The sequence below is a fragment of the Geodermatophilus sp. SYSU D00691 genome, assembly GCF_054050275.1.
In genome coordinates this window covers 169,220-282,141 of sequence record NZ_JBJGYZ010000001.1, presented here as the reverse complement: position 1 = coordinate 282,141, position 112,922 = coordinate 169,220, and the positions used below count along the sequence as shown (strand labels likewise).

The 112,922-nt window shown below is 75.3% G+C and carries 101 protein-coding genes, 4 tRNA genes and 1 other RNA gene (2 of these 106 running past the window's edge); 63 read left to right on the top strand and 43 right to left on the bottom strand.

What is annotated here, in order from left to right; genetic code table 11:
• Nucleotides 1–943, bottom strand: partial view of an O-antigen ligase family protein gene (locus ACI797_RS01395; RefSeq protein WP_456856503.1) — the 5' portion only. Its footprint begins 392 nt before the window's first position; the window shows 943 of its 1,335 coding nt (coding positions 1–943); it begins with the start codon at nt 941–943; its stop codon lies beyond the left edge, outside the window.
• A 152-nt stretch (nt 944–1,095) separates the two neighbouring features.
• Here ACI797_RS01395 and ACI797_RS01390 point away from each other — a divergent pair, with 152 nt between their 5' ends.
• Nucleotides 1,096–1,782 (top strand): hypothetical protein, encoded by a 687-nt coding sequence (locus tag ACI797_RS01390; RefSeq protein ID WP_456856498.1) that lies wholly within the window; start codon nt 1,096–1,098, stop codon nt 1,780–1,782.
• Between the two features lie 2 nt (nt 1,783–1,784).
• On the opposite strand, the gene ACI797_RS01385 is transcribed toward ACI797_RS01390, so the two are convergent.
• On the bottom strand, nt 1,785–2,405 hold the full coding sequence (locus tag ACI797_RS01385) for a Wzz/FepE/Etk N-terminal domain-containing protein (protein ID WP_456856496.1): 621 nt from the start codon (nt 2,403–2,405) through the stop codon (nt 1,785–1,787).
• Nucleotides 2,406–2,618: 213 nt separating this feature from the next.
• Between ACI797_RS01385 and ACI797_RS01380 the strand changes: the two genes are divergently transcribed.
• A complete protein-coding gene (locus ACI797_RS01380; RefSeq protein ID WP_456856494.1) occupies nt 2,619–3,779 on the top strand; it encodes a hypothetical protein in 1,161 nt (386 codons plus the stop codon).
• A gap of 173 nt (nt 3,780–3,952) precedes the next feature.
• Complete coding sequence (locus ACI797_RS01375; protein ID WP_456856492.1) at nt 3,953–5,062, top strand: GNAT family N-acetyltransferase; 1,110 nt, start codon at nt 3,953–3,955, stop codon at nt 5,060–5,062.
• Nucleotides 5,063–5,065: 3 nt separating this feature from the next.
• Here ACI797_RS01375 and ACI797_RS01370 read toward each other — a convergent pair whose 3' ends face one another.
• Complete coding sequence (locus ACI797_RS01370) at nt 5,066–5,968, bottom strand: glycosyltransferase family 2 protein (protein WP_456856488.1); 903 nt, start codon at nt 5,966–5,968, stop codon at nt 5,066–5,068.
• Between the two features lie 1,294 nt (nt 5,969–7,262).
• On the opposite strand from ACI797_RS01370, the gene ACI797_RS01365 reads away from it, so the two are divergent.
• The 3 genes from ACI797_RS01365 to ACI797_RS01355 all read left to right on the top strand — a co-directional run bounded on the left by ACI797_RS01365 (nt 7,263) and on the right by ACI797_RS01355 (nt 8,962).
• Nucleotides 7,263–7,415, top strand: a complete 153-nt coding sequence (locus ACI797_RS01365; protein WP_456856484.1) for a hypothetical protein — start codon at nt 7,263–7,265, stop codon at nt 7,413–7,415.
• 285 nt (nt 7,416–7,700) lie between these two features.
• Complete coding sequence (locus ACI797_RS01360) at nt 7,701–7,913, top strand: hypothetical protein (RefSeq protein ID WP_456856479.1); 213 nt, start codon at nt 7,701–7,703, stop codon at nt 7,911–7,913.
• On the top strand, nt 7,910–8,962 hold the full coding sequence (locus ACI797_RS01355; protein WP_456856475.1) for a glycosyl hydrolase family 18 protein: 1,053 nt from the start codon (nt 7,910–7,912) through the stop codon (nt 8,960–8,962). Before ACI797_RS01360 ends, ACI797_RS01355 begins: the two co-directional genes overlap by 4 nt.
• A gap of 116 nt (nt 8,963–9,078) precedes the next feature.
• Here ACI797_RS01355 and ACI797_RS01350 read toward each other — a convergent pair whose 3' ends face one another.
• The 3 genes from ACI797_RS01350 to ACI797_RS01340 all read right to left on the bottom strand — a co-directional run bounded on the left by ACI797_RS01350 (nt 9,079) and on the right by ACI797_RS01340 (nt 11,841).
• A complete protein-coding gene (locus ACI797_RS01350; RefSeq protein ID WP_456856531.1) occupies nt 9,079–10,128 on the bottom strand; it encodes a PHP domain-containing protein in 1,050 nt (349 codons plus the stop codon).
• Complete coding sequence (locus ACI797_RS01345; RefSeq protein WP_456856470.1) at nt 10,125–10,703, bottom strand: DoxX family protein; 579 nt, start codon at nt 10,701–10,703, stop codon at nt 10,125–10,127. The genes ACI797_RS01350 and ACI797_RS01345 overlap by 4 nt, the downstream gene beginning before the upstream one ends.
• 64 nt (nt 10,704–10,767) lie before the next feature.
• Nucleotides 10,768–11,841 (bottom strand): glycosyltransferase, encoded by a 1,074-nt coding sequence (locus tag ACI797_RS01340; RefSeq protein ID WP_456856468.1) that lies wholly within the window; start codon nt 11,839–11,841, stop codon nt 10,768–10,770.
• Nucleotides 11,842–11,902: 61 nt separating this feature from the next.
• Here ACI797_RS01340 and ACI797_RS01335 point away from each other — a divergent pair, with 61 nt between their 5' ends.
• Entirely contained in the window at nt 11,903–12,544 is a 642-nt protein-coding gene (locus ACI797_RS01335) for a hypothetical protein (protein ID WP_456856466.1), read from the top strand.
• Between the two features lie 37 nt (nt 12,545–12,581).
• Here the strand turns inward: ACI797_RS01335 and ACI797_RS01330 are convergent, their stop codons facing one another.
• Together ACI797_RS01330 and ACI797_RS01325 are read right to left on the bottom strand one after the other, a co-directional pair.
• Nucleotides 12,582–13,082 carry a GAF domain-containing protein gene (locus tag ACI797_RS01330; RefSeq protein ID WP_456856464.1) on the bottom strand — a complete coding sequence of 167 codons (501 nt, stop codon included), beginning with the start codon at nt 13,080–13,082 and terminating at the stop codon, nt 12,582–12,584.
• A 119-nt stretch (nt 13,083–13,201) separates the two neighbouring features.
• Nucleotides 13,202–14,635, bottom strand: coding sequence for a phosphatase PAP2 family protein (locus ACI797_RS01325; RefSeq protein ID WP_456856462.1), 1,434 nt, complete (start codon nt 14,633–14,635; stop codon nt 13,202–13,204).
• Between the two features lie 55 nt (nt 14,636–14,690).
• On the opposite strand from ACI797_RS01325, the gene ACI797_RS01320 reads away from it, so the two are divergent.
• The 3 genes from ACI797_RS01320 to ACI797_RS01310 are packed head-to-tail and all read left to right on the top strand — an operon-like array spanning nt 14,691 to nt 18,095.
• Nucleotides 14,691–15,431, top strand: coding sequence for an alpha/beta fold hydrolase (locus ACI797_RS01320; RefSeq protein ID WP_456856459.1), 741 nt, complete (start codon nt 14,691–14,693; stop codon nt 15,429–15,431).
• Nucleotides 15,428–16,951 (top strand): Mur ligase family protein, encoded by a 1,524-nt coding sequence (locus ACI797_RS01315; RefSeq protein WP_456856457.1) that lies wholly within the window; start codon nt 15,428–15,430, stop codon nt 16,949–16,951. The genes ACI797_RS01320 and ACI797_RS01315 overlap by 4 nt, the downstream gene beginning before the upstream one ends.
• 31 nt (nt 16,952–16,982) lie before the next feature.
• Complete coding sequence (locus ACI797_RS01310) at nt 16,983–18,095, top strand: hypothetical protein (protein WP_456856453.1); 1,113 nt, start codon at nt 16,983–16,985, stop codon at nt 18,093–18,095.
• Between the two features lie 79 nt (nt 18,096–18,174).
• Here ACI797_RS01310 and ACI797_RS01305 read toward each other — a convergent pair whose 3' ends face one another.
• Together ACI797_RS01305 and ACI797_RS01300 are read right to left on the bottom strand one after the other, a co-directional pair.
• Nucleotides 18,175–19,155, bottom strand: coding sequence for a D-alanine--D-alanine ligase family protein (locus tag ACI797_RS01305; RefSeq protein WP_456856450.1), 981 nt, complete (start codon nt 19,153–19,155; stop codon nt 18,175–18,177).
• 23 nt (nt 19,156–19,178) lie between these two features.
• On the bottom strand, nt 19,179–19,709 hold the full coding sequence (locus tag ACI797_RS01300) for a CGNR zinc finger domain-containing protein (RefSeq protein WP_456856445.1): 531 nt from the start codon (nt 19,707–19,709) through the stop codon (nt 19,179–19,181).
• A 107-nt stretch (nt 19,710–19,816) separates the two neighbouring features.
• Here ACI797_RS01300 and ACI797_RS01295 point away from each other — a divergent pair, with 107 nt between their 5' ends.
• Together ACI797_RS01295 and ACI797_RS01290 are read left to right on the top strand one after the other, a co-directional pair.
• Nucleotides 19,817–21,022 carry an MFS transporter gene (locus ACI797_RS01295; protein ID WP_456856440.1) on the top strand — a complete coding sequence of 402 codons (1,206 nt, stop codon included), beginning with the start codon at nt 19,817–19,819 and terminating at the stop codon, nt 21,020–21,022.
• Between the two features lie 159 nt (nt 21,023–21,181).
• Nucleotides 21,182–21,270 (top strand) — tRNA-Ser (locus ACI797_RS01290).
• 30 nt (nt 21,271–21,300) lie between these two features.
• Here ACI797_RS01290 and ACI797_RS01285 read toward each other — a convergent pair.
• A complete protein-coding gene (locus tag ACI797_RS01285; protein WP_456856436.1) occupies nt 21,301–22,611 on the bottom strand; it encodes a flavin monoamine oxidase family protein in 1,311 nt (436 codons plus the stop codon).
• A gap of 170 nt (nt 22,612–22,781) precedes the next feature.
• On the opposite strand from ACI797_RS01285, the gene ACI797_RS01280 reads away from it, so the two are divergent.
• The 4 genes from ACI797_RS01280 (at nt 22,782) to ACI797_RS01265 (ending at nt 25,627) form a co-directional block, all read left to right on the top strand.
• Nucleotides 22,782–23,687: an ABC transporter ATP-binding protein gene (locus ACI797_RS01280; RefSeq protein WP_456856431.1), complete on the top strand. Its 906-nt coding sequence runs from the start codon at nt 22,782–22,784 to the stop codon at nt 23,685–23,687.
• Entirely contained in the window at nt 23,684–24,502 is an 819-nt protein-coding gene (locus tag ACI797_RS01275; RefSeq protein ID WP_456856428.1) for an ABC transporter permease subunit, read from the top strand. Before ACI797_RS01280 ends, ACI797_RS01275 begins: the two co-directional genes overlap by 4 nt.
• Nucleotides 24,503–24,527: 25 nt before the next feature.
• On the top strand, nt 24,528–25,478 hold the full coding sequence (locus ACI797_RS01270; RefSeq protein WP_456856425.1) for a zinc metalloprotease HtpX: 951 nt from the start codon (nt 24,528–24,530) through the stop codon (nt 25,476–25,478).
• A 76-nt stretch (nt 25,479–25,554) separates the two neighbouring features.
• A tRNA-Arg gene (locus ACI797_RS01265) sits at nt 25,555–25,627 on the top strand.
• A 114-nt stretch (nt 25,628–25,741) separates the two neighbouring features.
• Here the strand turns inward: ACI797_RS01265 and ACI797_RS01260 are convergent.
• On the bottom strand, nt 25,742–26,317 hold the full coding sequence (locus ACI797_RS01260) for a hypothetical protein (RefSeq protein ID WP_456856423.1): 576 nt from the start codon (nt 26,315–26,317) through the stop codon (nt 25,742–25,744).
• A 214-nt stretch (nt 26,318–26,531) separates the two neighbouring features.
• Here ACI797_RS01260 and ACI797_RS01255 point away from each other — a divergent pair, with 214 nt between their 5' ends.
• A complete protein-coding gene (locus ACI797_RS01255; protein WP_456856420.1) occupies nt 26,532–26,708 on the top strand; it encodes a hypothetical protein in 177 nt (58 codons plus the stop codon).
• Here ACI797_RS01255 and ACI797_RS01250 read toward each other — a convergent pair.
• The 4 genes from ACI797_RS01250 to ACI797_RS01235 all read right to left on the bottom strand — a co-directional run bounded on the left by ACI797_RS01250 (nt 26,684) and on the right by ACI797_RS01235 (nt 32,669).
• The gene (locus tag ACI797_RS01250; RefSeq protein WP_456856418.1) at nt 26,684–27,466 is read right to left on the bottom strand and encodes an alpha/beta fold hydrolase; all 783 of its coding nucleotides are present in this window, start codon (nt 27,464–27,466) and stop codon (nt 26,684–26,686) included. The genes ACI797_RS01255 and ACI797_RS01250 overlap by 25 nt on opposite strands.
• A gap of 64 nt (nt 27,467–27,530) precedes the next feature.
• Nucleotides 27,531–28,745: a DegT/DnrJ/EryC1/StrS family aminotransferase gene (locus ACI797_RS01245; protein ID WP_456856415.1), complete on the bottom strand. Its 1,215-nt coding sequence runs from the start codon at nt 28,743–28,745 to the stop codon at nt 27,531–27,533.
• Between the two features lie 161 nt (nt 28,746–28,906).
• Nucleotides 28,907–30,784 carry a hypothetical protein gene (locus tag ACI797_RS01240; protein ID WP_456856413.1) on the bottom strand — a complete coding sequence of 626 codons (1,878 nt, stop codon included), beginning with the start codon at nt 30,782–30,784 and terminating at the stop codon, nt 28,907–28,909.
• Between the two features lie 343 nt (nt 30,785–31,127).
• Nucleotides 31,128–32,669, bottom strand: a complete 1,542-nt coding sequence (locus ACI797_RS01235; protein WP_456856411.1) for an AMP-binding protein — start codon at nt 32,667–32,669, stop codon at nt 31,128–31,130.
• Between the two features lie 64 nt (nt 32,670–32,733).
• On the opposite strand from ACI797_RS01235, the gene ACI797_RS01230 reads away from it, so the two are divergent.
• From ACI797_RS01230 to ACI797_RS01220, 3 genes are all read left to right on the top strand, one after another.
• Nucleotides 32,734–35,532, top strand: a complete 2,799-nt coding sequence (locus ACI797_RS01230; protein WP_456856409.1) for an ATP-binding protein — start codon at nt 32,734–32,736, stop codon at nt 35,530–35,532.
• 78 nt (nt 35,533–35,610) lie between these two features.
• Nucleotides 35,611–36,174 carry a DUF4188 domain-containing protein gene (locus ACI797_RS01225; protein WP_456856408.1) on the top strand — a complete coding sequence of 188 codons (564 nt, stop codon included), beginning with the start codon at nt 35,611–35,613 and terminating at the stop codon, nt 36,172–36,174.
• Between the two features lie 222 nt (nt 36,175–36,396).
• Entirely contained in the window at nt 36,397–38,619 is a 2,223-nt protein-coding gene (locus ACI797_RS01220) for an MMPL family transporter (RefSeq protein ID WP_456856405.1), read from the top strand.
• A 64-nt stretch (nt 38,620–38,683) separates the two neighbouring features.
• Here ACI797_RS01220 and ACI797_RS01215 read toward each other — a convergent pair whose 3' ends face one another.
• The 4 genes from ACI797_RS01215 to ACI797_RS01200 all read right to left on the bottom strand — a co-directional run bounded on the left by ACI797_RS01215 (nt 38,684) and on the right by ACI797_RS01200 (nt 44,600).
• Nucleotides 38,684–40,660: a hypothetical protein gene (locus tag ACI797_RS01215; RefSeq protein ID WP_456856401.1), complete on the bottom strand. Its 1,977-nt coding sequence runs from the start codon at nt 40,658–40,660 to the stop codon at nt 38,684–38,686.
• Nucleotides 40,661–40,867: 207 nt separating this feature from the next.
• The gene (locus tag ACI797_RS01210; RefSeq protein WP_456856397.1) at nt 40,868–41,380 is read right to left on the bottom strand and encodes an Hsp20/alpha crystallin family protein; all 513 of its coding nucleotides are present in this window, start codon (nt 41,378–41,380) and stop codon (nt 40,868–40,870) included.
• Between the two features lie 155 nt (nt 41,381–41,535).
• Complete coding sequence (locus tag ACI797_RS01205) at nt 41,536–43,005, bottom strand: NAD-dependent succinate-semialdehyde dehydrogenase (RefSeq protein ID WP_456856395.1); 1,470 nt, start codon at nt 43,003–43,005, stop codon at nt 41,536–41,538.
• 284 nt (nt 43,006–43,289) lie between these two features.
• Nucleotides 43,290–44,600: an alpha-hydroxy-acid oxidizing protein gene (locus ACI797_RS01200; RefSeq protein WP_456856393.1), complete on the bottom strand. Its 1,311-nt coding sequence runs from the start codon at nt 44,598–44,600 to the stop codon at nt 43,290–43,292.
• A gap of 213 nt (nt 44,601–44,813) precedes the next feature.
• Here ACI797_RS01200 and ACI797_RS01195 point away from each other — a divergent pair, with 213 nt between their 5' ends.
• The 9 genes from ACI797_RS01195 (at nt 44,814) to ACI797_RS01155 (ending at nt 53,916) form a co-directional block, all read left to right on the top strand.
• The gene (locus ACI797_RS01195) at nt 44,814–45,626 is read left to right on the top strand and encodes a hypothetical protein (RefSeq protein WP_456856390.1); all 813 of its coding nucleotides are present in this window, start codon (nt 44,814–44,816) and stop codon (nt 45,624–45,626) included.
• A gap of 25 nt (nt 45,627–45,651) precedes the next feature.
• Complete coding sequence (locus ACI797_RS01190; protein WP_456856388.1) at nt 45,652–46,152, top strand: MarR family winged helix-turn-helix transcriptional regulator; 501 nt, start codon at nt 45,652–45,654, stop codon at nt 46,150–46,152.
• Between the two features lie 126 nt (nt 46,153–46,278).
• On the top strand, nt 46,279–47,769 hold the full coding sequence (locus tag ACI797_RS01185; protein WP_456856386.1) for an HAD-IIIA family hydrolase: 1,491 nt from the start codon (nt 46,279–46,281) through the stop codon (nt 47,767–47,769).
• Nucleotides 47,770–47,813: 44 nt separating this feature from the next.
• The gene (locus ACI797_RS01180) at nt 47,814–48,770 is read left to right on the top strand and encodes a glycosyltransferase family 9 protein (protein WP_456856384.1); all 957 of its coding nucleotides are present in this window, start codon (nt 47,814–47,816) and stop codon (nt 48,768–48,770) included.
• Nucleotides 48,767–49,732, top strand: a complete 966-nt coding sequence (locus tag ACI797_RS01175; RefSeq protein ID WP_456856382.1) for a glycosyltransferase — start codon at nt 48,767–48,769, stop codon at nt 49,730–49,732. Before ACI797_RS01180 ends, ACI797_RS01175 begins: the two co-directional genes overlap by 4 nt.
• A complete protein-coding gene (locus ACI797_RS01170) occupies nt 49,729–50,931 on the top strand; it encodes a glycosyltransferase (RefSeq protein ID WP_456856379.1) in 1,203 nt (400 codons plus the stop codon). The genes ACI797_RS01175 and ACI797_RS01170 overlap by 4 nt, the downstream gene beginning before the upstream one ends.
• Entirely contained in the window at nt 50,928–51,608 is a 681-nt protein-coding gene (locus ACI797_RS01165; protein WP_456856377.1) for a D-sedoheptulose-7-phosphate isomerase, read from the top strand. The genes ACI797_RS01170 and ACI797_RS01165 overlap by 4 nt, the downstream gene beginning before the upstream one ends.
• The gene (gene rfaE2 / locus ACI797_RS01160) at nt 51,605–52,978 is read left to right on the top strand and encodes a D-glycero-beta-D-manno-heptose 1-phosphate adenylyltransferase (protein ID WP_456856375.1); all 1,374 of its coding nucleotides are present in this window, start codon (nt 51,605–51,607) and stop codon (nt 52,976–52,978) included. The genes ACI797_RS01165 and rfaE2 overlap by 4 nt, the downstream gene beginning before the upstream one ends.
• On the top strand, nt 52,975–53,916 hold the full coding sequence (locus ACI797_RS01155; protein ID WP_456856373.1) for a glycosyltransferase family 9 protein: 942 nt from the start codon (nt 52,975–52,977) through the stop codon (nt 53,914–53,916). Before rfaE2 ends, ACI797_RS01155 begins: the two co-directional genes overlap by 4 nt.
• A 15-nt stretch (nt 53,917–53,931) precedes the next feature.
• On the opposite strand, the gene ACI797_RS01150 is transcribed toward ACI797_RS01155, so the two are convergent.
• The 7 genes from ACI797_RS01150 to ACI797_RS01120 all read right to left on the bottom strand — a co-directional run bounded on the left by ACI797_RS01150 (nt 53,932) and on the right by ACI797_RS01120 (nt 61,864).
• Entirely contained in the window at nt 53,932–55,572 is a 1,641-nt protein-coding gene (locus ACI797_RS01150; protein WP_456856371.1) for a VWA domain-containing protein, read from the bottom strand.
• A gap of 103 nt (nt 55,573–55,675) precedes the next feature.
• Complete coding sequence (locus ACI797_RS01145) at nt 55,676–56,671, bottom strand: UDP-glucuronic acid decarboxylase family protein (RefSeq protein ID WP_456856370.1); 996 nt, start codon at nt 56,669–56,671, stop codon at nt 55,676–55,678.
• Nucleotides 56,672–56,814: 143 nt separating this feature from the next.
• Nucleotides 56,815–58,146: an ABC transporter substrate-binding protein gene (locus tag ACI797_RS01140; RefSeq protein ID WP_456856368.1), complete on the bottom strand. Its 1,332-nt coding sequence runs from the start codon at nt 58,144–58,146 to the stop codon at nt 56,815–56,817.
• Between the two features lie 78 nt (nt 58,147–58,224).
• Nucleotides 58,225–59,400: a branched-chain amino acid ABC transporter permease gene (locus tag ACI797_RS01135; protein ID WP_456856366.1), complete on the bottom strand. Its 1,176-nt coding sequence runs from the start codon at nt 59,398–59,400 to the stop codon at nt 58,225–58,227.
• Between the two features lie 2 nt (nt 59,401–59,402).
• Entirely contained in the window at nt 59,403–60,284 is an 882-nt protein-coding gene (locus ACI797_RS01130) for a branched-chain amino acid ABC transporter permease (RefSeq protein ID WP_456856364.1), read from the bottom strand.
• A 28-nt stretch (nt 60,285–60,312) separates the two neighbouring features.
• On the bottom strand, nt 60,313–61,026 hold the full coding sequence (locus tag ACI797_RS01125) for an ABC transporter ATP-binding protein (protein WP_456856361.1): 714 nt from the start codon (nt 61,024–61,026) through the stop codon (nt 60,313–60,315).
• Nucleotides 61,019–61,864, bottom strand: a complete 846-nt coding sequence (locus ACI797_RS01120) for an ABC transporter ATP-binding protein (protein ID WP_456856357.1) — start codon at nt 61,862–61,864, stop codon at nt 61,019–61,021. Before ACI797_RS01120 ends, ACI797_RS01125 begins: the two co-directional genes overlap by 8 nt.
• A gap of 175 nt (nt 61,865–62,039) precedes the next feature.
• Between ACI797_RS01120 and ACI797_RS01115 the strand changes: the two genes are divergently transcribed.
• Nucleotides 62,040–63,239 carry a PucR family transcriptional regulator gene (locus tag ACI797_RS01115; RefSeq protein ID WP_456856354.1) on the top strand — a complete coding sequence of 400 codons (1,200 nt, stop codon included), beginning with the start codon at nt 62,040–62,042 and terminating at the stop codon, nt 63,237–63,239.
• A gap of 8 nt (nt 63,240–63,247) precedes the next feature.
• Here the strand turns inward: ACI797_RS01115 and ACI797_RS01110 are convergent, their stop codons facing one another.
• From ACI797_RS01110 to ACI797_RS01100, 3 genes are read right to left on the bottom strand one after another with little or no spacing between them, the layout of a single operon-like run.
• Nucleotides 63,248–63,484: a DUF2630 family protein gene (locus tag ACI797_RS01110; RefSeq protein ID WP_456856350.1), complete on the bottom strand. Its 237-nt coding sequence runs from the start codon at nt 63,482–63,484 to the stop codon at nt 63,248–63,250.
• Between the two features lie 36 nt (nt 63,485–63,520).
• Nucleotides 63,521–64,441 (bottom strand): prephenate dehydrogenase, encoded by a 921-nt coding sequence (locus tag ACI797_RS01105; protein WP_456856348.1) that lies wholly within the window; start codon nt 64,439–64,441, stop codon nt 63,521–63,523.
• Nucleotides 64,438–64,854: a PaaI family thioesterase gene (locus ACI797_RS01100; RefSeq protein WP_456856346.1), complete on the bottom strand. Its 417-nt coding sequence runs from the start codon at nt 64,852–64,854 to the stop codon at nt 64,438–64,440. Before ACI797_RS01100 ends, ACI797_RS01105 begins: the two co-directional genes overlap by 4 nt.
• A 43-nt stretch (nt 64,855–64,897) precedes the next feature.
• On the opposite strand from ACI797_RS01100, the gene ACI797_RS01095 reads away from it, so the two are divergent.
• From ACI797_RS01095 to ACI797_RS01075, 5 genes are all read left to right on the top strand, one after another.
• A complete protein-coding gene (locus tag ACI797_RS01095) occupies nt 64,898–65,563 on the top strand; it encodes an O-methyltransferase (protein ID WP_456856343.1) in 666 nt (221 codons plus the stop codon).
• Nucleotides 65,560–66,075: a tRNA adenosine deaminase-associated protein gene (locus tag ACI797_RS01090; protein ID WP_456856341.1), complete on the top strand. Its 516-nt coding sequence runs from the start codon at nt 65,560–65,562 to the stop codon at nt 66,073–66,075. The genes ACI797_RS01095 and ACI797_RS01090 overlap by 4 nt, the downstream gene beginning before the upstream one ends.
• Entirely contained in the window at nt 66,072–66,728 is a 657-nt protein-coding gene (locus ACI797_RS01085) for an HAD family hydrolase (protein WP_456856339.1), read from the top strand. Before ACI797_RS01090 ends, ACI797_RS01085 begins: the two co-directional genes overlap by 4 nt.
• 68 nt (nt 66,729–66,796) lie before the next feature.
• Nucleotides 66,797–67,255, top strand: coding sequence for a nucleoside deaminase (locus ACI797_RS01080; RefSeq protein WP_456856337.1), 459 nt, complete (start codon nt 66,797–66,799; stop codon nt 67,253–67,255).
• A gap of 10 nt (nt 67,256–67,265) precedes the next feature.
• Nucleotides 67,266–67,350 (top strand) — tRNA-Ser (locus ACI797_RS01075).
• Between the two features lie 213 nt (nt 67,351–67,563).
• Here ACI797_RS01075 and ACI797_RS01070 read toward each other — a convergent pair.
• Both ACI797_RS01070 and ACI797_RS01065 read right to left on the bottom strand, forming a co-directional pair.
• Nucleotides 67,564–69,219, bottom strand: a complete 1,656-nt coding sequence (locus tag ACI797_RS01070; protein WP_456856336.1) for a serine/threonine-protein kinase — start codon at nt 69,217–69,219, stop codon at nt 67,564–67,566.
• Nucleotides 69,220–69,231: 12 nt separating this feature from the next.
• Nucleotides 69,232–69,579: a hypothetical protein gene (locus tag ACI797_RS01065; protein ID WP_456856334.1), complete on the bottom strand. Its 348-nt coding sequence runs from the start codon at nt 69,577–69,579 to the stop codon at nt 69,232–69,234.
• A gap of 100 nt (nt 69,580–69,679) precedes the next feature.
• Between ACI797_RS01065 and ACI797_RS01060 the strand changes: the two genes are divergently transcribed.
• From ACI797_RS01060 to ACI797_RS01050, 3 genes are all read left to right on the top strand, one after another.
• Nucleotides 69,680–69,765, top strand: a tRNA-Ser gene (locus tag ACI797_RS01060).
• Nucleotides 69,766–69,871: 106 nt separating this feature from the next.
• Nucleotides 69,872–69,967: signal recognition particle sRNA small type (gene ffs, locus ACI797_RS01055), an RNA gene on the top strand.
• A 78-nt stretch (nt 69,968–70,045) separates the two neighbouring features.
• Nucleotides 70,046–72,199 carry a DNA polymerase III subunit gamma and tau gene (locus tag ACI797_RS01050; RefSeq protein ID WP_456856332.1) on the top strand — a complete coding sequence of 718 codons (2,154 nt, stop codon included), beginning with the start codon at nt 70,046–70,048 and terminating at the stop codon, nt 72,197–72,199.
• 14 nt (nt 72,200–72,213) lie between these two features.
• Here ACI797_RS01050 and ACI797_RS01045 read toward each other — a convergent pair whose 3' ends face one another.
• Nucleotides 72,214–73,011, bottom strand: coding sequence for an N-acetylmuramoyl-L-alanine amidase (locus tag ACI797_RS01045; RefSeq protein WP_456856330.1), 798 nt, complete (start codon nt 73,009–73,011; stop codon nt 72,214–72,216).
• 50 nt (nt 73,012–73,061) lie between these two features.
• On the opposite strand from ACI797_RS01045, the gene ACI797_RS01040 reads away from it, so the two are divergent.
• Both ACI797_RS01040 and recR read left to right on the top strand, forming a co-directional pair.
• On the top strand, nt 73,062–73,397 hold the full coding sequence (locus ACI797_RS01040) for a YbaB/EbfC family nucleoid-associated protein (protein WP_456537833.1): 336 nt from the start codon (nt 73,062–73,064) through the stop codon (nt 73,395–73,397).
• A 25-nt stretch (nt 73,398–73,422) separates the two neighbouring features.
• Complete coding sequence (gene recR / locus ACI797_RS01035; RefSeq protein ID WP_456537834.1) at nt 73,423–74,022, top strand: recombination mediator RecR; 600 nt, start codon at nt 73,423–73,425, stop codon at nt 74,020–74,022.
• A gap of 42 nt (nt 74,023–74,064) precedes the next feature.
• On the opposite strand, the gene ACI797_RS01030 is transcribed toward recR, so the two are convergent.
• Entirely contained in the window at nt 74,065–74,421 is a 357-nt protein-coding gene (locus tag ACI797_RS01030) for a Rieske (2Fe-2S) protein (RefSeq protein ID WP_456856328.1), read from the bottom strand.
• A 110-nt stretch (nt 74,422–74,531) separates the two neighbouring features.
• Between ACI797_RS01030 and ACI797_RS01025 the strand changes: the two genes are divergently transcribed.
• The 3 genes from ACI797_RS01025 to ACI797_RS01015 all read left to right on the top strand — a co-directional run bounded on the left by ACI797_RS01025 (nt 74,532) and on the right by ACI797_RS01015 (nt 79,485).
• The gene (locus tag ACI797_RS01025; protein WP_456856326.1) at nt 74,532–76,481 is read left to right on the top strand and encodes a TPM domain-containing protein; all 1,950 of its coding nucleotides are present in this window, start codon (nt 74,532–74,534) and stop codon (nt 76,479–76,481) included.
• Nucleotides 76,482–76,576: 95 nt separating this feature from the next.
• Nucleotides 76,577–78,658: a TPM domain-containing protein gene (locus tag ACI797_RS01020; RefSeq protein ID WP_456856323.1), complete on the top strand. Its 2,082-nt coding sequence runs from the start codon at nt 76,577–76,579 to the stop codon at nt 78,656–78,658.
• Between the two features lie 53 nt (nt 78,659–78,711).
• Nucleotides 78,712–79,485: a VOC family protein gene (locus ACI797_RS01015; RefSeq protein ID WP_456856321.1), complete on the top strand. Its 774-nt coding sequence runs from the start codon at nt 78,712–78,714 to the stop codon at nt 79,483–79,485.
• Between the two features lie 30 nt (nt 79,486–79,515).
• Here the strand turns inward: ACI797_RS01015 and ACI797_RS01010 are convergent, their stop codons facing one another.
• Nucleotides 79,516–79,953, bottom strand: coding sequence for a PPOX class F420-dependent oxidoreductase (locus ACI797_RS01010; protein WP_456856319.1), 438 nt, complete (start codon nt 79,951–79,953; stop codon nt 79,516–79,518).
• Between the two features lie 219 nt (nt 79,954–80,172).
• Here ACI797_RS01010 and ACI797_RS01005 point away from each other — a divergent pair, with 219 nt between their 5' ends.
• From ACI797_RS01005 to ACI797_RS00990, 4 genes are all read left to right on the top strand, one after another.
• Complete coding sequence (locus ACI797_RS01005; protein WP_456856317.1) at nt 80,173–81,825, top strand: ABC transporter substrate-binding protein; 1,653 nt, start codon at nt 80,173–80,175, stop codon at nt 81,823–81,825.
• A 165-nt stretch (nt 81,826–81,990) separates the two neighbouring features.
• Complete coding sequence (locus ACI797_RS01000) at nt 81,991–83,097, top strand: ABC transporter permease (RefSeq protein ID WP_456856315.1); 1,107 nt, start codon at nt 81,991–81,993, stop codon at nt 83,095–83,097.
• Entirely contained in the window at nt 83,097–84,182 is a 1,086-nt protein-coding gene (locus tag ACI797_RS00995) for an ABC transporter permease (protein WP_456856313.1), read from the top strand. The genes ACI797_RS01000 and ACI797_RS00995 overlap by 1 nt, the downstream gene beginning before the upstream one ends.
• On the top strand, nt 84,179–85,867 hold the full coding sequence (locus tag ACI797_RS00990; protein ID WP_456856311.1) for an ABC transporter ATP-binding protein: 1,689 nt from the start codon (nt 84,179–84,181) through the stop codon (nt 85,865–85,867). The genes ACI797_RS00995 and ACI797_RS00990 overlap by 4 nt, the downstream gene beginning before the upstream one ends.
• 27 nt (nt 85,868–85,894) lie before the next feature.
• Here the strand turns inward: ACI797_RS00990 and ACI797_RS00985 are convergent, their stop codons facing one another.
• A complete protein-coding gene (locus ACI797_RS00985) occupies nt 85,895–86,863 on the bottom strand; it encodes a pirin family protein (protein ID WP_456856308.1) in 969 nt (322 codons plus the stop codon).
• Between the two features lie 10 nt (nt 86,864–86,873).
• The gene (locus ACI797_RS00980; protein WP_456856306.1) at nt 86,874–87,866 is read right to left on the bottom strand and encodes a pirin family protein; all 993 of its coding nucleotides are present in this window, start codon (nt 87,864–87,866) and stop codon (nt 86,874–86,876) included.
• 108 nt (nt 87,867–87,974) lie between these two features.
• Between ACI797_RS00980 and ACI797_RS00975 the strand changes: the two genes are divergently transcribed.
• The 7 genes from ACI797_RS00975 to ACI797_RS00945 all read left to right on the top strand — a co-directional run bounded on the left by ACI797_RS00975 (nt 87,975) and on the right by ACI797_RS00945 (nt 96,142).
• On the top strand, nt 87,975–88,988 hold the full coding sequence (locus ACI797_RS00975) for a methylenetetrahydrofolate reductase C-terminal domain-containing protein (protein ID WP_456856305.1): 1,014 nt from the start codon (nt 87,975–87,977) through the stop codon (nt 88,986–88,988).
• On the top strand, nt 88,985–89,746 hold the full coding sequence (locus tag ACI797_RS00970; protein WP_456856303.1) for a class I SAM-dependent methyltransferase: 762 nt from the start codon (nt 88,985–88,987) through the stop codon (nt 89,744–89,746). Before ACI797_RS00975 ends, ACI797_RS00970 begins: the two co-directional genes overlap by 4 nt.
• 82 nt (nt 89,747–89,828) lie before the next feature.
• Complete coding sequence (locus tag ACI797_RS00965; RefSeq protein WP_456856301.1) at nt 89,829–90,176, top strand: CU044_2847 family protein; 348 nt, start codon at nt 89,829–89,831, stop codon at nt 90,174–90,176.
• A 33-nt stretch (nt 90,177–90,209) separates the two neighbouring features.
• The gene (locus ACI797_RS00960) at nt 90,210–92,591 is read left to right on the top strand and encodes a CHAT domain-containing protein (protein ID WP_456856299.1); all 2,382 of its coding nucleotides are present in this window, start codon (nt 90,210–90,212) and stop codon (nt 92,589–92,591) included.
• A gap of 103 nt (nt 92,592–92,694) precedes the next feature.
• Nucleotides 92,695–94,287 (top strand): circularly permuted type 2 ATP-grasp protein, encoded by a 1,593-nt coding sequence (locus ACI797_RS00955; RefSeq protein ID WP_456856297.1) that lies wholly within the window; start codon nt 92,695–92,697, stop codon nt 94,285–94,287.
• A complete protein-coding gene (locus ACI797_RS00950) occupies nt 94,281–95,243 on the top strand; it encodes an alpha-E domain-containing protein (RefSeq protein ID WP_456856295.1) in 963 nt (320 codons plus the stop codon). Before ACI797_RS00955 ends, ACI797_RS00950 begins: the two co-directional genes overlap by 7 nt.
• Nucleotides 95,240–96,142 carry a transglutaminase family protein gene (locus tag ACI797_RS00945; RefSeq protein WP_456856292.1) on the top strand — a complete coding sequence of 301 codons (903 nt, stop codon included), beginning with the start codon at nt 95,240–95,242 and terminating at the stop codon, nt 96,140–96,142. The genes ACI797_RS00950 and ACI797_RS00945 overlap by 4 nt, the downstream gene beginning before the upstream one ends.
• 20 nt (nt 96,143–96,162) lie before the next feature.
• Here ACI797_RS00945 and ACI797_RS00940 read toward each other — a convergent pair whose 3' ends face one another.
• Nucleotides 96,163–96,801, bottom strand: coding sequence for a hypothetical protein (locus tag ACI797_RS00940; protein WP_456856290.1), 639 nt, complete (start codon nt 96,799–96,801; stop codon nt 96,163–96,165).
• A 258-nt stretch (nt 96,802–97,059) separates the two neighbouring features.
• Between ACI797_RS00940 and ACI797_RS00935 the strand changes: the two genes are divergently transcribed.
• Entirely contained in the window at nt 97,060–98,865 is a 1,806-nt protein-coding gene (locus ACI797_RS00935; RefSeq protein ID WP_456856288.1) for an ABC-F family ATP-binding cassette domain-containing protein, read from the top strand.
• Between the two features lie 41 nt (nt 98,866–98,906).
• On the opposite strand, the gene ACI797_RS00930 is transcribed toward ACI797_RS00935, so the two are convergent.
• Nucleotides 98,907–99,617 (bottom strand): hypothetical protein, encoded by a 711-nt coding sequence (locus ACI797_RS00930; RefSeq protein WP_456856286.1) that lies wholly within the window; start codon nt 99,615–99,617, stop codon nt 98,907–98,909.
• A gap of 146 nt (nt 99,618–99,763) precedes the next feature.
• Between ACI797_RS00930 and ACI797_RS00925 the strand changes: the two genes are divergently transcribed.
• The 8 genes from ACI797_RS00925 to mnhG are packed head-to-tail and all read left to right on the top strand — an operon-like array spanning nt 99,764 to nt 108,046.
• On the top strand, nt 99,764–100,945 hold the full coding sequence (locus ACI797_RS00925) for a histidine kinase (protein WP_456856284.1): 1,182 nt from the start codon (nt 99,764–99,766) through the stop codon (nt 100,943–100,945).
• Nucleotides 100,942–101,601 (top strand): response regulator, encoded by a 660-nt coding sequence (locus tag ACI797_RS00920; RefSeq protein ID WP_456856282.1) that lies wholly within the window; start codon nt 100,942–100,944, stop codon nt 101,599–101,601. Before ACI797_RS00925 ends, ACI797_RS00920 begins: the two co-directional genes overlap by 4 nt.
• Before the next feature lie 36 nt (nt 101,602–101,637).
• Nucleotides 101,638–104,592: a Na+/H+ antiporter subunit A gene (locus ACI797_RS00915; protein WP_456856281.1), complete on the top strand. Its 2,955-nt coding sequence runs from the start codon at nt 101,638–101,640 to the stop codon at nt 104,590–104,592.
• Entirely contained in the window at nt 104,589–105,110 is a 522-nt protein-coding gene (locus tag ACI797_RS00910; protein WP_456537858.1) for a Na(+)/H(+) antiporter subunit C, read from the top strand. Before ACI797_RS00915 ends, ACI797_RS00910 begins: the two co-directional genes overlap by 4 nt.
• Entirely contained in the window at nt 105,107–106,774 is a 1,668-nt protein-coding gene (locus tag ACI797_RS00905) for a Na+/H+ antiporter subunit D (protein ID WP_456856278.1), read from the top strand. Before ACI797_RS00910 ends, ACI797_RS00905 begins: the two co-directional genes overlap by 4 nt.
• Nucleotides 106,771–107,361, top strand: coding sequence for a Na+/H+ antiporter subunit E (locus ACI797_RS00900; RefSeq protein WP_456856277.1), 591 nt, complete (start codon nt 106,771–106,773; stop codon nt 107,359–107,361). The genes ACI797_RS00905 and ACI797_RS00900 overlap by 4 nt, the downstream gene beginning before the upstream one ends.
• A complete protein-coding gene (locus ACI797_RS00895; protein ID WP_456856275.1) occupies nt 107,358–107,654 on the top strand; it encodes a monovalent cation/H+ antiporter complex subunit F in 297 nt (98 codons plus the stop codon). Before ACI797_RS00900 ends, ACI797_RS00895 begins: the two co-directional genes overlap by 4 nt.
• Nucleotides 107,651–108,046, top strand: a complete 396-nt coding sequence (mnhG, locus tag ACI797_RS00890) for a monovalent cation/H(+) antiporter subunit G (RefSeq protein WP_456856273.1) — start codon at nt 107,651–107,653, stop codon at nt 108,044–108,046. Before ACI797_RS00895 ends, mnhG begins: the two co-directional genes overlap by 4 nt.
• Here mnhG and ACI797_RS00885 read toward each other — a convergent pair.
• The 4 genes from ACI797_RS00885 to ACI797_RS00870 form a co-directional block, all read right to left on the bottom strand.
• A complete protein-coding gene (locus ACI797_RS00885) occupies nt 108,043–108,780 on the bottom strand; it encodes a VOC family protein (RefSeq protein WP_456856271.1) in 738 nt (245 codons plus the stop codon). The genes mnhG and ACI797_RS00885 overlap by 4 nt on opposite strands.
• 26 nt (nt 108,781–108,806) lie before the next feature.
• Nucleotides 108,807–110,546: a 2-isopropylmalate synthase gene (gene leuA, locus ACI797_RS00880; RefSeq protein ID WP_456856269.1), complete on the bottom strand. Its 1,740-nt coding sequence runs from the start codon at nt 110,544–110,546 to the stop codon at nt 108,807–108,809.
• A gap of 180 nt (nt 110,547–110,726) precedes the next feature.
• Entirely contained in the window at nt 110,727–111,356 is a 630-nt protein-coding gene (locus ACI797_RS00875; RefSeq protein WP_456856267.1) for a helix-turn-helix domain-containing protein, read from the bottom strand.
• A gap of 163 nt (nt 111,357–111,519) precedes the next feature.
• Nucleotides 111,520–112,922, bottom strand: partial view of a phospholipase D family protein gene (locus ACI797_RS00870; RefSeq protein WP_456856265.1) — the 3' portion only. The gene runs 190 nt beyond the window's last position; 1,403 of the gene's 1,593 nt are visible here — the last part of the coding sequence; its start codon lies beyond the right edge, outside the window; it ends in the stop codon at nt 111,520–111,522.

Sequence of the window (112,922 nt, the reverse complement as noted above, 5' to 3'; positions counted from 1 at the left end):
GGCCGACGCCGGTCACCGGGTTGTCCAGCGCCATCTGGGTGGCCGCCCGCCACAGCGCCTCGCGGTCCATCAGCGACTGGTCGGGCTCGGAGTCCGCCAACAGCAGGCTCTGCACCCGCTCGCCGATCGCCGACCCGCTGCTGATCAGCGGGGGGATCACCAGCGCGGCGGCGAGCCCGGCGGCGGCCAGGGTGGCCAGCAGCCGCGCGGGCCGTCCGCGGCTGAGGACCACGACCGCGCCGACCGCCATGGCCACCCAGGCCCCGCGGCTGAGCGCCGCCACGTTGGCCAGCAGCAGCACCCCGGCCGCGCCGGCGGCCCACCACCGGGTCCGGCCGTGGCGCACCACGGCGACGGCGAGGCAGATGACGAAGCCGATCGCGGTGAGGTTGGCCAGCGCGCCGATGTTGTAGGCCCCGAACGTGCCGACGGCGCGGATGGCCTCCTCGCCGATCCCGGCCCCGGTGCCGGTGGCGAACTGGAACAGGCCCAGCGCGCCCTCGGCCAGCGCGAGGCCGACCAGCGAGCCGAGCACCACCACCGCGTCGGAGCGGGTGCGCAGGGCCACCATGACCGCCAGCGGGGCGAGCAGGAAGAGCTCCACCCAGCGCGCGGCGCCGATGAGGTTGTCGGGGAAGTTCGGCGCCAGCACCGCCGCGACCACGCTCATCACGGCGATGGCGAGGAACCCGGCGGCGGGGATGCTGCGCACGACGGCCAGGCGCTCACCGCGGAGGACCTGCCGGGCGGCGCAGAGGGCGGCTATCACGATCGCCAGGTCGGTGGGGGTGGCCACCGCAGTGGCTGACGGCCCCTCCGCCGGCGTTGCCGCCAGCAGCAGGACCGAGGCGGCGACCCAGGTACCCGGCCGCGCCAGGAAGCCGCGGACCTGCGGCCAGTCCAGTGCCAGGGCGCGCCGGCGGGGAGCCGCCACCGTGGTCATCGCCGCTCCCTCGTCCCGGCCTGTCCGCCGTCCGGCCAGTCTGCCAGCAGGATCCGGGCGGCCGCCCGGACGGCGCCCTCCCGGCGTCCCTTCTCACCTGTTGGTGTGGTCACCGGGGCGCTCCCCGGCGTGCGCTCCCTACGATCGGTCGTGTGGCAGAGGTGAGGACCGAGGAGTCGGCGGGCGTCGCGCAGGCGGACGGCGCGTCCGACGACGGGCCGGGGGAGCCCGTGCCGGCCGGTTCCTCGCCGGTCCCGCCGATCCCGCCGGTCGTGGCCGCACGCCGTCGGGCCCGCGCCTGGCCGTGGCTGGTCGTGCTCCCGCTGCTCGGCGCACTGCTCCTCGGCGGTGGGGCGTTCGCGGCCAACCGCCTCGCGCCCTCCTCGTACACGGCCACCGCGCTCGTCGCGGTCCTGCCGAGCGACCCGGCGGCCGAGGTCTCGATCCCCGTCGCCGGCATCTGGGCCGAGGTCGGCGGTTCCGAGCAGCTCCGGGCCGGGGTCGCCGGCGCCCTCGACGTCAGCCCGGCCGAGCTCGCCTCGAGCGTCTCGGTCACCCAGGCGCCCAACGCACCGATCGTCACGATCGCCGTGACCACCCCTGACGCGGACCGGTCGGCCACCTGGGCGAACGCCTACGCCGACCAGCTGCTCGCGCAGAACACCGCCGCCCCCGTCCCGCAGTACACGCTGCGTCAGGTCGCCGAGGCGGTTGCACCACCCACCGGCGCGGCGCTGGTCAGCCTGCCGCTGATGATCGCCGCTGCCGCCATCGGGCTCCTGCTGGGTCTGGTGCTCGCCCAGCGGATCGTCCGCCGCCGGCGTCGCGCCGCGCGCTGACCTCAGGCGGCCGACGACCGCGTCCGGCGCCCGTCCGCCCGGCCAGGGACCGTCGCGGCCAGGACGACCGCGAGAGCCGCTCCCGCAGCGGCGCCACCCACCGGCACCATCCACGCCGGCGTGGTCGTGGAGGTGGGCAGCGGGGCCTCCGCCGCCACCGTTGCCTGGAAGGGCGGGAGCGGACCGACGCCGGCCACGGTCTCGCTCACCGTGTCGGCGATCTCCCTCGCGTCCTCAGGGTCCTCAGCGGTGCCGGTCACGCGGATGATCGGCGCATCGGGCGCGGCCTGCACCTGCACGAAGTCGCGCGGGGACTCGGCCGCCTCGGCCTGGCCGGCCGCGCGCAGCGGGTCGCCCACCACGCCGGGCTGGGTCGCCGTCCGGGCCAGGGCCTGGGCCGCGCGGGACAGGCTCACGGGGTCGCCCGAGCCGGTCGACTGGACTGTCAGGATCGCCGTCGCCTCGTACACCGGGGGCAGCGCCCGGGCCGCCGCGAACCCGCCGATCAGCCCCACGACCAGCCCCAGCGCCACCCACCAGGACCGCCGCAGGAGCAGCCGCAGGCCGGGCAGGCCGACCGCAGAGGCGTCCTGCGACGAACGCTCGGAGATGGCGGTGGACATCGCTCGCTCCGATCGGAGTTGGTTGAACTTTGATGAACATGGCGTGCTCGCCCGGCCGGAACCCCCGGACCGCGGGGTATCGTCCCGGCCATCATCGCAGGTGGTGCGCCGTCCACGGCGCCGTAGGCAGCACTTCGGGGAGGGTTCGCCCATGCGTGTGACGGAGCAGTCCGGCCGCGCACGGCGTCCCGAGAGCCGTAGCGGTTGATGGGCATGCACGCCGCGCAGCCGGGGCACAGGTCGTCCGGGGGTGGGCGAGGTCGCTGGCCGGTCCTGCTGGTCGCCCTCGTGCTCGCGGTGGCCGGCACCGTCGCGGTGGCCGTCGCGCGCAGCGACGACGACCCACCCCCCACCACGCAGCAGGACGAGACCGTCGCGCCGCCGCCGGAGACCGGCAGGAACGTCGTGGTGCAGTGGGTCAACCCGGTGGGCGGGCAGTTGCCCGGCGGTGGGACGCAGACCGTCGAGAGCGCCCGCGCGGAGGTCGGGGCGGCCGCCGACTACGGGGCGATCGGCGTGCGGGTGACGGCCGACCTGAGCTGGCTGTGCCAGTCGCCGGACCGGCCGTGCCGGACCGAACCGCTCGACCCGCTCGTCGACCGTGCCCGCGAGCTCGGTCTCGAGGTGTACCTGCACGTCAACAGCACGCCGACGTGGATCGACGACCGCGGCACCTGGTACGGCCCCGAGGGCGAGGGCGCCGAGGAGTGGGCGGCCCTGTTCGCGCAGCTCGTGGCGCGGTGGGGCACCCAGGTCGCCGGCTACGAGGTGTGGAACGAGCCGAACATCCGCGAGGCCTGGCGGCAGGGCCCCGACCCCGGCGCCTACGCCGACCTGCTCAAGGCGGTGTGGACCGCCGTCCAGGACGTCGAGCCCGACGCGCAGCTCATCGGCGGCGTGCTGAGCAACAACGACCTGGGCTACATGCACGCCCTCAGCGAGGCGCTGGCCGAGCGCGGTGGCAACGCCGAGAACGGCTTCTACTACGACCAGCTCGGCGTGCACCCCTACGCCGGCGCCGAGGGCGTGGGCTACGACCCCAAGGTCGTCGCCGGGCAGCACGACGTCGAGACCGACTTCGGCGTCAAGGACATGACCTTCCTCGGCGTCGAGCGGCTGCGCGACCAGGTGTACGAGGACGAGGGCATCCGGCGTGACGTCGTCATCGGGGAGTTCGGCTACGACACCACACCGGGCGCCTGGTACCACGTGGCGGAGCCGGAGCGGTCCGAGTACCTGTCCGAGGCGCTGCACATCGCGGCGTCCTGGGACTGGGTCGAGGCATTCACGGTGTACACCGGTGACGGCTTCGCGGTCGAGGGGACGCCGAGCGAGACGGCGCTGCGGCAGACGACGGCCTCGCTGAGCAACTGACCGTCCGGCGCGTCGACTGCCCGATCGGGTGATCCGGGAACGCGCTCGCGTGTGCCTTCGTCCTCAGCGGGAGGGGCTGGGAGATCTCTGCGCCCGCGAGGTGGTGCCGGCGAGGAGCGGGACGAGTGGTCGGGACGGCGTCGTCGGGGCAGCACGGAAGGGGATCGGCGGTGGTGTCCGAGGTCGTCCGAGACCAGGCGGCGTTCGACGCGCTCGCAGGTGAGTGGGCCGCCCTGTACGCCGCGGCGCCGGCGACCACACCGTTCCAGAGCCACGCCTGGCTCGCGGCGTGGTCGCGGGCCTACTGCCCGCCGGGGCGGCTGCGGGTCGTGCTCGTGCGGGAGGGTGCCCGCCTGGTCGCCGCGGCGCCGCTGCACCTGGTCCGTCGGGGGCCGTGGCCGGTGCTGGTACCGCTCGGCGACCCCATCAGCGACTTCACCGACGTCCTCGTCGCCGCCGGTTCGGAGTCCGCCGTGCCCGCGCTCGCGCGGGCGGTCGTGGCCGAGCCGGGGTGGTGGCTGGTCGACCTGCCGCAGGTGCGTCCCACCAGCGCCGCGCAGCACTGGGCCGCGGCCTGGCCCGGCCGCGTCTCCCGGAGCCCTTCGGACACGGTGCTCGAGCTCCCGGCTCTCCCGCTGCCCGAACTGCTCGCCCGGGTGCCGAGCAAGACCGGCAACGTGCTGCGCCGCAAGCTGCGCAAGCTCGAGGCCAGCGGGGTCAAGGCGACCGTCGTGCCTCCGCACGAGGCGCGCGAGGCCATGGAGGTCCTCCTCAGGCTGCATGCCGAGCAGTGGGCGGGGCGCGGCATCAACCCGGAGCACTTGAGCGACCGCTTCGCCGGGCACCTGCTCGAGGCGGTGCCGCGGATGGTCGCAGACGGCTCGGCGGCCGTGGTCGCCTACAGCGTCGGTGGTGAGGTGCTCGGGTGCCAGCTCGACCTGCTCGGGCACGACTTCCTGGGGTACTACCTCGCCGGCATCTCCCCGCGGCTCAAGCAGCTCATCGACGTGGCCTCGATGCAGGTGGGCAACGACGTCGAACTGGCACGGGCCGCCGGCCTGACCCGGTACTCCATGCTGCGGGGCACCGAGGACTACAAGCTGCGCTGGCGACCGGACGTCGTCCCCAACCAGCGGCTGCTGCTCAGCCGGCCGGGAGTCCTCGGGGCGAGGGGGTATCCGCACCTGGTGCGCGGCCGCACCGCCGCCGTCCGGTTCGCCAGGGACCGGGCACCGTGGGCGCGCACCGTGCGGGACCGGCTCGCGGGGTGGCGGGCCGGCTGACGTTCAGGCCCGGACGGGCATCCCCGGCGCGGGCAACCTCGGCTCCCGGCCGGTGGCCACCGCCCGGATCGACCGCCCGATGCCGAGCAGGTGCGGCCCACGGGCGGCAGAGGCGAGGAGCGAGAGCGGGGCACGCACGATCAGCGCAGCGACGCACAACGCCCTCGCCAGGCCGGCCGGCACGCCGAGCAGTTGCAGGTAGACCAGCGCCGACCAGCTGATGACCGGCAGCACGAGGCGGATGTTGGCCCGGGTGGTCGAGGACTCCCGGTGCCGGACGCCGAGGTCGCGCGTGTCCAGTGCCAGCCCGCCCGCCGACGCCCGGGCCCGGCGCACGAACCATGCGTCCTCGAAGCAGAACGGCAGGGCCTCCTCCATGCCGCCGACGTCGTCCCAGAGGTCGGCGGTGATGGCCACGAGGCTGAAGCCGGGGAACGCCGATCCCGACGGCGCGGCGACGGAGGGGCGAGGGATGCCCGCGCCGCGTCGCGTCACCTTCTCCAGCAGCGAGAGGTTCGTGAACACGCCGCCGATCCCGGGCAGTCGCTGCCAGCCCTCGTCGTTGAGCCGCAGCATCCGGTGGCCCGTCGCGGGTTCGGCCCCGAGCACCTCGGCGAGCTGGCGGAAGGTGCCCGCGTCGTAGTCGAGGTCGTCGTTGGCGACCACCAGCCAGCGGAACTCCCCACCTGCTGCCACGCCACGGTTGATGCTCGCGGCGAACCCCGCGTTGTCGCCGGGGATCACGATTTCCGGCCATTCGGTGACCAGTTCCTGCGTCGCCGTGCTGTTGGCCACGAGCACTGCCCGGAGGTCGGCGCCGGAGTCGACCGCGGCCTGCGCCGCGGCGCAGAAGCTCCGGGCGTGCTCCGCGGTGATGCTCGGGCAGACGACCAGGATGTTCGGCACTCGCGGCTCCAGGGGATGGCACCGCCCGGGGGCTTCCGGGCCGAGCGCACGCTACGGATCGTTGCGGACGCAAACAAGTCTGCGAGACGAACAGCGAGCGCGTCCACGTCCAACGCTATCCGCTGGTGGCGACGCTGCGTTGCGGCACATCACGGTCCGTCCCGGCGATCACGCGTGTCGTTCGGTGCAGGACGGATCGTTTGCGGCCTGGCCGGCCGGGTCACAAGGGTGGGCGACGGCAGGGTCCGATGACGTCCCGTCGCGCGAGGGGGACGCGCGGCGACCGGAAGCAGGCATGCGCGACGACCACTCTGCGCGGCGGTCCCGCGGCACCGGGCAGGAGGTGCCGCCGGACGAGGTCGCTGCGTGCGGTCCCGGGACCCGCCTGGTCCTCGCGCTCGCCCTGGTGCTGGGCGCCTGGGTGCTGCTAGCCGTCGCCGGTGGGCCGGCCCGCGCGGAGCAGCCCGGCACCATGCCGGCCCCTGCCTCCCCGGCCGCGCCACCGCAGGATCAGGGGCCACCGCCGGAGCGGGGTCCCGAGGCCTCCGCGCCGGAGCCGGAACCCGCCCCCGTCGCGCGGGAGCCCGCCGTCGAGCCCGGGCCCGCCGCCGCGCCCGAGCCGGCCACCGACCCTGGTCCGCCGCCCGGCACCGGTCCACCTCCGCACGCGGGCCGGCCTCCCCACCCGGCTCCGGCGCCCACCGAGGACGACGCCGGTCAGCCGTCCGCCGAGCCGGCCGGGGACCGGCCCGCACACGCCGGCCCTCCGGCCGAGCCGGGCCCGCCCGAGCAGGCAGGGCGCCCGACCCCCGCCCCGGGCGTCGGGGAGCCGCCCGGGGAACCCGGCCCGCAGCGCCCGCCACACGCAGGGCAGCCCGGGCCCGCCCCGCAGGCCGCGCCTCCGGCGAACGCCCCGCCGACCGGCCGGCCGGGGAACGCGCAGGCCGCCGGACCTCCGCCGCACGCCCAGGCCGCTGCCCCGCCGGGGCGCCCGGCCGACGTGCCCGCGGCGGTGCCGGAGCGGCCCCCCTCGCCCGCGGTGCCCGCTGCCGGTCCCGCGTCCGCCGCGCTGCTGAGCGCCGCTCCTGTCGGCCCGTCCGCGCAGCCGATCGCCGTCCCCGACCGGGACGAGCCGCGGGGCGGGTCCGACTGCCGGTTGCCCGGCACGTCGACGGCTGTCGCGTCCTCGTCCGCAGCCGCGCCCCCGGGGCCGGGCACGGCCGCGCCCGAGTCCCCGGTCCCGAGCCCGCCCGCGCCGGCGCAGCCGGCGCCCGACGGCGCCTGCGGGTCAGGGGTGGTGCCGTCCGCCGGCGGCACCGAGCGAGCGGTGGCCGGCGTCGTGCCGGCCACCGGCACGGAGCCCGTCGCGGACGGTCCGCCGGGTGCGGCGGGCTGCACCGCCGACGTCCTCGTCCCCGCGCACGACCCGGGCTTCTCGCCCGGCTGACCGGCCCCCCGCGACCGACGCGTCGCGGGGCGCCCCGCCCTGCCCGGTCCCCCCACCGCGCCGCGCCTCCGCGCGCCCCGGTGACACCTTCTGCAAGGACCCCTCATGGCCTCGTCCACCCTGCGTGAGAAGCGCGCAGCCGACCGCCCGGTCCTCCTCCCCTCCGGTCGCCGCCGGCGGCGCCTGCGCGCGGACGGGATCACCGCCCCCGTCGCCCCGGCGGCGTCGCCGTTGTTCGCCGTTCTTCACACCGCGCTCGCGGTCGCATGCTCCCGACGCCGGGCCGTGTCCCCGCCCGGCGCCGGGCCACTCGTCACCGTCCTGGTCCTGCCGCTGCCGTGCACCTCGCTCCTGCTCCACGCGTCCCGCTTGACGGTGCTGCGCGGCGCGCGGGTGGGCTGGAACGAGCTCGCCCGCTCCGCCGCCGTCGACCACCGGACCCTCGTCGAGGGCACCGTCGTCGTCGACGACGGCGCGCCGGCGGCGGTGGCGTCGTGAGGCGTTGGATCGTGCTGGTCACCGCCCTCGTGGTGCGGACCGGCGGCGCGGCCGCCGTCCTGCTGCGCCCGTGGTCGCCGGGGGAGCCGTCGCACCGGCTGGTCGCCGCGGCCTGGCTGCCGGTCTGGGACCCCGGCGCCGCCGACTCGGTGTCCGAGGCGGTCGAGGTCGGCGGGGTCCGGGAGGTGAGCCCGACCTGGGCCACCGTCCGTCCCGACGGCACCCTGGCACTGACCCCGCCCTCGATCGACGTGGTCGACCGGGTGCGCGAGGCGGGCGCACGGCTCGTCCCCGTCGTCCAGAACGTCGCCGCGGGCGTCTGGCAGGGCGACCTCGTCGCCCACCTGCTGGGCAACCCGGACTGGGCGGAGGCGCACCGGGAGCTCCTCGTCGAGACCGCCGTCCGGGAGCAGTGGGACGGCGTCGACATCGACTACGAGGCGTTGCCGCCCGACGCGGGGCCGGCGCTGGCCGAGTTCGTCGAGGCGCTCGCCGACGACCTGCACGCTTGCGACCTGCAGCTCACCGTCTCGGTGCCCGCGCGGACCGGGGAGGTGACCCACGCCGCCGCCTACGACTACCGGGTGCTCGGCGCGGCGGCCGACCAGGTGCGCGTCATGGCCTACGACCACGCCGGGAGCGGCAGCCCGCCCGGCCCGGTCGCCCCGCTGGGCTGGGTGCGCGACGTCGTCGCCTACGCGATCGAGCAGGTCCCGGAGGACAAGCTGATGCTCGGGCTGGCCACGTACGGCTACGACTGGGCCGGCGGGCAGGGCGCCGTCGTCACGGCGGCCGAGGCGGCCGCGCTGGCCCGGCGGGTGGGCGCGTCGCCGCGCTGGGACGCCGACGCCGCGGGCGTCACCTTCACCTACGAGGCGGACGGCGTCGCGCACACCGTGTGGTTCGAGGACGCCCGGTCGCTGGCCGCCAAGCAGGAGCTCGCGCGCGATGCCGGGCTGCGCGGTGTCGCGGTCTGGCGGATCGGCGGCGAGGACCCGCAGGCCTGGACGACCCTCGCCGAGGCGACCGGGGGTGCCGAGGAGCCGTGAGGCGCCCCGACGGCTGGCCGGCGCTGCTGCCGGCCCTCGTCGGTCGCGAGTTCGACGTCGTGGAGTCGCCGTACCCCGTCGCCGTGCGAGCCGGCGGTGGACCGCGGGCTGCGCGGTCAGCCCGCGGTCCACTCCAGCAGTTCGTCCGCCGTCCAGGTGTTGACGACGCGGTCGGGGTGGACGCCGCACTCGACCGCCCGCTCGCAGCCGTTGCCCTGCCAGTCCAGCTGGCCGGGCGCGTGCGCGTCGGTGTCGATGGCGAACTCGCAGCCGGTCTCGACCGCCAGCCGCAGCAGCCGCCGCGGCGGGTCCAGCCGCTCGGGGCGGGAGTTGATCTCCACCGCCGTCCCGAACTCGACGCAGGCGGCGAACACCGCCTCGGCGTCGAACTGCGACTCCGGCCGCGGCCGCTGGGTGCCGTTGCGCTGCCGGCGGCCGATGACCAGCCGGCCGGTGCAGTGGCCGAGGACGTCGGTGTGCGGGTTCGCGATCGCGGTGAGCATGCGCCGGGTCATCGTGGCGGCGTCGGACCGCAGCTCGGAGTGCACGCTCGCGACCACGACGTCGAGCCGGCCGAGCAGCTCGTCGGTCTGGTCGAGCGAGCCGTCGACGTTGATGTCGCACTCGATGCCGGTGAGGATCCGGAACGGCGCCAGCTCCTCGTTGAGCGCCGCGACGACGTCGAGCTGCCGCTCCAGCCGCTCGGCGGTGAGGCCGTTGGCGACGGTCAGCCGGGGGGAGTGGTCGGTCAGCGCCAGGTACTCGTGCCCGAGCGCCATCGCCGCCTCGGCCATCTCGCGGATCGAGCTGCCGCCGTCGGACCAGTCCGAGTGGCTGTGCAGGTCGCCGCGCAGCATCGCCCGGAACTCGGCGACGTCGTCGGCCAGGGGGACGAGCTCGGCGAACTGCTCCTCGAGCTTCGCCAGGTACTCCGGCACCTCGCCCTTGGCGGCCTGGACGATCGCGGTCGCCGTCTTCGGGCCGATGCCCTTGAGGTCGGTCAGGGTGCCCGTGCGGATCCGCCGCTCCAGCTCGGCGTCGTCCATCGCGTCGACGACGGCGGCGGCCGAGCGGAACGCCTGCACCCGGTACGACGGCTCGCGGGCGCGCTCCAGGAGGAAGGCGATCCTCCGGAGCGCTCCCGCGGGTGACTGCGGCGAGGTCAGCTGCTGACCTTCTTCGCCTGCTTCTTGGCCTGCTTCCGGGCCGCCTTGGCCTGCTTGGCCGCCTTCCTCTGCACCTTCTCGGCCTTCTTCTGCGCCTTGGCCAGCTGGCGCTCGGTGGCGTCGCCGGCCCGGCGGGCGGCGCGGCGGGCCCGCCAGCCGACCGACGGCTTGCCCTCGGTGTCGACGGCGGCGATCAGCGTGGCGCCGGCCAGGCCGACGTTCTTGAGGAAGTGGATCATCTGCTGCTGGCGCTCGGGCCCCTGCTTCTCCCAGAAGCGGTGCCCGGCGAGCGTGGTGGGCACGATCGAGCCGGTCAGCGCCAGCGCCGACAGCCGGGGGAACCGGCCCAGCGCGAGCAGCCCGCCGGCGCCCACCATGACCCCGGCGTTGATCTTGACCCACTGCTCGGCGTCGCGCGGCACCTGCACCGGCAGCTGCTTGTCCGCCTGCTCGGCGACCTTCTCGACGACCGGCCGCGCCGCGGCGACGCGGGGCGCCGGGTTGCGCAGCGCGTCGACCCCGAGGACGACGAACGGGGCGGCGAGCAGCGGCCGGGCGATCCGGCGGACCAACATGGGAACCTCTTTCCGTCGGTGGATCTCCTGGTGGGGACCGTAGTGCCGTCGGCGCCTGCCCGCCTCAGCGCTGGTAGAGGTCGTCCACCCGGGCGGCCACGGCGGCGATGCCGAGCGGCTGCAGCTCCTCGGGGCGGTCTCGGCGCTCCGGCGGCGCGGCGAGCGCCTTCTCGACCGCGCCGGCCAGCTCCCCGTCGTCGTCGGGCAGCCGGACGGCGGTCGCCGGGACGGCCGCGAGCTCGTCGAGCCCGGGGCAGCGGTGGTAGAGCACGGGCAGGCCGGCGGCGAGCCCCTCGAGCACGGCCAGCCCGAACGTCTCGTACCGCGACGGCGAGACGAGCACGTCCATGGCCGCCAGGTGCGCCGCCACCGGCTGCTCCCCGGCCAGGTGCACCCGGTCGGCGACGCCGAGCTCGGCCGCGAGCGCCTCCAGGGCCGGCCGCTGGGCGCCCTCGCCGACGACGAGCAGGTGCCGTCCCTCGCGCAGCGACCCGGCCAGGCCGCGGAGCAGGACGTCGAACCGCTTGTCCGGGTGCAGCCGGCCGACCGCGCCCACCACCGCGGCGTCCTCGGGGATGCCCCACGCGTGCCGCACCTGCTCGCGGGCCCGCGCGTCGAACGCGAGCGCGCCGAGGTCGAGCCCGTTGGGGACGGTGACCACGCGCCCGGGGGCGACGCCCCAGCGCAGCAGGTTGTCGCGGGTGGCCCCGGAGACGGCGATGGTGAGCCGGCCGAGCCGCTCGGCCGCCCGGTAGAGCAGCCGCAGACGCGGGCCGGCCGGCCGGTGCTCGAGCTGGTCGTCGACGAGGGAGTGCTCGGTCGCCACGACCGCGCGGACGCCGGCGAGCCGCGCGGCGATCCGCCCGTACAGGCACGCCCGGAACAGGTGGGTGTGGACGACGTCGTAGCCGCCCGCGCGGATCAGCCGGGCCAGCCGCAGGACGGCGCCGAGCTCCTTGTTGCTGCGCATGCCCAGGTCGGTGACGGCGACCCCGTCGGCCCGCAGCGCCGCGGCGACCGAGCCGGCGTTGTAGAGCGCCACCACGTCGGCGTCGTGGCGGCTGTGCGCGACCAGCAGCCGCAGCTGCGTCTCCGCGCCGCCGGCGCCCAGGCCGGTGATGACGTGCAGCACCTTCACGCGCGCATTCTCACAGGCAACTCGCACCCCTCTCGGCGCGGAGGCGGGGCAGGATCGGGAGATGACCACGAACGGGGGACAGGCGGCCGCGCTGCGGCCGCGGTGGGTCCCCGCGCTGGCCGGGGTCGCGCTGGTGCTCTACGTGGTCGGGTACGCGGTGCGGCTGCACTGCGGGTGGGGGCGCTGCGGCGGCTCCGCGGTCGCGCGGCTGGTCGACCTCGACGCCCTCGGCGGCCTGCCCCGGCTGTTCACCACCGGGCTGTTCGTGGCCGTCGCCGTCCTGGCCTGGCGGGCCCGGCGGCGGCTGCAGGCGGGGCCGGCGGCGTGGTGGGGGCTGGTCGCCCTGGCCGGGGTGGCCCTGGCGCTGGCCAAGCTGGTCAGCGTCCACGGCTTCGCCAAGACGGGCATGTCGCCGGCGCTCACCCTGGCCGCCGGCCTCGGGCTGACGGTCGCGGGGCTGGTCGTCCTGCGGGTCACCGGCCGCCGGTGGGCCGTGCCGGGCGCGGGCGCGGTCGTGCTGGCGATGGCGGTCTACGCGGCCGCGGCGCTCGGCCTGGACGTCGTCACCGGTGCGGTCGGCGCGATCCGGGGCTCCTGGGGACCGCTCACCGACGCCACGGCCACGTTCGTGGAGGAGCTCGGGGAGGCGCTCGCCGCGCTGTTCCTGCTCGCCGTCGTCCGCCGCCAGTCCTCCCGGGTCTGAGCCGCGCCTCCCGCTTTCGGCGCCGAAAGCGGAGTGGTCAGGCGGGGGTGGCCGCGAGGCGGCGGGTGAAGAGGTCGACGACGGCGGTGGCCAGGGCCGCCAGCCGGTCGCACTGGTCCAGCGTGAGGTTGCGCGGCCGCTCGTCGAAGACGCAGAGCGTGCCGATGGTGGTGCCCTCGACGACCAGCGGGGCGCTGGCGTAGGCGCGCACCCGGGCGAGGCGGCCGTCGACCCACGGGTTGCCGATGAAGCCGGTCTCGGTGGACAGGTCGGCGAAGGCGTAGACGTCGGGCTCCCAGCCGGTGACCTGGGCGCACAGCGAGTCCTCGCGGGGGGTCGCGCTGCCCTCGAAGCCGTAGGTGCCGATCTGGCACTGGGTCGTGCGGTGCAGCAGGTTGATCGTGCCCTTGGCCATGCCGGTGGCCACGGCGGCCTCGTGCACCAGCGCCTGGAGCTGCGGGTCCTCGGCGACGACGGCGTCGAGCAGACCGAGCTGGTCGATCAGGGCGGCCTGGCGGGTGGGGAGGGCGGCGTCCACGGGTTCTCCTGCGATCGGTGGCCGCTGCTCCTCAACGACCTCGCCCTGGAGATCGGCGCGCTCGTGGAGGCACTTGAGAGTTGGAGCCGTTCTCGTCGCGCACGACGCAAGCCGGCAGCTCAGTCGGTGCGGCAGCAATAGACGGTCAGGCTCGCGCCCTTGCGGAAGCGGAACTCGGCGGCCGTCTCGCCGGTCTCGCCGTCGTAGGCCACCTGCTGACCGCCCGACCGGCTGAGGACGTCGAGCGACTCCACCTGCAGCTGCTCGTAGCCGGAGCTGCGCTCGCTGACGCCGAGCAGGCTGCCGGCCACCGCGCGGGTGCGGCTGAACCGGACGTCGGCGCGCAGGAACTGCACGTCGAGCAGCCCGTCCTCCAGCCGCGGCCGCCAGGCCGGCGCCAGCCCGCGCGGGGTGTAGCAGCAGTTGCCCACGAAGAGGATCCACACCCGCACCGGGCGGCCGTTGACCAGCAGCGAGACCGGCTCGTGCGAGCGCAGCACCTGGGCCGAGGCCACGGTCATCGCCGCCCACCTGCCCATGCGCCCGGCCAGCTCGTCGCGCCGGCGGACCATCGCCGGGTAGGCGCCGATGCTGGCCGTGTTGAGGAACGTCGTGCCGTTCACCGTGGCGACGTCGACCTTGACCGCCGAGCCCCGGGTCACCGCGTCGGCGGCGTCCTCGAGCGTGGCCACCCCGACGTCCCGGGCGAAGTGGTTGAGCGTCCCGGCCGGGACGACGGCCAGCGGCAGCCCGTGCTCCACGGCCACCGCGGCGGCCGCGGCCACGCTGCCGTCGCCGCCGGCCACCCCGAGCGCGCGGGCGCCGGACGCGGCCGCCTCCTGCAGGATCTCGGTCACCCCGTCGTCCTCGCCGATCTCCCGCACCCGGGCGCGGGGCAGCCGCTTCGCGATCTCCGCCACCGGGTCGTAGTCGTCGGTGCCCGACCGCGGGTTGACGGCGATCACCATGCCCTCGCCGTCGGGCAGCGCGGGCGCCGAGTGCGCCGGCCGGACCCGCGCCGGGGTGCGCGGGCGCACCTTCCACCAGTGCTCGGTGGCGGCGGCCACCGCGGCGCCCACGACGAACCCGGCGGCGACGTCGCCGGGGTAGTGCACGCCCACGTGCACCCGCGAGTAGCCGACCGCGGCGGCCACCGGCGCCAGCGCCGTCCCGGCGAGGGTGCTCTCCATGGCGACGCCGGTGACGAACGCAGCCGCCGAGGCCGAGTGCCCGCTGGGGAACGACAGGGTGACCGGGTCGCGGCGCAGCTTGCGGTCGGAGCGGAGGTTGGCCATGTCGGGCCGCACCCGGCCGAAGAACCGCTTGAGCAGCAGGTTGACGACGGCGCTGGAGACGGTCATCGAGCCGAGCCCGCGGATCGCCCCGCGGCGCAGCGATCCCTTGCGCAGGCCCAGCAGGGCGGCGAGCACCATCCACAGCCGCCCGTGGTTCGCCGCGTGCGACAGCCGGCGCAGCCAGCGGTCGGCCGGTGAGCTGGGCAGGCGGCCGATGAACGCGTGCAGCCGCGCGTCCCAGGTCCGGGGGTGAGGCACGGGTGGACCGTAGTGCCGAACCAGCCGTCCCGCGCCCGGCCGGTAGCCTGCGGGGGTGCTCGTGAGCCTCCTGGACGACCGTTACGTGGCCGAGCGCTTCGGCCGCGGACCGGACCGGGTGCTCGCGCTGCACGGCTGGGGCCGCACCCGCGCCGACTGGGCGCCGGTGCTCTCCGGCCTCGACGCGCTGGCCGTCGACCTGCGCGGTTTCGGCTCCTCGCCGGCGCCCGGCGGGGGCTGGGGCACCGCGGAGTACGCCGAGGACCTCGTCCCGCTCGTGGAGTCGCTGGACCGGCCGGTGCTGGTCGGGCACTCCTTCGGCGGCCGCGTCGCCGCCCGGCTCACCGCCGCCCACCCCGAGCTGGTCGGCGGGCTGCTGCTCACCGGCGTCCCGCTGATCCGCCGGGACACCGGGAAGGGGAAGGCGCCGCTGGGGTACCAGGCCGCCAAGCTGGCGCGCCGCGTCGGCGTCCTCAGCGAGGAGCGCATGGAGGCGGCCCGGCGCAAGTACGGTTCTGCCGACTACAAGGCAGCGGAGGGGGTCATGCGCGCGGTGCTGGTGCGCACGGTCAACGAGACCTACGACGACGTCCTCACCCGCCTGCGCGGGTACGACGGCCCGATCGAGCTGGTGTGGGGCGAGCACGACACCGCCGCGACGGTGGACACCGCCCGGGAGATCGCCGAGCGGACCGGCGGCACGTTGACCGTCGTCGACGGCTCCGCGCACCTGCTCGACACCCCGCTGGCCAAGACGATCAACGAGCGGCTGCGCGCGATGGTGGACGCCGCGTGAACGGTTGGCTCACGGCCGCGGAGTGGGTCGCCACCGCCGCCGGCTCGGCCGTCGCCGGCCTGACCTGGTGGCGGGTCGCCCAGCGCGAGCACTACGAGCCGGGCCGCTGCACCTCCACGCTGCGGCTGTGGCTGACCAAGAAGCCGTCGTCCGGCGCGCCGTACGCGCTCGGGGCCGCGTTCGCGATCGCGTCGGCCAGGGTGCCCGGCCTGGTCGCGCCCGCGGCGCTGTCGTTCGCCGCGGCCCCGACCGGGCTCGTGGTCCGCAAGCCGTTCCCGCGCCCAGCGTTCACGCCGCGGCTGCGCCGGCTGGCCGGCGGCTGGGTGCTGGTGCACGCCGCCGTCGCCGTCGCGTTCCGCAACCCGACGGTCAACGCCGTCCTCATCCCGTTCGGCGCGCCGATCACCGACGGCGTCCTGGCCGCGCTCAAGCCGCTCGAGAACGCGCTGTCGAAGAAGTTCGTGACCAGCGCGCAGGCCAAGCTGGCCCAGGTGGCGCCGGACGTCGTCGCGATCACCGGCTCCTACGGCAAGACGTCGACCAAGGCCTACACCGAGGCGCTGCTGGCCGGCCAGACGAGCGTCTACGCCAGCCCGGCGAGCTTCAACAACCTGATGGGGCTCTCGCGCAGCGTCAACGACGGCCTCGCGCCGGGCACGAAGGTCTTCGTCGCCGAGATGGGCACCTACGGCCCGGGCGAGATCTCGCGGCTGACCAAGATCTTCCCGCCCAAGGTCGCCGCGATCACCACGATCGGCGAGGCGCACCTCGAGCGCATGGGCAGCCGGGCGACGATCGTCCGCGCCAAGCTGGAGATCGTCGAGCAGGCGGAGATCGTCGTCCTCAACGTCGACGTCCCCGAGCTGGCGGCCGCGGCCGACGAGCTGGCCGCCACCAAGACCGTCGTCCGCGTCTCCGCGCAGCCGGACACCGGGGCCGACGTCGCCGTCGTCGCGCACGGCGGCACCTGGGAGGTGCGCGACGCCACCGAGCAGCGCGCGGTGATCGCCGAGCCGCCGGGCACCGGGCACCCGACCAACCTGGCGGTCGCGATCGGCATCGCCCGCGCCCTCGGCGTCGGGTGGCCCGGCATCGTGGGCACGCTGCGCCGCCGGCTGCCCGGGGTCGCCCACCGCGCCGAGGTGCAGGCCGACTCCAACGGCATCTCGATCATCGACGACACCTACAACGCCAACCCCAACGGCGCGAAGCAGGCGCTCGACCACGCCGCGGAACTGAGCGAGGGCCACCGGCTGTGGGTCGTGACGCCGGGCATGGTGGAGCTCGGCGACCAGCAGGACGCGCGCAACGCCGAGTTCGCCCGCCAGGTGATGGCCGTGCCGCAGGCGACGCTGGTCGTGGTGGGCGAGACCAACCGGCGGCCCCTGGTGGAGGGGTCGACCGAGGACCGGCGCATCCTGGCGCGCAGTCGCAGCGAGGCGATGACCAAGGTGGGGGCGTCGGCCGGACCCGGCGACGTCGTCCTCTTCGAGAACGACCTACCCGACCACTACCCGTGACCGGGGTGGTCGACCGATGGCAGGAGGAACCATGCAGCGGGTAGCTGTCGCGTTCGGCGGCCCCTCGTCGGAGCACGACATCAGCATCCTGACCGGCCTGCAGGCAGCGCGGCTGCTCGAGAAGGCCGGCAAGGAGGTGCTCCCGCTCTACTGGGACCGCTCCGGCGCCTGGCACCTCGTGCCGGTCGAGAGCGAGGCGCGCGACTTCGTCGACGGCGCGCCGAGAGCGGCCACCCGGGTGGAGCCCGTGCTCGGCCCGGACGGCGGGTGGCGGACGACGAAAGGCCTGCGCCCCAAGCACCACCGGCCGGAGGCGGTGCTGAGCTGCTTCCACGGTGGCACGGCGGAGGCCGGCGGCGGGCGGGCGATCTTCGACGCGATGTACGTGCCCTCGACCGGCGGCAGCCTGTACGCGGGCGCGCTGTCGGTGGACAAGCTGTCGTTCGGCTCGACGGTGGCCTCGGCCGGGCTGCCCTCGCTGCCGCGGGTGGCGCTGGGCAAGGGCTTCCGGGAGCCGGAGTTCGACGGGCCCTACATCGTCAAGCCGCGCTTCGGCGGCTCGAGCATCGGCATCGAGATCGTCGAGGACCTCGCGACGGCGACCGGGCTGGTCAAGCAGAGCGTGCACCTGCAGGCGGGCGCCGTCGTCGAGCCGTACCGGCCCGACCTCTTCGACCTCAACATCGCCGTGGTCACGCACCCGCGGTTCCGGACGTCGCTGATCGAGAAGCCGCTGCGCGAGGGCGACGACTCCTTCTACAGCTACCGCGACAAGTACCTGCACGAGTCGGGCATCAACCGGGCCCCGCGCGAGATGCCGGCGCCCATCTCCGAGGAGCTGGCCGACCGCATCCGCACGCTCGCCGAGCAGGTCAGCGACCTGGTGGGGCTGGGCAGCCTGGCGCGGCTGGACTTCCTCAGCAACGGCGAGGACGAGCTCTACGTCAACGAGGTCAACAACATCCCGGGCGCGATGTCGCTGTACCTGTGGCCCGACGACTCGCCGTCCCAGCTGCTGCTCGACACGCTGGACCAGGCGGTGGCCTCGTTCCGCTCGGGCCAGGAGGTCGCGGCGTTTGCCCGCGGTGAGGCGCTGCGCGCCGCCGGCGGGATCGCCGCCAAGCTCGCCGGCCTCGGCCGCTAGGCGGCTGCACTCCCCGACCGAGTGCGCTGAGGGGTGGTTCCGGACGCCGGAACCACCCCTCAGCGCACGTCGTCGCGGGTCAGGCGGGCTTGGTGCGCTCGATCGCGCGGCGGAGCAGGGTGCCGAACACCTTGCCCAGCGGCCAGCCGGCGGCCTCGACGCTGAACGGGAAGAGCGAGGTCTCGGTCATGCCGGGGATCGCCGCGACCTCGAGCAGCACGAAGGTGCCGTCGTCCTTGACCAGGAAGTCGGTGCGCGAGAGGTCGCGCAGGCCGAGCACCCGGTGCGCGGCGACGGCGGCGTCCTGCAGCGCCTTCCTCGTGCGGTCGGCCAGCGGCGCGGGCGCGAGCACCTGGATGCGGGCGGCGTCGTAGCGCGCCTCGAAGTCGAACTGGTCGGTCTTGTCGTACTCGAGCCCGACCGGCTCGGCGGCCTGTGGCTCGCCGTCGAGCTCGACGACGGCGACGCTGACGTCGAGGCCCTCGGTGAAGCTCTCGATGACGGCGGTGTCGCCGTAGGCGAAGGTCTGCATCAGCGCGGCGGGCAGCTCGTCGACCGTGCCCACGCCGCGGACGCCGAGCACGCTGCCGCCCCGGTTGGGCTTGGTGACCAGCGGCCAGGCGAGGTCCTCGACCAGGTGCCGCACGACCTCGTTGCCGCCGAGCTCCTTGAACGACGACGAGGTGAGCGCCGCCCACGGCGGCGCGGGCAGCCCGGCGCGCTCGGTGAGGGTGCGCGCGATCGACTTGTCCCAGGCCAGCCGGCAGGAGTCGCCGATCGAGCCGGTGAACGGCACCTTGGCGAACTGCAGGACGGTCTGCAGCGTGCCGTCCTCGCCGATGTCGCCGTGGATGGTCGGCAGGACGGCGGCGTAGGTGTGGTTGCGCAGCGCCCGCAGGAGCTCGGTGTCGGCGTCGACGACGTGCGCGTCGATGCCCAGGGCGGTCAGCTCCCGCTCGAGCCGCTCGCCGGAGAGCAGCGAGACCGCCCGCTCGTGGGAGAGGCCGCCGGCCACGATGGCCACGGGGCCGAGGTCGGAGAAGCTGTCGTCCAGCGTCATGGCGCAGACGCTACTAGGGCGGCTCAGGCCTTCCGGCGCGCGCGGTAGGCGGCCACCGTCGACCGGCTGGCGCAGGTGTTGGAGCAGTAGCGGCGGCTGGCGTTGCGCGAGGTGTCGACGTAGACGTTGTCGCAGGCCTCGGCCGAGCACACGCCCAGCCGCTGCCAGCCGTGCTGGACGACGACCTGCGACAGCCCCATCGCCACCGTCGTCGTCAGCTGCTCGAGGGCCGGCGCGTCGGGACGGGCGTAGTGCAGGTGCAGCTCGCCGTCGTGGTCGGTGGCGTAGGGGCGGGGGCGGGCCACCGACAGCAGCTCGTTGAGGCGGTCCATCACCTCGGCCTGCGAGCCGGCGACGGCGACGGCCCGGATGAGCTGGGCGGTCTCCCGCGTCCGCGCCGCCTCCCTGGGGCCCAGCGCGAGCGACGTCCCCGGCGAGAACCACTCGTCGTGGGACGTGAGGAACGTCTCCACGCCGTCCTCGGGCTCGAGGTCGGCGTTGGCCAGGTCGATGGCCAGTTCGACCGCGCTCGACCCGTAGGTGTCGTAGTCCATTTGACTCCCTACCCCCGGCTCCCTAGTGTGGGAATCCTGTAGGGGGTCAACGCAGTTTGACCCACTACGTGTTCCTCTTCCCTCGCTAGACCGAAACGAGCTCCACCGTGCGTGCGTACCTGACCGTGTGGCGGCTGCCCTCCGCCCCGGTGCTCCTCATCGCCGGCTTCGCCGGCCGTCTGCCCTCGTCGATGGTGCCGTTGGCGCTGCTGCTCATGGTGCAGCAGCAGACCGGTTCCTATGCGATCGCCGGGCTGGCCTCGGCCACCCACGGCATCGCGATGGCGCTCATGGCGCCGGTCCTCGGCCGGCTGGCCGACCGGCGGGGTCCGCGCCCGGTGCTGCTCGCGCAGTCCGCCGTCTACCCGCTGCTGCTCACCCTGCTGGTGGCGGTGGTGCTCGGCGGTGCGCCGTCCCCGGCGATCGTCGCCGCGTCGTTCGCAGCCGGGACGGCGACGCCCCTGGTGTCCGGCACCGTCCGCGCGCTGTGGTCGCGGGTGGACCCGTCGGTGCGGGGGACGGCGTACGCGCTCGACGCCACCTTCACCGAGCTGGTGTTCGTCATCGGCCCGACGACGGTGGCCGCGCTGACCCTGCTGGCCAGCCCCGCGATCGCGGTCGGCGTCGCCGGCGTGCTCGCGACCTCCGGTGCCGTGGCCATCGCGACGTCGGCGGCGCTGCGCGGCTGGGCGCCCGGCCGCGAGGTGCGGACCAGCCTGTTCTCCACCGTGCTCGCCCCGGGCATGCCGCGGATCCTGCTCAGCGGCTCGGCGCTCATGCTCGGCTTCGGCGCCCTCGAGGTGGCCATCCCCGCGTTCGCCGACCAGGCCGGCTCGCCCGGCATGTCCGGCGTCCTGCTGGCGGTGTGGTCGCTCGGCTCGGTCGCCGGCGGCCTGTGGTTCGGCGCCCGGGTGGTGAGCGTCTCGCTGCCCCGCCAGTACCGCTGGGGCCTGCTGGGCGTGACGATCGGCCTCGCGCCGCTGGCCACGATCTCCAGCCCGCTCGTGCTCGGTGCCCTGCTGTTCCTCGGCGGGACGGCGATCGCGCCGACGCTGACCGTGCAGAGCAACCTGGTCGGCGCCATCGCGCCGGCGCACGCCACCACCGAGGCCTTCACCTGGCTGTCGACGATCGCCTTCGGGGCCTCGGCCATCGGCGCCGCGGTCGGCGGGGCGCTGATCGAGACGTCGCTCGGGGTGTCCGGCTCGCTCGCGCTGGCCGCCGTCGGCGCCGCGCTGGCGGTCGCGGTCACCCTGGTGCCCGGGCGCCGTCCGGCCGTGCCGTCGTCCTCCCGCGAGGCCGTCGCCGCCTGACCGCGGCGCGGCCCGCACCGCCCGCTCTCCTCTCGCCCGACCCGCTCCGCAGCACGGGCGGTGCGGGGGAAGAGCGGGCGGTGTCGTCGGCAGCAGGCGGCTGGGGGAGCCCGGGCGGCCGCTGGTAACCTCGCCGTTGGTGGACCCGCTCGGTCCCCAGGAGGCTTCGCCTAGTCCGGTCTATGGCGCCGCACTGCTAATGCGGTTTGGGTTAACCCCCATCCCGGGTTCAAATCCCGGAGCCTCCGCATCGAGACCCCGCCCCGCGTGGCGGGGTCTCAGCCTCTCCGCCCCCCGAGCATCCCGGCGACGGTGCGCGCGGCCCGCAGCCCGGACTCGACGGCGCCGTCCATCGTGCCGTTCCAGCCGCTCGCGCAGTCCCCGCCGGCCAGGACGACCCGTCCCTCGGGCTCCTGCAGGGCGCGCAGGCCGGACAACTGCCCGGGCCGGAACGTCGACCACGTACCCCGCGAGAAGTCGTCCGACCACCAGTCGTGGGCAGCCACCGCCTCGATCCGGGCGCCGGCCGGCAGCAGGTCGAGGACCGCTGCGGCGACCGCGTCGTCGTCGCCCGGGTCCAACCGCCTGGCATCGGGTCCGAGGCCGAACACCAGCTGGTGGCCGTCGTCGAGCACCTCCCAGCTGGTCAGCGCGGTGATCGGCCGGCTGTCGGGTGCCAGCGCCGCCACGGGTCCACTCACCCCGGCGACCACGCCCCAGACCTTGACGCCCCGGCTGGCCTGGCCTTCCTTGGCCATCATCTGCTTCGTGTCACCGAGGGCTGGGGTGAACGTCATCGCCCCGAGCACGTTCAGCGGCACGGCCACCACGGCGGCGGAGGCGGTGAACTCGTCGCCGGCCCGGGTGACCACGGTGACGGTGGAGTCCCGCTGCTCGACCGCGGTCACCGGCGTCGCCGTCAGCACCGTGGGGTCGCCGTCGGACACCAACGCGGTGACCAGGTCCGCCGTCCGCAGCCCGCACGCACCGTTCGCCTCGAGCCACAGCATGACGTCCCCGCCGGTGAGGGCGACCTCCCTGAGCACGGTGAGGAAACCGGCCTCGGCGCACGGGGCCGACGCCGCCGTGCTGAACATCGCGTTGGCGAGGTCCCTGTCCTCGGCGGACAGCCCGGCGGCGTCGATGCGGTCCTGCAGGGACAGGCCGTCCAGGGCGGAGACGGCTTCCGGGACCGCGAGCGGCTCGTACGGCAGGGGGACGACGTCCCGCGCCTCGGCGAGCAGGCGGCCGGAGAGTTCCTCCAGCCGGAAGGCCAGGTCGGCCATGGCGCCCTCGTGGAGCTGCCCGCCGCTCCACAGCGTCCAGCGCTCGGGTACCGGAAGCGGCCGGTAGGGGATCCCGTACCGCGTCAGCTCGGCGAACACGTGCGGCTGGAACCAGTGCACCTGCGCGCCGCCGAGCTCCACGTCCCGTCCGGCCAGCCGGGAGGTGTAGGCGCGGCCGCCGAGCCGGTCCCGCGCCTCGAGCACCAGCACGCGCCGGCCGGCGTGCCGCAGCTCTCGGGCCGCGGTGAGCCCGGCGAGGCCGCCGCCCACCACGATGACGTCCTGCTCCACCGACGAGGTCATGGCGGCCTCCCGCGCTTCGGGCTGCAGAGGGAGGGACCCTACGGCGGCGCGGGTGGTGGACGGCAGGGCCGTCGGACCCGGCGGACCGGCCGCTTTCCAGGGGCGTCCCCCATGCGGATCAGGGCGTTCCCCGATGGGCGTGGCGGCCGGACGACGACAGGCTCGTCGCCATGATCGTCGCCCAAGGGCTCACCAAGGCATACGGCGAGAAGGTCGCCGTCGACTCCCTCGACGCCACCGTGCGGCCGGGCCGCGTCACCGGCTTCCTCGGCCCCAACGGCGCCGGGAAGTCGACGACGATGCGGATGGTCCTGGGGCTGGACCGGCCCACGGCGGGCAGCGTGACCGTCAACGGCCGCCGCTACCAGGACTACCCGGCGCCGCTGCGCGAGGTCGGCGCGCTGCTGGAGGCGCGGGCGCTGCACCCGGGCCGCTCGGCGCGCGACCACCTGCGCTGGCTGGCCGCGAGCAACGGCATCCCCCGTGCCCGGGTGGACGAGGTGCTCGGCCTGGTCGGCCTCGAGGCGGTCGCCGAGAAGCGGGTCGGCGGCTTCTCGCTCGGCATGGGCCAGCGGCTCGGCATCGCCGTGGCGCTGCTCGGCGACCCGCCGGTCGTCGTCCTCGACGAGCCGGTCAACGGGCTGGACCCGGAGGGCATCCGCTGGGTGCGCACGCTCGCCCGGCGGCTGGCCGGCGAGGGGCGCACCGTGCTCGTCAGCAGCCACCTGATGTCGGAGATGGCGCTGACCGCCGATCACCTGCTGGTGATCGGGCGGGGCCGGATCCTCGCCGACTCCTCGATGGCCGACTTCATCACCGAGCACGCCGCGTCGTTCGTGCGCGTGCGCAGCCCCCAACGCGCCGAGGTCGCCGACCTGCTGCGCCGGTCGGGCGCCGAGGTCACCACGGTGGACGACGAGCTGCGGGTGCAGGGCGTCGACGCGGCGACGATCGGCGAGACCGTCGGCCGGCACGGGCTGTACCTGCACGAGCTGTCGCTGGTGCAGTCCTCGCTCGAGGAGGCGTTCATGGCGCTGACCGCGAGCAGCGTCGAGTACGCGGCGGTGGCCCGGTGACCGCCACCCTCGACGTCGTCCGGCTCGACCCGACGTCCGACACCCGTGCCCCCGGTTTCGGCGCCACCCTCAGGTCGGAGTGGATCAAGTTCTGGTCGGTGCGCTCGACGCCCTGGTCGACGGCGATGCTGTTCGTCGTCGGCGCAGGGCTGACCACGCTGCTCTGCGCGGCGGTGGCCGGTGAGCTGGCCGACGGCAGCGCCGGCGAGTCGGCGGGCTCGTTCGTGACCTGGGGGATGATGATCGCCCAGATCATGGCCGTCGTCCTCGGCGCGATGGTCGTGACCAGCGAGTACGCCACCGGCATGGTCCGGGCGACGCTGACGGCCACGCCCCGGCGCGGCGCCGTCCTGGCCGCCAAGGCGCTGGTGCTCAGCGGCACGCTGTTCGTGGTCGGCACGGTCACCGCCGTCGTCGGCTACCTGGCGGGCAACTGGTTCCTCGACCGGCAGGGCGTCGGGCTCGCGCTCTCGGACGACGGCGTGCTGCGGTCGCTGCTGGGCAGCGGGCTCTACGTGGCCGGGCTCGGCCTGCTCGCCGCCGGCGTCGGGCTGCTCGTGCGGCACACCGCCGCGGCGCTGTCGATCGTGCTCGGCACCGTCTTCGTGCTCGGCAACATGGCGATGCTGCTGCCCGGCGCGTGGGGCGAGTGGGTGACCAAACTGATGCCGGGCAACGCCGGCGGCGTCGTCACCCAGCCGGTGCCGTTCAACCCGAACCTGCTCGACCCGTGGGTGGGTCTGGCGGTGTTCGCGGCCGAGACCGCCGTCGTGCTGGTGATCGGCTACGCCGTCTTCCGGCGCCGGGACGCCTGAGGGTCTCCCGTGGTCGGATGACCGCGTGCTCGATCCCGGCGCGCGGCGACGGCAGAAGGTGCGCAACGCCGTCCAGAGCGTGGTGCTGCTCGGCGGACTGGTGCTGGTCGCCGCCCTGCTGGCGTGGATGCTGTTCGGCCTCTCGGGGCTGGTCGCGATCCTCGTCGCGGGCGGCGTCCTGGCGTTGCTGCGGCCGCGGATGCCCACCCGCGCCGTCCTGGCCATGTACGGCGCGCAGCAGCTGCCGTACGACGCGGCGCCGGGGCTGCACCGCATCGTCGCGGTGCTGGCCCAGCGGGCCGGGCTGCCGGCGGCGCCGACGCTCTACTACGTCGCGAGCTCGGTGCCCAACGCGTTCGCGGTCGGCCGGGGGGACGACGCCTCGCTGGCGGTCACCGACGGGCTGCTGCGGCGGCTGACCAGCCGGGAGGTGGCCGGGGTGCTCGCGCACGAGATCGGCCACGTGCGGGCCGGCGACACCACGGTGATGAGCCTGTCGGACGCCGTCGGCCGGCTGGTGCAGGGGCTGTCGTACCTCGGGCTGTTCTCGGTCCTGGTCACGCTGCCGCTGACGCTCGGCGGGGACCTGCGGCCGCTGGTCGTCTCGGGCGTGCTGATCCTGCTGCCGACGGCGGTGAACCTGGCGCAGCTGGCGCTGTCGCGGTCGCGCGAGTTCGACGCCGACCTGGAGGGCGCCGCGCTGACCGGGGACCCGGAGGGGCTGGCCTCGGCGCTGGAGGAGCTGGAGCGGGCGACCGGCCAGATCTGGGAGCGCACGATGGTGCCCCGCGGGCGGATGCCCGACCCGCTGGTGCTGCGGACCCATCCGGCGACGGGGGAGCGGGCCCGGCGGCTGCGCGAGCTCGTGCCGCGGGACCCGAGCCGGCACCTGGGCGACCACCGGCACGCGCCACCCGCCGGCCGACCGCCGGTCGGCGACGCCCCGCGGCTGCGCGCTCCGGGGATCCGCTGGTGAGCGCGCAGGTCGAGGGCCCCCGGCGGCGAGCCGCCGGCGCCCGGTACACTGGTCCCTGCGCCGCTCGCGCGGTGCTGCGCCCGTAGCTCAACGGATAGAGCATCTGACTACGGATCAGAAGGTTAGGGGTTCGAGTCCCTTCGGGCGCGCGTCTGGTTGAGACAGCGCCGCGGCCCCGGTTCTTCGACGGAAGAACCGGGGCCGCGCCGTCTCCCCGAGGCGGTCAGTTCGCGGGCCGGTCGTGCCGGGTCGCTGATCGGCTGTCAGGCGCCGAAGAAGTAGTCCTCGACGAACGCGCAGAAGTCGAGGAAGAAGCCCTCATGCCGGCCGTGCTCCTCGAGCAACTCGAAGGAGCCTTCGACGAACTCCCAGGACAGCGGGTCGTCGTCACCCAGGCTGTCCACCTGGAACGTCGTCCTCAGGACGCCGCGATCGCGGATCAGCACCGCACCGCTCTCGTCGCGCACGACGAACGGCTGGCCGGATTCCATCGCGGTGACCTGGTAGATGTCCGGCTCCCCCGGAACGGCCGTGACGGACGTGAACTTGAACAGGCCGTTGTGCTCGATGGTCAGCACGCGGTCCGACGTCTCGCCGCCCGGCCCGCTAGCAGTGATCGTCTCCACGCCCGAGTAGTTGTCGAAGATGAGAGCGGGCGCTGTGTCGCCCGGACCGGGCTTGGCCTTGAACAGGCCGGAGAACGTGAACTCGCCGTGCAGGACGAGGTCGGGGGCGCAGCTGTCGTCGGTGAACGAGCCGGTATCCGTGTAGTGCACGATCTCCAGCGGCGGCTTCGCGTTCGCAGGAGCGGCCAGCGCGACGACGGCCAGGAGCGGCACGAGTGGGATCAGGAGTCTTTTCATCGCCGGCCCTTTCTCCGGGTGGCCGCTCGGTCATCGTCCTGGATCTCGTCCTCGGACCCCGGACAGGCTCTCGCCGACCGGCCGGAGGGCACAGAGCCCAAGGGCTCCGCGCGTCCGGCGCGTGGACCGTCTTGTGGTTCCGAGCGCCGCGGGCGACCATCTTGAGGCGGCGCCGTCCTGAGGAGTGCGCATGGAGCCGAACAGCGACCAGACCGTCGGCGACTACGGCTACGACGAGGTGCACGCCGACGTGCGCCGGCCGGCCGCGCCGCAACCTCCGCCGAGCCGTGAGCCGCAGAGGCCGACCCCGCAGCGGACGCCGGAGCTCGACCAGGACTACGGCTACGACGAGGCCCACTCCTTCTGAGCCCGCCGGATCGGCGCCATCGTCGGCACCGGCTCGTTGGTCAGGAAGTCGGTCAGCAGCGCGTTGACCAGGTGCGGCTTCTCGCTGACCAGGAAGTGCGACGTCCCCGGGACGACGGCGAACTCGGCGTTCGGCAGCGCCTCGAACATCTCCACCGCGTGCGACAGCGTCATCAGGTCGTCGTCGGAGAACATCACCAGCGACCGTGCCCGGATCTTCGCCAGCTCCGCGATGTCCACGTGCGGCTCGTTCACCATGAGCTCGCCGATCTTGGCGACGACCAATGGGAAGTGCTCCTCGCCGTCCGGTGAGACCTCGCCGTACGACGAGCCGAGGAATGCCACCACCTCGTCGACGTCGAACTCCGCGTCGGGGTCGGCCTCACCCGACTTGTCGAAGCCGCCGCTGATCATGACCAGCCGGTCGACCAGGTCCGGCCGCTGGATCGCCACGAGCATCGCGATGAACGCCCCGTCGCTGTAGCCGACCAGGTCGGCCGCGCCACCGACGACGGTGTCGAGGAAGGCGATCGTGTCGTCGGTCATCACCTGGTAGGTGATCGGCCCCTCGACGTCGGCCGTGTGCCCGTGCCCGCGCCGCTCGGGCAGGTAGACGTGGAACCGCTCCACCAGCGGCGGCAGGATCGGCTCGAACAGCCGGGTGTCGACCAGCCCCCCGTGCAGCAGCACCAGCGGGCGACCCTCCCCGCGCTCGTCGTACCAGGTGTTCACCGGTCCCAGCTGCACGTACGTCGCCATCGTCGGCCTCCTCGGTCCTCGTTCCCTCTCCGTGCTGACCCCTCGGCGCCGGAGATCTCAGCGGTCACCGGCGCCGCCGCCTCCTCTCCCGGGTCAGCACCTCGCTCACCCGGTCGACCTGCGCGTACGACATGGTCGGCGACAGCGGGAGGGACAGCACCCGCTCGGCCGCGCGCTCGGCGACCGGCAGCACGTCGTCGGCGAACTCGGCGAAGGCCGGCTGCCGGTGGCAGGGGACGGGGTAGTGCAGCGCCCACCCGATGCCGTCACGGCTCAGCGCCCGGGTGGCGGCCTCGCGCTCCTTCACCTGGACGACGGCGTGGTGGTGCACCGACTGCGCCTGCGGGTGCTGACCGACCAGCGGGCAGTCGAGCGGCAGCCGCTCGCGGTACCGCTGCACCAGGATCTGGCGAGCCCGGTTGTCGTCGTCGAGGTGGGCGAGCTTCACTCCGAGCACCGCGGCCTGCAGCGTGTCGAGCCGGCTCCGGCGGCCGCGCAGACCGTGCTCGTGGCGGTCGTCGGGGCTGCGACCGTGGTCGGCCAGCTGCCGCACCCGGGCGACGAGCCAGGAGTCGTCGGACACGAGGGCGCCGCCGTCGCCCAGGGCACCGAGATTGCTGCCCGGCGCGAAGCTGAAGGCCGCCGCGAGTCCGACGCTCCCGGCACGGCGGCTCCCGAACGTCGCGCCGGGCGCCTGGGTGGCGTCCTCGAGGAGCAGCAGGCCGTGCCGCTGCGCGACGGCCTCCAGCCGGTCGACGTCGGCCATCTGGCCGTACATGTGGACGGCGATGACGGCCGCCGTGCGTCGGTTGACGGCGCCGGCGACGGCATCGGGGTCGATCTGCAGCGTCGTCGGCAGCACGTCGACGAACCGGGGGAAGGCGCCGACCGCGCACACCGCCTCGGCCGTGCCCACGAAGGCGTTGCCGGGGACCACGACCTCATCGCCCGGACCGATGCCGAGCGCGGCGAGGCTCAGCTCCAGGGCGTCGGTGCCGGAACCGAGCCCGACGCAGGCGGACGTGCCGCAGTAGTCGGCGAACTGGCTCTCGAAGGTCTCCACCTCCGGGCCGTCGGTGAACCGGCCGTGCGCCAGGACGGTCCGCCAGGCACGGTCCAGTTCCCCGCGAAGCAGCCGGGTGCCCGCCCGGACGTCGTGCAGGGGGATGAACGGAGGGTTCCCGAGGCGGTCCGGGACCACGTCGCCGACCGGGCCGGACGACGAGGCGGCCGCGATCCGGGGGACCGGGACAGGGTGCGCGGATTCAGCGGTTGACATCAGGAGTGGTCCTCACGGTTCCCGCGACGAGGCGGGCAGGCGGACAGGGGTGACGGCGACCTCTTCGGTCTCCGGGAGCGACGGCGTCCGACCGTTCGGGCGGCGCCCGGCGTGCGCGGGTCCGCGGAGCCGTGCGGGCAGGCCGCACGGCCTCGGCGGGGTCAGCCGGGGCTGCTCCCCGGAGCGGTCGTCCGCTCGACCGGGTCGGCGAGAACGTCGGGTGCCACCCACGACGTCGGGAGCGCCGCGGTCGGGCCGACGACGGGCAGGTAGGCGTCGACGCTGTGGCGGTGCTTACCGCGCGCGGACGCGGAGGCGCCGACCGTCGAGGCCGCCCCGGCGTGAGTGGTGGGGCAGGGCGCCGGCGCCGGTAGCGGCGTGGACGGGTGAGGTGGCGCGTGCGAGGGCGGTGGAGCCGTGGAGGCCACGGTGCCGGCGGCCTGCGTGATCGTCGCGACGGCCGGATCCCCGACCCGGGTGGCCGCCTCGACGACGTACCGCGGCGTCGCCTCCCGCACTGCGTCGTCGCCCTGCGGCGAAGCCCCGCAGGTCAGGAGCAGGGCGACCGCTGTGAACGTCGTCGGTGCCGGCAGGTCGGAGAGGGGCATGGCCTCCAGGAGCTCGGCCGGCTCGGGCGCCGTGTCGGTCGAGGAGGGCGTGGTGGCCTGCGCGGTGGTCGCGACCACCACCTCGACCGCGGCCGCCGGCTGATCGGCGGCCGGGGTGTCGGCCGGCGGGTCGGTGGTGGGCGCGGTCGCGGCCGGCGGGGCGACGTCGGCGACCTGGGTGTCGGCCGGCGGGTCGGTGGTGGGCGCGGTCGCGGCCGGCGGGGCGACGTCGGCGACCTGGGTGTCGGCCGGCTGCGCGGCCGGAGCGGTGGCGGTCGGCTGCGCGGCCGGGGCGGTGTCGGCCGGCGGGGCGGTCGGCTGCTCGACGGGCTGCGCAGCGGCGGGCGGGGCGCTCGAGTGGTCCGCGGCGGGGGTGGTCGCCGGCCGGACACCGGGGGCCTCGGCGGCGGGCGGCTCGGTAGCGGGAGGCGCGGTGACGGGAGGCTCGGTGGCCGGGGGCGCGGTGGTGGGAGGCGCGGTGGCCGGAGGCGCGGTGGCCGGAGGCTCGGTGACCGGAGGCGCGGTGGCCGGAGGCTCGGTGACCGGAGGTGCGGTGGGCGGCTCGGTGGCCGGAGGCACGTCGACGGGCGCACTCGGCGGAACAGGGGGCTGAGGGGGTGCGTCGGCGGGCTCGCCCGGCGGCGCGGCTGCTTCGCCGGCAGGCTCGGTGGGCTCGCCGGCAGGCTCGGTGGGCTCGCCGGCAGGCTCGGTGGGCTCGCCGGCAGGCTCGGTGGGCTCGCCGGCAGGCTCGGCAGGCTCGGTGGGCTCGCCGGCAGGCTCGGTGGGCTCGCCTGGAGACTCGGTGGGCTCGCCGGCAGGCTCGGCAGGCTCGGTGGGCTCGCCGGCAGGCTCGGTGGGCTCGCCGGCAGGCTCGGTGGGCTCGCCGGCAGGGTCGGCAGGCTCGATGGGCTCGCCGGGAGACTCGGTGGGCTCGGCGGGAGGCTCGGCAGGCTCGGTGGGCTCGCTGGCAGGCTCGGTGGGCTCGCTGGCAGGCTCGGTGGGCTCGCCGGCAGGCTCGGTGGGCTCGGCGGCGGGATCGGCCGGTTCGACAGGTGGATCGGCCACCGGGGCGGGAGGCTCGGCGGGTTCGCCAGGAGCCTCGATGGGTCCGCCGGGAGGACCGGCGGGCTCGGCCGGATCGCTGGGAGGACCGGTGGGCGGGCCGGGCGGGTCGGCCGGCGGACCGCCCACGTGGTCGGCGGCTGGGGTGCTCTCGGGCGGCCCCGCGCCCACCGGCGGTGCCGCGGACGCGGGACCGGCGAGGGCCACGAGGACCGCGAAGCCGCTGACGACCAGGACGACCAGTACGAGCAGCCGGCGGCCGATCCGGCGACCCGAGGGCTGCTCCTCGAGGCGCAGCCGCGTCGCCCGGCGGGCGTCGTCCAGCCGGACGACGTCGCCGGGCGACGACGGCAGCGCTCTCGTGCCCACCCCAGACCCCTGATTCTCGGGGAAGGGTGACCCCGCGGAGCGGCGGGACCACCCCCGCAGCGACGGGTGCCGCGGTCAGCCGGACCATGCGCCGCGCACGTCCGAGGTGGCAACCCTCCCTCCCGCCGGATGAGCCCGGCACGGCCTGCGGTCACCTTCCGTGATCGGAAGAGTGACCACAGCAGTCGAAGCGCTCGACATGCGGAACGCGCCGGTCCACCGGCGCGCACGGCGACCGCACTACGTGCAGAGCCGTGCGACAGCCGGTGTGCCGGCCGTCCGGTCGTGCGCCGGCGCCGCCGCCGGCCCCTACGGAGAGTGTCGGAAGCCCCGGCGGTGGCGTTCAGGCGGGGACGGCGCTGCGGTCACGCAGGGCGCGGCGCAGGATCTTGCCCGCCGGCGAGCGCGGCACCGCCTCGACCACCTCGACCCCGGCCAGACGCTTGTAGTGCGCCGTCCGCGCGGCGGCCCACTCGACCAGCTCGGCCGGGTCGAGCGTCCCTCGGGGGACGACGAAGGCCACCGGCCGCTCCCCGGTGCGCGCGTCCGGCCGGCCGATCACCGCCGCGTCCAGGACGCCGGGGTGGGTCACTAGCAGCGCCTCGAGCTCGGCCGGCGCCACCTGGAACCCGCTCACCTTGATCAGCTCCTTGACGCGGTCGACGACGAACACCTCGCCGTCCGCAGTGACCGTGCCGAGGTCGCCGGAGCGGAACCACCCGTCGTCGTCGATCGCGGCGGCCGTGGCCGCGGGGTCACCCAGGTAGCCGGCCATCACCTGCGGGCCGCGGAACCACAGCTCGCCGGTGGCGCCCGCGGGCACGTCGGCGCCGGTGGCGGGGTCGACCAGGCGGGCCTCGGTGCCGGGCACCAGCGTGCCGACGGCACCGGGGGTGTGGCCGCTGCCGTCGCGGCGGCAGATCGACAGGATCGGGCTGGTCTCGGTGAGCCCGTACACCTGCAGCACCGGTCGCCCGAGCCGTCGCGCGGCCTCCTGCTCGAGCTCGGCGGACAGGGGCGCCGACCCGCACATCACCGCGTCCAGCGAGGAGAGGTCGTAGCGGTCGACGACGGGGGAGCGGGCGAGCGCCAGGACCACGGGCGGCGCCGAGGGCAGCAGGGTCGCGCGGTACCGCTCGACCAGCTGCAGCGCCGCCTCGAGGTCGAACCGCGGCAGGGTCACCACCGTCGCGCCGGCATCGAGGGTCAGGCAGATCGAGGCGCAGAAGCCGGCGACGTGGAAGAACGGCAGCACGCCGATCATCACGTCGTCGTCCCGCATCGCGATCACCGCGCGGCTCTGGCAGACGTCGGCGACGACGTTGCGGTGGGTCAGCCGCACGCCCTTCGGCAGCCCCGTCGTCCCCGACGAGTAGGGCAGCAGCGCGACGTCGCGCGCCGGGTCGATCCGCACGTCGGGGCACGGCTCACCGGCGGCGATCAGCGAGGCGAAGGAGTCCTCGCCGATCACCAGGACGTCGGTCGCGCCCGCGGCCCGCGCCTTGTCCGCGAACGGCCCGACGGTGACCAGGGTCCGCGCGCCGGAGTCGCGCAGCTGGTGCGCGAGCTCCTCCGCCGTCCACAGCGGGTTGATCGGCGTGACGGCGCCGCCCGCGAGCTGCGCGCCGAGCATCACCACGGGCCACTCGGGCAGGTTGGGCGCGAGGACCGCCAGGACGTCGCCGGGCCGGAAGCCGCGGGCGGCCAGCCCGCCGGCCACGCGGCAGGCCAGCGTCTCGAGCCGGGCGTAGGAGAGGGAGCGGCCGGTCGGGCCGTCGACGAACGCGGGGCGGTCGCCGCGGCGGGCCGCGCCCGCGAGCAGGAAGGCGGGCAGGTCGACGTCGGGGACGGCGACGGGCGGAACGGGGCTGGGGATCGCTGTCATGGGCCGATCCCACGCGCGCGGGGGCCTGTCGCGCTTCGGGGAGCGTCCCTAACGTTGGCGCGCGATGACCCGCACGACGGCGCGGGCCGACCCGCTGCTGGAGCGGGAGGCGGAGGTCGAGGCGATCGTCGCGGCGCTGGACGCCGCGGCGACCGCGCGCGGGTGCGCGCTCCTGGTCGAGGGACCGGCCGGGATCGGCAAGACCCGCCTCCTCGACGCCACCCGCGCGGCCGCCGTCGAGCGCGGCTTCCGGGTGCTGAGCGCCCGCGCCGGCCCCCTGGAGCGCGAGTTCGGGTTCGGGGTGGTCCGCGGCCTGCTCGAGCCGGTCCTGCGGACGGCGTCGGACTCGGAGCGGGCGGCCCTGCTCGACGGCGCCGCCCGGCTGGCCGCGCCGGTCCTCGACCCCGCCGCCACGCCGGCACCCGGGTTCGCCACCCTGCACGGCGTCTACTGGCTGCTCGCCGGGCTGGCCGAGCGAGCGCCGCTGCTCGTGGCCGTCGACGACGCGCACGAGGCCGACGGACCGTCGCTGCGGGCGCTGGCCCACCTCGCGCACCGCGTCGAGGGCCTGCCTGTGCTGGTCGCCGTCGCCACCCGGCCGCCGGAGCCGGGCAGCGACGCGGGGGAACTGCTCGACGTCCTCCGCGCCGAGCCCACCACCGTCGTCGTCCACCCCGGCCCGCTGTCGGCCGCAGCGTCGGTGGTCGTGCTGCGGGACCTGTTCGGCACCGACGCCGACGACGCGTTCGTCGCCGCGTGCGGGGAGGTGGCGGCCGGCAACCCGATGCTGCTCGGTGCCCTGGCCCGGTCGCTGGCCGCCGCGGGCCTCGCGCCGACGGCGGAGGCGGTCCCAGCTGTCCACGACCGCGCGCCCGAGATCGTCGCCGCCTTCGTCCTGCCCCGCCTGCGGCACCTGCCGCGGGAGGCGGTCGCGGCCGCCCGTGCGCTCGCCGTCCTCGGCGCCGACGCGCAGCTGCGGCACGTGGCCGCGGTGGCCGGCCTGCCCCCGGACGCCGCGGCGCGCGCCGTCGACCGGCTGGTCGCCGCCGAGCTGGTCGTCCCCGGGCCGGCGTTCGTGCACCCGCTGGTCGCGCAGGCCGTGGTCGACCACCTGCCCGCGGGGGAGCGGCACCTCGCCCACCGCACCGCCGCGCGCGAGCTGGCCGCCGACGGCGCGCCGGCCGAGGCGGTCGCGGCGCACCTGCTCGAGGTGGCGCCGCTGCGCGACCCGTGGGTCGTGGAGCGGCTGCGCCGCGCGGCGCGCGAGGCGCTGGGCAAGGGCGCGCCCGGGCCGGCGGTGGCCTACCTGCGGCGAGCGCTGGCCGAGCCGCCGCCGCCCGGGCTGCGCGCCGAGGTGCTCTTCGAGCTCGGCGACGCCGAGACGCACCTGGGCCCGGCCGCGGGGCTGGACCGGCTGGCCGAGGCGCTGGCGGTGACCACCGGCCCGACCGCCCGCGCCCGCGTCGCCCTGCGCCTGGCCCGCGGGCTGGAGACGGCGTGGGAGCTGCCCCGCGCGCTGGCCGTGCTGCGGGACGCCGTCGTCGAGGCCGACGCCGCCGAGGTGGAGCCGGCGGTGCGGCAGCTGCTCGAGGCCGAGTACGTCGGGCTGGCCCGGTCGCGGCCCGCCGTCCGCGCCGATGCGCTCGCCCGGCTCGCGCGGCTGCTGCCCACCGCAGGGCCCGACACGGTGGCCGGCTGCGTGCTGCTCGCCACCTCGGCCGTCGAGGTGCTGCAGGAACCCGGCCGGACGGCGGAGGCCGTCGCGCAGGCCCGCGCCGCGCTGACCGGCGTCCTGCGGCTGGACAGCGCCTCCTTCGTCACCGGCGTCCTGTACCTGGCCGCGCCGGTGCTGGCCGCCGCGGGCGAGCTGACCGAGGCGGTGGCCGCGGCCGACGACGCCGTGGGCGATGCACGAGGACGCGGCGCCCCGGTCGAGCTCGGCGCCGCCCTGGGCTCGCGCGCGGAGATGGGACGGCGGACCGGCGCGCTGCTCGACGCCGAGGCCGACCTGCGCCTGGCCCTGGACCTCGCGGCGGCGGCGGGCGCGCCGTACCCGCGGCGGCTGCTGCTCGGCACGCTGCTGCCGGTGCTGGTCGAGCGCGGCGAGGTCGCTGCCGCGCAGCAGGAGCTGGACGAGCTGGGGCTGGCGCTGGACCACGCCGCGCTGCTGGCCGCGGTCGGCCGCCTCCGGCTCGTGCAGGGGCGACCGGGGGTGGCGGCCGACGTCCTCCGGGACGCCGGGGAGCGGCTGGCCCGCCGCGGGTGGGTCCACCCCGGGCTGGTGCCGTGGCGCACGGACGCCGCGCTCGCGCTGCACCGCCTCGGCCGCGCAGAGGAGGCGGGTGCGGAGGCGAGGGCGGCCCTGGCCGACGCCGAGCGCTTCGCCGCGCCCGTCGCCACCGGGATCGCGCTGCGCACGGTCGGGCAGGTGGGCGACGACCTCGACGCGCTCGCCGCGGCGGTCGCCGTCCTGGGCGGCACCCCCGCCCGGCTGGAGCACGCGCGCGCCCAGGTGGAGCTCGGCGCCGGGCTGCGGCGGGCCAACCACCGGGCCGACGCGCGCACACCCCTGCGGGAGGGCCTGGACACCGCCTCGCGCTGCGGGGCGGGAGCCCTCGTCCGGCAGGCCGTCGAGGAGCTCGCCGCCGCGGGGGCCCGGCCCCGGACGCCCCGCCTGACCGGGGCGGAGGCGCTGTCGGCGAGCGAGCGACGGGTGGCCCGGCTGGCCGCCGAGGGGCTGACCAACCGCGACATCGCGCAGGCCCTGTTCGTCACCACCAAGACCGTCGAGGTCCACCTCTCCGCCGCCTACCGCAAGCTCGGCATCGCCTCGCGCGCGCAGCTGCCGGGGGTCCTCGGCTGAGTTGCTGGGGTCGGACCCCGACGCGGCGTACCGGTGCCCTGCGGTGCGCTCGACCTCCCGCCCCTCGAGGAGGTCCCCGTGCAGACCCAGGTCCCCAAGCCCTACGTCGGCGCCGCCGAGCACGCCCCGCGCGGTGTCAGCGGTGGCCAGTTCGCCGCCACCCCCGACGGCGAGGTCGTGCTCTTCCTGATCGGCATGCGGTTCAACCGCCTGCGCCGGGTGCGCAGCTGGTGGCCGGTGTTCGCGGGCATGCCCCGGATGATCCGGGAGCTGCTCGCCCGCCCGGACTCGGGGCTGCTCGCCCGGCCGCGCACGTACTGGTCGGGTCGCGACCTCCTCGTCGTCCAGTACTGGCGGTCGGTGGAGGACCTCGGCCGCTACGCCCGCGACGCCGGCATGGCGCACGCCCCGGCCTGGGGGGCCTTCAACCGGAGCGGTGCCGCGTCCGCCGACGTCGGCATCTGGCACGAGACCTACAGCGTCCGCGCCGACCAGGTCGAGAGCCTGTACGGCAACGTGCCGCTGCGCGGGCTGGCCGAGGCGACCTCGTGGGCGCCCCGGGTGCGCCGCACCCGGTCGCGTACGGGCGAGCGCATGGGCCAGCACGACCCCGAGTACGTGGCCGACAGCCGCGCCGGCTGATCCTCGACCCGGCCGGGAGCCCCCCGAGCCCCTGGTGACCGAGGACCAGGGGCGGATGGGGGCGTTCCCCGATACCTGTGCAGATCCCGTCCCGAGAGGCTTCCGCGGTGGTGTTCGGGCTGGCCCGACACCCGAACGGCCAGGTGGCGGGATGGGCGCGCGTCCCGCCCGACGGCAGGTTCGACCCGGCGACTTCTCCGAGATCAGGAAGGCACGAAGACAGTGGACGCATCACGCAATCTCGCGGCGCGCGCCGGGCGGTGGAGCGCCCGGCACCGGAGGACGGCGGTCCTCGGCTGGCTGGCGTTCGTCGTCCTGGCGATCACCCTCGGCAGCCTGATCCCCCGCGAGGAGCTCACCGCGGCCGAGGCGAACGTCGGCCCCACCGCCGAGGCCCAGCGCATCCTCGACGCGCACGGCTGGGAGGAGCCGGCGTCGGAGATGGTGCTCGTCCAGCGCGCCGACGGCGTCTCCGAGGCGGCCGCCACCGCGGCCCTCACCGACGTCGTCGCCACGCTGGAGGCCACCCCGGACGTCGAGAACGTGGCCAGCCCCCTCTCCGGCGCCCCGCTCACCTCGGCCGACGGCCGGTCGGTGCTGGTGACCTTCGACATCCGCGGCTCGCCCGACGACGCCGCCGACAGGGTCGGCCCGATCACCGAGGCGGTGGCCGAGGCCGCCGACCGGCACCCCGACGTCCGCGTCGAGCAGTTCGGCGGCGCCAGCGCCGACGTCGCCCTCGACGAGGCGCTGGCCGGCGACTTCGAGCGGGCCGAGTACCTGGCCATCCCGATCACCCTCGCCGTCCTGCTGCTGACCTTCGGCGCGATCGTCGCCGCGCTGCTGCCGCTGGTGTTCGCGCTGACCGCGTTCGTCGGCGCGCTCGGGCTGCTCACCTACGTCAGCCAGATCTGGCACGTCGACGGGACGGCGCAGACGGTCATGCTGCTCATCGGCCTGGCCGTGGGCGTGGACTACTCGCTCTTCTACCTCAAGCGGGAGCGCGAGGAGCGGGCCCGCGGCAACGGCGCCGTCGACGCCCTCGACATCGCCGCCGCCACCTCCGGCCGGTCGATCCTCATCTCGGGGCTCACCGTCATCGTCGCCATGGCCGGCGTCTTCCTCACCGGCTCGGCGGTCTTCACCGGCATCGGCGTCGCCACGATCCTCGTCGTCGCCACCTCGGTGCTCGGCTCGCTCACCGTGCTGCCGGCGCTGATGAGCTGGCTGGGCGACCGGATTGAGAAGGGGCGCATCCCCGGCCTGCACCGCCGCGAGGCGCGGCCGTCGCGGTTCTGGGGCGTGGTGCTCGGTGCCGTGCTGCGCCGCCCGGTGGTGGCAGCCGTGGTCGCCGGCGGTGCGCTGGTCGCCCTCGCCGTCCCGACCGTGCAGCTGGAGCTGCGCAACGACGGCATCCAGGACCTGCCGCAGGACCTGCCGGTCATCCAGACCTACGAGCGCATCGCCGAGGCGTTCCCCGGCGGCTCGTCACCGGCGCAGGTGGTGATCGAGGCCGACGACATCGCGGCGCCCGAGGTGCAGGCGGCGATCGCCGACCTGCGCGCGCAGGCGCTGGGCACCGGGCAGATGAACGAGCCGGTCGACGTCCGGACCAGCGAGGACGGCGAGGTCGCCGTCGTCTCGGTGCCGCTGGTGGGCGACGGGCAGGAGCAGGCGTCGGTCGACGCGCTGCACGCCCTCGAGGGCATCGTCGCCGACACGGTCGGCTCGGTGGACGGCGTCACCGCGGTGGTGACCGGCGAGACCGCGGGCTCGGTGGCCTTCCGCGACCTGATCGCCGAGCGGACGCCGTGGGTGTTCGGGTTCGTGCTGGTGCTCGCGTTCCTGCTGCTGCTGGTCTCCTTCCGCTCGGTGGTGGTCGCGTTCACCGCGATCGTGCTCAACACGCTCTCGGTCGCGGCGGCCTACGGCACCCTGGTGCTGGTCTTCCAGGAGGGCTGGGGCGGCTCGCTGATCGGGCTGCAGGAGACCGGCGCCATCGTCACCTGGATCCCGCTGTTCCTCTTCGTGATCCTCTTCGGGCTGTCGATGGACTACCACGTCTTCATCCTCAGCCGGATCCGCGAGGGCTACGACCGCGGGCTGTCGACCCGGGCCGCCATCGCGAACGGCATCACCTCGTCGGCCGGGGTGGTCACCAGCGCCGCGATCATCATGGTGTTCGTCTTCGGCACCTTCGTGACGCTGTCGACGACCAACATGAAGCAGATCGGGCTGGGGCTGGCGGTCGCGGTGCTGCTCGACGCCACCGTCGTCCGGGCGCTGCTGCTGCCGGCCGTGATGCAGCTGCTCGGCGAGCGCAACTGGTACCTGCCGCGCTGGCTGCGGTGGCTGCCGACGATGCAGCACGAGCCGGTGCCGCCGCCGTCGGTGGAGCGGCCGCGGCCGGTGGTCGACGAGCCGCTGGTCCTCTCCCGCGACTGACCGACGCTCGGCGCCGGGAGCCTGGTCGGCTCCCGGCGCCGAGGGCGGTCCGGGGTGCCGCCGGTCAGCGGGTGAGGGACGCGTCGTCGGCCTGGAAGCACACCCCGACCGGAGCGCCGGTCGAGTACACCTCGAAGTCCAGGCTCGACCCCGGCGCGACCGGCGTGTAGGCGGTGGTCAGCAGCTGCCACGACGACGTGACCGCCACCGACGCGGTGCCCGACCCCTGCAGCACGCCACCCGCGTACTCGCGGACCCGCAGCCGGACCGTGAGCCCGGGGGTGTCCGACCGGACCCACACCCCGGCGGTGTAGGCGCCGGCCTGGGTGAAGCTCACCCAGCTCGGCTTGTCGGTGAGCCCGCAGACGCCACCGGCCACGGAGTTCGTCACCGCGGCGGCCCAGTCACCCGAGTGCCCGCCGGCGACCCGGCTGAGGGTGTTCGCCGCCACGTCTCCCGCCCAGCCGGCGGTGTCCGTCTCGAAGCCCGGGTTGCCGACGAGGTTGCCCGCCGACGCGGCGACGGTCCACGTCCGCTGCGCCGGGCTGAAGTCGGCGTTGTACGACGGGTCGACGGCGACGACCCGGAAGGTGTGGTCGGCGGTCGTCAGGCCCGTGTAGCTCACCGGCGAGGTGCACGGGGTGTACGCGGCGCCGTCGAGGCTGCACTGGAAACCCGTGGCCTCGCTCGCCGAGAAGGTGAAGGTGGCCGACGTGTCGGTCACCGACCCCGACGGCCCCGAGTCGATGACGGTGTCGGGCCGGGTCACGTCGGGCGTGGGGCCGGGGTTCAGCGGGGCGAAGCCGATCCCGTAGTGGTCCTCGCGCCCGAAGGCGGTGCCGTCGCTGCCGACCCAGAGCCCCTGCGGGGTGGCGAACAGCGCCATCGTGCCGTGGAAGCGGGACTTCGTCGGGTTCCACGGGAGGGCCTTGCCGGTCACCGGGTCGATGGCGCCGATGCCCGGACGCTCGACCGCCCCGGGACCGGCCGAGTCACGGCCGAACGGGTTGTCCAGCCAGCGCTGGTGACCACCGACGTACACCGCCGTGCCGGTCACCGCGACGCTGTAGAGCGTGTCGCCGCCGGTCCAGTTGATCCAGGTGGGCTGGACCGAGCTGCTGACGTTCGCCGTCTCGAACCGGGCCGCGGCGTCGCAGATCCCGTTGGTGCCGGTGGGTCCACCCGTGGAGACCACGACGAAGTAGCTGCCGTCGGGGGAGAAGTCCACGCCCTCCGCGCTGACGTCGCGGGCGCCGGACGCCGCGCAGTCGACGTCGAAGCGGGGCGCGTGCCAGGTGCTCAACGTCGCGGCCGTCGCGCCGAGGTTGAGCATGAACGCCTGCCGGCGGCCCTGGCCGTTGACCGTCGCGAAGTTGCCGGTCGCCACCAGCCGGGTGCCGTTCGGCGAGACGGCGATGTGCTTGACCCGGGTCTCGTCCCCCGTCCAGACCACGCCGGCGACGTTGACGTTGATCCGGCCGGTGTCCGCCCCGGTGACCGGGTCCATGGCCATGATCTTCTTGGTGAAGTTCCCCGCCGCGATCACGACGCCGTTGGCGATCACGAGGTCGGACACCGTGCGCATGCCCGTGGGCGCGAAGGTGGGGTCGATCCGGTTGTTGACCAGGTCGTACTTCATGATCCCGCGGCGGGTGACCCCGTTGACGGTGGCGAAGGCGCCACCGACGTAGAGCGCCGTGTCGGTGGCCGCGAGCGACGTGACCATGCCGTCGAACTGCAGCTGGAGCGGGGAGACCACCCCGGTCCGGCTGTCGAAGGCGACGAAGTTCTGCCGGCTGTACGTCGTCGTCCGCGCCCAGTCCTGCACCTGCTGGAAGCGACCGCCGGCGAAGACCGTGTCACCGACCTGCGCGAAGTCGTAGATGCTGTACGAGGTGTTGTCGAGCACCAGGTGCGGGGTGACGTCGGACGGGTTGTCCGACACCACCGCGGGCTGCGACAGCGCCGCCTGCGCCGGCACGCCGGCCAGGGCGACCAGCGCGACCACGCCGAGGAGGGCCACCGCGGCCTTCCTGCACATCTCGGGGAACCCACCTCTGGCACTGCGCATGGCGTCCTCGCTCACGCTCGGCGGACGCCGCGCGGACTTCCCCCCGCCTGCGCGGCACTGGTGCCGCGACCGTAGGAACGTGCGGGGTGAGGTGGCACCCGGCAGAAGACGCAGAGGTTCTAGACATGTTGCGGGAGAACGTGCTGCTCGGCGCCTCGTGCAGGTCGTGCGACGGTCCTAGGACCCCCGGCTCACCCGGATCCGGGTCGACTCGGACGACGGTTCGGCCAGCGGGATGCGGATCTCGAGGACGCCGTCGGTGTAGGACGCCGTGATCTCGGCCGGCCGTGCCCGCTCCGGCAGCGGGAGCGAGCGCTCGGACCGGCCGGTGGGCAGCTCGCGGCGCAGGTAGGTGCGCTCGTCGTCGCCCCGGCGCTCGACCGCGATGCGCAGCTCCCCGGCGTCGGCGGTCAGCTCGACGTCCCGGTCGGGGTCGACGCCCGGCAGGGAGGCCCGCACCACGTGCGCGCCGTCCTCGCGGTACTCGTCGACCCGGATCCGGTCGTCGGCCACCGGCTCCTCGTCGACGACGTCGGCCTTCGGGCGGCTGTCCTCGCGGGTGGCCTGCGCCCACACCGAGCCGCCCCCCTGCGGGCGGTTGGCGCGCATGGTGCGCACCCAGTCGTCGAACATCTCCTCGAGCCGACCGAAGGGGATCGACGACTCGTTCCAGCGGCCCTGTCCGCTCATGGGGGCGGCTCCTCTCCGTTGCCTGCTCGTACGAACGACCGAACCCCGCCGGTGGTGCCGGGATCAGCCCACCTGATCCGAAGAGGTCCTCCCTCACGGTGCGACGTGGGGGAGGAGCCCGGGGGATCAGGTGGGCTGATCGTGGCCGGGACCGCCTACAGCGGGAACGAGATGTACTTCGTCTGCAGGTACTCGGCGATGCCCTCGTGCCCGCCCTCGCGGCCGATGCCCGACTGCTTCACGCCGCCGAACGGCGCCGCCGGGTCGCTCACCACGCCGCGGTTGAGGCCGACCATGCCGAACTCCAGCGCCTCCGACAGCCGCAGCCCGCGGGCAAGGTCGCCGGTGAAGACGTAGGCGACCAGGCCGTACTCGGTGCCGTTGGCGTTCGCCAGCACCTCGTCGTCCGAGGTGAACGGCACGATCGGCGCGACCGGGCCGAAGATCTCCTCCTCCGTCGCCGGCGACCCGGCCGGGACGTCGAGCAGCACGGTCGGCGGGTAGAAGTAGCCCGGGCCCTCGGGCCGCTCGCCGCCGATCACCGGGCGGGCGCCGGCCGAGACGGTCTCGCGCACGATCCGCTCGACCTTCTCCACGGTGTCCTCGTTGACCAGCGGGCCCAGGCCGACGCCCTCGTCGTCGCCGCGGCCGACCTTGACCGCGCCCATCTTCTCGGCGAGCCGGCGGCCGAACTCCTCGGCGACCGGCGCCTCGACGTAGAACCGGTTGGCCGCCGTGCAGGCCTCGCCGCCGTTGCGCAGCTTGGCCAGCATCGCGCCCTCGACGGCGGCGTCGAGGTCGGCGTCGGCGCAGACGATGAACGGGGCGTTCCCGCCGAGCTCCATCGAGCTGACCAGCACCTGGTCGGCGGCCTGCCTGAGCAGGATGCGGCCGACCTCGGTGGAGCCGGTGAAGCTGATCTTGCGCAGCCGCGGGTCGGCCATCGCCGCCTTGCTGACGTCGCCGGCCTTGCTGGTCGGCAGCAGGTTGACCACGCCGTCGGGGACGCCGGCCTCGGTGAGCAGCTCGACGAGCAGGGCCGCGGTCAGCGGCGTCTCGGCGGCCGGCTTGACCAGCGACGTGCAGCCGGCGGCCAGCGCCGGCCCGAGCTTGCGGGTGAGCATCGCGGCCGGGAAGTTCCACGGCGTGATGAGCAGGCAGACGCCCACCGGCTGGTTGGTCACCACGGTGCGCGTGCCGCCGGCGGGCGCGACGCCGTAGTGGCCGTCGATGCGCACCGCCTCCTCGGAGAACCAGCGGAAGAACTCGGCGGCGTAGGTGCGCTCGGCGCGCGCGTCGGCCAGGGCCTTGCCGTTCTCCCGCACCATGAGCAGCGCCAGGTCGTCGGCGTGCTCGCCCATGAGCTCGAAGGCCCGCCGGATGACCTCCGAGCGCTTGCGCGGCGGGGTCGCCGCCCAGCCCGGCAGCGCGGCCGCGGCGGCGTCCATGGCGGCGGCCGTGTCCTCGGGCGTGGCGTCGGCGACCCGGGTGAGCACCGACGCGTCGGCCGGGTCGTGCACCTCGAACTCGGCGCCGTCGGTCGACGGCCGCCACTGCCCGCCGATGTACAGGCCGGTCGGGACCGGGCGGCTCACCCCGGGGACGTCTGCGTACAGGTCGGCCATCGCGCATCTCCTCCTCGCTCCACCAGCAGGGCACCATCCTGCGCCCGGCCGCGGACCTGCTGCAGAGGGGAGTTCGTGGGGCGGGGGGCCGGTCCTGACGGTCTGGCCGCGTTGGTCGGTCCACCGAGCTGTCGGTGGCCACTCTTTGCCGGCTGCCCCCGCCCGAACCCACTGTGACCCCGGTCACTCGGACGGGTCAACCCTCGTCGGCGTGTCGACAGGGGCCGGGCGTGTCCGCCGCTTGCCGCACCGAAACGGCCCTGCTCTCGGTGCGGAAAGCGGGTTCAGCCGACGCGGCGGAGGACGTCCGGGGTGAGCTCGCCGACGCGGGTGTGCCCGGTCAGACCGAGGGTCAGGTCGAACTCGCCGAGCACGTCCTCGACCACCTGCCGGACGCCGGCCTCCCCGGCCAGCGCCAGCCCCCACGCGAACGGCCGCCCGAGCAGCGCCGCCCGCGCGCCCAGCGCGACGGCGGTGAAGACGTCGGCGCCGCTGCGGACGCCGCTGTCGAGCAGCACCGGCACCCGGTCGGCGACGGCGGCGACGACGTCGGGCAGCGCGTCGAGCGCCGCGATCGAGCGGTCGACCTGCCGCCCGCCGTGGGTGCTCACCACGACGCCGTCCACGCCCTCGTCGACCGCCCGCCGGGCGTCGTCGGGATGCAGCACGCCCTTGAGCACGATCGGCAGCCGCGTGCGCGCGCGCAGCCAGCCCAGGTCGGCCCAGCTGATCGACGGGCGGGAGTAGATGCCCAGGAACGTCTCGACGGCGGCCCGGGGGAGCGGCGAGCGGAGGTTGTCCCGCAGCGACCCCGGCCACGCGCGCGCCATGCCCACCAGCGCGCGGACGGCCGCCGGCGTGGGGAACGGCTGGCGGTCGCGCTGCGCCGAGGCGGCGGGGTCGGCCGGCGCCGGCGTGCCCGCCACCCGCTCCTCGACCAGCCGCCGGAACGCCGGGTCGGAGGTGTACTGCGCGATGCCCTTGCCCAGCGCGAACGGCAGGTGCCCCAGGTCGAGGTCGCGGGGCCGCCAGCCGAGCATCGTGGTGTCCAGGGTGACGACGACGGCGTCGCAGCCGGCCGCCTCGGCGCGGGAGAGCAGGCTCTCGACCAGCTCGTCGGAGGTCGACCAGTAGAGCTGGAACCAGCGCGGCGCGTCGCCCATCGCGGCCGCGCAGGTCTCCATGGGCACCGACGCCTGGTTGGAGAAGACCATCGGCACGCCGGTGGCGGCCGCCGCCCGCGCCACGGCGAGGTCGGCCTCGCGGTCGACCAGCTCGAGCGCGCCCACCGGGCCGAGCAGCAGCGGGGCCGGCAGCCGGCGGCCGAACAGCTCGACCGAGGTGTCGCGGTCGCTGCAGTCGCGCAGCACCCGCGGCACGACGGCCCAGCGGTCGAACGCCGCCCGGTTGGCCCGCTGGGTCGCCTCGTCCCCGGCGCCGCCCGCCACGTAGGAGTAGGCGCGCGGGTTCAGCTTCCGCTTCGCCAGGCGCTGCAGCCCGCGCGCCGTCGTCGGCACGCGGGGGTGCCGGCCGTACACCCCGGCGCGGTAGACCTCGTTCTGGCGACGCCGTCCGATGCCCGCTGCTGAGTCCATCGCCACACCGTAGTGACGGCCCGGGGGACAGGGTCGTTACCGGTCCTCAGGGTCCTTGGTCCTGAATTCCGTCGACACGCCGCGCGACACGCCCGACGGGCTGATCACAGTGGCGCAACTTTCCGTCACACCCAGGCATGATGAACCGGCCGACGCCTGGGGGAGACCGCAACACGCAGGACAGGGCGGCGGCAGCAGTTCGAGGGGGACGCCGTGCCGGCCGGGCCGACGCCGATTTCCGCACGCAGGACAGCCGGGCTCACGGCTGCGCTCCTGCTCGCCGCCCTCGGCTCGGCGGTGGCGCTCGCGCCGCCCGCGGGCGCCGTCGACGACCTCGCCCGGCCCAACTACGCGGTGACCCAGGGCCCCAGCTGCCACCCCGGTGGAGTGCGGATCGAGGTCGTCGCCGGCACCGCGCCCTACCGCGTCGTGCTGGCCACCACGCGCACCCCCGAGGGGGAGGACGTCGCCGAGGTGCACCCCGGCCAGACGGTCGTCCTCGCCACCGACGACGTCGCCTGGGGCGAGACGATCGACAGCCGCCTGGAGTTCACCGCCCTCGACGACTCGGGCGACACCTTCGCCGACGACCTCCAGCCGTACAGCTTCACCCGCCCCGCCGAGGAGGACTGCGCCGCGATCGCGCCGCCGGTCGCCGGGGCGACGCCGGCACCGGCGACCGTGCCGGGCACGGACGGCGAGGCCGCGCCGGCCCCCGGCGAGCAGGACGTCCCGGCGGGGTCGGAGGGGCACGCGCCGGCGAACACGGACGACGGGCCCGCGCCAGGGGGCGGCACGACGGAGGGCGGCGCGGGCGACGGCGCGCCGCCTCCGGAGACCGTGCCCGGGCACGGCAGCGACCTGCAGGTGGAGACGGCCGCGGCGGGCGTGCCGGTCGCGCCGGTGACCCGGGCGCCCGCGTGGCCGGTGCTCGCCGCCGGGGTGTCCCTCGCCGGAGCCGCCGCCGGGGTGGTGCTGGCGGGTGCCCGCCGCAGCCGCGGCCCCGCGCCGACGCCGGGCGCCTGAGCCCGGGGTCGGGGAGGATGGCCCGGTGACCTCTTCCCGGGACGCGCTGGCGCGCGGCGTCCCCCGCAACGCCGCCGGGGTCCCGGGAGCGGCTCCCCGGCCTGCGGAGACGTGGCTGCGCATCGTCCAGGTCCACGACCGCATCAGCCACCGCGTCGACTCCGCGCTGCACCGGCAGCACGGCCTCTCGCTGACCGGTTTCGAGGCGCTGCGCCGCATCGCCGAGGCGCCGGGCGAGCGGGCCAGCATGGGCGAGGTGGCCGAGGCGCTGGGCCTGTCCCGCCCCGGTGTCACCAGCACGATCAACCGGCTGGTCACCGAGGGGCTCGTCGTCCGCGAGCGGGCCGAGGAGGACAAGCGCCTGCTGCACGCCCGGCTCACCCCGGCCGGCCGGCAGCGCGTGGACGCGGCCGCCCGCACCCACGACGACCTCGTCGCGCACCTGCTGGCCCTGCTCGGCGACGACGCCACCGTCGTGACCGACGCGCTGGCCCGCGTCTCCGCCGCCGCGCGCATCCGCCGCTGACCCTCCGTCACCGACACGCGGCTCGGCGCGTGGGCGCTGGTCGGCAGGGGTAGCCAGCCCGTCAACGCCCGGAAAACTTCAAGCCCGTAGTGTTTCCGGCCGCTTCCGTCCGGATACGACGCGATCATGCTCGAGCAGTGCACGCTCGTCGTGCCGACCATCGGCCGGCCGTCGCTGGACGTGCTGCTCGACGCCCTGGCCACCGCTCCGGGCCCGCGGCCCGCGGAGCTGCTCGTCATCGACGACCGCCCCTCCGGGGAGCCGCTGCGGGTCGAGCGCCCCGGGCTGCCCCCGGTCCGCCTCGTCCGCACCGGCGGCGGCGGCCCGGCCCGTGCCCGCAACCTGGGCTGGCGCACCGCGCGCACCGGGTGGGTGGCCTTCCTCGACGACGACGTCGTCCCCGACCGGGACTGGTACGAGCGCCTGGCCGACGACCTCGCCGACCTCCCGGCCGACGTCGCCGGCAGCCAGGGCCGGGTCCGGGTGCCGCTCCCGGAGGGCCGGCGCCCCACCGACTGGGAGCGCGCCACCGCGGGGCTGGCCACGAGCAGCTGGATCACCGCCGACCTGGCCTACCGCCGCGCCGCGCTCGCCGCGGTCGGCGGCTTCGACGAGCGCTTCCCCCGCGCCTTCCGGGAGGACTCCGACCTCGCGCTGCGGGTCATGGACACCGGCGCCCGCCTCGTCCGGGGGCAGCGGTGGATCACCCACCCGGTGCGGCCGGTCGACCGCTGGATCAGCCTGCGGGTGCAGGCGGGCAACGCCGACGACGTCCTCATGCGCCGGCTGCACGGGCCCGGCTGGCGGCGGCGCGCCGACGCCCCGCTCGGCCGCCGTCCCGGTCATCTGGCGATCACCGCGGCCGGCGTCGCGGCGGTCGCGCTGGCCGCCGCGCGACGGCCCCGCGCCGCCGGGGCGGCCGCCGCCGCCTGGCTCGCCGGCACCGCCGAGTTCGCCTGGCGACGGATCGCGCCCGGCCCGCGCACCCGCGACGAGCTGACGACGATGGCCGTCACCAGCGTCGCGATCCCTGCCCTGGCCACCTGGCACTGGGCGAGGGGCGTCGTCCGGCACCGCCGCGTCGAGAGGTGGCGGGGCCTGCCCGACCTCGTGCTCTTCGACCGCGACGGCACGCTCGTGCACGACTTCCCGTACAACGGCGACCCCGACTGGGTCCGCCCGGTCGACGGCGCGCGCGAGGCGCTGGACCGGCTGCGCGCCCGCGGGGTGCGGGTCGGCGTGGTCAGCAACCAGAGCGGGGTCGCCCGCGGGCTGATCACCGAGGACCAGGTGCGCGCCTGCATGACCCGGCTCGCGGAGCTGCTCGGTCCCTTCGACGTGGTCCGCTGGTGCCCGCACGGCCCCGACGACGGCTGCGCCTGCCGCAAGCCCGCGCCCGGCATGGTCAAGGACGCCTGCGCCGAGCTCGGCGTCGACCCCGCCCGCTGCGTCGTCGTGGGCGACATCGGGGCCGACGTCGACGCGGCCACCGCCGCCGGTGCGGTCGGGATCCTCGCCCCGACCCCGGTCACCAGGAAATCGGAGGTCGCCGCGGCGACCCATGCGGTCCAACAGCTGGCCGCCGCCGTCGACGACGTGCTGGCGGGCAGGTGGTAGTGGCGCCGACGGTCCTCATCGCTCGACTCGACAACGCGGGAGACGTGCTGCTCCAGGGGCCCCTGGTGCGCGCGGTCGCGGCCGGGTCCGAGCGGGTCGTGTTCCTGGCCGGTCCGGCCGGGGCCGACGCCGCGCGCCTGCTGCCCGGCGTCGACGAGGTGTGGACCTGGGCCTGCCCGTGGATCCTCGGCGAGCCGCCGGCGGTCGACGCGGCCGACCTGGCCGCGCTCACCGAGCGGGTGCGCGGCCTGGCCCCCGACGCCGCGGTGGTCTCCACGTCGTTCCACCAGTCACCGCTGCCGCTGGCGCTGCTGCTGCGCGCCGGGGGGGTGCCCCGGATCAGCGCGATCAGCGTGGACTACCCCGGCTCGCTGCTCGACGTCCGGCACCGGGTGGACGACGACCTGCCCGAGCCCGAGCGCGCGCTCTCGCTGGCCCGCGCGGCCGGCTTCGGGCTGCCCCGCGGCGACGACGGCCGGCTGGCGGTGCGCCGCCCCCTGCCCCCCGTCGACCACGAGCCCGGCTACGTCGTGCTGCACCCCGGCGCGTCGGTGCCGGCGCGGGCCTGGCCGGCCGGGCGCTGCGCCGAGGCGGTCGAGGCGCTCGCCGACGCCGGGTTCCGCGTGCTGGTCACCGGTGGCCCGGCCGAGCGGGAGCTCACCGCGGCCGTCGCCGGCACGCGGGGCGTGGACCTCGGCGGGGAGACCTCGCTGGCCGAGATGGCCGCGCTGCTCGACGGCGCGGCCGCCGTCGTCGTCGGCAACACCGGCCCGGCGCACCTGGCCGCCGCGGTCGGCACCCCCGTCGTCTCGCTCTTCTCCCCGGTGGTCCCGGCCGAGCGGTGGGCGCCCTACGGGGTCCCCACCGTGCTGCTGGGCGACCAGAGCGCGGCCTGCCGCGGGACCCGGGCGCGGGAGTGCCCGGTGCCCGGCCACCCCTGCCTGTCCTCGGTGACCGCCGCCGACGTGGTCGCCGCCGTCGAGAAGCTGGTGGTCGCATGAAGGTCCTGGTCTGGCACGTGCACGGCTCGTGGACGACGGCGTTCGTCGAGGGACGGCACGAGTACCTGATCCCCGTCACGCCCGACCGCGGCCCCGACGGCCTCGGCCGTGCCCGCACCTGGGACTGGCCGGCCGCGGCCCGCGAGGTGACGCCCGACCAGTTGCTCGCCGAAGAGGTCGACGTCGTCGTGCTGCAGCGCACCCGCGACCTCGACCTGGTGCGCGAGTGGCTCGGCCGCGAGCCCGGCCGCGACCTGCCGGCGGTGTTCCTCGAGCACAACGCCCCCGACGGCGCGGTGCCGGACACCCGGCACCCGATGGCCGACCAGGACGTCGTCCCGATCGCGCACGTCACCCACTTCAACCGCACGTTCTACGACAACGGCCGGGCGCCGACGACGGTCATCGAGCACGGCATCGTCGACCCCGGGGAGCGCTACACCGGCGAGCTGCCCCGCGCCGCGGTGGTGAGCAACGAGCCGGTGCGCCGCGGCCGGTACGTCGGCGCCGACCTGCTGCCCGGCCTGGCCGCGGTCGCGCCGGTCGACGTCTTCGGGATGGGCCTGGCGGGCCTGCACGAGAAGTACGGCCTCGACCCCGACCGGGTGGCGCTGCACGACGACCCGCCGCAGGCGGCGATGCACGCCGAGCTGGCCCGGCGCCGGGTGTACGTGCACCCGGTCCGCTGGACGTCGCTCGGCCTGTCGCTGCTCGAGGCGATGCACCTGGGCCTGCCCGTGGTCGGGCTGGCCGCCACGGAGGCGGTGGAGGCCGTCCCGGCCGAGGCGGGTGTGCTCTCGACCGACCCGGACCGGCTGTGGGCGGCCGTCCGGCACTTCCTGCACGACGAGGACGCCGCCCGGCTGGCCGGCAAGGCGGCACGCGCCGCCGCGCTGGAGCGGTACGGGCTTCCCCGGTTCCTCGCTGACTGGGACCGGCTCCTCGAGGAGGTCACGCGGTGAAGATCGACATGGTGTCCGAGCACGCCAGCCCGCTGGCGGCGATCGGCGGTGTGGACGCCGGTGGTCAGAACGTGCACGTGGCCGCGCTGGCCGCGGGCCTGTCCCGGCGGGGGCACGAGGTCACGGTGTTCACGCGCCGGGACGACGACGCGCTCCCCGAGCAGGTCGTCACGCAGGACGGCTACCACGTCGTGCACGTGCCGGCCGGGCCGCCGGTGGAGCTGCCCAAGGACGACCTGCTGCGGCACATGCCCGAGTTCGCCGCCGTCCTGCGCCGCCGGTGGGCGGCGCACCCGCCGGACCTCGTGCACGCCCACTTCTGGATGAGCGGGCTGGCCTCGGTGGCCGCCGCGGGCTCCCTGCCGGTGGTGCAGACCTTCCACGCGCTCGGCTCGGTCAAGCGCCGGCACCAGGGCGACGCCGACACCTCGCCGCCGCAGCGGATCGAGCTGGAGCGGTCGCTCTGCCGCACGGTCACGCACGTCGTCGCCACCTGCTCCGACGAGGTCTTCGAGCTGCGCCGGCTGGGCCTCGCCCGCGACCGCGCCTCGATCGTGCCGTGCGGCGTCGACACGTCGGTGTTCACCCCGAAGGGCCCGGTGGCCGACCGCGGCGCCCGGCCCCGGCTGCTCGTGCTCGGCCGGCTGGTCGAGCGCAAGGGGCAGGAGGACGCCGTCCGCGCGCTGGCCGACGTCCCCGGCGCCGAGCTCGTCGTCGTCGGCGGCCCGCCGGCCGACCGGCTCGGCGAGGACGCGGAGGTGCAGCGGCTGCGCGCCGTGGCCGAGCGCGTCGGGGTCGCCGACCGCCTGGTCTTCACCGGCTCGGTGGCCCGCGCCGACGTGCCGGCCTGGATCCGCTCCGCCGACGTCGTCCTCGCCGTCCCCTGGTACGAGCCGTTCGGCATCACCCCGCTCGAGGCGATGGCCTGCGGGCGCCCGGTGGTCGCCACCGCCGTCGGCGGCCTGGTCGACAGCGTCGCCGAGGGGGTGACCGGCGACCTCGTCCCGCCGCGGGACCCCGCCCGGCTCGCCGAGGTCGTCTCCGCCCTGCTCGCCGACGACGCGCGGCGGGCCGCCTACGGCGCGGCCGGCGTCCAGCGCGCCCGCGCCCGCTACCGCTGGAGCCGGGTGGTCGCCGACACCGAGGCCGTCTACCGCCAGGTCCTGTCCGCCCCCCGACTCGTGGAGGTCGCGCGATGACGGTCGCCCCGCACTCGTTCTTCGAGAACACCGCCGGCGAGATCCCCTCGCCCGACGCGTGCACGCACCTGACCGGCGCCGACCACATCGCGTCGCTGTCGGCGGCGCTGCGCTCGCTCGACGGGCAGCTCGACGTCCTCGACGGCTGGGGACGGCGGCTGGCCGACGTGCTGTGCGGCGACAGCCGGGGGCGGCTGCTGGCGGCCGGCAACGGCGGCAGCGCCGCACAGGCGCAGCACCTGACCGCCGAGCTGGTCGGCCGCTACCGCGCCGACCGGCCGCCGTTCTCGGCGATCTGCCTGACCGCCGAGACGTCGTCGCTGACCGCCATCGCCAACGACTACCCGGCCGACGAGCTGTTCGCCCGGCAGGTGGAGGCGCACGGCCGGGCCGGTGACGTCCTCGTGCTGCTGTCCACGTCGGGGCGGTCGCCGAACGCGGTGGCCGCGGCCCGCCGGGCGCGGGAGTGCGGCATCACCGTGCTGGCGATGACCGGCCCGGCGCCCAACCCGCTCGAGGCGGTCGCCGACGAGGCCGTGTGCATCGACTCGCCGTGGACGGCGACGGTGCAGGAGTGCCACCTGGTCGCGCTGCACCTGCTCTGCGCCGCCTTCGACGCGGCGGTGCTGGCCGAGCCGGCCCGGGTGCCGGCGACCCGGCTCGGGGTGGCCGGGTGACCCGGCCGCTGGTGGTGGTCGGCGACGCGCTGCTCGACGTCGACCTGGTCGGGACGGCGTCGCGGCTCACCCCCGACGCGCCGGTGCCGGTGGTCGAGGACGCCGAGCGCCGGGAGCGGCCCGGGGGAGCGGCGCTGGCCGCGGTGATCGCCGCCCGGGCCACCGCGCGCGAGGTCGTGCTGGTCGCGCCGATCGACACCGACGAGGGCGCGGAGCGGCTGCGCGCGCTGCTCGACGGCCGGGTGCGGCTCGTGGCGATCCCGGCCACCGGCGGCACCGCGGTCAAGCAGCGCGTGCGGGTGGGCGACCACTCCGTCGTCCGCATCGACAGCGGGGCACCCGTGGCGACGCTCGGCGCGCTCCCGGCCGAGGCGGCCGAGGTCGTCCGGTCGGCCGCGGCGGTGCTCGTCGCCGACTACGGCCGGGGGACGACGACGGCCCCCGACGTGCGGGCGGCGCTCGCCGCGGCGCGCGGCCCGGTGGTGTGGGACCCGCACCCGCGCGGCGCCGACCCGGTGCCCAACGCCCGCCTGGTGACGCCGAACGGCGTTGAGGCGGCCCGGGTGGCCGCGTCAGCCGGGTGCGACGTCGCCGGCGACGGGCTGGCGGCGGTCGGGGCGCGGGCCGAGGCGCTGATCCGGCACTGGGGCGTGGGGGCGGTCGCGGTGACGATCGGCGCGCGGGGCGCGCTGCTCTCCTACGGCGCGGGCGCGCCGATGGTCGTGCCGGCCGCGAAGGTCACCGGCGGCGACCCGTGCGGGGCCGGCGACTCCTTCGCCGCCGCGGCGGCGCTCGCCCTGGCCGACGGCGCGGTCACCGCCGACGCGGTGGCGGCCGCGGTGGCGTCGGCGTCGGCGTTCGTCGCGCGCGGCGGCGCGTCGGCCTGGGACGCCGAGGTGGCCGAGCCCGACGTGGTCGTCGACCCCTCGGTCGACGGGCTGCTGGCGCGGGTCCGCGCGGCCGGGGGCACCGTCGTGGCCACCGGTGGCTGCTTCGACCTGCTGCACCCCGGCCACGTCGCGACCCTGCGCGCGGCCCGCGGGCTGGGCGACTGCCTGGTGGTGTGCATCAACTCCGACGACTCGGTGCGCCGGCTCAAGGGCCCGACGCGGCCGCTGAACAGCGCGCCCGACCGCGCGCGGGTGCTCGAGGCGCTGGAGTTCGTCGACGCCGTGGTCGTCTTCGACGAGGACACCCCGGCGGAGGTCCTCGACCGGCTGCGGCCCGACGTGTGGGCCAAGGGCGGCGACTACGCCGGCGCCGACCTCCCGGAGACCGCGGTGCTGCGCCGCTGGGGCGGGCAGGCCGTCGTCCTGCCGTACCTCGACGGGCACTCGACGACCGCGCTGGTCGAGCGCTCCCGGGTGTGAAGACAGCCGTGGTCCTCCGGCCGCTGGGGCTGGGGGACCTGCTCACGGGGGTGCCGGCGATCCGCGCGGTCCGGGCCGCGGTGCCCGAGCACCACCTCGTCCTGGCGACGACGGCGGCGCTCGAACCCCTCGCCGCGCTGATCGACGCCGTCGACGAGGTGCTGCCCGCCCGCGAGCTGGAACCGCTGGACTGGGACCGCCCGCCGCCGGAGCTCGCCGTCGACCTGCACGGCAAGGGACCGGCGTCGCACGTGGTCGTCGACCAGCTGCACCCCGACCGGCTGCTCACCTTCGCCAGCCCCGGCTACCCCGGCCCGGTCTGGCGGCCCGACGAGCACGAGGTCCGCCGCTGGTGCCGGCTGGTCACCGAGGGCCTCGGCGTGGACGCCGACCCCGACGCCCTCGACCTCGCCGTCCCGGCCGTGCCCCCGCCGGTGACCGGGGCGGCGGTCGTCCACCCGGGGGCGGCGTTCCCGGGCCGGCGCTGGCCGCCCGAGCGGTTCGCCGCCGTCGCCCGGCACCTGGCCGGGGCGGGGCACGACGTGCGGATCACCGGCGGGCCGGCCGAGGAGCCGCTCGCCCGGGCCGTCGCGGAGGGCGCCGGGCTGGGCCCCGACGCCGTCCTCGCCGGCCGGACCACGTCGCTGGAGCTGGCCGCCGTCGTGGCGGCCGCGCGCGTGGTGGTCTGCGGTGACACCGGTGTCGCGCACCTGGCCACGGCGTACCGGCGGCCGTCGGTGGTGCTGTTCGGCCCGGTCTCCCCGGCGCTGTGGGGGCCACCCCCGCGCCAGCAGCACGTGGTGCTGTGGCACGGCGACGGGACCGGCAACCCGTGGGGCACCGAGCTCGACCCGGCGCTGGAGGAGGTCACCGTCGACGAGGTCGTCGACGCCCTCGACACCCTCGGTGCTTCGTCGCGATCAAGCACCCGTGCTTGATCGCGACGAAGCACGTCACTGGCGCTGGCGGAGGGCGTCGAAGAGGACCGACTGCAGGTCCTCGGGGTCCTCGGCCGAGTAGGCGGCGCCGCCGGTGGCGTCGGCGATCTGCTGCAGCACGTCGAGGTCGGCGTCCGGGCCGAGCGCGACGCCGATGACCTTCACCGGCCGGTCCGGGTCGGCCTCGGCCGTCAGCGTGTCCAGCAGCTCCTCCAGCGCGATGCTCTGGTCGTCCTCGTTCGTCCCGTCGGTGACGATCAGCACGCTGTTCACCGCGTCGGGGTTGTAGTCCGCCTGGGCGGCCCGCACCGACGCCAGCACCGTGTCGTACAGACCCGTGCCGCCCGGCGTGAGCGAGTCGGGGATGGTGTCGAGCTGGTCGTCGAGGACGTCGCGCTGCGGCCGGCCCTCGGCGTCGGCGTCCAGCCGCCGGGTCGGCACGAGCTCGCGGTAGTCCTGCTCGCCCTCGAGCTGGAAGGCGAAGGTCCACAGCCCGATCGCCGAGGTGTCGGGCACCAGGGTGAGCGCGCTCTTGGCCGCGTCGCGGGCCAGCGTGGCCCGGGTGCCGTCGCCCACCGGCGCCTCCATCGAGGTGGAGACGTCGAAGACGGCGAGGATCCGCGAGGGCGCGGTGAGGCTCGACAGCCGCCCCAGCAGGGCGCGGACGCCGGCCGGGTCGAGCGCGACGGCCGCGGGCGCCGCCTCCTGCAGCCCGTTGTCGGTCGCGGCGGCGGGCGCGGCGCCGTCGGGGGCCCGGAAGCCCGCCTCGCGCGCCCGGTCGTGCGCCGTCGCGCCGCCGAGCCGGTCGAGCACGGCGTCCACCGCGGCGGCGTCGCCGTCCCCGCTCGCGCCCACCCGGAGCACCGGGTAGTCCAGCGCCGGCGAGCCGTCGCTCGGGTACACGACCGCCAGCTCGGAGTCGCCGGCGGTCGAGTTCACCGCCCAGACCTCCTGCTCGCTCACCGGCACCAGCGGCGCCTGCGGGTCACCGGCGGCACCGGCCGCCAGGGCGTCCTGGACGCTCAGCGCCGGGCCGCGGGAGGCGGCGAGCACCGCCTGCACGATCGCGTTGTCGGCGTCCTCGCCGCCGCCGAGCCCCGCCCGCACGGCCCCCAGCGCGCTGATCCCCTCGGCGCTGCGGGCCAGGTCCGGCACGGTGATGGGGTGGCCGGCCGACAGCGCCTCCGCCCACGTGGGCGGGGTGTCCGGCGCGCCGAGCCAGCCGGCGACCGACGAGCCGGTGGCCAGCACGACCGGCGAGGAGGCCAGGTTGCCGGTGGGCTCCAGCGGCGCGCCCTCGGGCGCACGGGCCAGCCACAGCGACGAGTCGGGCACCCACACCTGGGGGAGCGCCCCGCCCTCCAGCGCGCCCAGGTCGGCGACCGTCTCCAGCGGTTCCTGGGTGTCGACCTCGGCCACGGCGCAGCCGCCGTCGGGCAGCGTCTGCGTGTCGGCCAGCAGTTCGCGGGCCAGGTCGCCCACCTCCGGGGCGACGGTCACCCGGACGGGCTGCTCCGCGCACGCGGCGTCGTCCCCACCGGAGGCGACGACCCACCACACGATCCCCCCGGCGAGGAGGACGAGGACCGCCGCGGCGGCGACGACGGCACGGGGGTGGACACGGCGGGACGAGGAGGTGTCGGCGTGGCGGCCCATGCTCGCTCTCAGTCGTAGGGGACGGCCGGCGGGCGACCCCCCGTGCCGCCGACCCAGCGTAGTCGGCCGCGAGCCCTCCGTGTGTCGTCCCCCGGGACGCCGATCAGCCGGCCGCGGCGGCCGCCGTCCCCAGCTGCGCGGCGAACCACGCCACCGTCCGCCGCAGCCCCTCCTCGGAGGGCACCTCGGGTCGCCAGCCGAGCAGCTGCTCGGCGCGGGTGGTGTCCGGACGGCGGACCTTCGGGTCGTCGACCGGCAGGTCGATGAACTCGATCGGCGACGACGAGCCGGTCATCTCCTTGATCCACCCGGCCAGCCGGAGCATGGACAGCTCGTCGGGGTTGCCGATGTTGACCGGGCCGGTCTCGGCCGAGAAGGCCAGCGCCAGGATGCCCCGGACGGTGTCGTCGACGTAGCAGATGGAGCGGGTCTGCGACCCGTCGCCGGCGACGGTCAGCGGCCGGCCGGACAGCGCCTGCCCGACGAAGGCGGGGATCGCCCGGCCGTCGTCCACGCGCATCCGCGGGCCGTAGGTGTTGAAGATCCGCACGATGGCGGTGTCGGTGCCCTTGGACGTGCGGTAGGCGGTGGTCAGCGCCTCGCTGAACCGCTTCGCCTCGTCGTAGACCCCGCGCGGGCCGACCGGGTTCACGTTGCCCCAGTAGTCCTCGTCCTGCGGGTGCTGCAGCGGGTCGCCGTAGACCTCCGAGGTGGAGGCCAGCACGTAGCGGGCGCCCTTCTCGTGGGCCAGCCCCAGGGTGTGCAGCGTGCCGAGGCTGCCCACCTTGAGCGTCTCGATCGGCATCTTCAGGTAGTCCAGCGGGCTGGCCGGCGAGGCGAAGTGCAGCACCAGGTCCACCGGCCCCGGGACGTGCACGAAGTCGGTCACGTCGCAGCGGACCAGCCGGAAGCCCGGGTGCTCCATCAGGTGCAGCACGTTGTTCGGCGACCCGGTGAGGAAGTTGTCGAGGCAGACCACCTCGACGCCCCGGTCGAGCAGGTGCTCGCACAGGTGCGAGCCCAGGAAGCCGGCGCCGCCGGTGACCACCGCTCGCCGGATGGTGCGCGCCTCGCGCACCGGACTCGCTGCCTGGGGCATGGGGCTCCTCCGTCGTCGTCCCGGGTGGTGCGCGGCTGCCCTACCCCAAGATCACGGTGACACACTTCGGGAGCGAACCAAACAGCAGAACGGGCCGCCGGCCCCCGGAGGGGACCGACGGCCCGTTCGTCGAGCGGTGCGCGTCAGGCGTTCGGGATGCCGTTCTCGGGGACGTCCCCGGACGCGGCGTCGAACTCCTCGATCGCGGCGTCGCCGTTGTCGGTGACCAGGACGCCGGTGAGGTCCTCGCCCGTGGTGCCGTTGAGCTGGACCACCTTCACGCCGCTGATGCCGGCGTGCCGGTCACCGGAGTACCGGAAGGGCGCGTACCAGGGGCCCTCCCAGTCCTGGCCGCTCTCCTCGATGGCCTCGACCAGGCTGTCGCGGGTCGGGTTCTGCCCGGCCGAGAGCAGCGCCTGCACCATCGTGTAGGCCTGCGCCATGCCGTAGACGCGGAAGTTGGTCAGCTCGCCCTCCTGGCCGGAGGCGTCCCAGATCTCCTGCCACTGCTGCACCCACGGGTCGTCCGGCACGTCGACGCCCGGCATGTACTCCGTGGTGATGGTGCCGTCGAGCAGGCTGGCGTCGCTCACCGCGCCCTGCGAGAAGTTGGCCAGCAGCGAGCCGACCAGGCCCGGGTCGGAGCCGACGTTCGAGTAGATCCACTGCGGCTTGAACCCGGTCCGCAGCGCGGTCAGCTGCGAGATGGCGGTGTAGGTCGGCGTGGTGAACCCGATGACCAGGTCGGCACCGGCGGCCTGCAGCCCGGCGATCTGCGCGGTGAAGTCCGTCGTCCCCGGCACGTAGGTCTGGACGTCGACGATCTGGCCGTCGATGAACTGCCGGACGCCCTTCTCGCCGTCCTCGCCGAAGTCGTCGGCCTGCAGCAGCAGACCCACCTGGGCGTCGGCGAAGTTCTCGGCCACGTACTGGCCGATGATCTTGCCCTCGCTCTCGTAGTCCGGCTGCCAGCCGAACGTGTAGGGGTTCTCCTCCGCGTCGTCCCAGAGCAGCGAGCCGGAGGCGACGAACAGGTCCGGCACCGACTCGCCGTTGAGGAAGTCGAGGACGGCGGAGTGCGTGGGCGTGCCCAGGCCGCCCATCACCGCGAAGACCTCCTCGTTCAGGACGAGCTCGTTGACGACGTTCGCGGTGTTGGTGGGGTTGTACGCGTCGTCGCGGAAGACGTACTCGATCTGCCGCCCGTTGACCCCGCCGTTCTCGTTGACCCAGTCGAAGTACGCCTGGACGCCGGTCGGGATCTCGCTGTACCCGGGCGCCGCCGGGCCGGTCAGCGGGTAGTGGGCGCCGATCGTGATGGTGTCCTCGGTGATGCCGATGTCCGAGGCCTCGTTGGCCCCGCCGGTGTCACCGCCGCTGCTCTCGCGGTCCTCGCCCGCGCCGCACGCGGCGACGGTGGAGGCGACGGAGGCCGCGGCCAGGAACGACACGAGGCGCCGTGAGGATGTGCGCAACTGTTCTCCTCTGTGCGAGGTCCGGGCGGCTGCCCGGAAGACGTGGATGGGTGTGGTCGAGGGAGGCAGCCGGCCGGGTCACCCCCCGCCGGCACGCGCGCGGGCGCGCTTCGCACGGCTCGCCAGCCAGCGCAGCCGGACGGTCCCGACCAGGCCGGCGGGGGCGAAGAGCATGACGAGGATCAGCACGACCCCGTAGACGAACGGGGCCAGCTGGGCCGCCTCGGCGTCGCCGAGGTCGAACGTGGAGCCGGCGTCGCGGGCCAGCTCGGGCAGGAAGACCAGCATCACGGCGCCGAGCAGGGCGCCGAGCATGCTGCCCAGGCCGCCGATCACGATCGCCGTCAGCAGGCCCAGCGAGAGCACGATGGTGAACGACAGCGTCGACACCGAGCCGAGCACGAAGGCCAGCAGCGCCCCGGCCAGCCCGGCGCAGGCCGAGCTGACGACGAAGGCGAGCACCCGCCACGCGCCCAGGCGGATGCCGGCCAGCTCGGCCGCCACCTCCTGGTCGCGCACCGCGCGCCAGGTGCGCCCCACCCGGCTGCGCGCCAGGTTGGCCAGCAGGAAGAACGTCAGCAGCACGCAGAACAGGCCGAGGTAGGCCTGCCACTTCTGGTTGGTCGGCTGCTGGCCGGAGAGGAAGAACGACGCGTCCTGCCACCACACCGGCGGCTCCGGCCGCCGGAAGGTGATCGGCTGGTTGCCGCCCAGCGTCTCCGGGAAGACCAGCGCCAGCCCGGGCAGGCCGACGGCGAGGGCGAGCGTCGCGCCGGCCAGGTAGGGCCCGTGCAGCCGCGCCGCCGCGACGCCGACGACGGCCCCGACGAGCGTGGTCGCCGCGATCGCCACCAGGAAGACCAGCGGCAGCGGCCAGGGGTCCTCCTGGTGCTCCAGGAACAGCGCGGTGACATACGCGCCGACCGCCATGAGCGCGCCGTGCCCGAGGGAGATCTGCCCGTTGAGCCCGGTCAGCACGGTCAGCCCGGCGGCCGCCACCGCGTAGTAGCCGACCGAGGCGATCTGCGTGTGCGTGAAGCGGTCGACCACCTCGATCAACCCGATGCCGACCACCAGCGCGACCAGCACCAGCAGGGCGTGCCGGGGCAGCGCGGCCTGCGGGAGGCGGAACCGACCGCCCGTCCGGCCCCCGGCGGGGGTGGCGGTGGGCGCGTTCGCCGCCGCGGTGGCGACGACGGGGGCCTCGGTGGTGGCCTCGCCGGCCGGGGACGCGGGGGTGTGGAGCTCGCTCATGGTCATGCCCTCCGGGCCGCGGTGCTCGAGAACAGGCCGCCGGGGCGGACCAGGAGGACGACGACGAGGATCAGCAGCGCCGCGAGGCTCACCACCTCGTCGCCCAGGTAGCCGCGGACGTAGCTCAGCAGCAGGCCCAGCAGCAGCCCGCCGACGACGGCGCCGACGGGGGAGTCCAGCCCGCCCAGGACGGCGGCGACGAAGCCGTACACGATGAGCGCGTCCATGAAGGTCGGCGTCACCGACGTCCCCTCGCCGGCGATCAGCACGCCGGCCACCGCGCCCACCACCGCGGCCAGCGCCCAGCCGAGGGTGAGCATGCGGCCGACCCGCACGCCCAGCAGCCGGGCGACCTCCTGGCCGAACGCCGAGGCGCGCATCGCCAGGCCCACCCGCGTGTAGCGGAACAGGACGATGAGCGCGGCCAGCGTCAGCAGGACGCCGGCGAGCGTGTACAGGTTGTTCGGCGTCAGGGCGATGTTGGTGTCGCCGACCGTGAAGCCCACCCGGCCGAACGGCGGCGGGAAGGCCCGCTCGCTGGTGCCGAACACGATGCCGATCCCGGCCTGGATGGCGATGAACAGGCCCAGGGTCACGATGACGGCGTTGAGCTCGGGGCCGCCCTCGACCGGGCGGATCACCAGCCGCTCGATGACCGCGCCGAGCAGGAATCCGCTGACCAGCGCGACGACCAGGGCCAGCCAGTAGGACCAGCCGGCCTCGACGAGGGCGAGCGCGATGAACGTCGTCGCCGCCGCCATCGCCCCCTGCGCGAAGTTGACGACCCGCGTGGACCGCCAGATGAGCACCAGCGCGAGGGCGAACGCGGCGAACACCGCGCCCTGGACGACCCCCGCGACGGTGAGGGTGATGAACTGCTGCACGAGTGGGGTGCCTTCCGTGGTGGCGCGGTCAGAAGCCGAGGTAGGCGTGCCGGAGGTCCTCGTCGGCCATGAGGGTGCGGGCCGAGTCGGTGACGACGACCCGGCCGAGGTTGAGCACCACGCCGACGTCGGCGACCGAGAGCGCACTGCGGGCGTTCTGCTCGACCAGCAGCACCGTGAGGCCCTCGGTGTCCACCAGCCGGCGGACCAGGCCGAAGATCTGCGCCACGATCCGGGGGGCCAGGCCGAGCGAGGGTTCGTCGAGCAGCAGCAGCCGGGGCCGGGCCACCAGCGCGCGGCCGACGACGAGCATCTGCCGCTCGCCGCCGGAGAGGTTGTGCGCCGGCTGCTCGCGGCGCTCGGCCAGCCGCGGGAACAGGTCGTAGACCCGGTCGAACTCCTCCTTCGGCGGCTTGCCGCGGAACAGGGCGCCCACCCGCAGGTTCTCGTCGACCGTCAGCTCGGCGATCACGCCGCGGCCCTCGGGCACGTGCGACATGCCCCGGCTGACCATCGACTCGACCGGCGCCCGGGTGATGTCGTGCCCGTCGAGCCGGACCTGGCCCGACGTCGGCCTGATCAGCCCGCTGATCGTGCGCAGCAGCGTGGTCTTGCCCGCGCCGTTGGCGCCGAGGACGGCGGTGATCCGGCCGCGCTCGGCGGCCAGCGTGACGCCGTCCAGGGCCCGGACCGGCCCGTAGTCGGTGGTGAGGTCGCGGACCTCGAGGACGGTGTCAGCCACGGGCGGTCTCCCCGGTCTCGACCTGCTCGCCGAGGTAGGCCTCGGTGACCGCGGGGTCGGCCTGGACCTCGGCCGGGGTGCCGGCGGAGATCTGGGCGCCGGAGTCGAGCACGGTCACCCGGTCGCAGACCCGCATGACCAGGTCCATGTGGTGCTCGACGAGCAGCACGCTCATCCGGCTCTTCAGCGCGCGGATCAGCTGGCCCAGCTCGAGCATCTCCTCCTCGGACAGGCCGCTGGCCGGCTCGTCGAGCAGCAGCAGCTCGGGGTCGGTCACCAGCGCCCGCGCCAGCGCGACCCGCTTCTGGACCGGGTAGGGGAGGCTGCCGGGGTAGCGGCCGGCGTACGCGGCGGCGCCAAGCTCCTCGAGCGCGGCCAGCGCCCGGCCGCGCAGCGCCTGCTCGTCCTTCTGGCCGACGCCGAGCAGGGCGGAGACGAAGCCGGCGCGGGCGTGCCGGTGCGCGCCGACCATCACGTTCTCGAGGACGGTCATGCCGGCGAAGAGGCCGACGCCCTGCAGGGTGCGGGCGATGCCCATGCCGGCCAGGTCGGTCGGCCGGAGGCGGCGCTGCTCGGTGCCGCGCCAGACGATCCGCCCGGCGGTCGGCCGGACCAGCCCGCAGGCGACGTTGAACAGCGTGGTCTTGCCGGCGCCGTTCGGGCCGATCAGCCCGTGCACCTGGGCGGGTTCGACGGTCAGCGAGACGTCGCCGAGGGCGGTGACGCCGCCGAAGGTGACGGTGATCCCGGACAGCTCCAGCCGGGAGGACGGCGACCTATCCGTCCGATCTCGTTCCGCAATACGCATGGACTGGTCGGGCTGCGCCAACGGGCCCACGACTCCTCTGCTGCCGGGTCGGTCGCCGGTCCGTGGTGACGATCGGCGACGATTGGGTCACGGGTAGGTCCGTTCGACCATCCCTGCTGGTGAGGGCGGTCACAATGGGCTGCCCGCACAGTTTCGGAACAGATCGGTTGTGCGCGGCGTCGCGTCGACCGGAGAGGTAGGTGGGGTGCCGCCCTTCCGTCCCGAGGTGGCCGCCCGGCTGGAGGAGTTGGCCCCGTCGCTGGCCGCCCGGCTGGACACGATGACCGCCCGGATGACCGACGTGCTGCGGCGCACGGAGCCGGCCTACCGCGAGCTCGCCGAGCACACCCCCGAGGACTTCCGGGCCTCGACGCGGGGCAACCTGCAGCTCGCGGTGCGGGCGCTGCGGGGTGCACCGGTCAGCCGCAGGCAGGCCACCGCGGCCGCGCGCGAGGTGGGCCGGCGCCGGGCCGACCAGGGCATCCCGCTGGAGTCGGTGCTGCGGGCCTACCGGCTGGGCGGCCAGGTGATCTGGGAGGGGCTGCTGGCGGTGTCCCGCGAGGCGGGCGGCGGGTCCGACGCGCTGCTGGTCGAGGTGGCGGGGTCGATCTGGCGCACCAACGACCTCGACTGCGCCGCGGTGGCCGAGGGCTACCGGGAGGAGCAGCGGCGGCTGGCCGGGGTCGACGAGCAGTCCCGGCAGCGGGTGGTCGACGGGCTGCTCGACGGCCGCGGCAGCGACCCGGTCTTCGTGCGTGCTGCGGTCGACCTGCTCGCGCTGCCGCTGGACGGCCGGCTGCTCGCGGTGGTCGCGCTGCCGGCCGGCGACGACGTCCCGGCGCTGGTCGACCCGGCCGGGGCGCTGCTGCGCCGGGGGATCCGGTCGGTGTGGGGCACCCGCTCGGGGGCCCAGGTGGGGGTCGTCGCGCTGGGCACCCGCCGGGCCGAGGACGCACAGGCCGAGCTGGCCGCCCTGGCGGCGGGGCCGGTCGGCGTCTCCGACGTCGTCGACGGCGCCGCGGCCTGTGCGACCGCCTACCGGCTGGCCGGGATCGCCGCCCGCACGCTCGCCCCGGGCAGCCGCCGCGTGGTGACCATCGACGACCGGCTGCCCGAGGCGCTGCTGTCGAACTCCCCGGAGATCAGCTCGCGGCTGGTCGGCCAGACCCTCGGCGGGCTGCTCGCCCTGCCCGACGACGAGCGCGAGGTGCTGCTCGACACGCTGGCGGCGTTCCTCGCCGCCGACGGGTCACCGACGCGGGCTGCCGACGAGCTGTACTGCCACCGCAACACGGTCATGCACCGCTTGCGGCGGATCGAGACGGTGACCGGCCGCAAGCTCGCCGACCCGCGGGCGCGGCTGCAGTGGCAGCTCGCCCTGCTCGGCACCGAGAGGCCTGCCTAGCGGTCCTTCTACTGGAGGTAGTTCTCGACCTCCTGCTCGGGACGGGCCTGCGCCTCGTCCGGGTCCTCGCCGTACTGGCGCTTGGCCCGCCACTGGCGCAGCAGGTCCCAGCACTGGTCCAGCTGGACCTCGAGGTGGCTCAGCCGCTCCCGCTGCTCGTCGGTGTGATCGCCGCTGCTGCCGCGCAGCTGGTGCTCCTCGTCCACCAGCGCCGAGATCCGGCTGAGGATGTCCTTCTCGTCCATGATCGCTCCCTGCCCCTTCTCCCGACGGGGAAACCGTCAGGCCGTCTGCTCCGGCACCCAGCCCTCGACGAAGGCGGCCAGCCGCCGGGTGACCGCACCGCCGGCGCGGCCCAGCGCCAGCAGCGCCGCGCGGTCCAGCGGCACCCGGACCTCCCGACGCCCCGTCCGTCGCGTCGCCACAGCGTGGCCGGCCGCCACCAGCTCCGGCCACGGGCGGCCGAGCTGGGCCAGCACCCGCTCGAGCGCGGCCGCGGTGGGCGCGGCGTTGCCCTCGACCATCGCGGTGACGAAGTCCGGGTCGCTGCCCACCACCCGCGTGCCGCTCGCGAAGCTGCCCGCCGCCAGGGTCAGCGCCAGCGGCCCGGCCTCGCCCGCCGCGGCGGCGAGCGCGGCGGCCAGCAGGTGCGGCACGTGGCTGACCGCGGCGACCGCGTCGTCGTGCTCGGCGGCGGTGACCGGCACGACCTCGGCGCCGACCTGCAGGGCCACCTCCGCCACCCGCAGCCAGCGCGGCAGCTCGGTGCCCGGCTCCAGGCAGACCGCCCAGCGGGCACCGGTGAACAGCGCCGGGTCGGTCGCCCCGTGGCCGGACCGCTCCGTCCCGCACATCGGGTGACCCCCGACGAACCGCCCGCCGTAGCGGGCGCCCGGCCCGGCCAGCACCGGCACCTTCACCGACCCGAGGTCGGTGACCGTCGCGTCGGGGGCGACGGCGAGGTCGTCGAGCGCCGTCTCCATCGCCGGCAGCGGCACGGCCAGGACGACGACGCCGTCCAGCTCCCGACCGATCCGGACCCCACGCGCGGCGGCGGCATCGCGAGCGGCCGGGTCGACGTCCCAGCCGGTCACCGGGCGGCCGGCGGCGACCAGCGCGGCGGCCAGCGAGCCGCCGAGCTGCCCGAGGCCGACGACCGACACCGGCGGCACCGGCATGGTCGGGACCGGGAACGAGCTCATGCGGTTCCCCACGGGCGGTCGGTGCGGAAGACCCGGGCCAGCGCGGTGGCCACCAGCCGCCCGTCCTGCGCCCGGGCCTCGATGCGGTAGACCGCGGTGCGGTTGCTGCGGTGCACCTCGACGCCCTCGGCCACCAGCCGGTCGCCCTCGGCGCCGGCGGCGAGGAACTCGGTGTGCACGTCCTGCGCGATCGCCACGGTGCCGTGGCTGTTGCTCACGGCGGCGTGCACGACGTCCAGCAGCGCCATCGTGGCCCCGCCGTGCGCCATGCCGACGGCGTTGAGCAGCTGCGGGCCGACGGTCATCGCCGCGCGCGCGTACCCGGGGCGGACCTGCTCCAGCTCGATGCCCAGGTGCCCGGCCAGCGGGTCGGCCGCGAGCCGGGCGAACAGCTCGGCCGGGACGTCGTCCATGATCGGACCCTATGACCCCCGCGCTCCTCAGGCCCCACGCGCCATGACCCCGCGGTCCTTCCTCCTGACCCCGGAGCTCGCCGAGTACGTGCGCGCGTCCTCCGAGCCCTACGACCAGGTCGTGCTCGACCTGCTGGCGGAGACCGCCGCGCTGGCCGAGCGGGACCCGGCCGCCTCGCCGACCTTCCAGATAGCGCCGGAGCAGGGCAGCTTCATGCAGCTGCTCACCGCCGCCGTCGGCGCCCGGAGCGCGGTGGAGATCGGCACGTTCACCGGCTACTCGGCGCTGTGCATCGCCCGCGGCATGCACGCGGACGGGCGGCTGGTCTGCCTCGACGTCAGCGAGGAGTGGACGGCGATCGCCCGCCGCCACTGGGAGCGGGCCGGCGTGGCCGACCGGATCGAGGTGCGGATCGGCGACGCCCACGAGTCGCTGCGCGCGCTGCCGGCCGAGCCGCACCTCGACCTGGCGTTCGTCGACGCCGACAAGGAGGGCTACGCCGACTACGTCGACCAGCTGCACCCGCGGCTGCGCGACAACGGCCTCGTGCTCCTCGACAACACGCTGCGCGACGGCCGCGTCCTCGAACCGCAGGACGACGACGCCCGCGCCGTCGCCGCGCTCAACGCCGCCCTGGCCACCGACCCGCGCTGGGAGACCGTGCTGCTGCCGGTCTCCGACGGGCTGACCCTGCTGCGCAAGCGATGAGCCCCGAGTCGGTGGACAAGGCCCCCGAGCTCCGGCCGAGCTTCGCGGTCAAGGTCGCGCGCACCGGCACCCGGTGGGCAGTCGAGCTGCTGGCCGCCGACGCCGGCGACGAGCTGCCGGTGCTCGAGCGGGCCCTCGGCGACCCCGGCGCCGCGGAGTGGCCGGGGCCGTTCGTCGTCGTCGTCGACTCGCGGCTGTACTTCGTCGTGCTGCGCCACGGCCCCGGCGGCATGGTCCGGGCGCTGATCTCCGACGCGACGATGCAGGAGTGGGTGCTCGCCGCCGAGGTGGTCGAGCGGTACGGCATCGGCGTCGACACCGACGGCGCCTTCGACGACGACGAGTCCGGCTGGCCGGGCGGCGACCTCGACGTGTTCGCCGACGACGGGCTGCCCGCCGACGAGCTGCGCCCGATCGTCACCGCCGACGACCTGTGGGCCGACGAGATGGTCACCCGGATCGCGGCGCGCCTCGGGTTCGCCGACGAGCTCGTCGCGGCGGTGGCCCCGTGACGGCGGTCGTGGGTGCGGTGGTGTTCGACCTCGGCGGGGTGCTCACCGAGAGCCCGATGCACGCCTTCGCCGCCTACGAGCGGGAGGTCGGTCTGCCGGAGGGGCTGATCCGGCGGCTGAACAGCACCGACCCGGACATGAACGCCTGGGCCCGGTACGAGCGCGGCGAGCTGGACGTGGCCGGCTTCTCGGCGGCGTTCGAGGCGGAGGCGCTCGCGGCCGGGCACCGGGTGGACGCCGCCCGGGTGCTCGACGGGCTGCGCGGCGAGCTGCGGCCGCAGATGGTCGCGGCGGTCCGCCGGCTCAAGGACGCCGGGCTGCCGCTGGGCCTGCTGTCGAACAACGTCGCCCCGATGGAGCGGACCGGTGAGCTCGGCGAGCTGCTGGCGCTGTTCGACGCCGTGGTCGAGTCGTCGGTGGAGGGCGTGCGCAAGCCCGAGCCGGAGATCTACGAGCGGGCGCTCGCCCGGCTGTCCGACGCCGTGGGCCGGCCGGTGCCCGCCGCGGACTGCGCCTACCTCGACGACCTCGGCATCAACCTCAAGCCGGCCCGCGCGCTGGGGTTCCGCACGATCAAGGTGGTGGAGCCGGACGAGGCCCTGGCCGAGCTCGCGGAGCTGGTCGACCTCCCGCTCGCCGGCGGCCCCTCGTGACGTGTTCGCGCAACCTGGTGCTCTGCCCACCATGCCGGGCAGAGCACTAGGACGCCGAGGTGTCAGTGGTGGACGTCGACGCCGCGATGGGCCGGGCGCTGGAGCTGGCCGCGGCCGCGCAGGAGTGGGGCGACACGCCGATCGGCGCCGTCGTCCTCGGGCCGGACGGGACGCTCCTGGCCGAGGCGGCCAACGAGCGGGAGAAGCGCGGCGACCCCACCGCGCACGCCGAGGTGCTCGCCCTCCGGGAGGCCGCCCGGGTGCGCGGCGACGGCTGGCGGCTGACCGGCGCGACGCTGGTCGTCACCCTCGAGCCGTGCACCATGTGCGCAGGTGCGAGCGTCCTCGCGCGGGTCGGCCGGGTGGTCTACGGCGCCGACGACCCCAAGGCCGGCGCGGTCGGCTCGCTGTGGGACGTCGTCCGGGACCGCCGGCTCAACCACCGGCCCGAGGTCACCGCCGGGATCCGGGCCGAGGAGTCCGCCACGCTGCTACGCGCGTTCTTCCGCGCGCAGAGAGGCCTGTAGTCTCTTCGGCGGTGGCGTGTCCGAGCGGCCGAAGGAGCACGCCTCGAAAGCGTGTGAGGTGCAAGCCTCCGTGGGTTCAAATCCCACCGCCACCGCCCTCCGCGAGAGGCGGCACCCGCAGGGTGCCGCCTCTCGCGCGTTCCGGGGTCACATCGGCCGGCGCGGCCGGTGGACGGCGGCCGCCGCGTGCCGGCCGCCGCACAGCGGGCAGCGGGCCCCCGGCTCCGGAGGTGCCTGCTCGGTTCGCGGGAAGGTAGCGGCGGGAGAGCTCACGACCGGACGCTAGGCCCGGGGTGCGACAGTCCGGCTCACGGATCGCACTCGCAGTCGAGCAGCAGCTCGCCGTCCTGGACGATGAAGTCGAACCGGCGCACGGCGCTCTCGGTCCCGCCGTCCCGGTACACCCAGGTGAGCCGGGCGAGGGCGCTGCTCTGCCCGTCGCCGGCCTGGACGTCGCTCACCTGCACGTCGGAGAACTGGCCCCAGTAGGCGGCGTAGTCCTCCTGGCTGCCGATCGCGTCGCGCAGCGTCGGCCCGGTGCGGGCGAAGGCGGCGGCGGGGTCGCTGGTGACGAGCTCGTGGTAGTCCACCAGGAAGCGCTCGACGTTCGCCGCGCTCAGCGGGTCGCCGGTCGCCGTCGGCGGTGCCGACGTCGTGGTCTCGGAACCGGCCCCGGTCGTTCCCGCCGGCTGCTCCGTCGTCTCCTCGGCCGGTGGGGACGAGGAGGTCTCCGCGGACGGGGACGACGTCTGCTGCGCCGTCCCGCCGCCGCCGTCGTCCGTCCCGCGACCGGTCAGCCAGACGACCCCCAGCACGACCGCGACGGTGAGCAGGGCGCCCAGCGCGACCCACAGCCACGGCCGCCGGCGGGGGCCGGCCGCCTCGCCGTCGGTCGGGCGGGCCGGGGGAGCGGGTACCGGTGGGGCGGCGGTCGCGGCCGGCCGGGGTGTGGTGGCCGGCGGCGGGTCCTCGGCCGCGGGGCGCGGGACCACCGGGGATGGCGGCGGAGGGGCCGGGGTCGGCTCGGCGGGCGCCGCTGCGGGGAAGGTCGCCGTCCGCTGCCGGCCGGAGGAGCGCAGCTGCGTGCGCGCCAGCAGGACCGTGGTCGTGTCGCCGTCCCGGGAGACCAGCGAGGCCAGCTCGTCACGGATCTCGGCCATGGACGGCCGGGTCCCCGGGGTGGGCGCGAGCATCTTCATCAGGGGCTCGGTGAGCCCGGCGCAGTTCACCGGCGGGTTGATGCGGCCGGCCGCGACGCGGTGCAACTGCTGGAGCGAGTTGCCGCTCATGCCGAACGGCGGTTGCCCCTCCCGGCAGGTGTAGAGGGTGGCGCCGAGCGAGAAGACATCGCTGGCCGGCCCTGGTTCCTCGCCCTGCGCCACTTCGGGCGCGAGGAAGGCGGGCGTGCCGGTGATCTGGCCGGTCTGGGTGAGCGTGACGTCCCCGCTGGCGTGCGAGATGCCGAAGTCGGTGATCTTGACGAGGCCCTCGACCCGGGGCTCGCCCTCGCCGATGAGGATGTTGGCCGGCTTCACGTCGCGGTGCACGATGCCCGCGGCGTGCGTGGCGGCCAGCGCGTCGGCCACCTGCGCGCCGATCTGCGCGACCGTCTCGACGCGCAGCAGTCCGTCCTCGGTCAGGACCGCGGCCAGGCTGCGGGAGGGCAGGTACTCCATGACCAGCCACGGCTGACCCGACTCGACTGCCACGTCGTAGACCGAGATCGCGTGCGGGTGGGAGAGCCGCGCGGCGATCCTGCCCTCGCGGAGGGCGCGCTGCCGCTGCTGCTCGGCCTCCCTCGGATCCGCACTCGCCGGCGGCACCACCTGCTTGATCGCCACCTGCCGGCCCAGCAGCTCGTCGCGGGCGACCCAGACCGTGCCCATCCCGCCGCCGCCGATCTGCGACAGCAGCCGGTAACGGCCCGCGACGAGCCGACCCGGCCGGGTCAGGGGTGCGGTCACGGCAGACCGCCGTCAGACGGCGGACGGGACCCCGAAGCGGCGCGCGTACTCCTCCTGGGCGCCGGCGGGCAACGCGTCGTAGAGGGTGCCGAGCTCCTGCAGGGCCTCGGGGGAGAGGTCGTCGAACAGCCGCTGCCAGGTCGGCGGCTCGTCGTAGCTGCGGGTGAGCAGCAACTCCCAGGCCTGGGCCTGCCGGTCCCGCTTGCTGCGCTCGGCGGCGAACTCGGAGAGGTAGCGGTCCTTGGCCGCGGCCTTCTCCTCCTTGGTGGCGTCCGCCGGCAGGCTGCCCGGGTCGGCCCCCTGGAGGACGGCGAGGATGGCTTCCACGACCTCGGGTCTCACCTGCTGCGGTTCGCTCATCGCCTGCCTCCTCATGGGGTACCGGTCGAACCTTTCCCTGTCGGCCGACACTCAACCACCCCCGGGTCCGCAGTGCGCGCCGCCCGGTACTCTGCTCGACGGAGGATTCGCCTAGTGGCCTATGGCGCTCGCTTGGAAAGCGGGTTGGGTTAACAGCCCTCGGGGGTTCGAATCCCCCATCCTCCGCGCCTCCTCGGGCCCCCGGTCGCCGCACCGGGGGCCCGATGCGTCTCCCGGCTCCCGTGTCGGGGGCGGCGCGTCCGGCCTCGGGGCGCCGTCCCGTACAGTGGGGCCAGACCCCTCGTGTGGCGTCACCCTGTGAACCTCCCCAGGGCCGGAAGGCAGCAAGGATAAGCGGGCTCTGGCGGGTGCGCGGGGGGTCCCTACTTTTCCCGGGCCGGTGCCGTTGCCCACACGGCGCCGTCGGGTCCCCGGCGTCGTCACCTCCGCCACGTAACCTGCCTGCGTGGCTCTGGCGCTCTACCGGAAGTACCGCCCGGCGACCTTCGCCGAGGTGGTCGGGCAGGAGCACGTCACCGCCCCGCTGGTGAACGCGGTGGACGCCGGCCGGATCAACCACGCCTACCTCTTCAGCGGCCCGCGCGGCTGCGGCAAGACGTCGTCGGCGCGGATCCTCGCCCGCTCGCTCAACTGCGAGAAGGGGCCGACGTCGACGCCGTGCGGCGTCTGCACCTCCTGTGTCTCCCTGGCGCCCGACGGCCCCGGCTCGATCGACGTCATCGAGATCGACGCGGCCAGCCACGGCGGTGTCGACGACGCCCGCGACCTGCGGGAACGCGCCTTCTTCGCGCCGGTCAACAGCCGCTACAAGGTGTACATCGTCGACGAGGCGCACATGGTCACCACGCAGGGCTTCAACGCCCTGCTCAAGGTGGTCGAGGAGCCGCCGGAGTTCCTCGTCTTCGTCTTCGCCACCACCGAGCCGGACAAGGTGCTGCCCACCATCCGCTCGCGCACGCACCACTACCCGTTCCGGCTGGTGCCGCCCACCACGCTGCGCGGCCTGCTGGAGAAGACCTGCGCCGCCGAGGGCGTGCAGGTCGAGCCCACCGTCTTCCCGCTCGTCGTCCGCGCCGGCGGCGGCTCGGTGCGCGACTCGCTGTCCATCCTCGACCAGCTGCTCGCCGGCGCGGGGTCCGAGGGCGTCACCTACAAGGAGGCGGTCGGCCTCCTGGGGGTCACCGACGACGCCCTGCTCGACGAGACGATCGACGCCCTGGCCGCGCACGACGCGCCGGCGGTCTTCCGCGCCGTCGACCGGGTGGTCGAGGCGGGCCACGACCCGCGCCGCTTCGCCACCGACCTGCTCGACCGGCTGCGGGACCTGATCGTGCTCGACGCCGTCCCCGAGGCCGGTGGCAACGGCCTGCTCGACTGCCCGCCCGACCGGCTCGACCTGATGAGCTCCCAGGCCCAGGCGCTGGGCTCGGCGACCCTGTCGCGGATGGCCGATACCGTGCACGAGGGGCTCACCGAGATGCGCGGGACGACCGCGCCGCGGCTGCTGCTCGAGCTGGTCTGCGCGCGCATGCTCCTGCCCGCCACCGACGGCTCCGCCGCCGCCACGCTGCAGCGGCTGGAGCGCCTCGAGCGGCGGATGTCGATCGCCGGCGAGCACGCCGGCCGGCCCGTCGAGCCCGACGACGCGCCGGTCGCGCGGGCGGCGGCCCCGGTCGAGGCGCCGCCGGCCGCCCCCGCGCCGTCCCCGGCCGGGCCGCGCCGGGAGTTCGTGCGCCGGTCGCAGCAGGCCGCTGCCCCGGTACCGGCTCCCGCACCCGAGCCGCCGCCGGCCCCCGCCCCGGCACCGACCCCGCCGGCGGCCCGGCCGGCGACGCCGGCCCCGGCCGCGCCCGTCGCCGACGACGACTGGCCCGAGACCGTCCGGCCCGGCACCGCCGCCCCGGCGCCCGCGAAGCCGCGGGTGGCCACCGCTGAACCGGACATCCCGCTGCCGCCCGAGCCCACGGACGACGAGGACTGGCCGCACGCCGCCCGCCCGGCGGCGGCGCAGGCCGCGGCCGCCCGCGTCGAGGAACCCCGCCCGCCCGCGCCCGCGCGGGCCGCGGCCGAATCCGCCCCCGCGCCGCGCGGCGCCGAGCCGACCCCCGTGGTGTCGGCGAACCCGCCGGAGCAGGTCTCCGGGGGCGACCTCACCACCAGCGACGTCCGCCGGATCTGGCCCGAGCTGCTCGCGGTGGTCAAGCGGCACAAGCGCACCACCGAGGCCCTGCTCAAGAACGCGCAGGTGCACGAGCTGCGCGCCGGCACCCTCGTGCTGTCGACGTCGTCGCCGGCGCTGGCCCGGCGGATCGGCGACGACCTGAACAAGGACGTCCTGCGCGAGGCGCTCAACGAGCTGCTCGGCGTGCGCTGGAAGGTCGAGGCGGTCGTCGAGGGCGCCGGCGGACCGCCCGGCACCAAGGTCTCGCCCGAGGTGGCCCGCGAGGCCGCCCGCGCCGCCGAGGAGCGCGAGCTGGCCGCCCAGCACGCCGCCGAGGCGGCCGGCGAGCCGGTCGACGACACCCCCGCCGTCGACCCGGAGCAGGCGGCGCTCGCGCTGCTGCGCTCCCAGCTCGGCGCCCGCCCCGTCGAGGGCTGAGGAACCGATCGGCGTCAGCGTCCGAGGAAGGCCAGGACGCCGACGGCGAGCCGGCCGGCCAGCGCCTGCCGGCCCTCGGCGGTGCTCATCCACGCCGCGTCGGCGGCGTTGCGCATGTTGCCGCACTCGACGTAGACCGCCGGCACCGCGCTGAGGTTCAGCCCGGCGAGGTCGGGCCGTTCGTCGAGCCCGTCCGCGCCGAGGTAGTCGCTCACCGGCTCGACCGCGACCAGCGCGTCGCGCAGCGCGGTGGCGAGGGCGTCGGTGCGCGCCGCGACGTCCGGCCCGGCCGGGTCGAGCGAGGACGTGATCACGTGGAAGCCGCGCCCGCCCGGCGCGGCGCCGTCCCCGTGGATGCCGACGAACGCCGCCGCGCCGACCTGCCCGCCGAGCGCCCCGCGCGCGTCCACGCACGGGCCGACGCCGGCGTCGTCCGGACGCGAGAGCACCACCTGCACGCCCGCGGCGGTCAGCAGGTCGCGGGTGCGGACGGCGACGTCCCACGTGAAGGCGTGCTCGGGGTAGCCGGCGTCGGTCGCCGTCCCCGTGGTGTTGCACGGCTTGGTGCCGCCGGCGCCATCGGGCACCGGCGCGGTCACCACCTCGGGGTGCGCCGCGTTGCCGCCGTTGTGCCCGGGGTCGAGGACGACGACCGGCGGCGGTGCCGGGGGCGGCGGGATCGGCGACGGCGGGGGAGTGCTGGGGGCCGCCGTGCTGGAGGACCGCGGGGCGACCGTCGTGGCGGCGGGGGCGGCGGGCGAGGAGCAGGCCGCGAGCAGGGCGAGGGGCACCAGCACCCTCGCCCGTCGCACACGGCCAGCGTGTCACGCCCGATGTCGCTGCCGCGGCCTACGCTCGGGGCATGTTCCCCGGAGGCCAGCCCGACATGGCGCAGTTGCTCCAGCAGGCCCAGCAGATGCAGCAGCAGCTGGTCGCCGCGCAGGAGGAGCTCGCGCGCACCGAGGTCACCGGCTCGGCCGGTGGCAACCTCGTCACCGCCACGATGACCGGCAGCGGCGAGCTCACCGCGCTCACCATCGCGCCGGCCGCGGTCGACCCCGACGACGTGGAGACGCTGCAGGACCTCATCGTCGCCGCCGTCCGCGACGCGCGGCGCGCCGTCGACGAGCTGGCCGCCACCACCATGGGCCCGCTGGCCGGCGGCCTCGGTGGCGGCCTGGGCCTGCCCGGCCTGTAGATCCGCCCCGGAGGAAAGAACCACCGTGTACGAGGGTGCCGTCCAGGACCTCATCGACGAGCTCGGCCGGCTGCCGGGGGTCGGTCCCAAGAGCGCCCAGCGCATCGCCTTCCACCTGCTCGCCGCCGAGAGCGCCGACGTCGGCCGGCTGGTCGCGGCGCTGCAGCGGGTGCAGGCCGAGGTGCGCTTCTGCTCGACCTGCTACAACGTCGCCGAGGGCGAGCAGTGCCGGATCTGCCGCGACCCGCGCCGCTCCGACGACGTCATCTGCGTCGTCGAGGAACCCAAGGACGTCGTCGCGATCGAGCGCACGCGGGAGTTCCGCGGCAAGTACCACGTGCTCGGCGGCGCGATCAGCCCGATCGAGGGCGTCGGCCCCGACGACCTGCGGGTCCGGGAGCTGATGACGCGGCTCATGGACGGCTCGGTCACCGAGCTGATCATCGCCACCGACCCCAACCTCGAGGGCGAGGCCACCGCGGCCTACCTGGCGCGGCTGGTCGGCCCCATGGGGCTGGCCGTGTCCCGGCTGGCCAGCGGACTGCCGGTCGGCGGTGACCTCGAGTACGCCGACGAGGTCACCCTGGGCCGCGCGTTCGAGGGCCGCCGCCGCATCGACGCCTGAAGCGGAGTCCCGGGGCGGCACGTCCGCGCCCTGGGACTCCGCTCACTCGACGACGACTTCGTCGTCGCGGCGGAGGGCCTGGCGCACCCGGAGCCTCAGCCGCTTGGCGTACGCCCGCACAAACTGCGTGTAGCCGGGCGTCGGGCCGTGGTAGCCGAGGAAGCCGCGCGGCCCCTCGACCATCTCCCCGGTGCGGACGTCGTAGCGGCTCTGGTGCCAGGGGCAGACCAGGCAGCCGTCGGCGTCGACGCTGCCCTCGGACAGGTCGGCCAGCTGGTGCCGGCAGCGCCGGGAGACCGCGAAGTACTCCCCGCCCGCGTTGCCCACCGCCCAGTCGCCGGCGCGGCGGACCGCGCCCGGCGGGAGCTCGGCGGCGGGGATCCGGTCGGGTGCGTCCACGGTGCCTCCAGCGGCTCGGGGGTCGGACCGCCGCCCTACCCGCGACCGACCCGGTCGACGCGGGCCGCGGTTAGGGTCCGGCGGAACGCGTCCGCCCGGAGGGAGCCCTCGTGCGCCGGTTGCTCGTCGTCCTCGGCCTGCTGGCCGGGTTGCTGCTCGCCGCCGCCCCGGCGCTCGCCGAGGCCCCGTTCCGGCTCGACGACCAGGTCACCGACGAGGCCGGGGTGCTCTCCTCCGGCGACCGGGACCGGGTCGAGGAGGCATTGCAGGAGCTCCGCGACGCCGACGGCACGCAGCTGTGGGTGGTGTTCGTCGACTCCTTCGACGGCGCCGACGGGTTCGACTGGGCGGCCGACACCGCCGAGGCCTCCCAGCTGGGGGACGGCGACGTGCTGTTCGCCGTCGCCGTCGGCGACCGCGCGTACGGCTGGTCGGTCGACGAGGGCTTCCGGCTGTCCGACGAGGACCTGCAGGACCTCGTCACCTCCGACGTCGAGCCGCGGCTCGCCGACGACGACTGGGCCGGCGCGGTGGTGGCCCTCGCCGACGGTCTGCAGCCGTCGTCGATCTGGCCGGCCGTGCTGGTCGTCGCCGCCGTCGTCCTGGTCGTCGCCGGCCTGGTCTGGGGAAACCGGGTGCGCAAGCGGCGCCGGGCCGAGGAGGAGCGCCGGCGCCGCGAGGACCCGTTCCCCGGCGAGCCCACCGAGTCGGTGCAGGGCCGGGCCGCCGAGGCGCTGCTGCAGGTGGACGAGGCGCTGCGCACGTCGCAGGTCGACCTGGACTTCGCCCGCCAGCAGTACGGCGAGGCGGCCGTCGCCGAGGCGGCCGCGACCTTCGCCGCCGCCCGCGCCGAGATGGACCAGGCCTTCGCGGTCCGGCAGCGGCTCGACGACGAGCACCCGGAGGACGACGAGACGACCCGGAAGATGCTCGCCGAGCTGATCCGGCTCGCCGACTCGGCCGACACGAAGCTCGACGCGCAGGCCGCGGCCTTCGCGCAGCTGCGCGACCTCGAGCGCAACGCCCCGCTGCTGCTCGAGGGGCTGGCCGCGCGGATCACCGCCCTGACCGAGCGGCTGCCGCGGGAGGAGGCCGCGCTGGCCCGCCTCCGCGAGCGCTGGTCCCGCACGGCGCTGGCGCCCGAGGACGACAACGACGCCGAGGCCCGCGCCCGCCTCATCGCCGCGCAGCAGGCGGTCGACGGCGGCCGCGCCGAGATCGCCGCGGGCCGGCCGGGGATGGCCGCGCCGGCCGTCCGGGCCGCGGAGGAGGCGGTCAGCCAGGCGGCGACGCTGCTCGACGCGATCGGCCGTCGTGGGCAGGAGCTCGAGGACGCCGCGGCCCGGCTGCCCGCCGCGCGCGCGGAGGCCGAGCGTGCGCTGGGCGAGGCCCGCACGCTGGCCGCCTCCGGCACCGAGAGCACCGGCCTCGCCGAGCAGCTGGCCCGCGCGGAGCAGGCGCTGGCCGAGGTCGACGCGCTGGCCGGCGGGAACCCGCCCGACCCGCTGACCGCGCTGGAGAAGCTCACCGCGGCCGACACCGCGCTCGACGAGGCGCTGGCCCGGGCGCGGGACGAGCAGGCGCGGCAGGACGCCGCCCGCGCCCGGCTCGACCGCGTGCTCGCCGGGGCGCGGGTCCGGGTGGCCGGCGCCGAGGACCTCGTCGCGACGCGCGGCGCCCGGGTGGGCGCCGCCGCGCGCACCGCGCTGGCGGAGGCACGCCGCCACCTCGCCCAGGCCGAGGCGGCCGCCGCGCTCGACGCCGTGGTGGCCCTGGCCGCCGCCGAGCGGGCGACCGCCCAGGCGCAGGCGGCGCAGAGCGCCGCGCACCGCGACCTCTCCCCGCCCGTCGCCGTGGGCGGCGGCTGGGGAGGGGGCTACGGCGGTGGGGGGTGGGGAGGCGGCGGCCTCGGCTGGGGCGGCGGAGGGTTCGGCGGCTCCGGCGGCGGTTACCGCTCCTCCCGTCGCTCGTCGTCGCGCTCCTCCGGCGGCCGCCGCTCGTCCGGCGGCGGCCGGCGGTCCGGCGGGGGCGGTCGGCGCGGGGGCGGCGGTCGGTTCTGAAGCGGCGGCGCGCGGGAACCCGGCAGGGCGTCCGCACGTGCAGAAGGTCCGGGACGTCCTCTGCGGCGGCCCACGCAACTGGAGGTTCGCGCACCGTGCGTCGTCTGACGATCGTCCTCGGCGTCTCCGCCGCCGCCCTGCTCGCCGGGGCGGCCCCGGCGCTCGCCGAACCGCCGTCGGCCCTGTCCGCCCAGGTCACCGACACCGCCGACGTCCTCTCCGCCGGCGAGGAGGCCGACGTGGAGCAGGTCCTGCAGGACCTGCAGACCGACACCGGCACCCAGCTGTACGTCGCCTTCGTCGACACCTTCGACGGCGCCGACGGCCAGCAGTGGGCCACCGAGGCCGCGAACGAGACCGGCCTCTCCGGCAACCAGGTGCTGCTGGCCGTCGCGGTGGAGGACGGGCAGTACGGGTTCGACGCGGGCACCGCGGAGGACCAGGCCGAGCTCAACCAGGGCGCCGCCGACATCGAGTCGCAGCTGGGCGACGGGGACTGGGCCGGCGCGGTGAGCGCCACGGCCGACGCGCTCGGCGGCGCGACGGCGTCGTCGTCCTCCGACTCCTCCTCCGGCGGCGGGGGCGGCGGCGCCGTCCTGCTGGTCGTGCTGCTGCTCGCGCTGGTCGCCGTCGGCGGCTACCTGTTCGTGCGCTCGCGCCGGAACCGGGGCCGCGCCGAGCTGCCGGCCGCCGGGCGCGGGCAGCTGGCGGCGCCCGACCCGCACGCCGGCACGCCGACCGCGACGCTCAACGGCCGGGCGAGCGAGGCCCTGCTCGAGCTCGACGAGCGGGTCCGCACCGCCCAGGTCAACGTCGACTTCGCCCGCACCCACTTCGGGGCCGACGCCGTGCCCGGTGCCGACGAGGCCCTGGAGCGCTCGCGCGACGAGCTGGCCCGGGCCTTCACCATCCGCCAGGAGCTGGACGACGAGATCCCCGAGGACGAGCCGACGCAGCGCCGGATGCTCACCGAGCTGCTGGCCCTCACCGACGCGGCGGGGAAGCGGTTGGCCGAGCAGTCCGCCGCCCTCGACGCCCTGCGCGCGCAGGAGGCCCAGGCCCCGCAGGCCATCGAGGAGCTGGGCCGACGGATCGACGCCCTGCAGCAGCGGCTGCCCGCCCAGGAGCGCAGGCTCACCGACCTGCAGGGCCGCTACGCCGCCAGCGCGCTGGCCCCGGTCGCGGTGAACGTGCAGGAGGCCGGGGCCCGGCTGGCCGCGGCCGAGCAGCTGCTCGGCCAGGCCCGCGAGGCCCAGCAGGGCGGGCAGACCGGGCAGGCCGTCGGCCGGCTGCGCCCGGCCGAGGACGCGGTCACGCAGAGCACCACGCTGCTCGACGCGATCGACCGGCTGGCCGAGGACCTCGCCACCGCCGAGCAGCGGCTGGCCGCCGCCCGCGCCGAGACCGAGGCCGACCTGGCCGAGGCCCGGGCGCTGATGGAGCGCGGCGACCGCGACGGCCTGCAGCCGCACGTCGCCCGCGCGCAGGCCGAGCTGGCGTCCGCCGAGAGCGCGCTGCACCCGACCGACGGCGGCCTGCCCGACCCGCTGGCCGCGCTGCGCCGGATCGAGGAGGCCGATGCCGCCCTCGAGCAGGCGCTGCAGAGCGCCCGCGACGCCGAGACCAACCGCCGGCGTGCCGCCGAGGCGCTGGAGCAGGCACTGCTCACCGCCCGCTCGGGGGTCACCGCCGCCGACGACTTCATCAGCACCCGGCGCGGTGCCGTGGGCAGCGAGGCGCGCACCCGCCTGGCCGAGGCCGAGCGCCACCTCGAGGCGTCGGCCCGGATGGCCTACGACGACCCGGTCCGCGCGCTGCGCGAGGCGCAGAGCGCCGACCAGCTGGCCCGCTACGCCCTCCAGCTCGCCCAGGACGACGTGATGCGGTGGTCGCAGCGCACCGGCTACGGCTGGGGCGGCGGGTATGGGCAGGGCGGCGGCTACGGGCAGGGCTACGGCTACGGGCGCCCCGGCTACGGCTACGGGCGCGGCGGGGGCATGGGCAACGCCCTGGGGTGGGGGCTCGGCGGCCTCGTGCTCGGCGGCCTGCTGTTCGGGGACAACGACGGCGACTTCGGCGGCGACTTCTCGGCCGGCGGGGGCGACTTCGGCGGGGGCGGCGACTTCGGCGGCGGCGGGGACTTCGGCGGCGACTTCGGCGGCGGCGGCGACTTCTGAGAACTGTCGGTGCCCGGGAGGAGGCTGCGGCCCCCGAATCGAGGAGGACAGCGATGCCCACCCGCGACACCCACTGGCCGAGCGGCACCCCGTGCTGGGTCGACTACGGAGCCGCTGACGTCGACGCCGCCCGCGCCTTCTACGGCGGCCTGTTCGGCTGGGAGTTCACCGGCGGCGGCGAGGAGTACGGCGGCTACCTCAACGCCACGCGCGACGGCCGGCTGGTCGCCGGCCTGGCACCGCTCGTGCAGGACTCCGACTCGCCCGCCTGGACGACGTACTTCGCCACCGACGACTCCGCGGCCGCGGTCGAGCGCATCACCGCGGCCGGCGGCACCGTCGTCGTCGCGCCGATGGAGGTGGCGCCGTTCGGCGTCATGACCATCGCGCTCGACCCGCAGGGCAACGGGTTCGGCCTCTGGGAGGCCCGGGAGCACACCGGCTTCCAGCGGCACGGCGAGCCCGGCACGGTGGCGTGGGACGAGGCGACCTCCGACGACCCCGCCGCCGCCCGGGCCTTCTACGGCGCGGTCTTCGGCTACGCCTTCGACGACGTCGAGGGCCTCGAGGGCTACGCCACCTTCCGCACCGACGAGCGCACCCCCGAGTACCCGCAGGGCGGCATGGGCGGCCCCGTGCCCGGCATCCCCACGGGCTGGCTGGTCTGCTTCGGGGTGGCGTCGGCCGACGAGGCGGTCGCCGCCGTCGAGGCGCAGGGCGGCAAGGTGCTCACCGGCCCCGAGGACACCCCGTTCGGGCGGTTCGCCGTCCTCGAGGACCCGTGGGGCGCGCCGTTCGAGGTGATCCAGGACGTCGAGCCGGCCTGAGCCGGACCGGGGAGCTGCCGCGCCGGCGGGTCAGCCGCGCGGCAGCTGCCCGTAGGCGTGCTCGGGGCGCAGCCGCACGACCAGCCGGCGGTCGGCCACCATCGCCGCCCGGTACTCGTCCCAGTCCGGGTGCTCGCCGGCGGTGCCGCGGTAGTAGGTGATCAATTCCTCCACCGTCGCGTCGTGCGGGTCCGCGGCCACCGGCGTGAGCTCGGCGGTGCCCTCGACCGCGACCCAGGTCCAGACGTCGTCGCCGCGCACGTGGAGGGTGGCTCTCGGGTCGCGCCGCAGGTTGCGGGTCTTCACCCGGTCGTCGGTGACCGAGATGCGGATCAGCGCGGCGTCGCGGTCGTACGCGTAGCCGATCGTCGACACCTGGGGCCGGCCGTCGCGCTTGACGGTGGCCAGCACGCCCCACCGGTTCGCGGCGAGGACGTCGAGCATGCGGGGATCGGGGTCGGCCGCCATGCCCTCAGCCTGCCGCAGCCCGGGCCGTCCGTGCACCCCGGCCGGACGACGACAAGCTCTCCGGCGGTCCCCGGTCACGACCGCATAACACCCTGTCCGCCGCCCTCCTGAGCGGGAAAACCTCTGTGCTAGGCATGGGGCCTCTTATCGGACCACGGGCGGCCGCCGTGGGGCGCGCCCCGCGCCCGGCGGCCGCTCCCATGAAGACGAGGTACGCGGATGAGTTCCGTTTCGAGGGACGGCCGGCGACGGCTCGCCGTCACGTCCGGCATCGCGGTGACGGCCCTGGTGCTGGCCGCCTGCGGCGGGGGCGGTGACGACGACGGCGGCGGCGGCTCGGGCGGCGGCAGCGGTGACACCCTGATCATCGGCACCAGCGACAAGATCACCACGATCGACCCGGCGGGCTCGTACGACAACGGCTCGTTCGCCGTGATGAACCAGGTCTACCCGTTCCTGATGAACACCCCCTACGGCAGTCCGGACGTCGAGCCGGACATCGCCGAGTCGGCCGAGTTCACCTCGCCCACGCAGTACACGGTCACCCTGAAGCCGGGCCTGACCTTCGCCAACGGCAACGAGCTGACCTCGTCGGACGTGAAGTTCACGTTCGACCGCATGGTCGCGATCAACGACCCCAACGGCCCGGCCTCGCTGCTGTACAACCTGGCCAGCGTCGACGCGCCCGACGACACCACGGTCGTGTTCAACCTAACCAACCCCGACGACCAGGTCTTCCCGCAGATCCTCTCTAGCCCGGTGGGCCCGATCGTCGACGAGGACGTCTTCTCGCCCGACTCGCTCACGCCGGACGACGAGATCGTCGAGGGGCAGGCCTTCGCCGGGCCGTACACGATCACCGACTACGACCTCAACAACCTGGTCTCCTACGAGGCCAACCCCGACTACCAGGGCCTGCTCGGTGCGCCGGCGACGTCGAACATCGACGTCAAGTACTACGCCGACGCCTCGAACCTGAAGCTCGACGTGCAGGAGGGCAACATCGACGTCGCCTTCCGCAGCCTGTCGGCGACCGACATCGAGGACCTGCGCGGCAACGACGACGTCCAGGTCGTCGACGGGCCGGGCGGCGAGATCCGCTACATCGTCTTCAACTTCAACACGCAGCCCTACGGCGCGACGACCCCCGAGGCCGATCCGGCCAAGGCGCTCGCCGTCCGGCAGGCGGTGGCCGACCTGATCGACCGCGAGGAGCTCGCCGACCAGGTCTACAAGGGCACCTACACCCCGCTGTACTCGTTCGTGCCCGAGGGCCTCACCGGCGCCACCACCCCGCTGCGGGACCTCTACGGCGACGGGCAGGGCGGGCCGGACCCGGACAAGGCGGCCCAGCGGCTGCAGGCGGCCGGCGTCCAGACCCCGGTCGAGCTGAACCTCCAGTACTCCGACGACCACTACGGGCCGTCCTCGGGTGACGAGTACGCCCTGATCAAGGACCAGCTGGAGGCGACGGGCCTGTTCACCGTCAACCTGCAGACGACGGAGTGGGTCCAGTACTCCGAGGACCGCGTCGCCGACGTGTACCCGGCCTACCAGCTCGGCTGGTTCCCGGACTACTCCGACGCCGACAACTACCTCACGCCGTTCTTCCTCACGGAGAACTTCCTGAGCAACCACTACTCCAACCAGCAGGTCAACGACCTGATCCTGCAGCAGGCCACCACCCCCGACCCGGCGGCGCGGCAGGCGCTCATCGAGCAGATCCAGGAGCTCGAGGCGCAGGACCTGTCGACCGTGCCGTACCTGCAGGGTGCCCAGGTCGCCGTCACCGGCGTGGACATCGAGGGGGCCGAGGACACCCTCGACGCCTCGTTCAAGTTCCGGTACGGAGCCCTGTCCCGCACCAGCTGAGGCGGGCGGACCCGTAGCCGGGCCCCGGGTGGCTCGCCTCGAGCGAGCCACCCGGGGCCCGCGCGCGTGTGGCGCCCGGCACGGGCGCATCCTTTTCACCGCAGCCGGCACCCCGGTTGCGCTTCGAGGCCGCGAACCACCGCGGCACCGGACGGCTGGACGGACATGACGACCACCACGAGCGAGCTGACCGACAGCCCGGCCCAGGACGACGGCGCCGGCGCACCGGTCGCCCGCCGACGACGCCAGGGCGGCGGCCTGGGCCGCTACGTCCTCGTGCGCTTCCTGCTGATCATCCCGACGATCTTCATCCTCGTGACGACCGTCTTCTTCCTGATGCGGACGACGGGCGACCCGATCACCGCCGCGCTCGGCGGCCGGCTGCCGGCCGACCAGCTCGCCGATCGGGTCCGCGAGGCCGGGTACGACCGCCCGCTGTTCGAGCAGTACCTGGACTACCTCGGCGGCGTCTTCACCGGCGACTTCGGGACGACCGCCAGCGACCGCCGGCCGGTGCTCGACGTGCTCACCACGTTCGGCACCGCGACCCTCGAGCTCACCGTCTACGCCCTGGTCGTGGCCTTCCTGGTCGGCATCCCGCTGGGCCTGGTGGCCGCCTACTTCCGCGACCGCGCCCCGGACGCCGTGCTGCGGGTGTTCGCGATCCTCTTCTACGCCACGCCGGTGTTCTTCCTCGGCCTGCTGTTCAAGCTGATCTTCTCGGTGGGACTGGACTGGCTGCCGGTGGCCGGCCGCGCCTCGACCCGCTCGGAGCTCCAGCTGACCCGGATGGACGGCGCGACCGGGATCTACCTGATCGACGCCATCAAGCTGGGCGACCCGGAGATCATCGGCGACGTCCTGGAGCACGCGATCCTGCCCGCGCTGGCGCTCGGGCTGCTCACCGCCGGCATCTTCCTGCGCCTGGTGCGCACCAACGTGATCGGCACGCTGGGCTCCGGCTACGTCGAGGCGGCCCGCTCGCGCGGGGTGGGGGAGTACCGGCTGCTGCGCAAGCACGCCTACCGGCCGGCGCTCATCCCGATCATCACGGTGATCGGCCTGCAGGTCGCCATCCTGCTGGTCGGCGCGGTGCTCACCGAGACGACGTTCGAGTGGAAGGGTCTGGGCTTCCAGCTCTCGGAGTACCTGCAGGCCCGCGACTTCGTGGCGGTGCAGGGCATCGTCGCGCTGCTGGCGGTGATCGTCGCGGTGACGAACTTCGTCGTCGACATCGTCGCCGCGCTCATCGACCCCCGGGTGAGGTACTGATGGCCACCGCGGCGCCCCCCGCCGACACCCCCGCGGCCTCCCGGCGGCGGCGCTCCTGGAAGAGGCTGCCGGTCGTCCATCAGCTCCGGCAGAGCGTGGGCCTGCAACGCGGGATGCTCGTCGCCGGCCTCGTGCTCATGGCGGTCTTCCTCATCGCGGCGGTCTTCGCGCCGCTGCTCGCGCCGTACGAGTACGGCCAGCTGCGCGACGCCGAGGGCGCGTTCGGCGCGCAGCAGCCGCCGTCGAGCGCGCACTGGCTGGGTACCACCGTGGGTGGTTACGACGTCCTGTCCCGCGTGATCTGGGGTGCCCGGACGGCGCTGCTGGTCATCGTGGTCGCCGTCCTGCTCTCGCTCGTGGCCGGCGTGCTGCTCGGGCTGGTGTCCGGCTACTTCGGCGGCTGGGTCGACCGCGTGCTCGTGGTGATCTGCGACGCCATCTACGCCTTCCCGGCGCTGCTGCTGGCCATCGTGATCGCGATCGCGATCAGCGGTGGGCAGTCGAGCATGTGGGGCGGGATCATGGCCGCGGCCATCTCGATCACCGTCGTCTTCATCCCGCAGTACTTCCGGGTGGTCCGCGCCGAGACGGTGCGGATCAAGGCGGAGGCCTTCGTCGAGTCGGCCCGCGTCATCGGCGCGAGCAACTGGCGGATCATGACCCGGCACGTGCTGCGCAACGCCACCCGCACCCTGCCGCTGATCCTCACGCTCAACGCCTCCGAGGCGATCCTCACCCTGGCCGGCCTGGGCTTCCTCGGCTTCGGCATCCAGCCGACCGCGGCCGCCGAGTGGGGCTACGACCTCAACCGCTCGATCTCCGACGTGAGCAGCGGCATCTGGTGGACGTCGGTGTTCCCGGGTGCGGCGATCGTGCTCACCGTGCTCGCGCTGACGCTGGTCGGCGAGAGCCTCAACGACCTGGCCGACCCGCGGCTGCGCGCCCGCCGCCGGGCGGCCGAGACCCCACCGCCCGCTGGCGCGGTGGAGCCCGGCGGTGTCCCGGTGACGGGCCTGGTGCCCGGCGTCCCGGCCGCCCCGGGGACGACGGAGGGGTATCTGGCCCCGGGAGGACTCGGCTCGTGAGCGTCGTCGACATCGACAACCTGGCGGTCTCCTTCGCCACCGACGCGGGCACCGTCCCGGCGGTGCGCGACGTCAGCCTCTCGGTCGAGGCCGGCGAGGTGCTGGCCATCGTCGGCGAGAGCGGCAGCGGCAAGACGGTGACCGCGCGCAGCATCCTGGGCCTGCTGCCCGAGACCGCGACCACCCGCGGCGCCGTCGTCCTGTCCCGCAAGGACGGGACGGGCGAGCACGACGTCGTGCAGCTCTCCTCCAAGCAGATGCGCGAGGTGCGGGGCCGGGACGCCGCGATGGTGTTCCAGGAGCCCGGCAGCGTCCTGAACCCCGTCTACAAGGTGGGCTGGCAGATCGTCGAGGGACTGCGCGCCCACGGCGGGATCAGCCGCGCGGAGGCGCGGGAGAAGGCGGTCGACGTGCTGCGGCGGGTCGGCATCCCGGACCCCGAGGAGCGCATCGACTACTACCCGCACCAGTTCTCCGGCGGGCAGAAGCAGCGCATCGTCATCGCGCAGGCGCTCGCGCTCGACCCGGGCGTGATCATCGCCGACGAGCCGACCACGGCCCTCGACGTCACGGTGCAGGCCGAGATCCTCGACCTGCTGCGGCGCTGCCGCGACGAGTTCGGCGCGGCGATCGTGCTGATCACGCACAACATGGGCGTGGTGGCCGACCTGGCCGACCGGGTGGCCGTCATGTACCAGGGGCGGATCGTCGAGGAGGCCGACGTCCGGACGCTGTTCCGCTCGCCGCAGGACGCCTACACCCGGCAGCTGCTCGGCTCGGTGCCGCGGATCGGCCAGGGGACGGTGCGGGCGGTCGAGCGGGCCGCCCGGCGGGCGCCTGACTGGTCGCAGAGCGCCCCGGTCGTCGAGGCGCGCGACCTGCGGATCGTCTACCCCGGCCGGTTCCGGCAGCCCGACTTCACCGCGGTGGACGGCGTCAGCTTCGCCATCCGCCCGGGCGAGGTGCTCGGCCTCGTCGGCGAGAGCGGCAGCGGCAAGACCACGATCGGCCGGGCCATCGCCGGGCTGACCAAGGTGACCGACGGCTCGCTGCGGGTGCTCGGCACCGAGATGAACGGGGTCAAGGAGCGCGCGTTCCGGCCGGTGCGCGAGCGGATCGGGTTCGTCTTCCAGGACCCGGCGACCAGCTTCAACCCGCTGCTCACCATCGCCGAGGCCGTCGCCGAGCCGCTGATCGTGCACGGCCGGCACAAGGACCTCGCCGGCGCGCGCAAGCGGGTCGACGACATGCTCGAGTCGGTGCAGCTGCCGAAGAGCTTCGGCGACCGCTACCCGCACGAGCTCTCGGGTGGCCAGCGGCAGCGGGCGTCGCTGGCCCGCGGGCTGGCGCTGTTCCCCGAGCTGCTGATCGCCGACGAGCCGACGTCGGCGCTGGACGTGTCGGTGCAGGCCAAGGTGCTCGAGCTGTTCGAGGACCTGCAGCGCGAGCTCGGGTTCGCGGCGCTGTTCATCAGCCACGACCTCGCCGTGGTCGACCTGCTGGCCGACCGGATCGCCGTCCTCTACCGGGGGCAGCTGGTCGAGGAGGGGACGGGGGAGCAGGTGCTCGGCGCGCCCCAGCACCCCTACACCCAGCGGCTGCTGGCCTCGCTGCCGGTGCCCGACCCGGACGAGCAGGCCCGCCGCCGCGCCCACTGGGAGCAGCTCAGCGGAGTGGATTCGTAGGCGTCACGCCGACGGATCCCCTCCGCTTCAGCGCTCGCGGCCGCGGGGCTTGAGGGGGACGGGCGGCAGCGGCGGGGCCTCGAGCCGGTCGCCGTCGTAGCCGACCACGGGGGCGAACCGGCCGCGCTCGGCGTTCCAGTCGTCGGCGAACTCGGCGATCTCCTCGCCGGAGCGGCCGACGAAGTTCCACCACATGACGATCCGCTCCTCGAACGGTTCGCCGCCGAGGAGCAGCACCTTCGCCGGCTCCTCGGCGCGCAGCCGCAGGGTGCGCCGGCCGGTGCCGAGGTAGGCCATCGTGCCGTGCCCGAGCGGGGCGTCCTCGACCGTCGCGGCGCCCGACGCGGCCAGGACGGCGTGCTCGAAGCCGGGCTCGAGCGGCACCTCGACGTCGGCGCCGGCGGCGAGCTCGAGGTCGACGCCGACCAGCGGGGTGTAGGCGGTGCCCGGCGAGGTGGCGCCGCCGAACGAGCCCATGAGCACGGTGGCGCGCACGCCGTCGGACGCGAAGCCCGGCAGGGCCGGGTGGTGCTCGAAGGCGGGGGCGATCTCGCGCGACCCGTCGGGCAGCACCACCCACAGCTGCGCGCCGTGCAGGAAGCGCGGGTGGGGCGCCGGCGACTGCTCGGAGTGCGCGATGCCGTGGCCGGCGGTCATCAACGCCAGCTCGCCGGGGCCGAAGGTGACGTCGCTGCCGAGCGAGTCGCGGTGGTGCACCTCGCCCTGCAGCAGCCACGACACGGTCTGCAGGCCGGTGTGCGGGTGCGGCGCCACCTGCATCCCCGGGGACGACGTGACGTCGTCGGGGCCGTAGTGGTCGACGAACGCCCACGCGCCCACCAGCCGCCGCCCGAGGGTGGGCAGCAGCCGGCGGACGTGCGTGCTCTCCCCGAGCAGGACCTCCTTGCCGGGCAGCACGTCCAGGACCGGGCCGGCGGAGGTCTGCTCCAGCCCGCCCAGCTCCCGGGGCGTCGGCCGGCGGTCGAGGTTGCTCATGGCGTGCTTCCTACTCCTGCCCGGCCTCGCCGCGCACGCCCCCGTGGGGGATCCGCTGCGCCGGGATCGAGCCCAGCCGGCCGGCCTGGAAGTCGGTGAAGGCGTCGAGCACCTCCTGCCGGGTGTTCATCACGAACGGCCCGTACATGGCGATCGGCTCGCGGATCGGTTGCCCGCCCAGGATGACGACGTCCAGCGACGGCGTGCGCGACTCCTGCTGCAACGCCCCGCTGACGGTCACCGTGTCCCCCGGCCCGAAGACGGCGAGCTGCCCGGTGCGCACCGGCTGCATGTCGGGGCCGACCGAGCCGGCGCCGGAGAGCACGTAGACCAGCGCGTTGAAGTCCGGCCGCCAGGGCAGGTCGAGGGTCGCGCCGGGGGCGATCGTGGCGTGCACCATCGCCATCGGCGTATAGGTGCTGCCCGGGCCGGTGTGCCCGGCGACGTCACCGGCGATCACCCGCAGGAACGCGCCGGCGTCCCGGCTGGCGAGCAGCACCGACTGGTTCGCCCGCAGGTCCTGGTAGCGCGGCTCCACCCACTTCTGCGCCCGCGGCAGGTTCACCCACAGCTGCAGGCCGTGGAACAGGCCGCCGCTGACGACGAGGTGCTCCGGCGGGCGCTCGATGTGCAGCACGCCGCCGCCGGCGGTCATCCACTGGGTGTCGCCGTTGCTGATCGTGCCGCCCCCGCCGTGGCTGTCGGCGTGCTCGAAGGTGCCGTCGATGATGTAGGTGACGGTCTCGAAGCCGCGGTGCGGGTGCCAGGACGTGCCCTTGGGCTCGCCCGGCGCGTACTCGACCTCGCCCATCTGGTCCATGTGGATGAACGGGTCGAGGTCGCGGAGGTCCACGCCCGCGAAGGCGCGGCGCACCGGGAAGCCCTCGCCCTCGAAGCCCGACGGCGCGGTAGTCACCGAGCGGACCCGGCGGCGGACCGTGCGCGGCGCGGGGAGCGGGACGCGCGGCAGGGTGGTGGTGTCCTCGACGGTGATGGCCGGCATGACGGGCCTCCTTGAGTTGAGAGCTCAACTAGTGGGCACTCTAGCGCGTGGCGGCCCCGGTGTGTTCCCACCGGGGCGGACGGTCTCGATCCGGTGCAGGATCGGCGGGTGGACGACGACGGGGGCCGGCCCGGGTGCCCCAAGCGCATGGTCTTCGGTCCGTGCGGCGGGGTGCGGGACGACGGGGCGTGCGAGGTCGCCGCGCACCCGTGCGTCTTCGCCGGCGCCCCGCTCGTGCGCTGGGCGGACGGGCCGCGGCCGGTCCCGCCGGCGCGGCCCGGTGGGCTGCTCGAGCGCGCGCGGCGCGGCCCCGTCGTCCTCGCCGACCTGACGGTGCGGCCCTACGACCGCGGGTCGGTCCGCAGGGTGGTGGGCGCGCTCACCCCGGCCGCCGACGCCGTCCTGGTGGGGGAGCACGCCAACCGCCCCGACTTCCCGCCGTCGATGGTGGCCGCCGAGGTGATGGACGCCGGCGGGCGGCCGTGGACGACGCTGGCCTGCCGCGACCGCAACCGGGTCGTCCTCGAGCAGGAGCTGACCGGGCTGGCGGCGCTCGGCGTGGACGGCGTGCTGTGCGTGACCGGCGACGCCCGCGGCCCGTCGGTGCGGCCGGGCGCCACCCAGGTCTTCGACGTCGACGGCACCCGCCTCGCCGCGCTGGCCGCCGAGCGGGGGCTCTCGGCCGCCGTCCCGGAGTCGCCCGAGGCACCGCCGGTGGACCTGCGCCCGGCGCGGGTCGCCGAGAAGCAGCGCGCGGGCGCGGCGCTGTGCGTGCTCAACCACGCCGGCACCCCCGACCGGGTCGCCGCCTTCGTCGCCGCCGCGCGCGCGGCCGGTGCCACGCTGCCCTTCCTGGCCGCCGTCGCCGTCTACACCGACGAGCGCTCGGCCCGGGTGCTGCAGGCCTTCCCCGGCCTGCTCCTCGACGGCGCCGTCGTCGAGCGGGTGCTCGCCGCACCCGACCCGCGCGAGGCCGGCATCGCCACGGCCGTGGCGGAGGCTCGGGCGCTGCTGGCGGTGCCGGGCGTGGTCGGCGTCAACCTCTCGGGACTGGCGTCGGCCCGCGGAGAGGACGAGGGTGCCCGTGTGAAGGCCGAGGTGGCGGCGAGGATCCGCGGGTGACGCTCGAGAGCGGCGCGATGGAGGCCGAGTTCGGCACGGTCGCGGCCTGGACCGAGCAGGCGGTGCGGGCGCTCGGTCCCGAGCACGCGATCCCCGCCGCCTGCCGCGGCAGCGGCAGCGAGGGCGCGCTGCGCTGGCTGGCCGACGGCCTCGGGCTGCGGGCGGGCTCCCGGGTCCTCGACGACGGCGCCGGCCTCGGCGGACCGGCGGGCTGGCTGGCGGCCGAGCGCGGGGTGCGCCCGGTCTGCGCCGAGCCGATGGCCGACGCGGTCGCCGCCTCCCGTCGGCTGTTCGGCCTGCCCGCCGTCGTCGCGGCCGCCCAGGCGCTGCCGTTCGCCGACGGGGCGTTCGACGCCGCCTGGTGCCTCGGCGTCCTGTGCACCCTGTCAGACAAGGCGGCCGCGCTCGCCGAGCTGCGCCGGGTGCTGGCCGACGGCGGCCGGCTCGGCCTGCTGGTCTTCGTCGCCGACGGCCCGCTCACCAACCCGGTGCCCGAGGGCAACGAGTTCCCGTCGACCGCGGAGACTGGGTCGCTGCTGGCGGCGGCCGGCTTCCGGGTCGTCGCGACCGGCGAGGCGGACCTGCGCGACAGCCCGCCGGAGTGGGACGCGCGCGCCGACGCCGTCGACGACGAGGTGGCCCGACGGCACGGCGACGCGCCCGAGCTGCGGGAGGCGCGGGAGCAGGCGGGCCGGGTGGCGGCGCTGCTCGGGGCCGGGGAGCTGCGCCCCTGGCTGGGGATGGCCGTCCGTCGGTGAGCAGCCGCCGTGAATGCGGTGACGACCCGGTGACGGTGCGCCCCTACCTTCGGATCGCTGAGTCCAGCGAACCGGGGGCGCCATGGTGCGGCAACTGGTCGAGTTCCCACTGGAGGACGGCGGCAGCGTCGTCGTCCAGGTGGACTACGCGTCCGGCGGTGAGGTGACCCGCGGCTGGGGCGATCCTGACCGTGGTGTCGTGGAGCAGGCGCGGCAGAGCTTCGAGCAGGCGGTCGCCCGGGTGCGCCCGGCCGTGCAGGGCCTGCTCACCCAGCTCGGATCGCTGGCGCAGGCCCCCGAACAGATCCAAGTGGAGTTCGGGGTGCAGCTGAGCGCCGAGGTCGGGGCGTTCGTCGCCGGGGCCAGCTCCACCGGGAACTTCAAGGTGTCGATGAGCTGGCACCGTCGACCCGGGCCGGACGAGTCCTAGCCGCGGTCACGGCGGACGGTCGGAGGTCGGGTCATGTCCGAGCACACCTACGCCGACTTCGACCTGCTGATCGAACCCGCGGACGAGGGTGGCTACCGGGCGAGGGTGCTCCACTCGCCGGTGGGCGAGACCCGGCCGGTTCCGGTGACGATCCCCTTCTCGCCCCTGGAGCTGGAGAACTTCCTGCTAAAGGTCGGCCGGCCGCGCCGCAGCGCGACCCGCGGAGAGGGCTCACCGGAGGCCGACGCGGTCAAGGAGTTCGGGGGGCGGCTCTTCGAGGCGGTCTTCCGCGACGGGGTGAGGGCGGCTTTAGCCGGCAGCCTCGCCCAGGTGGCCGGGCAGGAGGACACCGGCTTGCGGTTGCGGCTGCGGCTGGTCGACAGCCCGGAACTGTCTGACCTGCCCTGGGAGTACCTCTACGACCGCGAGACCCGCCGATTCCTGGCGCTGTCGCAGTGGACGCCCGTCGTGCGCTATCTGGAGCTGCCCCGGCCGATCCGCCCGCTCACCGTCCGCCCGCCGCTGCGGATCCTGGGCATGGCCGCCAACCCCACCGACTTCGCGCAGCTGGACGTCGAGGCGGAATGGCGCAACGTGCGCGATGCCCTCGACGATCTGGAGGAGGCCGGCCGGGTGCAGGTCGACCGGGTGCCCACGGGCCGGCTGGCGGATCTGCGGGCGGCGCTGCGCCGCGGCGAACACCACGTCTTCCACTTCATCGGCCACGGTCGCTACGACCCCGCCGTCCAGGACGGCATGCTCGCGCTGGAGGGGCCCAGCGGGCGAGCGCAGCTGCTGAGCGGAGCCGACGTGGGCGCGCTGCTGTCCGACCACCGCAGCCTGAGGCTGGTGGTGCTCAACTCCTGCGAGGGCGCCCGCGGTGGGCGCACCGATCCCTACGCCGGCACCGCGCAGAGCCTGGTGTACCAGGGCATCCCCGCAGTGGTCGCCATGCAGTTCGAGATCACCGACCGCGCCGCCATCCTCTTCGCGCACAGCCTCTACGAGGCCGTCGCCGACGGCTTCCAGCTCGACGCGGCCATGGCCGAGGCGCGCAACGCCGTCCGAGGCGAGCCGAACCCGGTCGAGTGGGCCACCCCGGTCCTCTACCTGCGCGCCCCTGACGGCCGGATCTTCGACGTGACCGCGCCGGTGACCGTCCCCACGCCGCCACCCCCACCGGTCGTAGACCCTGACTCCGGCCCGGCAGCACCTCCGCAGGACGGCGGGCCACGCGTCGAGCCTCCATCGCCTGCCGCGGAGACCGTGCCCCGCGCCGGCGGCGGGGAGCAGCCCGCCGCCGAGACCAGCCCCTCACCGGTGGAGACCGGGCCCCCATCCGGGCCGGTCCTGACGCCGGCACCCCCCGGCGAGCCGGACGGCAGGCGGCGGAAGGTCCGGCTCCTCGGTGCCGCGGCCGCCCTCGCCGTCCTGGTCGGCGCTGCCATCGTCTGGTGGGTGCAGATCCGTCAGTCCCCGGGGGACGACGGGGACTCGTCCGCCGGCGCGACCTCCACCTCCACCTCCGCCTCGGCCCCACCCCCGCCGTCGCCACCGGCGCTGCCCCGGGCGGCGTCCCTGCCGGACGACATGCTCGTCGTCCCTCGGATCGTCGACGGCGCCATCGATCTCTACCTGCAGGACACCGGCGGCGGTTGGCGGCAGTTGACGAGGGCGCCGGAGATCGACGAGGGGCCGCTCATCTCCCCCGACCGGTCGACGATCGTGTACATCCGCAGGCCCGCCCTCGACGCGCAGTACGAGGTCCGAGTGATGGCCTCCGACGGCACCGGCGACCGTTCGTTGCCGATCTCGAACTGCCCGTTCCTGCAGCGCCCGGCTTGGAACCCGGCCGACCCGACCCAGCTGGCGGTCAAGTGCCGGGTGGGGGACCGCGACCAGCTGCGGATCGTACGCCTGGACGGGACCACCGTGCGGGTCCTCGATGCGAGCGCCGACCGCCTTGACGACCTCACATTCTCCCCCGACGGGTCGCGGCTCGTGTACTGGGGCACGGACGCCGGAGAGTCCACCGACGACGGGTTCCTGTACGCGGTTTCCGCGGACGGCTCCGGCGCCGGCGAGCGGCTGACCGACGACAACGGGAACGCCGACTCCGTGTTCTCGCCGGACGGGTCGCAGATCGCCTATCGCCACCGGAACGCGGACGGGACCAGCCAGATCGTGGTGATGGCCGCCGACGGCTCCGAGGCCGCCGTGCTCACCTCCCGGGCGGGGACGGACATGGACCCGACCTGGTCCCCGGACGGGACGCGGATCGCGTTCAAGAGCAACCGGGACGGCGAGTACCCCGACGGCCAGATCTGGCTCATGGACGCCTCCGGGGACGGTTTGCGCCAGCTCGGCCTCGCACAGGGCGCCGCCACCCACGCCCCCGCCTGGAGCGGCCGGTGAGGTCGGCCGCGGATCGGTGACGTCAGGCGGACGGGGGTGCACCCGGGGCGCGTGTTCCGCCGTCGAAACGCGCAGGACACACGGCGGAACTAGGTTGCGATCCATGGCGGACCTCTTCGACGGCTACCCCCTGGGGCAGCAGTGGGACGAGATGTTCGGCCGTCCCCTCCATCCCCGGTCGGCGTACGCGGGCCTGTTCACCGCCCTCCAGCCCATGGCCGGCGAGGAGCTGGCCGCCCGGGCCGACCTGCTGTCGCAGACCTACCGGGACGCCGGGGTCACCTTCGCGCACGCCGGCGAGGAGCAGCCGTTCCCGCTCGACATCGTGCCGCGGGTGATCGGCCACGAGGAGTGGGACGTCATCGAGCGCGGCGTCGCCCAGCGGGTGCTCGCGCTGGAGGCCTTCCTCGCCGACGTCTACGGCGCCGGGGAGGTGTTCGCCGACCGGGTGGTGCCGCGCAGCGTCGTCACCACCAGCGCGCACTTCCACCGCCAGGCGCACGGCCTCGTGCCGCCCAACGGGGTGCGGGTGCACGTCGCCGGCATCGACCTGGTGCGCGACGAGGCCGGGGACTTCCGGGTGCTCGAGGACAACCTGCGCTCGCCGTCGGGCGTCAGCTACGTCATCACCAACCGCTCGGCGATGAGCCAGGTGCTGCCCGAGCTGTTCGCCGACCACCGCGTGCAGCCCGTCGACGACTACCCGACCCGGCTGCTCGCCGCGCTCAAGGCGTCGGCGCCGTCCAACGTGAGCGACCCGACCGTCGTCGTCCTCACCCCGGGCGTCTACAACTCGGCCTACTTCGAGCACGCGCTGCTCGCCCGCCAGATGGGCGTCGAGCTGGTCGAGGGCCGCGACCTCGTCTGCGCCGGCAACCAGGTGAGCATGCGGACGACGGACGGGCAGCGCCGCGTCGACGTCATCTACCGGCGCATCGACGACGAGTTCCTCGACCCGGTGCACTTCCGGCCCGACTCGGTGATCGGCTGCGCCGGCGTCCTCAACGCCGCCCGCGCCGGGCGGGTGACCATCGCCAACGCGGTCGGCAACGGCGTCGCCGACGACAAGCTGCTCTACACCTGGGTGCCCGACCTCGTGCGGTACTACCTGGGCGAGGAGCCGGTGCTGCAGAACGCCGAGACCCACCGCCTCGACGACGAGGACACCGTCGAGTGGGTGGTCGGGTCGCTGGACCAGCTGGTGCTCAAGCCGGTCGACGGCTCGGGCGGCAAGGGCATCGTGATCGGCCCGCGGGCCGACGAGCGCACCCTCGCCGAGCTGGCCGTCAAGGTGCGGGCCAGGCCGCGGGACTGGATCGCGCAGAAGCCGATCGGGCTGTCGACCTGCCCGACGCTGGTGGGCGGGCGGATCGCGCCGCGGCACGTCGACCTGCGGCCGTTCGCGGTGAACGACGGCTCGAAGGTGTGGGTGCTGCCGGGCGGTCTGACCCGGGTGGCGCTGCCCGAGGGCGAGCTGGTGGTGAACTCCAGCCAGGGCGGCGGCTCCAAGGACACGTGGGTGATCAGCCCGCCGCGGCCGGCGTCGGAGCCGGAGCAACCGGACCACACGACGATCGAGTTCAGCACCGCCGACCTCTCCGGCGACGCCCCCGGCCAGGACCCGGGTCCGCTCAACGACCTCGCCGTCGGCCAGTCGCAGCAGCAGCAGCAGGAGGGGGTGCGGCCGGGATGCTGAGCCGGATCGCCGAGTCGCTGTTCTGGATCGGCCGCTACATAGAGCGGGCCGACGACACCGCCCGCATCCTCGACGTGCACACCCAGCGGCTGGTCGAGGACCCGTGGATCGACGAGCGCCGCGCCTGCGCCAACCTGCTCGCGCTCATGGGCCACCCCGTGCAGGGCGGGGAGGCCGACACCGAGCTGGTGCTCGACACCCTGGCCTTCGACCGCAGCAGCCCGGCCTCGATCGTCGGGGCGCTGTCGGCGGCGCGGGAGAACGCCCGCGGCGCCCGCGAGGTGCTCTCGGCCGAGATCTGGGAGTCGCTCAACGTCACCCACAACGCCCTGCCGCAGCAGCGCACGATGGCCCGCCGGTACGGGCCGCACTCGCTGTTCCGGTTCGTCCGCGAGCGCTCGGCCATGGTGTTCGGCCTGGCCGACGCGACGATGAGCCGCGACGAGAGCTGGCTGTTCCTCATCCTCGGCCGCTCGCTGGAGCGGGTGGACATGACCGCGCGGATGCTCTCCACCCGGGTGCTGGCCGGGGACGCGGCGCCGTCCTGGACCCTCGTGCTGCGCTCGACCGGCGCCTACGAGCCCTACCTGCGCACCTACCGCGGCCAGGTCAACTCGGGCCGGGCGGCGGAGTTCCTGCTGCTCGACCGGCTGTTCCCGCGCTCGGTGTTCGCCGCGCTGGAGCAGGCCGAGGCGTGCCTGGCCGAGCTGGAGCGGGCGCCGGTGCGCTCCGTCGGCAGCACGGCCACCCGGGTGGGCGTGGCCGGAGAGGCCCACCGCATCGTCGGGCGGGCGCGGACGATGCTGGAGTTCATGGCCCCCGACCAGCTGCTCGGCCAGCTGCCGCAGCGGCTGGAGGAGCTGCAGCGCACCTGCTCGGCGGCGAGCGCGGCGGTGACCCACCGCTTCTTCACCGAGCAGGCGCCGCAGGTGTGGGTGCCGGAGGAGGTCGGGTGAGCCAGACGCAGACCCAGGGCGCCCAGACGCAGGTGCAGGGGCCGCGGCTGTCCGCGCCGCGGTGGCGGCTGCAGGTCGTGCACCGGACGACGTTCCTCTACAGCGGGCCCGTCCGGTCGTCGTACAACGAGGCCCGGCTGACCCCGGAGAACAGCGGGCGGCAGACGGTGCTGCGCTCCCGGGTGGAGATCGAGCCGGCCGCGAGCGCGTACGCCTACCGCGACTACTGGGGCTCGACGGTCACCGCGTTCGACCTGCACGTGCCGCACGCGGAGCTGGTGGTCACCGGCACCTCGATCGTCGAGGCCGGGCCGGAGCCGGCGCTGCACCGCTCCCTCGGCTGGACCGAGCTGGCCGGCCGCGACGTCCGCGACCGCTTCGGCGAGCTGCTCGGACCCACCCGGCTGACCGCGATGGACGACGCGGTGGTGGAGCGGGTGCGGGCGGCGGTCGGCGCGGCCGAGCCGCACGAGGCCGGCGCGGTGGTCTGCCGCTTCGTGCGCGACCACATGGACTACCTGTCCGGCGCCACCAACGTGAAGACCAACGCCATGCAGGCGTGGACCACCGGCAAGGGCGTCTGCCAGGACATCTCGCACGTCACCGTCGGGCTGCTGCGGGCGCTCGGGCTCCCGGCCCGCTACGTCTCCGGGTACCTGCACCCGAAGCCGGAGGCCGCGATCGGCGCCCCGGTCACCGGGGAGAGCCACGCCTGGGTGGAGTGGTGGGACGGCGGCTGGACCGGCTTCGACCCCACCAACGCCGTCGAGATCGGGCCGCGGCACGTGACCCTCGGCCGCGGCCGGGACTACGGCGACGTCCCGCCGTTCAAGGGGCTGTTCTCGGGGCCGAGGAGCGAGGGGCACGAGGTCACCGTCGAGGTCACCCGCCTGGCCTAGCGGCCCTGCAGGAGGGCCCTTCAGCGGAGGAGGCGAGCGACCCCGGTCGGTCCCTCGGGCTCGTCGCCCGAGGGCAGGTGGGCGGTGCGCTCGGTGAGCCGGCCCCGCCAGTACAGGGGGGCGCCGTCGAGCCAGGTGGCGCCCGCGTCGGTGAGCCGGCCGTCGGCGACCAGCGGCGCCCAGCCCCGGACCAGGCGCAGCGCCTCGGCCGCGGTGACCAGCACCCGGGCGATGCCCTGCCGGCGGAACACCGGCTCGACGGTGACGTCCTCGACGACGCCGGAGCGGCACCACCAGCGGATCTCGCCGACCCGGTCGGCCATCCGCAGCCCCCGGCGGGCCACGTCGTGCGGGCCGACCAGCGAGCCGGCGGGGTAGGCGGTGCCGGCGAAGGCGACGAGGGAGAACGTGGGCACCCCGCTGGTCGCGTGGCCGATCTCGGCGAACCACAGCGGCGGCTCGGGACGGGCCACCGACTCGGAGACGTCGATCCGCAGGACGTGCCCGTCCTGCGCCCGGTAGCGGACGTCGGCCAGCCAGCCGGACGGCATGCGACCGCGGGCGCCGGTGAGGTCGACCGGCGTGCCGTGGGCGAACCGGTCGGAGTTGACCAGGACCAGGGAGTGCTCCGGCGGGGCCCCGACCAGCCGGTGGGTCATCCGGCCCACCCACACCGTGGAGGAGGTGGCGGCCGGCGGCCGCGACGGACGGCGCGCCGCCCCGCCCGCCGAGCGGACGCGGGGGCGCTGCTCCCGCAGCCCGTCACCGTGGGGTTCCCGTGCTGCCGCCGCACTCATGGTGTCCTGCCTCCCGTTCGCGCTGGTGCCGGCCCGGGTGGGCCGCTCGGGACGAAGGTTCACCGAGATCACTTGGGCCCTTCTTGGGCGTGACTAGGGGACGGCGATACTGGGTCCCTCATGAGCGCACCGCTGAACCTCCTCGCGCTGGAGCGGGTCTCCAAGGCGCACGGCACGACGGTGCTGCTGGACGACGTCTCGCTCGGCGTCGCCGCCGGCGAGCGGATCGGCGTCGTCGGCCGCAACGGCAGCGGCAAGTCCACGCTGCTCGGCGTCCTGACCGGCGCGGAGGACCCCGACTCCGGCCGGGTCACCCGCCGCGGCGACCTGCAGCTGGGTGTCCTGGACCAGTCGGGCACCCTGCCGCCGGGGACGACGGTGCGCGACGTCGTCCTGCCGACCAGCGTGTTCGCGGCCGAGCACGAGTGGGCCGCCGACCCGGCGGTGCGCAGCGTGCTCACCGGCCTGGAGCTCGACCGGCTCGGCCTCGACGCGCCGGTCGCCCCGATGTCCGGGGGCGAGCGCCGCCGGGTCGCGCTGGCCGCGCAGCTGATCCGGCCGCTGGACCTGCTGGTGCTCGACGAGCCGACCAACCACCTCGACGTCGAGGGGGTGGCGTGGCTGGCCGACTTCGTGAAGAACCGGGTCGGCGCGCTCGTCGTCGTCACCCACGACCGGTGGTTCCTCGACGAGGTCTGCTCGACCACGTGGGAGGTCGCCGAGGGCCAGGTCTTCGCCTACGAGGGCGGCTACTCGGCCTACACGCTGGCCCGCGCCGAGCGGGCGCGGATCGCGGCGGCGACCGAGGAACGCCGGCTCAACCTGGTGCGCAAGGAGCTGGCCTGGCTGCGCCGCGGCCCGCCGGCGCGCACCAGCAAGCCGCGCTTCCGGATCGAGGCGGCCGAGGCGCTGATCGCCGACGAACCGCCGCCCCGCGAGTCGATGGCGCTCAAGGGGTTCGCCGCCCGCCGGCTGGGGCGGACCGTCTACGACGTCGAGGACGTGTCGTACTCGGTCGAGGGCCGGGAGCTCTTCCGCGACGTCACCTGGCACGTCGGCCCGGGCGACCGGATCGGCGTCGTCGGCGTCAACGGCGCGGGCAAGACGACGCTGCTGCGGCTGCTGGTCGGCGAGCTCGAGGCCGACGCGGGCCGGGTGGTGCGCGGGCAGACGGTCGTGCCGGCGTACCTGTCCCAGCACGTCACCGAGCTGCCCGGGCGGCTGCGGGTGCTGGAGGCGGTGCAGGAGATCGCGCGCATCGCCCGGTTCGGCAACCAGGAGATCTCGGCGTCGTCGCTGGCCGAGCGGTTCGGCTTCGTCGCGGCGCGGCAGTGGACGCCGGTCGGCGACCTCTCCGGCGGCGAGCGGCGCCGGCTGCAGCTGCTGCGGCTCCTCATGGGCGAGCCGAACGTGCTGGTCCTCGACGAGCCCACCAACGACCTCGACATCGACACCCTGACCGCGCTGGAGGACCTGCTCGACTCCTTCCCCGGCACGGTGCTCGTGGTCAGCCACGACCGCTACTTCGTCGACCGGGTCTGCGACTCGGTGGTCGCGCTGCTCGGCGACGGGTCGCTGGCCGCGCTGCCCGGCGGGGTGGAGGAGTACCTCGCCCGCCGCGCGGCGGGGGAGGCGCAGCTGCGCCCGGCCGGCGGCGCCGGGCCCGGGTCGGCGCCCGCTGCGGTGGCCGCGCCCGCCGGTCCGTCCGCGGCCGAGGTGCGCACCGCCCGCAAGGAGGCCGCCCGGCTGGAACGCCGGCTGGAGCGGCTGACCGCCGACGAGGAGAAGCTGCACGGCGAGCTGGTCGCCGCCGCGACCGACCACGCCAAGGTGCTGGAGCTCGATGCCCGGCTGCGGGCGCTGCAGGCCGAGAAGGAGCAGGTCGAGACCGACTGGCTGGCCGCCGCCGAGCTGGCCGAGGGCTGACGGCGGGCCTCCACCAGCGTCGTCAGGGGAAGTGCTGCCCGTCAGGCGGTGACGGCGGCCTCGGCGCGGTCGCGCTGGACCATCCGCAGGCCGATCAGGACCGCGGGGACGGCGCCGACCAGGGCGAAGCCCGCGTAGAGCAGCGGCGTGAAGCTCAGCGCGATCGACAGGCCGATGCTGACCACCGCGGGGGCGAACAGCCACCAGCTCGTGACGCCGGCCCGGGCCAGACCGCCGTAGACCACCAGCGGGCCGACGATGCCGAGCAGGTGCACCGTGCCGACGACCGCCAGGGCGGGCGAGCTGGACACGGTCTCGAACAGCGACAGCGCCGTGTCGGGGTCGAGCTCGCGGCCGATGCCACCGGTCCAGAAGTCGTAGAGCACGTACCCGGCGACGGTCACCAGACCGAGGGCCGACAGCAGCGCGCCGACCACGGTGCCGATGCGGCCCTCGCGGCCGCGGACCAGCGCGGGCGCGGCCAGCCAGGCCAGGCCCTGGAACATGTTGCCGTAGTGCAGCAGCATCGCCGAGAGCGCCGTCCGGCCCTCGTCGCGGGCGAGCGAGGCGATGTACTCGGCGTTCTCGAGCGAGTCCGCGGGCGGCGAGGTCGCCAGGCCGGCCACGTACAGCAGCGAGCCGACGATCAGGGCGCCGCCGGCGATGGGCAGCATCAGCGAGCCGGCGCTGCGGGTGGGGCGGGTGGTCGTGGCGGTCGTCGCCACGTCGGGGGTGATCGCGTTGGTCGTCATGGCTGGGAACGCTAGGGACGGCCGGGGGTGCGCCGCGTCCGCCGGAACGGACCGATCCGCATCCGTCGCGCGGCGGAACGCGACACCCGCGACGTCCGCCGCGCGGGGGATGCCCGCCGCTGCCGGCGCCACCTAGCGTGCTCGTCATGCCCCGGTGGATCTCCGCAGCCCGCGGCCGCGTGCGCCTGCTCTGGCCGGCGGTCGGCCTCCTGGTGGCGCTGCTCTCGCTGGTGGAGATCGCGACCGACCAGAACTTCCACTTCCCGCTGGTCACCGCCCTGCCCGGCGTCGTCGTGGGCGCGCTGCTGGCGGTCAGCCCGCGCTGGCCCGGGACGGCGGCGGTGCTCGGCGCGCTGAGCGTCCTCGGCAACGCCGCGCTGGGCACCCCCGGACCGGGGGGCGCCCAGCTGGTCGGCATGGCCCTGCTGGTCGGTCACGCCGCCGCCGTGCTGCCGTACGCGCGCGGCATCCGGGCGGCCGGCGTCGCCAGCCTGGTGGTGGTCGTCGCGGGGATCGCGCTCTCGTCGTCCACGTGGGAGGGCGTCTTCTTCTTCCTGGTCACCGGCACCGCGTACGGCGTGGGCCTGCTGGTGCGGCAGTCCCGGGAGCGCTCGCGGGAGCTGCAGGTGCTCGCCGCCCGCCTGGCCGAGCAGCAGGAGACGGTCGCCGCGGCCGCGACCACCGCCGAGCGGGCCCGGATCGCCCGCGAGGTGCACGACTCGGTGGCCCACGCGGTGAGCGTCATGGTGCTGCAGATGGGCGGGCTGCGACGGCTGCTGCCCGACCACCCGGAGGCGCAGGAGGTGCTCCGCGGGCTCGAACGGCTCGGCCGCGACTCGGTCGACGAGATGCGCCGGGTCGTGGGCATCCTGCGGGAGCAGCCGGACGGCGAACCGGCCCCGCTGCCGTCGCTGTCCCGCCTCGACGCCGTCCTGGACGAGCTGCGCACCGGCGGCATGCCGATCGAGCTGGTGGTCACCGGGGAGCCGGTGGAGCTGCCCCAGCTGGTCGACGTCTCCGCCGTCCGGGTGGTGCAGGAGGCGCTGTCCAACGTCGTCCGGCACGCCGGCGCCGCGGCCACCACGGTCGAGGTCGGCTACGCGGCCGACCGGGTCACCGTCACCGTCACCGACGACGGCCGGGCCCGCGTCCCCACGCCCCCGTCCGTGCCGGGCGCCGGCGGCCACGGCCAGCTGCACATGCGCGAGCGGGTCTCGGTGGTCGGCGGCCGGCTGGAGGTGGGGCCGGTCCGCGGCGGCTACCGCGTGCGCGCCGTCTTCCCGATCCACGTGGCCGAGCGGCCGGCCCCGGCGGAGGTGGGCGCGTGACGATCCGCGTCGTGCTGGTCGACGACCAGGCGATGGTGCGCACCGGCCTGCGCATGGTGCTGGCCGCCGAACCCGACATCGAGGTCGTCGGCGAGGCCGCCGACGGCGCGGCCGGGGTCCGGGTGGTCACCGAGCAGCGGCCCGACGTCGTCCTGCTCGACGTCCGCATGCCCGGGATGGACGGGCTGGAGGCGGCGCGGCGGATCATCGCCGGCGGGCTCCCGACGCGGGTCGTCGTCCTGACCACGTTCGACGAGGACGAGTACGTCGCGGCGGCCCTGCGCGCCGGGGTGAGCGGCTTCCTGCTCAAGGTGGCCCCGCCCGAGGACCTCGTCGCCGCGGTGCGCACGGTCGCCGCCGGCCAGGGCCTGCTCGACCCGGCCGTGACCCTGCGGGTGATCGAGTCGTTCGCCGCCGCCCCCGCGCCCGACCCCGGCGCGGCCGGCCGGCTGGGCGAGCTGACCGAGCGCGAGACCGACGTGCTGGCGCTGGTCGCGGCCGGGCTCTCCAACGCCGAGATCGCCGCGCGGCTGTACCTGGGCGAGGCGACGGTCAAGACGCACGTGAGCCGGGTACTGCTCAAGCTCGGGCTGCGGGACCGCGTGCAGGCCGTCGCCTTCGCCTACGAGAGCGGGCTGGTCACGCCGGGCAGGTAGTCTGGGGTCACCGCCGGCCGTGGACGACCGACGTCTGTGGTCCCGGAGCCGAACCCACGACTCCCGGGGGACCTCCTGCTCGCACTGCTGCTCCTCCACCTCGTGGCCGCGCTCTGCGCGCCGCTCCTCGTGCGCTGGTGGGGTCGGCAGGCGTTCCTCCCGCTGGCCCTCGTGCCGGCCACCGGCTTCGCCTGGGTGCTCGCCCAGCTCGCCCGCGTCCTCGACGGCGACGAGGTGGTCGAGCGCACGACCTGGATCCCCGCGCTCGAGCTGGACGTCGTGCTGCGGCTGGACGCGCTCTCCCTGACCCTCGCCGCGCTGGTCACCGGCGTCGGCGCGCTGGTGCTCCTCTACTGCGCGCGGTACTTCGAGCCGGGGGACGAGGGCACCGGCCGGTTCGCCGGCACCCTCACCGCCTTCGCCGGCTCGATGCTCGGCCTGGTCCTCGCCGACGACCTGTTGCTGCTCTACGTCTTCTGGGAGCTCACCACCGTCTTCTCCTTCCTGCTGATCGGCGGGTCGGGACGGCGGCTCGCGGCCCGGCGGGCGGCCACCCAGGCGCTGGTCCTCACCACCGCCGGCGGCCTGGCCATGCTGGTGGGGCTGATCCTGATCGGCGAGGCCAGCGGCAGCTACCTGCTCTCCGAGGTGGTGGCCGCCCCGGGCAGCGGGGCGTACATGACGGCCGGCACCGTGCTCGTGCTGGTCGGCGCGATCACCAAGTCGGCCCTGGTGCCGTTCCACTTCTGGCTGCCCGCGGCCATGGAGGCGCCCACGCCGGTCAGCGCCTACCTGCACGCCGCGGCGATGGTGAAGGCCGGCGTCTACCTGGTCGCCCGGCTGGCGCCCGGGCTGGCCGACCTCCCCGGCTGGCGGCCCGTCCTGCTGGTGCTCGGACTGGCCACCATGCTCGTCGGCGGCTACCGGGCGCTGCGGCAGACCGACCTCAAGCTGCTGCTCGCGTTCGGCACGGTCAGCCAGCTCGGCTTCCTCACCGTGCTGGTCGGCGCCGGCAGCCGTGAGCTGGCGGCCGCCGGGCTGGCCATGCTGGTGGCGCACGCGCTGTTCAAGGCGACGCTGTTCCTCGTCGTCGGCGTCGTCGACCACGCCACCGGCACCCGCGACCTGCGGGAGCTGTCCGGGCTGGGCCGCCGGCTGCCCGTGCTCGCCGCGATCGGCGGCCTGGCGGCCGCGTCGATGGCCGGCATCCCGCCGCTGCTGGGCTTCGTCGGCAAGGAGGCGGCGTTCACCGCGCTGCTCGAGGGCGGCCTCGCCAACCGCACCGCCGCCGGCCTGGAGCTCACCGGGCTGGTGCTCGGCTCGGTCCTCACCGCCGCCTACACCTTCCGGTTCCTGTGGGGCGCCTTCGCCCGCAAGCCCGAGCTGCCCCCGACCGCGCCGCCGGCGCTGGTGCACCCGCCGGGTGCGCTGTTCCTCCTCGCGCCGGCCGTGCTCGCCGTCGCGAGCCTCGCCGGCGGGCCCGGCAGCACCCTGCTCGAGCCGCTGGTCGCGCGGTACGCCGGCACGCTGCCGCTGATCGCGCCCGAGGCGGAGGAGCTGGCCCTGTGGCACGGCCTCCAGCCGGCCCTGCTGCTGTCGGCGCTCACGCTGCTCGGCGGCGCGGCGCTGTTCGCGGCGCGGACGCGGATCCAGCGGCTGCAGAAGCGGATGGCCTTCGGCGCCTCCGCCGACGAGGGCTACTGGAACGTGATCCAGGCCCTCGACCGGCTCTCGGTGCTGCTCACGGGGACGACGCAGCGCGGCTCCCTGCCGGCCTACCTCGGCACCATCCTCGTCGTCGTCCTCGCGCTGCCCGGGACCGTGCTGCTCACCCGGGCCCCGTGGCCGGGGGAGTGGCGGGCGTGGGACACGCCGGTCCAGGCGCTGGTCGGCGCGGTGGTGCTGGCGGCGGCCGGGCTCGCCGTGCGCATGCGGCAGCGGATGTCGGCGGTGCTCGTCGTGGGCGTCACCGGCTACGGGCTGGCCGTCCTCTTCGCGCTGCAGGGGGCACCCGACCTCGCGCTGACGCAGTTCCTCGTCGAGACGCTGACCCTGGTCACGTTCGTGCTGGTGCTGCGCAAGCTGCCCAAGGACATCACCGAGCGGCACCGCCCCCGCGAGCGGGCGGCCCGCGGCTTGCTGGCGATCGGGGTCGGCCTGCTCATGGCTGGCGTGGGGGCCGTCGCGCTGGCCTCCCGCACCGCCGAGCCGGTGTCGGTCGACTTCCCCGAGCAGGCCTACGAGTTCGGCGGCGGGGAGAACGTCGTCAACGTGACCCTGGTCGACATCCGGGCCTGGGACACCCTGGGCGAGATCTCGGTCCTCGTGGTGGCCGCGACGGGCGTGGCCAGCCTGGTGTTCCTGCGCCAGCGCACCGGCCTCATCGCCCGGGCCGCCCGCGACCGGCTGGCGCGGGAGGACGGCGGGCGGCGGGCGCCGCGGCGGCGCTGGCTCGCGGCGAGCGCCACCCTCGCGCCGCAGCGGCGCTCGGTGATCCTCGAGGTGGTCACCCGGATGCTGTTCCACACCATCCTGGTGTTCTCCCTGTTCCTGCTCTTCTCCGGGCACAACGACCCCGGCGGCGGGTTCGCCGGCGGCCTGGTCGCCGGGCTCGCCATGGTGCTGCGCTACCTGGCCGGCGGCCGCTACGAGCTGGGCGAGGCCGCCCCGGTCGACCCGGGCAAGGTGCTCGGACTGGGCCTGCTGATCGCCGGCGGTTACGCGGTGACCGGCCTGGTCGGGGGCGGCGAGGTCCTGCAGTCGGTCATCTACCAGGTCACCCTGCCGGTGCTCGGCGACGTCAAGCTGGTCACCTCGCTGTTCTTCGACGTCGGCGTCTACCTGATCGTCGTCGGCCTGGTCCTCGACATCCTGCGCAGCCTCGGCGCCGAGCTCGACCGCGAGGAGGAGGCCGGCGCCGTCCCGGCCGAGGACCCCACCGGCGACACGGCCTCCGGCGCGGCCGTCCCCGAGGAGGTGACGGTCCGATGACCCCCACCGTCGTCCTGCCGGTGATCATCGGTGGGCTCTACGCCGCCGGTGTCTACCTGCTGCTCGACCGCAGCCTCACCCGCGTGCTGCTCGGCTTCCTGCTGCTGGGCAACGCCACCAACCTGCTGCTGCTGTCGGCCGGCGGGCCGGGTGGCCTCGCGCCGATCCTCGGCTACGCCGAGCCGGAGGAGATGAGCGATCCGCTGCCGCAGGCGCTGATCCTCACCGCGATCGTGATCACGTTCGCCGCGTCGGCGTTCCTGCTGGCGATGATCTACCGGTCCTGGCGGCTGGTCCGGCAGGAGGTCGTGGGCATCGACGAGGAGGACCGGCGGGTGGCCACCCGGTCCGGCATGGACTCCGACGAGCTCGACCCGGACGACCTGGCCGCGGAGGACCGCCCCGCCGGGCACGCCGACAGCCTGCGCGACGACGTCGACGAGCTGCTCGAGCGGCACTTCGCGGGCATCCCCTCCGACGACGTGGACCTCCCGCCGACGCAGGGGAGGAGCCGGTGACGAGCGCGCTCGCCCCGCTGCCGGTCCTGCTGCCCCTGCTGGGCGCCGCGGCGGCCCTGCTCACCGGCCACCGGCCGCGCATCCAGCGCACGGTGAGCACGCTGGTGCTCACCGGCGTGCTGGTGGTCTCCGTCGTCCTGCTGTTCCTCGCCGACGCCGAGGGCGCGACGGCGATCTCGGTCGGCGGCTGGCCGGTCCCGCTCGGCATCGTCCTGGTGGTGGACCGCCTGTCGGCGCTCATGCTCGTCGTCGCCTCGACGGTCGGCCTCGGCGTCCTCCTGTTCGGCATCGGGCAGGGCTCGGCCGACGGCGACGAGGAGACGCCGCTGTCGATCTTCCACCCCACCTTCCTGGTGCTCATCGCCGGCGTGAGCAACGCCTTCCTGGCCGGCGACCTGTTCAACCTCTACGTCGGGTTCGAGATCCTGCTGGTGGCCAGCTACGTGCTGCTCACGCTCGGGGGGACGGCGCCGCGGGTGCGCGGCGGCATCACCTACGTGGTCGTCAGCCTGTGCAGCTCGCTGCTGTTCCTCGGCGCGATCGGGCTGGTGTACGCCGCGACCGGGACGGTCAACCTGGCGCAGCTGGCCGAGCGGCTCGACGACATCCCCGCCGGGACGGCGCTGCTCGTCCAGTCGATGCTGCTGATCGCGTTCGGCATCAAGGCGGCCGTCTTCCCGCTCTACGCGTGGCTGCCCGACAGCTACCCGACCGCACCCGCCCCGGTCACCGCGGTCTTCGCCGGCCTGCTCACCAAGGTCGGCGTGTACGCGATCATCCGCACGCAGACGCTGCTGTTCCCCGGCGGCGTCCTCGACGACCTGCTGCTGTGGGCGGCGCTGGCCACGATGCTCGTCGGCATCCTGGGTGCGGTCGCGCAGACCGACATCCGGCGGATGCTGTCCTTCACGCTGGTCAGCCACGTGGGCTACATGATCTTCGGGATCGGCCTGGCGACGGCGGGCGGGCTGGCCGGCGCGGTCTTCTACGTGGCGCACCACATCACCATCCAGACCACGCTCTTCCTCGTCGCGGGGCTGGTCGAGCGCAAGGGCGGCTCGACGTCGATCGAGCGGCTCGGGGGGCTGGCCCGCCTGTCCCCGCTGCTGGCGGTCCTGTTCTTCGTGCCGGCCATGAACCTCGCCGGCATCCCGCCGCTGTCGGGCTTCATCGGCAAGGTGGGGCTGCTCCAGGCCGGGGTCGCCGAGGGGGGTGCGCTGGCGATCACGCTGGTGGCCGGCGGGGTGGTGGCCAGCCTGCTGACCCTGGTGGCCATCGCGCGGGTGTGGACCCGGGCGTTCTGGCGGCCGCTGGCCGGGCCGCAGGACGACGCCGACCGGGACGGCCCCGGCCGGGAGGACGGGGCCGTCGCGGGCGGGTCGCGCGCCTCGGGGGCCGGGGACGGCGGCGAGCTGACCGCGTGGGAGCGGCACCAGGCGGTGGCCACCGCCTCGCACCCGCTGGACGACGAGCCACCCGCGCGGATCAGCGAGCGGCCGCTGCCGTGGCTCATGGTGGGGGCGACCGCCGGGATGGTCGCGGTCACCCTCGTGCTGACGCTGGTCGCCGGGCCGCTGTACGGGCTGGCCGACCGGGCCGCGGCCGACCTGCTCGACCGCACGCCCTACATCGCGGCGGTGTTCGGCAGCGGGAGCGGCGGGTGAGCGCGCGTCCCGCGGGCCCGGGCTGGCGGCACCGCGTGCTGCCACTGCTCTGGCTGGTGCTGGTGTGGAACCTGCTCTGGGGCACCTGGTCCTGGGCCAACCTGCTGTCGGGGCTGCTGGTCGCGCTGCTCGTCACGGTGCTGCTGCCGCTGCCGCCGGAGGCCGGTGGGCTGCGCCTCCGGCCGTGGCCGGCGCTGGTGTACGTCACCCGGTTCCTGGCCGACCTCGTCGCGTCCTGCGTGCAGGTCGTGCTGCTGGCCTTCCGGGGCGGGCGGCCGCGGAGCGCGATCATCACGGTGCAGGCGCGCACCGACAACGACCTGCTGCTGACCCTCCTGGCGGCGACCGTCTCGCTGATCCCCGGCTCGATCGTGCTGGAGCTCGACCGGGACCGGCGGGTGCTGGGCCTGCACGTGCTCGACGCGCGCGACGCCGCGGGCATCGAGGCCCAGAAGCAGCGGGTGCTGGCCGAGGAGGAGCGGATCGTCCGGGCCTTCGGCGGGCCGGACGACCTGGCGCGGCTGGGGCTGTCGGCCGGGGTGGCCGAGGCGGCCGCGGGGCTGGACGCGCGGGGAGGCCGGGCGTGACCGCCACCTACGCCGTCCTCTACGCGATGATCGGCCTCGGGGCGCTGCTGACGCTGGTCCGCCTGGCGCGCGGTCCCTCGCTGCTCGACCGGGTGGTGGCCACCGACACCCTGCTGGTGATCATCTCGGCCGGGCTGGCGGTGCACGCCGGGCTGGCCCGGGACCCGACCCTGGTCCGGGTGCTGGTCGTGGTGTCCCTGCTGGCGTTCGTCGGATCGGTGTCGGTCGCCCGCTACATCGGCGGCATGCTGGTGCGCGCCGAAGAGGCGCGGGAACGGGAGGCGGAGGCGTGATCGAGTCGTCCGCCGACGTCGTGGCCTTGGTGTGCCTCGGCCTCGGCGCGTTCCTGTGCCTGTCGGCCGGGGTCGGGCTGCTGCGGTTCCCCGACGTCCTCGCCCGCATGCACGCCGGCACGAAGCCGCAGGTGCTCGGCGTGCTGCTGATCATGACCGGCGCCGCGATCCGGCTGCAGGGGTGGTCGGCGACCTGGATGCTGCTGCTCGTGGCGCTGTTCCAGATGCTCACCGCCCCGGTCAGCGCGCACATGGTCAGCCGGGTGGCCTACCGCCGCCGGCACGTGCGCCGCGACCTGCTGCTGGTCGACGAGCTGCGCACCGACGAGCCCGGTGGCCCGCACCACCGGGGCGACGAGCCGGCCGACGCGCCGCCCGGCGCGGCGAGCTAGCCGAGCTGCCCCAGGTAGAACGGCAGCCCCTGGTCGTCCCGGCACAGCGACGTGAGCCCGTAGGGCATCCGCTCGACCTCCCCGGCCTGCCCGCCGGCGGTGCGGACAGCGGCGACGGCCACCTCGAGGTCGTCGACGGCGTACAGGGGCACCGTGCCGGGCTCGTCGGAGCCGCCGCCGATGCCGACCATCGGGACCGGGCCCTCCACCTGCCAGCCGTCGGCCACCCGGCCGGGGACGGCGGCCCAGCCGAGCACCGCCCCGTAGAAGTCCCGGGCGCGGGCGCCGTCGGGCACCTGGAGGGTGAGGTAGACGGCGTCGCCGGGGCGGAGCGGCGGTCGCGGGGCGGCCGGCGCGGAGTCGAGCGCGTGCAGCATCCAGCGGTGCCCGTAGGGGTCGACGACGACGCCGACCCGGCCGCCGGGCGCCTCGGTGGGCGGGCGGTCGACGGTCGCGCCCAGCTCGGCGGCGCGGGTGACGGCGGCCTCGACGTCGTCGACCGTGAGGTGCAGCGACACCGCGGTCCCGCCGTCGCCAGGGCCGGTCAGGCCCAGCTCCGGGTACTCGTCGGCGAGGTAGAACGGCGCGCCGGCGATCTCCATCTCGGCGTGGCCGATCCGGTCGTCGTCCATCACGTACGGGTCACCGACGACCCGGGCGCCGAGGGCCTCGCAGTACCAGTCCATCGCCGCCCGGGCGTCGCGGACGGAGAGGTAGGGCGTGAGCTGCGTCACGCCCCCATCCTCTCCGAGATCGGCCCTTACCGCTGGGCCCGGTTCACCGCCGACACCACCGCGCGCAGCGAGGCGGTGACGATGTTCGGGTCGATGCCGACGCCCCACAGGACCCGGTCGCCGACGGCGCACTCGACGTAGGCGGCCGCCCGGGCGTCGCCGCCGGCCGACAGCGCGTGCTCGGCGTAGTCGAGCACCCGGACGTCGACGTCGAGGCCGTGCAGCGCGTCGACGAACGCGGCGATCGGGCCGTTGCCCTGACCGGAGACGGTGACCGGGACGCCCGCGTCCTCCAGCTCGACGGTCATCTCGTCGAGCTTCTCGCCGTGCGCCTGGTGGCGGTGGCCGGCCAGGCTGAACCGGCCCCAGGGCGCCGCCGGCTCGGGCAGGTACTCGCTGCTGAAGGCGGCCCACATCTGCTCGGCGGTGACCTCGCCGCCCTCGTCGTCGGTGTGCCGCTGGATGACCGCGCTGAACTCGATCTGCAGCCGGCGCGGCAGGTCCAGGTGGTGCTCGGTCTTCATGATGTAGGCGACGCCGCCCTTGCCGGACTGGCTGTTCACCCGGATGACGGCCTCGTAGCTGCGGCCGACGTCCTTGGGGTCGATCGGCAGGTAGGGGACCGCCCAGGTCATCTGGTCGACCGGCCGGCCGGCGGCCTGCGCGTCGACCTCCAGCGCCTTGAAGCCCTTGTTGATGGCGTCCTGGTGGGAGCCGGAGAAGGCGGTGTAGACCAGGTCGCCGCCGTAGGGGTGCCGCTCGTGCACGCCGATCTGGTTGCAGTACTCGACGGTGCGGCGGATCTCGTCGATGTCGGAGAAGTCGATCTGCGGGTCGATGCCCTGGCTGAACAGGTTCAGGCCCAGGGTGACCAGGTCGACGTTGCCGGTGCGCTCGCCGTTGCCGAACAGGCAGCCCTCGATGCGGTCGGCCCCGGCGCGGTAGCCCAGCTCGGCGGCGGCCACGGCGGTGCCGCGGTCGTTGTGCGGGTGCAGGCTCAGCACGACCGCGTCGCGGCGGCCGAGGTTGCGGTGCATCCACTCGATCTGGTCGGCGTAGACGGTGGGCTCGGCCATCTCGACGGTGGCCGGCAGGTTCAGGATCGTCGGCCGGTCGGGGGTCGGCTCCCAGACGTCGGTCACGGCGTTGCAGACCTCGACGGCGAAGTCCAGCTCGGTGCCGGTGAAGGACTCGGGGGAGTACTCGAACCGGATCTCGGTGTCGCCGGCCTGCTCGGCCAGCTTGCGCACCAGTTGCGCGCCGTGGACGGCGATGTCGACGATGCCCGCGCGGTCGGAGCCGAAGACGACCCGCCGCTGCAGCGTGCTGGTCGAGTTGTACAGGTGCACGATCGCCTGGTTCGCGCCGCGCAGGGACTCGAAGGTGCGCTCGATCAGCTCGTCGCGGGCCTGGGTCAGCACCTGGATCGTGACGTCGTCGGGGACCAGGTCCTCCTCGACGAGCTGGCGGACGAAGTCGTAGTCGGTCTGGCTGGCCGCCGGGAACCCGACCTCGATCTCCTTGTAGCCCATGCGGACCAGCAGCTCGAACATCCGCCGTTTGCGGTCGGGCGTCATCGGGTCGATCAGGGCCTGGTTGCCGTCGCGCAGGTCGACCGCGCACCAGCGCGGGGCGGCGGTGGTGACCTTCTCCGGCCAGGTGCGGTCCGGCAGGTCGACCGGGGTGAAGGGGACGTACCGGTGGATCGGCATCCCCGAGGCCTGCTGGGGATTGCGTACGTGCGGGTGCTGCGAAGGGGTGCTCACGGGATTCTCGCTCCTCGGGCGCGGGCTGGACTCAGCTCCGTTGTGGGGCGGTCAGCAGGCGCCGGGGAAACGCTCCAGGCCACGGCGGGATCCCCGCGGCGAGGGGGCCGACCTAGGAGAGGGCCTCGCCGCGGCCGGTAAGCAGGAGGCTGCCGCGCACGGGCCCACGGTAGCAGCGGCTCAACCCACATCGCACACACACGGGCAGCCGTCGGCGTGTACGGGCCGTTCGCCGGTGTCCAGCTCGGCGCACCCCGGTGGGCACTCGCAGACCCACTCGCGCTGCTCGCGCACCTCACCGGCGTCCCGCCGCCGACGGAACTCCTCCTCGAGCTGCTGCCGGAGGGCCCGTGCCCGTGCGGCCCTGCGCTCCCACGGCGCGTCGCCCGGCTGGGGGAGCTGGTGGTCGCCCGGGGTGCCGAGGCGGCCGCGCCAGAAGTCGCGGGTCCAGCGCACGCGGTCGAACGTGTACCAGGGCTGCTCGCGGCTGTACCGCTCGTCTCCGTGCCACCAGTCCTGGTCGCCGTAGCGCGTGTCGAGGTGGGCCGGGAACCGGCGGCCGGCCATGTCCCGGACCGCACCGTCGGCCATCCCGGTGACCTCCGCCCCGGTGCCGTCCAGGAGCGCCAGCCGCCATCCCGCCAGTGCCGCTGCCCGCGCCAGGACGCGCGCGTCCAGACCAGCTGAGCCGCTCTCCGCGGCTGCGACGGCCGACTTGGAGATCCCCAGGCGAACGGCCAGTTCCCGTTGGGAGAGGTCCGCCGTGCGCCGGATCCGCCGGAGCGCACCGGTCAACTCGAACGACGCCACGGCGGCAGGGTGCCCGCCTGGCACGGGCGGTGGGCCACCGTCCGCGGATCTGTGGACGGGCGGCACACCTCTCCTGGGGTGCTAGTGCTCTGCCCACCATGCTGGGCAGAGCACCAGCACCCGAGGAGGAATGTGCGCCGGCCCCGGGGAGGCGCCGTGGCGGTCAGAACGTGCGCTTGAGGCGCAGGCGGAGGGGGCGGCCGTCGGGGTCGTCGAAGAGGCGGTAGACCGGCGTCGCCCAGAGCCGGGTGACCAGCGAGAGCCGCTCGGGGGAGTGGTGGCGCAGCCGCCCCGGCGGACGCGGTCCCTGCCGGCCGCCCGCGTGCCAGGCGTCCAGGGCGTCGGCGCTGGCGACCAGCGCCTCGACGAAGCGGCCGGGATCGACCAGGTCGTCGTCCTCGCTGCCGTCGGCCGCCCGGTCGAGGTGCTCGCGGGCGAGCTCCAGCCGCAGGTCGCGGGCGAACACCCGGGCGCACTCACCGGTACCGGCCGGGTCGCGCGGCTCCCGCGGGTCGAGGGTGGTGTCGAGGACGGCGGAGGAGAGCTCGCTGTCGTGGGTCCAGGACCGGCGGTTGAAGTTGTCGCTGCCGACGCTGGCCCAGGTGTCGTCCACCACGCAGACCTTGGCGTGCACGTACACCGGCGTGCCCTCGTGGTTCTCCACGTCGAAGACGTGCACCCGGTCGCGACCGGCCCGCCGGCACATCTCGATCGCCTGCCACCGCCCGACGTACTGCGGCAGCTCGGCGAAGGCGCCCTCCTGGTCGGGCACCCGCGGCACGACGACCACCAGGTGGAGGTCCGGGCGTGCGGCCAGCGCCTCGGCGAACAGCCGGGCGACGTCGGCCGACCACATGTACTGGTCCTCCAGGTACACCAGCCGGCGGGCCCGGTTGATCGCCTTCGAGTAGCCCCGGGCCACCGACCGCTCGCCCTGCGGCGCGAAGTCGTAGGGCGGCCGGATCGCGGGGTAGGTGCGCAGCGTCTGCACGAGGTGCGGCCCGCACTCCGGCGGCGGGGGCAGCTGCGGGGGCAGCGGCGGCGGGTCGAGCCGGGCGTGGTGCAGCTTGTCGCGCACCCAGGCGATCGGGTGGTCGACGTCGGCGTTGGTCGGGTCCTCCCAGCGCTCGCGGAACGCGGTGTCGAGCACGTGCACCGCGGGCCCGCTCAGCACGAGCTGCACGTCGTGCCACGGCGGCCGCTCCCCGTAGACAGAAGCCATCTGCACCGGCTGCGGGTCGCCGAGGTGCCGGGCGTCGTCCCGCCGGGAGTGGCACAGGTCGATGCCGCCGGCGAAGGCGACGTCCCGGGACGGGTCACCGGCGTGCCGCAGCACCACGAACTTCTGGTGGTGGCTGCCGAACCGCCGCACCCGCTGGTCGAGCACCATCTGCCCGCCGTCGTGCTCGATCTCCTCGTCGAGCGCGCGGTTCTCCTCCTTGCTGAACGACGCCCGGTCCATGTGCGAGCGCCACACCAGCCCGCGGACGGCCACCCCGCGGCGGGCCGCCTCCTCGAACAGCTGGGCCACGGTCGGGCCGTCGTCGCGCAGCTTCTGGTCGGGAT

What these genes read in the sequence shown, in the direction of transcription:
- ACI797_RS01385 (WP_456856496.1), bottom strand. Translation starts at nt 2,405, where the DNA reads ATGTCCACCGCCATCTCCGAGCGTTCGTCGCAGGACGCCTCTGCGGTC.
- ACI797_RS01380 (WP_456856494.1), top strand. Translation starts at nt 2,619, where the DNA reads ATGCACGCCGCGCAGCCGGGGCACAGGTCGTCCGGGGGTGGGCGAGGT.
- ACI797_RS01345 (WP_456856470.1), bottom strand. Translation starts at nt 10,703, where the DNA reads ATGTTGGTCCGCCGGATCGCCCGGCCGCTGCTCGCCGCCCCGTTCGTC.
- ACI797_RS01335 (WP_456856466.1), top strand. Translation starts at nt 11,903, where the DNA reads ATGACCACGAACGGGGGACAGGCGGCCGCGCTGCGGCCGCGGTGGGTC.
- ACI797_RS01310 (WP_456856453.1), top strand. Translation starts at nt 16,983, where the DNA reads ATGCAGCGGGTAGCTGTCGCGTTCGGCGGCCCCTCGTCGGAGCACGAC.
- ACI797_RS01305 (WP_456856450.1), bottom strand. Translation starts at nt 19,155, where the DNA reads ATGACGCTGGACGACAGCTTCTCCGACCTCGGCCCCGTGGCCATCGTG.
- ACI797_RS01300 (WP_456856445.1), bottom strand. Translation starts at nt 19,709, where the DNA reads ATGGACTACGACACCTACGGGTCGAGCGCGGTCGAACTGGCCATCGAC.
- ACI797_RS01285 (WP_456856436.1), bottom strand. Translation starts at nt 22,611, where the DNA reads ATGACCTCGTCGGTGGAGCAGGACGTCATCGTGGTGGGCGGCGGCCTC.
- ACI797_RS01280 (WP_456856431.1), top strand. Translation starts at nt 22,782, where the DNA reads ATGATCGTCGCCCAAGGGCTCACCAAGGCATACGGCGAGAAGGTCGCC.
- ACI797_RS01255 (WP_456856420.1), top strand. Translation starts at nt 26,532, where the DNA reads ATGGAGCCGAACAGCGACCAGACCGTCGGCGACTACGGCTACGACGAG.
- ACI797_RS01250 (WP_456856418.1), bottom strand. Translation starts at nt 27,466, where the DNA reads ATGGCGACGTACGTGCAGCTGGGACCGGTGAACACCTGGTACGACGAG.
- ACI797_RS01245 (WP_456856415.1), bottom strand. Translation starts at nt 28,745, where the DNA reads ATGTCAACCGCTGAATCCGCGCACCCTGTCCCGGTCCCCCGGATCGCG.
- ACI797_RS01235 (WP_456856411.1), bottom strand. Translation starts at nt 32,669, where the DNA reads ATGACAGCGATCCCCAGCCCCGTTCCGCCCGTCGCCGTCCCCGACGTC.
- ACI797_RS01230 (WP_456856409.1), top strand. Translation starts at nt 32,734, where the DNA reads ATGACCCGCACGACGGCGCGGGCCGACCCGCTGCTGGAGCGGGAGGCG.
- ACI797_RS01215 (WP_456856401.1), bottom strand. Translation starts at nt 40,660, where the DNA reads ATGTGCAGGAAGGCCGCGGTGGCCCTCCTCGGCGTGGTCGCGCTGGTC.
- ACI797_RS01210 (WP_456856397.1), bottom strand. Translation starts at nt 41,380, where the DNA reads ATGAGCGGACAGGGCCGCTGGAACGAGTCGTCGATCCCCTTCGGTCGG.
- ACI797_RS01205 (WP_456856395.1), bottom strand. Translation starts at nt 43,005, where the DNA reads ATGGCCGACCTGTACGCAGACGTCCCCGGGGTGAGCCGCCCGGTCCCG.
- ACI797_RS01200 (WP_456856393.1), bottom strand. Translation starts at nt 44,600, where the DNA reads ATGGACTCAGCAGCGGGCATCGGACGGCGTCGCCAGAACGAGGTCTAC.
- ACI797_RS01185 (WP_456856386.1), top strand. Translation starts at nt 46,279, where the DNA reads ATGCTCGAGCAGTGCACGCTCGTCGTGCCGACCATCGGCCGGCCGTCG.
- ACI797_RS01175 (WP_456856382.1), top strand. Translation starts at nt 48,767, where the DNA reads ATGAAGGTCCTGGTCTGGCACGTGCACGGCTCGTGGACGACGGCGTTC.
- ACI797_RS01165 (WP_456856377.1), top strand. Translation starts at nt 50,928, where the DNA reads ATGACGGTCGCCCCGCACTCGTTCTTCGAGAACACCGCCGGCGAGATC.
- ACI797_RS01150 (WP_456856371.1), bottom strand. Translation starts at nt 55,572, where the DNA reads ATGGGCCGCCACGCCGACACCTCCTCGTCCCGCCGTGTCCACCCCCGT.
- ACI797_RS01145 (WP_456856370.1), bottom strand. Translation starts at nt 56,671, where the DNA reads ATGCCCCAGGCAGCGAGTCCGGTGCGCGAGGCGCGCACCATCCGGCGA.
- ACI797_RS01135 (WP_456856366.1), bottom strand. Translation starts at nt 59,400, where the DNA reads ATGAGCGAGCTCCACACCCCCGCGTCCCCGGCCGGCGAGGCCACCACC.
- ACI797_RS01110 (WP_456856350.1), bottom strand. Translation starts at nt 63,484, where the DNA reads ATGGACGAGAAGGACATCCTCAGCCGGATCTCGGCGCTGGTGGACGAG.
- ACI797_RS01105 (WP_456856348.1), bottom strand. Translation starts at nt 64,441, where the DNA reads ATGAGCTCGTTCCCGGTCCCGACCATGCCGGTGCCGCCGGTGTCGGTC.
- ACI797_RS01100 (WP_456856346.1), bottom strand. Translation starts at nt 64,854, where the DNA reads ATGGACGACGTCCCGGCCGAGCTGTTCGCCCGGCTCGCGGCCGACCCG.
- ACI797_RS01095 (WP_456856343.1), top strand. Translation starts at nt 64,898, where the DNA reads ATGACCCCGCGGTCCTTCCTCCTGACCCCGGAGCTCGCCGAGTACGTG.
- ACI797_RS01090 (WP_456856341.1), top strand. Translation starts at nt 65,560, where the DNA reads ATGAGCCCCGAGTCGGTGGACAAGGCCCCCGAGCTCCGGCCGAGCTTC.
- ACI797_RS01065 (WP_456856334.1), bottom strand. Translation starts at nt 69,579, where the DNA reads ATGAGCGAACCGCAGCAGGTGAGACCCGAGGTCGTGGAAGCCATCCTC.
- ACI797_RS01040 (WP_456537833.1), top strand. Translation starts at nt 73,062, where the DNA reads ATGTTCCCCGGAGGCCAGCCCGACATGGCGCAGTTGCTCCAGCAGGCC.
- ACI797_RS01015 (WP_456856321.1), top strand. Translation starts at nt 78,712, where the DNA reads ATGCCCACCCGCGACACCCACTGGCCGAGCGGCACCCCGTGCTGGGTC.
- ACI797_RS01010 (WP_456856319.1), bottom strand. Translation starts at nt 79,953, where the DNA reads ATGGCGGCCGACCCCGATCCCCGCATGCTCGACGTCCTCGCCGCGAAC.
- ACI797_RS01005 (WP_456856317.1), top strand. Translation starts at nt 80,173, where the DNA reads ATGAGTTCCGTTTCGAGGGACGGCCGGCGACGGCTCGCCGTCACGTCC.
- ACI797_RS01000 (WP_456856315.1), top strand. Translation starts at nt 81,991, where the DNA reads ATGACGACCACCACGAGCGAGCTGACCGACAGCCCGGCCCAGGACGAC.
- ACI797_RS00995 (WP_456856313.1), top strand. Translation starts at nt 83,097, where the DNA reads ATGGCCACCGCGGCGCCCCCCGCCGACACCCCCGCGGCCTCCCGGCGG.
- ACI797_RS00985 (WP_456856308.1), bottom strand. Translation starts at nt 86,863, where the DNA reads ATGAGCAACCTCGACCGCCGGCCGACGCCCCGGGAGCTGGGCGGGCTG.
- ACI797_RS00980 (WP_456856306.1), bottom strand. Translation starts at nt 87,866, where the DNA reads ATGCCGGCCATCACCGTCGAGGACACCACCACCCTGCCGCGCGTCCCG.
- ACI797_RS00965 (WP_456856301.1), top strand. Translation starts at nt 89,829, where the DNA reads ATGGTGCGGCAACTGGTCGAGTTCCCACTGGAGGACGGCGGCAGCGTC.
- ACI797_RS00960 (WP_456856299.1), top strand. Translation starts at nt 90,210, where the DNA reads ATGTCCGAGCACACCTACGCCGACTTCGACCTGCTGATCGAACCCGCG.
- ACI797_RS00955 (WP_456856297.1), top strand. Translation starts at nt 92,695, where the DNA reads ATGGCGGACCTCTTCGACGGCTACCCCCTGGGGCAGCAGTGGGACGAG.
- ACI797_RS00950 (WP_456856295.1), top strand. Translation starts at nt 94,281, where the DNA reads ATGCTGAGCCGGATCGCCGAGTCGCTGTTCTGGATCGGCCGCTACATA.
- ACI797_RS00940 (WP_456856290.1), bottom strand. Translation starts at nt 96,801, where the DNA reads ATGACCCACCGGCTGGTCGGGGCCCCGCCGGAGCACTCCCTGGTCCTG.
- ACI797_RS00935 (WP_456856288.1), top strand. Translation starts at nt 97,060, where the DNA reads ATGAGCGCACCGCTGAACCTCCTCGCGCTGGAGCGGGTCTCCAAGGCG.
- ACI797_RS00930 (WP_456856286.1), bottom strand. Translation starts at nt 99,617, where the DNA reads ATGACGACCAACGCGATCACCCCCGACGTGGCGACGACCGCCACGACC.
- ACI797_RS00925 (WP_456856284.1), top strand. Translation starts at nt 99,764, where the DNA reads ATGCCCCGGTGGATCTCCGCAGCCCGCGGCCGCGTGCGCCTGCTCTGG.
- ACI797_RS00910 (WP_456537858.1), top strand. Translation starts at nt 104,589, where the DNA reads ATGACCCCCACCGTCGTCCTGCCGGTGATCATCGGTGGGCTCTACGCC.